Annotated in this window: 106 protein-coding genes and 2 pseudogenes (1 of these 108 only partly in view); 60 read left to right on the top strand and 48 right to left on the bottom strand. The window is 61.6% G+C overall.

The window, feature by feature from the left end:
- On the bottom strand, positions 1-350 hold the start of the coding sequence (locus FHT75_RS15905; RefSeq protein ID WP_028758112.1) for a FadR/GntR family transcriptional regulator. The gene continues 361 nt to the left of window position 1, outside the view; the window shows 350 of its 711 coding nt (coding positions 1-350); the start codon lies at positions 348-350; its stop codon lies off the left edge, out of view.
- Between the two features lie 132 nt (positions 351-482).
- Between FHT75_RS15905 and FHT75_RS15900 the strand changes: the two genes are divergently transcribed.
- Genes FHT75_RS15900 through FHT75_RS15880 form a run of 5 tightly spaced genes read left to right on the top strand, consistent with a single transcriptional unit; the run spans position 483 to position 5,598 of the window.
- On the top strand, positions 483-2,078 hold the full coding sequence (locus FHT75_RS15900) for an ABC transporter substrate-binding protein (RefSeq protein WP_063475549.1): 1,596 nt from the start codon (positions 483-485) through the stop codon (positions 2,076-2,078).
- A 20-nt stretch (positions 2,079-2,098) separates the two neighbouring features.
- Positions 2,099-3,127 carry an ABC transporter permease gene (locus FHT75_RS15895; protein ID WP_063475550.1) on the top strand — a complete coding sequence of 343 codons (1,029 nt, stop codon included), beginning with the start codon at positions 2,099-2,101 and terminating at the stop codon, positions 3,125-3,127.
- Positions 3,124-4,026, top strand: a complete 903-nt coding sequence (locus tag FHT75_RS15890) for an ABC transporter permease (protein WP_028758115.1) — start codon at positions 3,124-3,126, stop codon at positions 4,024-4,026. Before FHT75_RS15895 ends, FHT75_RS15890 begins: the two co-directional genes overlap by 4 nt.
- Positions 4,013-4,858: an ABC transporter ATP-binding protein gene (locus FHT75_RS15885; protein ID WP_028758116.1), complete on the top strand. Its 846-nt coding sequence runs from the start codon at positions 4,013-4,015 to the stop codon at positions 4,856-4,858. Before FHT75_RS15890 ends, FHT75_RS15885 begins: the two co-directional genes overlap by 14 nt.
- Positions 4,855-5,598 carry an ABC transporter ATP-binding protein gene (locus FHT75_RS15880; RefSeq protein ID WP_047615069.1) on the top strand — a complete coding sequence of 248 codons (744 nt, stop codon included), beginning with the start codon at positions 4,855-4,857 and terminating at the stop codon, positions 5,596-5,598. The genes FHT75_RS15885 and FHT75_RS15880 overlap by 4 nt, the downstream gene beginning before the upstream one ends.
- Before the next feature lie 22 nt (positions 5,599-5,620).
- Here FHT75_RS15880 and FHT75_RS15875 read toward each other — a convergent pair whose 3' ends face one another.
- Positions 5,621-6,676, bottom strand: a complete 1,056-nt coding sequence (locus FHT75_RS15875; protein ID WP_063475551.1) for a LacI family DNA-binding transcriptional regulator — start codon at positions 6,674-6,676, stop codon at positions 5,621-5,623.
- 183 nt (positions 6,677-6,859) lie between these two features.
- Here FHT75_RS15875 and FHT75_RS15870 point away from each other — a divergent pair.
- The 5 genes and pseudogenes from FHT75_RS15870 (at position 6,860) to FHT75_RS15850 (ending at position 13,901) form a co-directional block, all read left to right on the top strand.
- Positions 6,860-9,378: pseudogene (locus FHT75_RS15870) on the top strand (hypothetical protein).
- 64 nt (positions 9,379-9,442) lie between these two features.
- Positions 9,443-10,702 (top strand): ABC transporter substrate-binding protein, encoded by a 1,260-nt coding sequence (locus FHT75_RS15865; protein WP_063475553.1) that lies wholly within the window; start codon positions 9,443-9,445, stop codon positions 10,700-10,702.
- A gap of 11 nt (positions 10,703-10,713) precedes the next feature.
- On the top strand, positions 10,714-11,754 hold the full coding sequence (locus FHT75_RS15860; RefSeq protein WP_047615075.1) for a carbohydrate ABC transporter permease: 1,041 nt from the start codon (positions 10,714-10,716) through the stop codon (positions 11,752-11,754).
- Complete coding sequence (locus tag FHT75_RS15855) at positions 11,751-12,800, top strand: carbohydrate ABC transporter permease (RefSeq protein WP_183845047.1); 1,050 nt, start codon at positions 11,751-11,753, stop codon at positions 12,798-12,800. The genes FHT75_RS15860 and FHT75_RS15855 overlap by 4 nt, the downstream gene beginning before the upstream one ends.
- Before the next feature lie 18 nt (positions 12,801-12,818).
- Positions 12,819-13,901: an ABC transporter ATP-binding protein gene (locus tag FHT75_RS15850; RefSeq protein WP_063475554.1), complete on the top strand. Its 1,083-nt coding sequence runs from the start codon at positions 12,819-12,821 to the stop codon at positions 13,899-13,901.
- A 19-nt stretch (positions 13,902-13,920) separates the two neighbouring features.
- Here FHT75_RS15850 and FHT75_RS15845 read toward each other — a convergent pair whose 3' ends face one another.
- The 6 genes from FHT75_RS15845 to FHT75_RS15820 form a co-directional block, all read right to left on the bottom strand.
- Positions 13,921-14,892: an amidohydrolase family protein gene (locus FHT75_RS15845; protein WP_063475555.1), complete on the bottom strand. Its 972-nt coding sequence runs from the start codon at positions 14,890-14,892 to the stop codon at positions 13,921-13,923.
- Positions 14,893-14,984: 92 nt separating this feature from the next.
- Complete coding sequence (locus FHT75_RS15840; RefSeq protein ID WP_082849737.1) at positions 14,985-15,401, bottom strand: lipocalin-like domain-containing protein; 417 nt, start codon at positions 15,399-15,401, stop codon at positions 14,985-14,987.
- Between the two features lie 106 nt (positions 15,402-15,507).
- The gene (locus tag FHT75_RS15835; protein WP_063475556.1) at positions 15,508-16,197 is read right to left on the bottom strand and encodes a type 1 glutamine amidotransferase domain-containing protein; all 690 of its coding nucleotides are present in this window, start codon (positions 16,195-16,197) and stop codon (positions 15,508-15,510) included.
- A gap of 12 nt (positions 16,198-16,209) precedes the next feature.
- Complete coding sequence (locus FHT75_RS15830) at positions 16,210-17,259, bottom strand: NAD(P)-dependent alcohol dehydrogenase (RefSeq protein WP_063475666.1); 1,050 nt, start codon at positions 17,257-17,259, stop codon at positions 16,210-16,212.
- A gap of 109 nt (positions 17,260-17,368) precedes the next feature.
- A complete protein-coding gene (locus FHT75_RS15825) occupies positions 17,369-17,668 on the bottom strand; it encodes a hypothetical protein (protein WP_063475557.1) in 300 nt (99 codons plus the stop codon).
- A 28-nt stretch (positions 17,669-17,696) separates the two neighbouring features.
- Positions 17,697-18,266 carry a flavodoxin family protein gene (locus FHT75_RS15820; RefSeq protein WP_063475667.1) on the bottom strand — a complete coding sequence of 190 codons (570 nt, stop codon included), beginning with the start codon at positions 18,264-18,266 and terminating at the stop codon, positions 17,697-17,699.
- 212 nt (positions 18,267-18,478) lie between these two features.
- Here FHT75_RS15820 and FHT75_RS15815 point away from each other — a divergent pair, with 212 nt between their 5' ends.
- The gene (locus FHT75_RS15815) at positions 18,479-19,384 is read left to right on the top strand and encodes a LysR family transcriptional regulator (protein WP_028757619.1); all 906 of its coding nucleotides are present in this window, start codon (positions 18,479-18,481) and stop codon (positions 19,382-19,384) included.
- A gap of 109 nt (positions 19,385-19,493) precedes the next feature.
- Here the strand turns inward: FHT75_RS15815 and FHT75_RS15810 are convergent, their stop codons facing one another.
- From FHT75_RS15810 to FHT75_RS15795, 4 genes are all read right to left on the bottom strand, one after another.
- The gene (locus FHT75_RS15810) at positions 19,494-20,387 is read right to left on the bottom strand and encodes a LysR family transcriptional regulator (protein WP_063475558.1); all 894 of its coding nucleotides are present in this window, start codon (positions 20,385-20,387) and stop codon (positions 19,494-19,496) included.
- A 131-nt stretch (positions 20,388-20,518) separates the two neighbouring features.
- The gene (locus FHT75_RS15805) at positions 20,519-21,313 is read right to left on the bottom strand and encodes a carboxymuconolactone decarboxylase family protein (protein ID WP_063475559.1); all 795 of its coding nucleotides are present in this window, start codon (positions 21,311-21,313) and stop codon (positions 20,519-20,521) included.
- A 73-nt stretch (positions 21,314-21,386) separates the two neighbouring features.
- A complete protein-coding gene (locus tag FHT75_RS15800; RefSeq protein ID WP_063475560.1) occupies positions 21,387-22,370 on the bottom strand; it encodes an aldo/keto reductase in 984 nt (327 codons plus the stop codon).
- 87 nt (positions 22,371-22,457) lie between these two features.
- Positions 22,458-22,838: a DUF2255 family protein gene (locus FHT75_RS15795; protein ID WP_063475561.1), complete on the bottom strand. Its 381-nt coding sequence runs from the start codon at positions 22,836-22,838 to the stop codon at positions 22,458-22,460.
- A gap of 314 nt (positions 22,839-23,152) precedes the next feature.
- Between FHT75_RS15795 and FHT75_RS15790 the strand changes: the two genes are divergently transcribed.
- The 10 genes and pseudogenes from FHT75_RS15790 to FHT75_RS15745 all read left to right on the top strand — a co-directional run bounded on the left by FHT75_RS15790 (position 23,153) and on the right by FHT75_RS15745 (position 31,136).
- Complete coding sequence (locus FHT75_RS15790; protein ID WP_028757298.1) at positions 23,153-23,521, top strand: antibiotic biosynthesis monooxygenase family protein; 369 nt, start codon at positions 23,153-23,155, stop codon at positions 23,519-23,521.
- 20 nt (positions 23,522-23,541) lie between these two features.
- Positions 23,542-24,474, top strand: a complete 933-nt coding sequence (locus tag FHT75_RS15785; protein ID WP_028757297.1) for an NAD(P)-dependent alcohol dehydrogenase — start codon at positions 23,542-23,544, stop codon at positions 24,472-24,474.
- A gap of 2 nt (positions 24,475-24,476) precedes the next feature.
- Positions 24,477-25,187 (top strand): helix-turn-helix transcriptional regulator, encoded by a 711-nt coding sequence (locus tag FHT75_RS15780; RefSeq protein WP_280949755.1) that lies wholly within the window; start codon positions 24,477-24,479, stop codon positions 25,185-25,187.
- 73 nt (positions 25,188-25,260) lie between these two features.
- Positions 25,261-25,887, top strand: a complete 627-nt coding sequence (locus tag FHT75_RS15775; protein ID WP_063475562.1) for a methyltransferase family protein — start codon at positions 25,261-25,263, stop codon at positions 25,885-25,887.
- A gap of 356 nt (positions 25,888-26,243) precedes the next feature.
- A complete protein-coding gene (locus FHT75_RS15770) occupies positions 26,244-26,453 on the top strand; it encodes a hypothetical protein (protein ID WP_063475563.1) in 210 nt (69 codons plus the stop codon).
- Between the two features lie 9 nt (positions 26,454-26,462).
- Positions 26,463-26,836 (top strand): annotated as a pseudogene (locus FHT75_RS15765) (GFA family protein).
- A gap of 255 nt (positions 26,837-27,091) precedes the next feature.
- On the top strand, positions 27,092-28,384 hold the full coding sequence (locus tag FHT75_RS15760; RefSeq protein WP_097630830.1) for an efflux RND transporter periplasmic adaptor subunit: 1,293 nt from the start codon (positions 27,092-27,094) through the stop codon (positions 28,382-28,384).
- Between the two features lie 12 nt (positions 28,385-28,396).
- The gene (locus tag FHT75_RS15755) at positions 28,397-29,113 is read left to right on the top strand and encodes an ABC transporter ATP-binding protein (RefSeq protein ID WP_097544435.1); all 717 of its coding nucleotides are present in this window, start codon (positions 28,397-28,399) and stop codon (positions 29,111-29,113) included.
- Positions 29,103-30,305, top strand: a complete 1,203-nt coding sequence (locus FHT75_RS15750; RefSeq protein WP_097630829.1) for an ABC transporter permease — start codon at positions 29,103-29,105, stop codon at positions 30,303-30,305. The genes FHT75_RS15755 and FHT75_RS15750 overlap by 11 nt, the downstream gene beginning before the upstream one ends.
- 216 nt (positions 30,306-30,521) lie before the next feature.
- Positions 30,522-31,136 carry a GntR family transcriptional regulator gene (locus tag FHT75_RS15745; RefSeq protein ID WP_097630828.1) on the top strand — a complete coding sequence of 205 codons (615 nt, stop codon included), beginning with the start codon at positions 30,522-30,524 and terminating at the stop codon, positions 31,134-31,136.
- 51 nt (positions 31,137-31,187) lie between these two features.
- On the opposite strand, the gene FHT75_RS15740 is transcribed toward FHT75_RS15745, so the two are convergent.
- Positions 31,188-32,000 carry a ferredoxin--NADP reductase gene (locus tag FHT75_RS15740; RefSeq protein WP_047615092.1) on the bottom strand — a complete coding sequence of 271 codons (813 nt, stop codon included), beginning with the start codon at positions 31,998-32,000 and terminating at the stop codon, positions 31,188-31,190.
- A gap of 366 nt (positions 32,001-32,366) precedes the next feature.
- Here FHT75_RS15740 and pcsA point away from each other — a divergent pair, with 366 nt between their 5' ends.
- The 14 genes from pcsA to FHT75_RS15670 all read left to right on the top strand — a co-directional run bounded on the left by pcsA (position 32,367) and on the right by FHT75_RS15670 (position 48,702).
- A complete protein-coding gene (gene pcsA / locus FHT75_RS15735) occupies positions 32,367-33,095 on the top strand; it encodes a phosphatidylcholine synthase (RefSeq protein ID WP_047615095.1) in 729 nt (242 codons plus the stop codon).
- 9 nt (positions 33,096-33,104) lie between these two features.
- The gene (locus tag FHT75_RS15730) at positions 33,105-34,085 is read left to right on the top strand and encodes a quinone oxidoreductase family protein (protein WP_097630827.1); all 981 of its coding nucleotides are present in this window, start codon (positions 33,105-33,107) and stop codon (positions 34,083-34,085) included.
- Positions 34,086-34,124: 39 nt separating this feature from the next.
- Positions 34,125-35,693 (top strand): ABC transporter ATP-binding protein, encoded by a 1,569-nt coding sequence (locus FHT75_RS15725; RefSeq protein ID WP_097630826.1) that lies wholly within the window; start codon positions 34,125-34,127, stop codon positions 35,691-35,693.
- On the top strand, positions 35,683-36,768 hold the full coding sequence (locus tag FHT75_RS15720; protein ID WP_097630825.1) for an ABC transporter permease: 1,086 nt from the start codon (positions 35,683-35,685) through the stop codon (positions 36,766-36,768). The genes FHT75_RS15725 and FHT75_RS15720 overlap by 11 nt, the downstream gene beginning before the upstream one ends.
- Positions 36,765-37,685 (top strand): ABC transporter permease, encoded by a 921-nt coding sequence (locus FHT75_RS15715; protein WP_063475568.1) that lies wholly within the window; start codon positions 36,765-36,767, stop codon positions 37,683-37,685. Before FHT75_RS15720 ends, FHT75_RS15715 begins: the two co-directional genes overlap by 4 nt.
- Before the next feature lie 53 nt (positions 37,686-37,738).
- The gene (locus FHT75_RS15710) at positions 37,739-38,815 is read left to right on the top strand and encodes a BMP family ABC transporter substrate-binding protein (protein ID WP_047615813.1); all 1,077 of its coding nucleotides are present in this window, start codon (positions 37,739-37,741) and stop codon (positions 38,813-38,815) included.
- Positions 38,816-38,961: 146 nt separating this feature from the next.
- Positions 38,962-39,924 carry a galactofuranose ABC transporter, galactofuranose-binding protein YtfQ gene (ytfQ, locus tag FHT75_RS15705; RefSeq protein WP_063475569.1) on the top strand — a complete coding sequence of 321 codons (963 nt, stop codon included), beginning with the start codon at positions 38,962-38,964 and terminating at the stop codon, positions 39,922-39,924.
- 118 nt (positions 39,925-40,042) lie between these two features.
- Positions 40,043-41,566 carry a galactofuranose ABC transporter, ATP-binding protein YtfR gene (gene ytfR, locus FHT75_RS15700; RefSeq protein ID WP_097544443.1) on the top strand — a complete coding sequence of 508 codons (1,524 nt, stop codon included), beginning with the start codon at positions 40,043-40,045 and terminating at the stop codon, positions 41,564-41,566.
- Positions 41,563-42,576: an ABC transporter permease gene (locus FHT75_RS15695; protein WP_047615108.1), complete on the top strand. Its 1,014-nt coding sequence runs from the start codon at positions 41,563-41,565 to the stop codon at positions 42,574-42,576. The genes ytfR and FHT75_RS15695 overlap by 4 nt, the downstream gene beginning before the upstream one ends.
- Entirely contained in the window at positions 42,573-43,541 is a 969-nt protein-coding gene (gene yjfF, locus FHT75_RS15690; protein ID WP_047615110.1) for a galactofuranose ABC transporter, permease protein YjfF, read from the top strand. Before FHT75_RS15695 ends, yjfF begins: the two co-directional genes overlap by 4 nt.
- A gap of 16 nt (positions 43,542-43,557) precedes the next feature.
- The gene (locus FHT75_RS15685) at positions 43,558-44,343 is read left to right on the top strand and encodes a FadR/GntR family transcriptional regulator (RefSeq protein ID WP_047615420.1); all 786 of its coding nucleotides are present in this window, start codon (positions 43,558-43,560) and stop codon (positions 44,341-44,343) included.
- A gap of 164 nt (positions 44,344-44,507) precedes the next feature.
- Positions 44,508-45,869: a bifunctional UDP-N-acetylglucosamine diphosphorylase/glucosamine-1-phosphate N-acetyltransferase GlmU gene (gene glmU, locus FHT75_RS15680; RefSeq protein WP_097630824.1), complete on the top strand. Its 1,362-nt coding sequence runs from the start codon at positions 44,508-44,510 to the stop codon at positions 45,867-45,869.
- Between the two features lie 163 nt (positions 45,870-46,032).
- Positions 46,033-47,859: a glutamine--fructose-6-phosphate transaminase (isomerizing) gene (gene glmS, locus FHT75_RS15675; protein ID WP_047615111.1), complete on the top strand. Its 1,827-nt coding sequence runs from the start codon at positions 46,033-46,035 to the stop codon at positions 47,857-47,859.
- Positions 47,860-47,994: 135 nt separating this feature from the next.
- On the top strand, positions 47,995-48,702 hold the full coding sequence (locus tag FHT75_RS15670; RefSeq protein WP_047615113.1) for a DUF502 domain-containing protein: 708 nt from the start codon (positions 47,995-47,997) through the stop codon (positions 48,700-48,702).
- A gap of 31 nt (positions 48,703-48,733) precedes the next feature.
- On the opposite strand, the gene recG is transcribed toward FHT75_RS15670, so the two are convergent.
- Complete coding sequence (recG, locus tag FHT75_RS15665; RefSeq protein ID WP_097630822.1) at positions 48,734-50,839, bottom strand: ATP-dependent DNA helicase RecG; 2,106 nt, start codon at positions 50,837-50,839, stop codon at positions 48,734-48,736.
- A gap of 92 nt (positions 50,840-50,931) precedes the next feature.
- Between recG and FHT75_RS15660 the strand changes: the two genes are divergently transcribed.
- From FHT75_RS15660 to FHT75_RS15650, 3 genes are read left to right on the top strand one after another with little or no spacing between them, the layout of a single operon-like run.
- On the top strand, positions 50,932-51,237 hold the full coding sequence (locus FHT75_RS15660; protein ID WP_017960426.1) for a succinate dehydrogenase assembly factor 2: 306 nt from the start codon (positions 50,932-50,934) through the stop codon (positions 51,235-51,237).
- Positions 51,234-54,737 (top strand): transcription-repair coupling factor, encoded by a 3,504-nt coding sequence (gene mfd, locus FHT75_RS15655; protein WP_047615823.1) that lies wholly within the window; start codon positions 51,234-51,236, stop codon positions 54,735-54,737. The genes FHT75_RS15660 and mfd overlap by 4 nt, the downstream gene beginning before the upstream one ends.
- Positions 54,738-54,753: 16 nt before the next feature.
- Entirely contained in the window at positions 54,754-55,221 is a 468-nt protein-coding gene (locus FHT75_RS15650) for an OsmC family protein (protein WP_047615425.1), read from the top strand.
- 35 nt (positions 55,222-55,256) lie between these two features.
- Here FHT75_RS15650 and FHT75_RS15645 read toward each other — a convergent pair whose 3' ends face one another.
- Together FHT75_RS15645 and FHT75_RS15640 are read right to left on the bottom strand one after the other, a co-directional pair.
- On the bottom strand, positions 55,257-55,928 hold the full coding sequence (locus FHT75_RS15645) for a DsbA family oxidoreductase (protein WP_097544251.1): 672 nt from the start codon (positions 55,926-55,928) through the stop codon (positions 55,257-55,259).
- A 64-nt stretch (positions 55,929-55,992) separates the two neighbouring features.
- Positions 55,993-57,795 carry an extracellular solute-binding protein gene (locus FHT75_RS15640; RefSeq protein ID WP_097630821.1) on the bottom strand — a complete coding sequence of 601 codons (1,803 nt, stop codon included), beginning with the start codon at positions 57,793-57,795 and terminating at the stop codon, positions 55,993-55,995.
- A gap of 288 nt (positions 57,796-58,083) precedes the next feature.
- On the opposite strand from FHT75_RS15640, the gene FHT75_RS15635 reads away from it, so the two are divergent.
- On the top strand, positions 58,084-58,743 hold the full coding sequence (locus tag FHT75_RS15635) for an invasion associated locus B family protein (RefSeq protein ID WP_047615121.1): 660 nt from the start codon (positions 58,084-58,086) through the stop codon (positions 58,741-58,743).
- A 115-nt stretch (positions 58,744-58,858) separates the two neighbouring features.
- Here FHT75_RS15635 and hspQ read toward each other — a convergent pair whose 3' ends face one another.
- The 3 genes from hspQ to FHT75_RS15620 all read right to left on the bottom strand — a co-directional run bounded on the left by hspQ (position 58,859) and on the right by FHT75_RS15620 (position 61,274).
- Positions 58,859-59,188 carry a heat shock protein HspQ gene (hspQ, locus tag FHT75_RS15630; RefSeq protein ID WP_063475575.1) on the bottom strand — a complete coding sequence of 110 codons (330 nt, stop codon included), beginning with the start codon at positions 59,186-59,188 and terminating at the stop codon, positions 58,859-58,861.
- A gap of 259 nt (positions 59,189-59,447) precedes the next feature.
- A complete protein-coding gene (gene glnA, locus FHT75_RS15625; protein ID WP_028756888.1) occupies positions 59,448-60,857 on the bottom strand; it encodes a type I glutamate--ammonia ligase in 1,410 nt (469 codons plus the stop codon).
- A 78-nt stretch (positions 60,858-60,935) separates the two neighbouring features.
- Positions 60,936-61,274 (bottom strand): P-II family nitrogen regulator, encoded by a 339-nt coding sequence (locus FHT75_RS15620; protein ID WP_003539626.1) that lies wholly within the window; start codon positions 61,272-61,274, stop codon positions 60,936-60,938.
- Between the two features lie 343 nt (positions 61,275-61,617).
- Here FHT75_RS15620 and FHT75_RS15615 point away from each other — a divergent pair, with 343 nt between their 5' ends.
- Entirely contained in the window at positions 61,618-63,090 is a 1,473-nt protein-coding gene (locus FHT75_RS15615; protein ID WP_063475576.1) for a bifunctional ADP-dependent NAD(P)H-hydrate dehydratase/NAD(P)H-hydrate epimerase, read from the top strand.
- 63 nt (positions 63,091-63,153) lie between these two features.
- Here FHT75_RS15615 and FHT75_RS15610 read toward each other — a convergent pair whose 3' ends face one another.
- From FHT75_RS15610 to uvrA, 3 genes are read right to left on the bottom strand one after another with little or no spacing between them, the layout of a single operon-like run.
- Positions 63,154-63,960, bottom strand: a complete 807-nt coding sequence (locus FHT75_RS15610) for a DUF72 domain-containing protein (protein ID WP_028756886.1) — start codon at positions 63,958-63,960, stop codon at positions 63,154-63,156.
- A gap of 24 nt (positions 63,961-63,984) precedes the next feature.
- Positions 63,985-64,446, bottom strand: a complete 462-nt coding sequence (locus FHT75_RS15605; protein WP_028756885.1) for a GNAT family N-acetyltransferase — start codon at positions 64,444-64,446, stop codon at positions 63,985-63,987.
- A complete protein-coding gene (gene uvrA, locus FHT75_RS15600; protein WP_063475577.1) occupies positions 64,443-67,364 on the bottom strand; it encodes an excinuclease ABC subunit UvrA in 2,922 nt (973 codons plus the stop codon). The genes FHT75_RS15605 and uvrA overlap by 4 nt, the downstream gene beginning before the upstream one ends.
- A 283-nt stretch (positions 67,365-67,647) precedes the next feature.
- Here uvrA and FHT75_RS15595 point away from each other — a divergent pair, with 283 nt between their 5' ends.
- Entirely contained in the window at positions 67,648-68,166 is a 519-nt protein-coding gene (locus tag FHT75_RS15595; RefSeq protein WP_025554957.1) for a single-stranded DNA-binding protein, read from the top strand.
- A 231-nt stretch (positions 68,167-68,397) separates the two neighbouring features.
- A complete protein-coding gene (locus FHT75_RS15590) occupies positions 68,398-68,964 on the top strand; it encodes a DUF2569 family protein (RefSeq protein ID WP_183845048.1) in 567 nt (188 codons plus the stop codon).
- Between the two features lie 146 nt (positions 68,965-69,110).
- Here FHT75_RS15590 and FHT75_RS15585 read toward each other — a convergent pair whose 3' ends face one another.
- Positions 69,111-69,758: a MarC family protein gene (locus FHT75_RS15585; protein ID WP_018242015.1), complete on the bottom strand. Its 648-nt coding sequence runs from the start codon at positions 69,756-69,758 to the stop codon at positions 69,111-69,113.
- A 237-nt stretch (positions 69,759-69,995) separates the two neighbouring features.
- On the opposite strand from FHT75_RS15585, the gene gyrA reads away from it, so the two are divergent.
- Positions 69,996-72,818 (top strand): DNA gyrase subunit A, encoded by a 2,823-nt coding sequence (gene gyrA / locus FHT75_RS15580; RefSeq protein ID WP_028756877.1) that lies wholly within the window; start codon positions 69,996-69,998, stop codon positions 72,816-72,818.
- Positions 72,819-73,003: 185 nt separating this feature from the next.
- On the opposite strand, the gene FHT75_RS36270 is transcribed toward gyrA, so the two are convergent.
- The 3 genes from FHT75_RS36270 to FHT75_RS35850 all read right to left on the bottom strand — a co-directional run bounded on the left by FHT75_RS36270 (position 73,004) and on the right by FHT75_RS35850 (position 73,643).
- Positions 73,004-73,138 (bottom strand): hypothetical protein, encoded by a 135-nt coding sequence (locus FHT75_RS36270; protein ID WP_018445350.1) that lies wholly within the window; start codon positions 73,136-73,138, stop codon positions 73,004-73,006.
- A gap of 36 nt (positions 73,139-73,174) precedes the next feature.
- A complete protein-coding gene (locus tag FHT75_RS15575) occupies positions 73,175-73,330 on the bottom strand; it encodes a hypothetical protein (RefSeq protein WP_164735989.1) in 156 nt (51 codons plus the stop codon).
- A 142-nt stretch (positions 73,331-73,472) separates the two neighbouring features.
- Complete coding sequence (locus tag FHT75_RS35850) at positions 73,473-73,643, bottom strand: hypothetical protein (protein WP_244604870.1); 171 nt, start codon at positions 73,641-73,643, stop codon at positions 73,473-73,475.
- A gap of 253 nt (positions 73,644-73,896) precedes the next feature.
- Between FHT75_RS35850 and coaD the strand changes: the two genes are divergently transcribed.
- The 5 genes from coaD to tgt all read left to right on the top strand — a co-directional run bounded on the left by coaD (position 73,897) and on the right by tgt (position 77,843).
- Complete coding sequence (gene coaD / locus FHT75_RS15565) at positions 73,897-74,391, top strand: pantetheine-phosphate adenylyltransferase (protein ID WP_003539657.1); 495 nt, start codon at positions 73,897-73,899, stop codon at positions 74,389-74,391.
- 58 nt (positions 74,392-74,449) lie between these two features.
- On the top strand, positions 74,450-75,022 hold the full coding sequence (locus FHT75_RS15560; protein WP_028756878.1) for a peptidylprolyl isomerase: 573 nt from the start codon (positions 74,450-74,452) through the stop codon (positions 75,020-75,022).
- A 28-nt stretch (positions 75,023-75,050) separates the two neighbouring features.
- Complete coding sequence (locus FHT75_RS15555; protein ID WP_028756879.1) at positions 75,051-75,560, top strand: peptidylprolyl isomerase; 510 nt, start codon at positions 75,051-75,053, stop codon at positions 75,558-75,560.
- A 72-nt stretch (positions 75,561-75,632) separates the two neighbouring features.
- Entirely contained in the window at positions 75,633-76,712 is a 1,080-nt protein-coding gene (gene queA / locus FHT75_RS15550) for a tRNA preQ1(34) S-adenosylmethionine ribosyltransferase-isomerase QueA (protein WP_028756880.1), read from the top strand.
- Entirely contained in the window at positions 76,713-77,843 is a 1,131-nt protein-coding gene (gene tgt / locus FHT75_RS15545; RefSeq protein ID WP_028756881.1) for a tRNA guanosine(34) transglycosylase Tgt, read from the top strand. It abuts the gene before it with no gap.
- 70 nt (positions 77,844-77,913) lie between these two features.
- Here the strand turns inward: tgt and FHT75_RS15540 are convergent, their stop codons facing one another.
- From FHT75_RS15540 to FHT75_RS15520, 5 genes are all read right to left on the bottom strand, one after another.
- Positions 77,914-78,342: a DUF4864 domain-containing protein gene (locus tag FHT75_RS15540; protein WP_047615141.1), complete on the bottom strand. Its 429-nt coding sequence runs from the start codon at positions 78,340-78,342 to the stop codon at positions 77,914-77,916.
- 178 nt (positions 78,343-78,520) lie between these two features.
- On the bottom strand, positions 78,521-79,786 hold the full coding sequence (fabF, locus tag FHT75_RS15535) for a beta-ketoacyl-ACP synthase II (RefSeq protein WP_063475578.1): 1,266 nt from the start codon (positions 79,784-79,786) through the stop codon (positions 78,521-78,523).
- 12 nt (positions 79,787-79,798) lie between these two features.
- Positions 79,799-80,305 carry a winged helix-turn-helix transcriptional regulator gene (locus FHT75_RS15530; RefSeq protein WP_063475579.1) on the bottom strand — a complete coding sequence of 169 codons (507 nt, stop codon included), beginning with the start codon at positions 80,303-80,305 and terminating at the stop codon, positions 79,799-79,801.
- 40 nt (positions 80,306-80,345) lie between these two features.
- Positions 80,346-80,639: a hypothetical protein gene (locus tag FHT75_RS15525; protein WP_063475580.1), complete on the bottom strand. Its 294-nt coding sequence runs from the start codon at positions 80,637-80,639 to the stop codon at positions 80,346-80,348.
- Positions 80,640-80,870: 231 nt separating this feature from the next.
- Complete coding sequence (locus FHT75_RS15520; protein ID WP_183845049.1) at positions 80,871-82,997, bottom strand: calcium-binding protein; 2,127 nt, start codon at positions 82,995-82,997, stop codon at positions 80,871-80,873.
- A 261-nt stretch (positions 82,998-83,258) separates the two neighbouring features.
- Between FHT75_RS15520 and FHT75_RS15515 the strand changes: the two genes are divergently transcribed.
- Positions 83,259-85,631 (top strand): alpha-amylase family glycosyl hydrolase, encoded by a 2,373-nt coding sequence (locus FHT75_RS15515; RefSeq protein ID WP_063475671.1) that lies wholly within the window; start codon positions 83,259-83,261, stop codon positions 85,629-85,631.
- Between the two features lie 20 nt (positions 85,632-85,651).
- On the opposite strand, the gene FHT75_RS15510 is transcribed toward FHT75_RS15515, so the two are convergent.
- Positions 85,652-85,840 carry a hypothetical protein gene (locus tag FHT75_RS15510; RefSeq protein ID WP_047615152.1) on the bottom strand — a complete coding sequence of 63 codons (189 nt, stop codon included), beginning with the start codon at positions 85,838-85,840 and terminating at the stop codon, positions 85,652-85,654.
- A gap of 199 nt (positions 85,841-86,039) precedes the next feature.
- On the opposite strand from FHT75_RS15510, the gene FHT75_RS15505 reads away from it, so the two are divergent.
- From FHT75_RS15505 to FHT75_RS15480, 6 genes are all read left to right on the top strand, one after another.
- Positions 86,040-86,435, top strand: coding sequence for a hypothetical protein (locus FHT75_RS15505; RefSeq protein WP_063475582.1), 396 nt, complete (start codon positions 86,040-86,042; stop codon positions 86,433-86,435).
- 215 nt (positions 86,436-86,650) lie between these two features.
- On the top strand, positions 86,651-87,481 hold the full coding sequence (locus FHT75_RS15500) for a metallophosphoesterase family protein (protein WP_063475583.1): 831 nt from the start codon (positions 86,651-86,653) through the stop codon (positions 87,479-87,481).
- A complete protein-coding gene (locus tag FHT75_RS15495) occupies positions 87,478-88,746 on the top strand; it encodes an ABC transporter ATP-binding protein (protein WP_063475584.1) in 1,269 nt (422 codons plus the stop codon). Before FHT75_RS15500 ends, FHT75_RS15495 begins: the two co-directional genes overlap by 4 nt.
- 10 nt (positions 88,747-88,756) lie before the next feature.
- On the top strand, positions 88,757-89,662 hold the full coding sequence (locus FHT75_RS15490; RefSeq protein ID WP_373289175.1) for a carbohydrate ABC transporter permease: 906 nt from the start codon (positions 88,757-88,759) through the stop codon (positions 89,660-89,662).
- Positions 89,659-90,495 carry a carbohydrate ABC transporter permease gene (locus tag FHT75_RS15485; protein ID WP_063475586.1) on the top strand — a complete coding sequence of 279 codons (837 nt, stop codon included), beginning with the start codon at positions 89,659-89,661 and terminating at the stop codon, positions 90,493-90,495. The genes FHT75_RS15490 and FHT75_RS15485 overlap by 4 nt, the downstream gene beginning before the upstream one ends.
- Positions 90,496-90,521: 26 nt before the next feature.
- Complete coding sequence (locus tag FHT75_RS15480; RefSeq protein WP_183845050.1) at positions 90,522-91,787, top strand: ABC transporter substrate-binding protein; 1,266 nt, start codon at positions 90,522-90,524, stop codon at positions 91,785-91,787.
- A gap of 74 nt (positions 91,788-91,861) precedes the next feature.
- Here the strand turns inward: FHT75_RS15480 and FHT75_RS15475 are convergent, their stop codons facing one another.
- Positions 91,862-92,830, bottom strand: coding sequence for a substrate-binding domain-containing protein (locus FHT75_RS15475; protein WP_063475588.1), 969 nt, complete (start codon positions 92,828-92,830; stop codon positions 91,862-91,864).
- Between the two features lie 188 nt (positions 92,831-93,018).
- On the opposite strand from FHT75_RS15475, the gene FHT75_RS15470 reads away from it, so the two are divergent.
- The gene (locus FHT75_RS15470) at positions 93,019-95,865 is read left to right on the top strand and encodes a M16 family metallopeptidase (protein ID WP_245450189.1); all 2,847 of its coding nucleotides are present in this window, start codon (positions 93,019-93,021) and stop codon (positions 95,863-95,865) included.
- A gap of 13 nt (positions 95,866-95,878) precedes the next feature.
- Here FHT75_RS15470 and FHT75_RS15465 read toward each other — a convergent pair whose 3' ends face one another.
- The 3 genes from FHT75_RS15465 to FHT75_RS15455 form a co-directional block, all read right to left on the bottom strand.
- Positions 95,879-96,559, bottom strand: a complete 681-nt coding sequence (locus tag FHT75_RS15465; protein ID WP_097630818.1) for a GNAT family N-acetyltransferase — start codon at positions 96,557-96,559, stop codon at positions 95,879-95,881.
- On the bottom strand, positions 96,556-97,047 hold the full coding sequence (locus FHT75_RS15460; RefSeq protein WP_063475590.1) for a MarR family winged helix-turn-helix transcriptional regulator: 492 nt from the start codon (positions 97,045-97,047) through the stop codon (positions 96,556-96,558). The genes FHT75_RS15465 and FHT75_RS15460 overlap by 4 nt, the downstream gene beginning before the upstream one ends.
- A gap of 142 nt (positions 97,048-97,189) precedes the next feature.
- Positions 97,190-98,356 carry an MFS transporter gene (locus FHT75_RS15455; protein ID WP_097630817.1) on the bottom strand — a complete coding sequence of 389 codons (1,167 nt, stop codon included), beginning with the start codon at positions 98,354-98,356 and terminating at the stop codon, positions 97,190-97,192.
- A 218-nt stretch (positions 98,357-98,574) separates the two neighbouring features.
- Here FHT75_RS15455 and FHT75_RS15450 point away from each other — a divergent pair, with 218 nt between their 5' ends.
- The 3 genes from FHT75_RS15450 (at position 98,575) to FHT75_RS15440 (ending at position 101,625) form a co-directional block, all read left to right on the top strand.
- A complete protein-coding gene (locus FHT75_RS15450; RefSeq protein WP_097630816.1) occupies positions 98,575-99,486 on the top strand; it encodes an agmatinase in 912 nt (303 codons plus the stop codon).
- 157 nt (positions 99,487-99,643) lie between these two features.
- Complete coding sequence (locus FHT75_RS15445) at positions 99,644-101,158, top strand: winged helix-turn-helix domain-containing tetratricopeptide repeat protein (protein ID WP_183845051.1); 1,515 nt, start codon at positions 99,644-99,646, stop codon at positions 101,156-101,158.
- A 98-nt stretch (positions 101,159-101,256) separates the two neighbouring features.
- The gene (locus FHT75_RS15440; RefSeq protein ID WP_063475594.1) at positions 101,257-101,625 is read left to right on the top strand and encodes a hypothetical protein; all 369 of its coding nucleotides are present in this window, start codon (positions 101,257-101,259) and stop codon (positions 101,623-101,625) included.
- A 35-nt stretch (positions 101,626-101,660) separates the two neighbouring features.
- Here the strand turns inward: FHT75_RS15440 and FHT75_RS15435 are convergent, their stop codons facing one another.
- From FHT75_RS15435 to FHT75_RS15400, 8 genes are all read right to left on the bottom strand, one after another.
- The gene (locus tag FHT75_RS15435; protein ID WP_097630814.1) at positions 101,661-102,122 is read right to left on the bottom strand and encodes a DUF411 domain-containing protein; all 462 of its coding nucleotides are present in this window, start codon (positions 102,120-102,122) and stop codon (positions 101,661-101,663) included.
- A gap of 56 nt (positions 102,123-102,178) precedes the next feature.
- Entirely contained in the window at positions 102,179-102,466 is a 288-nt protein-coding gene (locus FHT75_RS15430; protein ID WP_062940207.1) for a copper-binding protein, read from the bottom strand.
- 21 nt (positions 102,467-102,487) lie between these two features.
- The gene (locus FHT75_RS15425) at positions 102,488-102,967 is read right to left on the bottom strand and encodes a plastocyanin/azurin family copper-binding protein (RefSeq protein ID WP_097630813.1); all 480 of its coding nucleotides are present in this window, start codon (positions 102,965-102,967) and stop codon (positions 102,488-102,490) included.
- Positions 102,968-103,001: 34 nt separating this feature from the next.
- Complete coding sequence (locus tag FHT75_RS15420) at positions 103,002-104,348, bottom strand: multicopper oxidase family protein (protein WP_047615193.1); 1,347 nt, start codon at positions 104,346-104,348, stop codon at positions 103,002-103,004.
- Between the two features lie 14 nt (positions 104,349-104,362).
- A complete protein-coding gene (locus FHT75_RS15415; RefSeq protein ID WP_183845052.1) occupies positions 104,363-105,829 on the bottom strand; it encodes a TolC family protein in 1,467 nt (488 codons plus the stop codon).
- Positions 105,826-106,053, bottom strand: a complete 228-nt coding sequence (locus FHT75_RS35845) for a hypothetical protein (protein WP_047615196.1) — start codon at positions 106,051-106,053, stop codon at positions 105,826-105,828. The genes FHT75_RS15415 and FHT75_RS35845 overlap by 4 nt, the downstream gene beginning before the upstream one ends.
- Before the next feature lie 89 nt (positions 106,054-106,142).
- Positions 106,143-106,541 (bottom strand): hypothetical protein, encoded by a 399-nt coding sequence (locus FHT75_RS15405; protein ID WP_097630884.1) that lies wholly within the window; start codon positions 106,539-106,541, stop codon positions 106,143-106,145.
- A gap of 197 nt (positions 106,542-106,738) precedes the next feature.
- Complete coding sequence (locus FHT75_RS15400) at positions 106,739-107,242, bottom strand: cytochrome b (RefSeq protein WP_097630811.1); 504 nt, start codon at positions 107,240-107,242, stop codon at positions 106,739-106,741.
- Between the two features lie 198 nt (positions 107,243-107,440).
- Here FHT75_RS15400 and FHT75_RS15395 point away from each other — a divergent pair, with 198 nt between their 5' ends.
- Positions 107,441-107,971 carry a c-type cytochrome gene (locus tag FHT75_RS15395; protein ID WP_409527369.1) on the top strand — a complete coding sequence of 177 codons (531 nt, stop codon included), beginning with the start codon at positions 107,441-107,443 and terminating at the stop codon, positions 107,969-107,971.
- Positions 107,972-108,043: 72 nt separating this feature from the next.
- Here the strand turns inward: FHT75_RS15395 and FHT75_RS15390 are convergent, their stop codons facing one another.
- The 4 genes from FHT75_RS15390 to FHT75_RS15375 all read right to left on the bottom strand — a co-directional run bounded on the left by FHT75_RS15390 (position 108,044) and on the right by FHT75_RS15375 (position 113,270).
- Positions 108,044-108,724: a peroxiredoxin-like family protein gene (locus FHT75_RS15390; protein ID WP_047615201.1), complete on the bottom strand. Its 681-nt coding sequence runs from the start codon at positions 108,722-108,724 to the stop codon at positions 108,044-108,046.
- 74 nt (positions 108,725-108,798) lie between these two features.
- Entirely contained in the window at positions 108,799-112,059 is a 3,261-nt protein-coding gene (locus FHT75_RS15385) for an adenylate/guanylate cyclase domain-containing protein (RefSeq protein WP_183845053.1), read from the bottom strand.
- Positions 112,060-112,225: 166 nt separating this feature from the next.
- Positions 112,226-112,759, bottom strand: coding sequence for a YidB family protein (locus FHT75_RS15380; RefSeq protein WP_063475603.1), 534 nt, complete (start codon positions 112,757-112,759; stop codon positions 112,226-112,228).
- Between the two features lie 172 nt (positions 112,760-112,931).
- Positions 112,932-113,270, bottom strand: a complete 339-nt coding sequence (locus tag FHT75_RS15375; protein ID WP_063475604.1) for a hypothetical protein — start codon at positions 113,268-113,270, stop codon at positions 112,932-112,934.
- Positions 113,271-113,601 lie beyond the last annotated feature (331 nt).

Here is a 113,601-nt window from a genome sequence, read left to right as displayed (position 1 = left end):
CGATAGGCGGCGATTGCGGCCGCTTCACCTTCGGCGGCCATGCGAAACTCCAGCAATTCCAGGGTTTCCGGGATGCTTTTGATTTCCACCGGCGTCAGTGACAGGACCGAATGCGTCTTCGGATCCGCGACAAAGACGCCTTTGCCCTGGATCGGCTTGACGAAGCCTGCTGCCCTCAGATCGGCAATCGCCTCGCGCACCACGGTGCGGCTGACGCCGAATGTCGATTCGAGCTGCGGCTCGGTCGGCAGCTGGTCGCCGACCCGCAGCTTCCCCGTCTCGATCTGTGTCCGCAGTTGATCGATGACCTGCTGCGCCAGTCTTTGCCGACCACGGCCGAGTGTTGTCATAGTCCGTTCCCCAATCCCTCTGCATCAAGTCTCCCGCTCGGGTCTTGCAAATCATATCAGACTTCGATAAATCATAATACGACATACGGGCGACATAATATGTCTCTTATAGTAGTCTAGGGAGGACTGACAATGAAGCATTTTTCTAAGGGCTTGTTCGTCGGCGCCGTGATCGGCGCCCTGACGATATCAGCACCGCAGCTATACGCCGCCACGCCGAAGGACCAGCTGGTGATCGGGACATCGCTGGCGCAGGTTCTGTCCCTCGACCCGCATCAGGCGACCGAGGGAAAAGCGGTCGAGATCATGTCGAATCTCTACGACCGGCTGGTCAACAGCACGCCGGATGGCAAGATCGTGCCGCAGCTGGCCGAGAGCTGGAAGGTCGACGACAAGGGCATCACCTTCACGCTGCGCCAGGCCAATTTCGCCACCGGCAATCCGGTAACGTCAAAAGATGTCGTCTATTCGCTGGGACGGCTCTTGAAGCTCGACCAGGCAGCCGCCGCCAACCTCAAGCGCATCGGCTACGACAAGGACAATATCGACAAGCTCGTCACGGCAGTCGACGACAAGACGGTCCGCGTCGATTTTTCAGGCCAGGTGACGTCCGAGATGCTGCTCTACCGGCTCACGACCTCGACCACCAGCGTCGTCGATAGCATCGAAGTGCAGAAGCATGTCGCCGACAATGACTGGGGAAATGCCTGGATGCGCACGCATTCGGCCGGCTCCGGTCCGTTCACGCTCAATCGCTGGTCTCCGAACGAACTTGTTATTCTCGACGCCAACAAGGATTATGTGGCCGGCGCGCCGAAGATGAAGCGCGTCATCGTTCGGCATGTTCCGGAAAGCCAGGTCGAACGGCTGATGCTCGAACGCGGCGATATCGATATCGCCAGCGCGCTGACCGCATCCGATCTCGCGACCTTCAAGGACAAGCAGGGCTTTACGATCCAGCGGATTCCGACAGGCGGATTCTACGTGCTGTCGATGAATGCCGGCAACCAATACCTTTCCAACCCCAAGGTCCGCGAGGCCATTGCCTACGGCATCGACTATAAGGGCATCGAGAAGACGATCATGGGTCCTTACGGGCGGGCGAGAAACGTTCCCGTTCCGGAGAATTTCGAATATGCGATCGCCAATCCCGATTGGCATCTCGACGTCGAAAAGTCCAAGCAACTGTTGGCCGAAGCGGGGTTCAAGGACGGATTCTCGCTGACGCTGAAGACGATCGCGCAGACGCCGCGCATCGATCTTGCCACGGCCATCCAGGCATCGCTTGCCCAGGTCGGCATCAAGATCGATATCCAGCAGGGCAACGGCTCGGAAATCATCGCCGCCCACCGCGCCCGGGATTTCGATCTGCTGATCCCGCAGACGAGCGCCTATATGCCGAACGTGCTCGGCTCGATGGAGCAGTTCTCGTCCAATCCCGACAACTCGAAGGAAGCCAACAATGCCGGCAACTTCGTCTGGCGTTCGGCCTGGGACATTCCCGAACTGACGGCCCTGACCGCCAAGGCATCGATGGAGCCGGACCCGAAGAAGCGCGGCGAACTCTACGTGCAGATGCAGAAGATGTTCGTCGAACAGAAGCCGGCCGTGCTGCCGATGTTCGAGCGCTTCGAGCCGATCGTCCTGTCGAGCAAGGTCCAGGGATATATCGGGCATCCGACCCAGCTGACGCGTCTCGAGAACGTCACGAAGTCTGAAACCCAGTAATACTCCCGAGGCAGCCGATCATGAAGGAACTCTCCGTAGCCGAATTTGGCCGACGCCTGGCGCATTTGCTGGTCAGCCTGTTCATCCTCTTATGTGTGACCTTCGTGATCGGCCGCATCCTGCCCACCGATCCGGTCGGCGCGATCGTCGGCGAGCTCGCCGATCCCGCCGCTTATGCGGCGATGCGGGCGCGTCTCGGTCTCGATCTGCCGATCTACCAGCAGTTTTTCATCTATCTGAACGGGTTGGCGCATGGTGATTTCGGCACCGCCGTCCTCACCGGCAATCCCGTCTCTTCGGACCTGGCCCAGGCGTTTCCGGCGACATTCGAACTGGCGACGCTGGCGGTAATCATCTCCACTTTCGTCGGCGTCCCGCTCGGACTGGTCGCCGCACTGTTTCGCGACAGCTTCATCGACAAGACGGCCCGCGTGCTTGCGCTCGTCGGTCATTCGATCCCGGTCTTCTGGTTCGGCATCGTCGGGCTCGTCATCTTCTATGCGGGCCTCAATTGGGTCGGCGGGCCGGGCAGGATCGATGTCTTCTACGAAGGCCTCGTGACGCCACAAACCGGGCTGTTGCTGGTCGACAGCCTGCTGCAGGGCGAGACGGAAATCTTCTGGAATGCACTCGGCCATATCATTCTTCCCGCCATCATCCTTGCCTATGCGGCCATGGCCTACATCACCCGCATGACACGCAGCTTCACCCTGGAACAGTTGAGCCAGGATTATGTCATCGCCGCCCGTGCCAAGGGTGTGAGCCCCTTGGGCACGATCTGGCATCACGTCCTGCCGAACATTGCCGTGCAGCTGATCACCATCCTGGCCATTTCCTATGGTGGGCTGCTCGAAGGCGCTGTTGTCACCGAGATCGTCTTCTCCTGGCCCGGCATTGGCCAGTACATGACGAACGCGCTGATGATCGGCGACATGAACGCCGTCGTCGCCGGCACCATTATCGTTGGATTCATTTTCATGCTGTTGAACTTCTTCGCCGACGTCGCTTATGCCGTGTTTGATCCCCGTATGAGGGAGGCGGCCCGATGAGCGACGTTATCCGCAGCGAGATTCAGATCCGCCCTCCAAGTGTATCGAGCCGCATGGCGGCGTCGCTGGCGCGCGCCGGCCGCAAACTGGCCCACGAGCCGCTTGGCCTTGCGGGGTTCGTCATCCTCGGTCTTCTCTGCTTCATCGCGATCTTCGCGCCGCTTCTGGCGCCTTATGATCCGGCCATACAGGCGCTGGGCGATGCCCTGCAGCCGCCGAGCCTTGCGCATCTCGCAGGCACCGACGAATTCGGTCGCGATATCCTGAGCCGCCTCATCTTCGGCACGCGCATCACCATCCAGACCGTGCTTTCCATCTCCTTGATCGTCGGGCCGATCGGCCTGTTGATCGGCGTCGTTGCCGGTTTCTTCGGCGGACGCGTCGATGCGCTGCTGATGCGCGCCACCGATATCGTTCTCTCTTTCCCGTCGCTGATCCTGGCTCTGGCTTTTGCCGCGGCACTTGGCGCCGGCTTGACCACGGCCATCATCGCGATCTCGCTGACCGCATGGCCGCCGATTGCCAGGCTTGCGCGCGCCGAGGCCCTTGTCGTCAGAAACGCCGACTATGTGGTTGCCGCCCGCCTTTATGGCGCCTCGCCGATCCGCATTCTTTTCCTCTATATCGCGCCGATGTGCGTGCCCTCCGTCATCGTTCGCCTGACGCTCAACATGGCGGGCATCATCCTGACGGCGGCGTCACTCGGCTTCCTCGGTCTTGGCGCCCAGCCGCCGGCCCCGGAATGGGGTGCGATGATCTCCAGCGGCCGCAAGTTCATGCTCGATTATTGGTGGGTCGCCGTCATGCCGGGTATCGCCATCCTGCTAACCAGCCTTGCCTTCAACATCGCCGGAGATGCTCTGCGCGACATTCTGGATCCCCGCCATGCAAGATCGTGATCAAAAGCCCGTTCTTTCCGTCAAGGGGCTGAATGTCCGTTTCGGGCGAGGCGCCGTGCCCGCCGTTTCCAATGTCAGTTTCGACGTCGGCCGTGAGCGTGTCGGCATCGTCGGCGAATCCGGTTCCGGCAAATCGACGACGGGTCGCGCCATCATGCGTCTTCTGCCGCCGGCCGCGGTGGTCTCTGCCGAACGCCTGGATCTTGCCGGCAGTCCTTTGCTGTCAAAGACCGAGCGTCAGATGGGCGCGCTTCGCGGCAAGGATATCGCACTGATCATGCAGGATCCGCGCTATTCGCTGAACCCGGTGCTCTCGATCGGCAAGCAGATCGCCGAAGCCGCACGCCTTCACCTCGGCCTTCACAAGAAACAGGCGTTTGAGGCCGCCCGCGCCATGCTCGAACGCGTGCGCATCAGCGATCCCGATCGGGTGATGGCGCTTTATCCCCACCAGATATCGGGCGGCATGGGCCAGCGGGTGATGATCGCCATGATGTTGCTGGCGCGGCCGAAGCTCGTCATCGCCGACGAACCGACCTCGGCTCTCGATGTCAGCGTCCGCAAGGACGTGCTGCTGCTGCTCGACGAACTGGTGCGCGAGAACAATTCCGGACTGCTGCTGATCAGCCACGACATTCGCATGGTGGCCGCCTTTTGCGAGCGCATCATCGTCATGTATGCCGGCCGGATCGTCGAAACCCTGACCAGCCTTGAGGACGCCCGCCATCCCTATACCCGCGGGCTGATAGCAGCGCTGCCCGACCCGAAGAACCCGGTTCGCCGGCTTGCTGTTCTCGACAGGGCGAAACTCGATCTGGAGACGGCGCAATGATCAATGTGCGTGACCTCGATGTCGTCTTTACTTCCGGCAAATCAAGCAACCATGTCGTCAGGGGCATCAGTTTTCAGGTCGGCCAGGGGGAGACGCTCGGCATTGTCGGTGAATCCGGATGCGGCAAATCGACGGTGCTGCGCTGCCTCGCCGGGATGGAGTCCGGTTGGACCGGTCACATCGAGCTTGGCGGAAAACCGATCGGAAGAAAGCGCTCCCGCGAGGAGCTGAAATTCGCCCAGATGGTCTTTCAGGACCCTTACGGATCCCTACATCCGCGCCATCGCATCGGCACCGCGCTCGCCGAGCCGCTACGCGCCATGGGGCATTCCGATATCTGGTCGAAGGTCGAAAAAGCACTGGTCCAGGTCGGCTTGCCGGCGAGCTTCGCCAATCGTTTTCCGCATGAGCTTTCCGGCGGCCAGAGGCAACGCGTGGCGATCGCCCGGGCGCTGATCCTGTCGCCGCCCATCCTGCTGCTCGACGAGCCGACATCGGCGCTCGACGTCTCGATCCAGGCCGAAATCCTCAACCTGCTTGCCGATCAGCGCGAGGAAAAGGAACTGACCTATCTGCTTGTCAGCCATGACCTCGCCGTCATCGCCCATATGTGCGATCGGGTGCTGATCATGAAGAACGGCTGTTTCGTCGACGAGCTCACCAAAGCCGATCTGCAGGCCGGCGTCACCCATGATGCCTATGCACGGGAACTGTTCGAGGCGAGCTTCATCGAGGCTTGATATCCTTAAACGTGGTGTGAGTTCAGCGATCCTCCGTTGCGACATGGACGCGGTTGACCGCCGCAACACTGCCCCTTTCCACGAGATGGCAGGCGAGCTCGACGCGGCGGCGCGGAGCCGCAAGACCGAGCATCATGTCGCGCAGCAGATCGAGCGCGGTGGCGCCGAGTTCACGCATCGGAATATGCACCGTCGAGAGCGGTGGATTGAGAAAGGCTGACTGCGGCAGGTCGTCGATGCCCATGACGGAGATGTCCTTCGGCACGGCATAACCCATCGCCTGCAAGCCGCGCACGGCGCCGTTGGCGAGACTGTCGCCCGCCGTCAGGACGGCGGTGAAGGAGAGACTTTTCTCGCGGACAAGACGGGTAATCGCCTCGGCGCCGAGGTCCGGCAGCCAGTCGTCGACTTCGAGCACCAGATCCGCGTCGGCCTTCAGCCCATGAAGCTGCAGGGCATCGCGCCATCCCTCCAGGCGCCGCTCGATCGTCCGCCGTCCCGGCCGCAGCATGAAGAGAATACGTTCATGCCCGGCCTCGATCAGCCGTTCGGCGGCGATGAAGGCGGCCGAGCGGTTGCAGGGCGTAACACTCGAAAGCCGCATATAGGGATCGTCGCTGTTGACGAGCACGACGGGCTTTCCGAGATCGGCGGCTGCCGCCAGCATGTCCTCTTCGTCGACGGTCAGGATCAGCATGCCGCCGAAACTCGGATCATCGCGCATCTCGGCGACGACGCGCGCTTCATCCCCCTTGTCGGCGATCGGGCGCATCGAAAGCTCGATGCCGAGGGCGGCCGCACGCGCATTCAACCCTTCGAGCACGTAGAGCGTAAACTGGTTGCGGACATAGTCGATCATTGCCGCACCGGAGGCGACGAGCATGACCTTCTTGCCGGCCACGCTGGCCGGCAAGGCGTAGCTGACCGCACTTGCCGTTTCCAGCACCAGCTTGCGAATGTCAGGCCTGACGCCCTTCTCACCGGCCAGCGCCCGCGACACCGTGCTGATCGACACGCCGCATTTGGCGGCGATGTCGTCGAGGCGCGTACGCCTGGCTTTTTTCGGTTCCCCTGTCATCTCCTCGCTCCTTCGCCATCATGCAAAAATCTTTCAGATTGCGCAAATGGAATGCCTATGCACAATTACCTGCGAGGAGTCCGCGGCAAGCGGCAGAGCAGGGAGGCTTTGAAGATGCGGCTTGACGGCCAGTCCATGCGTCGGCGGTTTGCCCGGCGTGGCAATGCTCGAGCGGACTGAAACATGGCCACCGAGCAGCAATCTTATCTCCGCCGATCAACTGCCAAGCACAGTCCGATCGTCTACTGGCAGCTCGCCCAGCTGTGGCAGGAGCGCTACGATGTCGCCGACCGTCCGATGGACGGCAGAATGGATCCGTTCTTCTTCGTCACCAAGACGAAGAACTTCATCCCGCATGAATATCCCTGCCGCACCGAATTCAAGACATCCTTCTCCGGCCGGCGGCCGCAGCCGGCTGGCGAATTCGAGGCCGTCCGCTGGTGGCTTCCCTTTGCCTCTCCGCGAGTCGATCTCTCCGGCTTCTGGTTTCGCCCGACGCGCATCGGCTGCTGGGCACGCACGTTTCTCGATGCACAGTCGGCGGGGTCCGCCACGCTTCGCCTGTCGACCTGCGGCGGCGCGATCCTCTTCGTCAACGGCGAGCAGGGCTTCATGGCACCTTACCAGCGCAATCTGGAAGCCCAGCAGCTCTTCGAGATAGAGCTCACGGCCGGCCTCAACGAGATCCGCATCTATTTCGACGATCTCGCCGAGCGCGACGCCCGGTTCTATTTTCAGCTGGATTATCTCGAAGGGCCTGAGGTCGAAACATCGGTCCCTGTTCCCGTCGCCGCCGGTGATGCGGATGCGCTGGAGGAGATCCTCGAAGGCATGCGTTTCGACCGCACGGCCTATCTCGGCGAGGATGTGACGATCCTCTTTCCCTTGCCGCTGCCGGTGGCGCTGACCTGCCATGTCGAGATCGAAGGCGACTTCATGTCGACCGAGCGCTTCGACTATGATTTGGAGCTGAAAGCAGGAGCGACCAAGCTGGAGCTCGGCGCCTCGGCTGATATGCCGGCCGATTTCCGCCATTTCCGCATCACCTTCACAACAGGCGAGCTTTCGCTCGGCCGCACGCTCGGCGTCGAAATCTGTCATCCCGAGCGGCAGGGCGAGGCACCCGCCGCCCTCAATGACCGCGTCGCCGAGGCGCTGGCCGAGGTCGCCGCCCATTCCGAGCCCGACACGGTCTGTGCTTTTGCGCGTCTGGCGCTGGGGCAGGGCGGCGAGGAAACCGAGGCGATGATCGCGGCCATGCTGCCGGTCATCGAGGATTGCCACGACTGCGCCGATTTCGTGCTGGTGCCGCTGCTCTTTGCCTATACCCGCTGGAGCGATCTGCTCTCATACGAGCTGCGCGACAGGATCAAGCAGGCGGTCCTCAATTACCGATACTGGATGGATGAGCCCGGCAACGACGTTCAGTGGTATTTCTCGGAAAACCACGCGCTTCTCTTCCATACCGCCGCCTATCTCGGCGGCAGGCTGTTCCCCGATGCCGTCTTCGTCCGTTCCGGCCGCACCGGCGCCGAGCAGATGCAGGTCGGCGAGGAACGTGTCCGCGCCTGGCTCGATCATTTCGAGCGCTGGGAAATGGCTGAGTGGAACTCCGTTCCCTATTTCCCGATCGACCTCAAGGGCCTGACGGCGCTCGCCGCCTGCGCGCCGGATGAGACGATCCGCAGCCGGGCGAGCGCCAGCATTATCCGCCTGATGGAGATCGTCGCCCGTTCGGCCATCACGGCATGCTGACCGGCAGCCAGGGCCGCTCCTACGAACATACGCTGCGCCCCGGCCGCTCGGTCGAGCTGTCCGCCATCGCCCGCCTGCTCTGGGGCCGTGGCTGGTACGGCCGCCGTGTCCACGCTTTGCCGCAGCTTGCCGTCTGCATCCGCGACCACGGCCTGGACTTTCCGGAACGGCTTGCGGCGATCGCTTTGCATCAGGCCGACGCCGCGCAGGAATGGACCTTTTCCCAGGGCGAGAATCGTTTTGCCGCCCTCTACCACTACAAGACGCGCGACACCGCACTCGGCACCATCGCCCATTATCGCCCCGGCGCCTGGGGTTATCAGGAGACGGTGCTGCACTTACGCTTGGGCCACCGGCCGGAAGCGCAGATCTGGATCAACCATCCCGGCGAAACCATTCAGTTCGGCTATGGCCGGCCGAGCTTCTGGGGTGGTTGTGGAACACTGCCGCGCGTGCACCAGTATCGCGATCTGGCGATCCTCGATTTCGACATCCACGAGGGTCAGCCGGATTTCACTCACGCCTGGTTCCCGCTCGAGGCCTTCGACGACGCGAGGGTCGACGGCAATCTGGCGGTTGCTCGCTCCGGCAACGGGATTGCGATGCTGATCGGCAACGCGGCGCTGGTGCCGGTGAAACAAGGGCCGACGACGGATATCGAGCTGCGTCTGCCCGGCCGCAAGGGTCGCTGGATCGTCCGTCTCTCCGATATCGAGCGCGAGGCTGGCCTTGACGGCATGCAGGCGCGTTTCGCCGCGCTCTCGGCTCGCCGCGACGACGAGGGCGCATTGATCGTTATCGATCCGGATTATGGCCGGGTCGTCTTCGAAGAGGACGGCACCGTGCGTGCCGAAGGCCGTATTCTTCGCCCTGCGGACTGGTCGGTACGAGGAGAAGCGGTACATCTCAAGATACCGGGCAGGCAGCCTCGGCGCGCGGCCTCGTAGACGACGTGTCCGGCAGGTGGAGGACCGGCCGGACGCAGCAATTCATCGGTCAGAGGAGGAGAAAATGACCAGAATGAAATCGATCGGCGCGGCCTTTGCTGCGGTTCTCTTGAGTTCCGTTGCCGCACACGCCGGAGACGTGCGCATCATGTGGTATTCCGACGGCGGCGAAGGCGAGGTGATCAAGGACCTGCTCTCCCGCTTCTCGAAAGCCAACCCCGACGTCAACGTCGTCCTCGACGAGGTCTCCTACGACGTTGTCAAGGAACAGCTGCCGGTGCAGCTCGAAGCCGGGCAGGGGCCCGATATTGCCCGGGTCACCAATCTGAAGGCGCCGGCGCAGCACTGGCTCGACCTCCGACCCTACCTCACCGACGCGAAATACTGGGAGGACAATTTCGGCGCCCAGGCCGACTGGATGCGTCCGGACGGTTCGAACGCCATCACCGGCTTCATGACGCAGCTGACACTGACCGGTGGCTTCGCCAACAAGACGCTGTTCGAGCAGGCCGGCGTCGAGATCCCCGGCCCGAAGGCCACCTGGGACGATTGGGCGGCGGCGGCCAAGAAGGTCGCAGACAGCCAGAAGGTCTTCGCCATGGCGATCGACCGCTCCGGCCACCGCGTCTCCGGTCCGAACATTTCCTACGGCGCCAACTATATCGCCGCCGACGGCAAGCCGGCGCCGATCGATCAGGGCGCCAAGGACTTCCTCAGCCGCTTCGTCAAGTGGAACGAGGATGGCACCGTCAACAAGGATGTCTGGGTGAGTGCTGCCGGCACCACCTACCGTTCCGCCGCCGAGGACTTCATCAATGGTGGCCTCGCCTATCTTTATTCCGGCAGCTGGCAGGTGCCGGGCTTCGCCCAGAAGATCGGCGACAGTTTCGACTGGGTGATGGCCGGCAGCCCCTGCGGCACGGTCGCCTGCACCGGCATGCAGGGCGGTGCGGGTCTCGTCGCCGTCAAATACACCAAGAACCCGAAGGACGTCGCCAAGGTGATGGATTACCTGGCAAGTGCCGACGTGCAGAAGGAATTCGCCGAGCGCAGCCTGTTCATCCCGGCGCATAAGGGTGTTGCCGCCGGCCAGATCGACTTCAAGACCGACAATCCGCATGTGCAGGCGGCGCTGAAAGCCTTCGTCGAAGCGGCCGGCCAGACTGCCGCACCCGCCATGAAACTGCCGGGCTGGAAGTGGTCGGACGCCTATTACAGCGCCATCGTCGCCCGCATCAGCCAGGTGATCGCCGGCGAATTGAAGCTCGACGACGCCTATGCCCGCATCGACGAGGACATCAAGGCCAAGGTCGCCGGCAACTGACGGAAGAACAGATGACGGCGAAGACAGTTTCTTCAGCACCACCTGTCAAAAAAACCAGTCTGCGGCAGGCGCTCCTTGCGCCTGTCCGGCTGGCGATGGGGCTCATCGACATTCCCATGCGCGCCTGGCAGAAGCTGACGGGGCTGAATGGCATGGCGGGCGTCTTCCTGGCGCCCAATATGCTGATTTTCACCGTCTTCGTGCTTCTGCCGCTGGTCATCAATTTCATCTATTCGACGACGAGCGGCAGCGCCATCTTCCTGCAGAACAGGACCTATGTCGGCGCTGACCAATACCGCATCCTCTTCGATTGCGGCAGCTATCTCGACCCCTCGACATGCGCGGCCGACACCTTCTGGGCGGCCGTGCGCAATACCGCCGTCTTCGTCGTCTTCCAGGTAACGGCCATGTTGATCGCGGCGCTCGCAACGGCACTGATCCTCAACCGCGAACTTTCCAATCGCGGCTTCTGGCGCGCCGTCTTCTTCTTCCCGGTGCTGCTGTCGCCGGTCGTCGTCGGCCTGATCTGGAAATGGATCCTGCAGCGTGAAGGCCTGTTGAATTTTGCGCTGAGCCCCTTCGGCTTCGAACCCTTCTCCTGGCTCAGCGATCGTTTCTGGGCCTTCTTCTTCGCCGTCTTCGTCTCGGTCTGGGCGCATATGGGCTTTTATGCGCTGATCCTCCTCGCCGGCCTGCAGGCGATCCCGCGGGATCTCTACGAGGCGGCGGCGATGGACAGCGCCGGCCCGACCCGCATCTTCCGGCGCATCACCCTGCCGCTGCTGATGCCGAACCTTATTGTCGTCCTGGTCTTGGCGCTGATCCGCGCCGTGCAGATCTTCGACGAGGTCTTCGTGCTGACCGGCGGCGGGCCGGGCACCAGCACCATGTACATCACCCAATATATTTACGAGACCGGCTTTGCGAGTTCGCTGCGCAACCCGGGGCTTGCCTCCGCCGCCTCGATCCTGATGGGTATCGTGCTCGTCATCCTGACGCTGATCCAACTCGGCGTCAGCAGCCGCAACGAGAAGAAGGGAGCACGCCAGTGAGCGCTGTCGGCGCCTTTCTGCTCCGCCGCCGCGGCCGAGGCTGGCACTGGACGGATGTGGTGACCTGGATCTGGCTGATATCGGGCGTCTTCCTGATGTTCGGCCCGGCCGTCTGGCTCGTCTTCTCCTCCTTCAAGACGCCGGCGGCGCTTGCCGAATTCCCGCCATCGGTCCTGCCCTATGTCACTGCACAGGCAGTGGTGCCGGGCTACGACAAGCCGTTGCCGCTCTATCAGGTGGCGATGCCGGATGGCAGCACGCGTGTGCTCGCCGAGGTCCGCCGCATCGGCATCATCGGCCAGATGGTCGATCCGAAACAGCCGGGCGAAATCGTCAAGGTGAACATCAAGGACCGCACGCCGGTGCGCAAGGTCGAATTCGCCGGCGGCAATTATACCGAACCGTTCCAGCGCTTCGATTTCTTCCTGTTCCTGCGCAACTCCGTCTTCGTCACCGTGGTCGCGACGGCGATTACGCTGCTCGTCAATTCCATGGCTGCCTTCGCCCTGTCGAAATACCAGTTCCCCGGCCGCACCGCCGTCATGTTGATGATCCTGGCGACGCTGATGGTGCCGCTCTCGGTCATCGTCGTGCCGCTCTATTCCGTCATCGGCACGTTGAATCTCTTCGACAGCCTCTGGGGCGTCATCCTGCCGACGGTCGCCACCCCGACCGGCGTGTTCCTGCTCCGGCAATACATGCTGACCATCCCGGACGAATTGATCGATGCCGCGCGCATGGACAAGGCCAGCGAATGGCAAATCTACTGGCGCATCATCCTGCCGCTGTCGGCGCCCGCACTGGCGGTGCTGGCGATCTTCTCGGTCGTCTGGCGCTGGAACGACTTCCTCTGGCCGCTGATCGTACTCTCGCGCAAGGAACTCTATACCCTGCAGGTCGGCCTCAACGTCTATGCCGGCGAGCTCAATGTGCAATGGCACTACATCCTCGCCATGACCGTGGTTTCGATGATCCCGGTTGTGCTGATCTTCGTCTTCCTGCAGCGGTTCATCACCACAGGCATCGCCGGGTCGGGGCTGAAATAATATGAAACAGGAGAGTGCATGAGCGGACTCGAGCTCAGGAACATCGTCAAGAATTTCGGCGCCGTCGAGGTCATTCGCGATGTCTCCCTTGCCGTCAACGACGGCGAGTTCGTCGCTTTCGTTGGCCCTTCCGGTTGCGGGAAATCGACGCTGCTGCGCCTGATCGCCGGCCTCGATAAGCCCACAGGCGGCAGCATCGCCATCGACGGCAAGGATGTTACCGGCATCAGCGCCGCCGATCGCGGCCTTGCCATGGTCTTCCAATCCTATGCGCTCTATCCGCATATGAGCGTCAGGGAAAACCTTGCCTTCGGTCTTGAGAATACCAAGGTGGCGAAGGCCGAGATCGAAGCGCGCATCACTGAGGCCGCGCGCATGCTGGAGATCGAGCCTTTCCTGCAGCGCCGTCCGGGCCAGCTCTCCGGCGGCCAGCGCCAGCGCGTCGCGATCGGCCGCGCCATCGTCCGCCGGCCGGATGCCTTCCTGCTCGACGAGCCGCTCTCCAATCTCGATGCCGAACTCAGAGTCACCATGCGCGCCGAACTCGCGGCCCTTCACGCGCGATTGAGGGCGACGATGATCTACGTCACCCATGACCAGGTTGAGGCGATGACGCTTGCAGACCGCATCGTCGTGTTGAGAGGCGGCAGGATCGAGCAGGTGGGAACACCGCTGGAACTGTACAACAAACCGGCCAACCGCTTCGTCGCCGGCTTCATCGGTGCGCCGCACATGAATTTTCTCGAAGGCGCCATCGTCGGTCACGAGGGCATTTTCGCCGAGGTCGAAACCGTCGGCGGCCATCGCCTTTCCGTGATTGCCAAGGAGGCGCGTCCGACGGGCGAAAGGGTCAGCATCGGCATCCGACCGCAGCATATCACCTTTGCCGACGCAACTGCTGAGAGGAGGCTGGACACCCGCATCATCCTTGTCGAGGAACTCGGCTCGGAGACCGTCGTTCACGCCGATGCAGGGGGTAAGAAGCTGATCGCCGTCTTTGCCGGCCAGCAGCGAATGAAATCCGGCGACAGCCTGCCGCTGCATCTTGATCCCGAAGTTCTGCACCTCTTCGGCGAGGATGGACGGCGTCTGTCCCAATAGGCTGCTGCGAAACGTCTCGTCAGCTTCCAGTCAAGCGCTCCCAATTTCGATGGGCGAACTTCGGTTTGTCGGCATCGTCGAGTTCGAGGCCTTCGACAAATCGGCGCGCTTCGCCTCCGGACCGGTACTGGTACGGGTAGTCTGTGGAAAACAGGATGCGATCCGTCCCGACCGCGTCGATCGCCTGCCGCAGATAGGCCGGGCTGAACATGCCGCTAGCGGTCAGATAGAGATTGTTGCGGACGTAGTCTAGGAAGGGGTGCTGCAGTCCGGACACCCGGTCGAGCATGCCCAAACGCTCCAGATAGAAGATCACCAGTTCGCCCCAGTGGCCGAGGATAACCTGAAGGCCTGGATAACGGTCGAACACGCCGGCGAGAACGATGCGGACGAATTGAATGCCGGCCTCAAAATGCCATCCCAGACCGAAGGTCGACAAGGCAAGATCGATCGGCGCTGCGAAGCCCGCATAATAGGCTTCGCGAACGCTCACCTGAGGAATCTGAGGGTGGATGAGCAGCGGAACGCCAAGCTCTGCTGCGTAGGCGAATGTCTGTTCGAAGATCGCGTGGTCGAGGTTTTTCTCGCCGACCCGGCCATAGAGAATGGCGCCCTTGCACCCCAGTTCCCGAACAGCACGCCGAAGTTCTTGGGCGGCGGCATCAGCGTCTACGGACGGCAGGACCGCGAGCGCCTGGAAGCGGGACGGATTGGCAGCCACGGTGTCGGCGAGGAGATCATTGACGCGGCGGGCCAGATCGACGCCGTGACGTCCCAGATTGTTGAGGCCCGGTGTTGTTAGCGACAGGACCTGCACATCGACTCCGGTCTCATCCATCAGCGCCAGCCGCTGTCGCCCCATATCGGCGAGCCGTTTTCCCAGCACACCTGGATTGAGCCCCAGCGTTCCGTCGTCGGCGCCGGGTATTGTGCTCCATGCGTGCTTCACCTGATCGGGAAGGACATGCTCTTCGATTGCAATGATCTTCATCTTTGAAACCCTGGAATCTACGCTTTCTAAAGCGAGTGGCGATCTTTCAGATTCGTTCGTAATGCCGTTATCGAGCGTTCTTGCCGCTTGTGTTAACCGCGACGCCAGATGACACGCCACTTTTCATCATCCCGCGTGGATGTAAGGATGAGCTGATCATTCACGAAGCTGTATGCTCGCGGGAAATCCTGGCCTACCAGCTCGTGAACCAAAGCTCCCTCGACACGATAGAGGAAGATGCTGTTTGCGGAATTCAGCGTGATTTTACCGAAGCTCGCCTCGTATCCACCCCTGCTGTACGCACTGTCGACATGTCCGGGTTCGAGGTTGCGGACCTGGACCGCCATGTGGCCATCGCGCGTAAAGACGAGGAGACCATTCACGCGCGCAGTCTTCACCGCGCCCTTCGCATCGGGCTGCTCGATCTTCACGAGGCGCCAGCCCCCATCCAATTGCGCAATGATCTCGGAATCGGCAGCGGATTGTCCACTCGTACCGGCGGTCGTCATTGGCTGTTCTCCTCTATCTCGATCCTGTCGGGCTCCGGGTCCGACCGGAGACAGCCTCTCACGAGGAGTTGCCTCATCAGGCTGCGGCCGGAGCGCCGGATGTCGTTCAGGACTTCGCGGTAAGCTGATTGGCCGCAGCCTTGCCGACGCCATGCGCCGAAGCCGGGTTCTGCCCTGTGATCAGGCGGCCATCGACCACCACGTTCTCCGTCCAGTTCGGTGCCGGCTGGTGCAGCGCGCCACGGTCCTTGAGGGTCGCCGCCAGCAGATAGGGCACGACCTTGGTATACTTGACCTCGGCCTCTTCCTCGTCCGTAAATGAGGCGACCTTCCTGCCAGCGACAAGATGACTGCCGTCCGACAGCGTCGCGTTTACCAGCGCTGCGGGGCCGTGGCAGACCGCCGAGACGATGCCGCCGGCCTCGTAGATTTCGCGGGCGACGTGCTGCACGGCTGGATTGTCGGCGAAATCCCACATGGTGCCATGGCCGCCAGCGAAGAACACCGCCGAATAGCGGGAGGGATCGAGCTCACTCAAAACCAGGGAGTTGGCCAGAGCACCGCGGAACTCGCGGTCCTTCCAGAAGCGGTCATTGACCGGATCGCTAAGATCGAAGAAGTCGATCGGCGGATGGCCTCCCCGAATCGAGGCGATCTCGGTCGGAATCCCGGCCGCGCGGAACACCGCGAGGGGGTGGGTGAGTTCAACCATAGCAAAGCCGGTGGGCTCACCGGTGTCGCCTCTGATCGGGTGGCTGGTGACCACGCAAAGGATGGGCTTGATGTTATCTGCCATTGTCTTGGCTCCTCATGACTTGAGCGAAGCCATGTCGATGACGAAACGATATTTGACATCGCTCTTCAACATGCGCTCATAGGCCTGGTTGATCTGATTGATGGAGATGATTTCAACGTCCGATACGATGCCGTGCTGCCCGCAGAAATCGAGCATTTGCTGTGTCTCTGCGAGACCGCCGATGAACGAACCTGTGATCGCCCTGCGGCCGCGCACGACCCCGCCGGCGTTAACCGCCGTGCCAAGTGGCCCCATATAGCCGACGAGCACGAGCACGCCTTCCAGCGTCAGCGTCGGCATGTACGGATTGACGTCATGGTCATAGGGAACCGTGTCGATGATCACGTCGAAGCGGCCCGCGACCGACGCCATCTGCGCCGGATCGCTCGAGAGCACGACATGATCGGCTCCGAGACGGAATGCGTCTTCCTCCTTGCCGGGGGAGCGCGTGAACAGGGTGACGTCGGCGCCGAGCGCCTTGGCGAGCTTTAGCGCCATATGGCCGAGACCGCCGAGACCGATCACTGCGACCTTGCTTCCTTCGCCGACATTCCAGCGATGAAGCGGCGACCAGGTGGTGATGCCGGCGCATAAGAGCGGTGCGGCCCCAGCCGGATCGAGCCTGTCGGGAAGCGCGAGAACGAACTTCTCCGTCACCACGATCGCGTCGGAATATCCGCCTTGGGTCGGCATGCCGTCGTGCCTGTCGAGGCTGGCATAGGTGAAGGTGGGACCTTCGGCACAGTCCTGTTCCCATCCAATCAGGCAGGGTTTGCAGTGCTGGCAAGAGTCGACCATGCAGCCGACGCCGACCATGTCTCCGGCCTTGAAGCGGCTGACCTTCTCTCCGACCTGACTAACCCTTCCGATGATCTCGTGGCCCGGAACGATCGGATAGGTCGTGAAGCCGCCGTGGTTGCGAGCCAGATGCAGATCCGTATGACAGACCCCGCAATAGAGGATGTCGATCAAGACATCATCGGGCCGCATCGCGCGCCGTTCAAAGGTGAAAGGCTCGAGAGCGCCGGCGGGCGACGGAGCGGCATAACCGAGTACGTTCATATTCATATTCCTTTCGACCCTGACGCGATCGAAGCGCGTGGCAAACTCACTGCGCCCGTCGAGCCGAGGTCGGGCGCAAAGTCTTCCGTGGTTTCCCGGACGGGAAATCTCAGGCGTTCGCTGGCGCGAACAGCGTTTCCCAGTTCAGGAAGGGGCCAAGCGGGATGACCTCCCAGTCGATAAGCCCGGCCTTGGCCAGCGGAAACTCGCGCAGGGCCCGCTTGGCGGCTTCGACTGACTCGCATTCGGCGATGATGGCCACACCGGGGCGGTCCTGGCGGAAATAGATGTCGCGGATAACGCCGCCCTTATACATTTGCCAGGCGTGCCGGGCTTCATCCGACATATGCGGCTGGTATTTTTCCAGGTTGGCGCCGGGCTGGGGAATATCGAGGCAAAGCAGTTTCATCGTGAGTTTCCTTGATTGAAAATACGGTTCAAGCGGCCTGAAGCCGGCGCGCAGTCTCGGTAACGCGTCGCCCCAGATAGGCAGCGGTCGCCAGATCGCTCTTGATGGGAGCGATATCCGCCGCCTGATCCGTGTTCGACTGGGTCACGACGCCCAGCCAGCTTCCGAGCCGGTTGAGGTCGTAGACACTGCCGGTGCTGCTGCTGTTTCCCGGCATCAAATCGAGGCCGACCCAGATCATGCCATGCTGGGCTGCAAACAGTGCCATCGACACGAGCGAGTTCAGCTTGTCGCCGTGCTGGGCTCCGGAGTTGGTGAAGCCGGCAGCGATCTTGTTGCGCCACTTCAGCTCTGACCAGGCTGCTTTGGTGGAGTTTTCGAAGAACTGCTTGAGCTTGGCGCTGATCAGGCCGTTGTAGGTCGGCGACCCGAAGATGATGGCGTCGCTTCGCTCAAGGGCTTCCCAGTCCATCGCGCCATCCGCGACGGCGATAAGTCTCGCCTCCGCCCCTTGAACCTCGTGGATGCCGGCGGCAACCGCTTCCGCGACGCGTGCCGTATGGCCATAGCCGCTGTCATATACAATGGATATTAGCAATTGCCGTCCTTTCATTGACGAGTCGCCCGCGAACCGAGCGCCATGGTTGCCCGCTGTTTCGACGACCGCATTGGTCGTCGGCGGCACGAATATCGTTTGCTTGGCCGGCGTTATATCGTAGAATGGACCTAACAATTAGAAATCGTTTTTATCTTCTTTGGTTCCTCGAATTCTCCAATCGCGGAATCGGCCATCCCGGGAGGATTCGCACGGTGCGCGACAGGTTTGATGGTGTACAGGCGTTCGTCGAGGCGGTTGAGACGGGCGGCTTTGCCAAGGCGGCCGATCGACTTTCGTTGACACGTTCCGCGGTCGGCAAGGCGATCGCGCGTCTTGAAGAGCGCCTGGGTGTCCGGTTGTTTCACAGGACCACACGAACGCAGAGCCTGACCGAGGATGGTCAGCAATATTATGAGCGCTGTATCCGTGCCATCGAGGAATTGCGCGCAGGCGAGTCTCTTCTGGAATCCGGCAGGCGTGAGGTCGTCGGCAGGTTGCGCGTGTCTTTGCCTGTTCTGTTCGGCCGCTACTGCGCCGCGCCGATCCTGCGTGCCTACGCGCGCCAGCATGAGAAGCTCGAACTCGAACTCAGCTTCAGTGACCGTCAGATCGATCTGATCGCCGATGGCTTCGACCTGGCGGTGCGCAACGGCGCCCTCGGCAATGGAACCGCACTCCACGCCCGGCGACTGGCCAGCCCCCGCAAGGCGCTATGCGCCTCTCCAGGCTATCTCTCCGCACGAGGGGAACCGCACTCTCTGGCGGATCTGTCCGAACATGAAACGCTCGTATACTGGCGCAATGATCATGGCCTGACCTGGCAGCTTCCTGATGCGACCGGCGCGCTCATCGACCTGTTGGTGACATCCAGACTGCGCTTTGATGATCTCGAAGTGATCGCCGATGCTGCCGTCGACGGCATGGGCCTGGCCTGGCTTCCCTACTGGTTGATCCATGAGCGCGTGCAAGCCGGCGAACTGATTGAACTCTGGGCCGATCGGCCGCGCGCCGCGATGGAATGCTATGCCGTGTGGCCAACCAACCAATATCTGCCGTTGCGGTCGCGACTGGCGATCGATGCGCTCGCCACCGAATTGCCGAAGCGTTTCGAATTCTGAAGCGGGCCGCTACACTTTTTGTCGACCACTTCGCGCTTCCTCTCCTGGCGCTGGCGCCGGTCCCGCGCACCGTTCACAAAGCGGCTTGCCGCTGTCGCCTCGCAGCCGCTCACGTTGAATAACGCAACGCATTCACGAGAAGAGAAAAAGCGGGCGAAGATTGGCGCCGGCTTGGATAGTAGAGATGAAAGCCCTCCCAATAGGGCGAATAATCTTCCAGAAACCGGTGGAGGCGACCGGTCTCGAGATAGCGCTTGGCGATATCCTCCGGGACATAGGCGAAACCGAAGCCGTCGAGAGCCGCTTCGAGAACATTATAAATCGTGTTGAAAACGAGTTGTCCGTCCACCCGAACCTTGATCTCGCGGCCGTTCTCTTCAAATTCCCAGGCATAAAGACCTCCATAGGTTGGCAAGCGCAGATTGATGCACCTGTGCTGCATGAGGTCCTTCGGATGCTTCGGAATATCGCGTGACGCAAAATATGATTCTGCGGCAACGACCGCGAAGCGAACATCGGGCCCGATCCTCGCAGAAATCATGTCCTTGGCGATCTGCTCACCGAAGCGCACGCCAGCGTCATAGCCTTCGCTGACGATGTCCTGCAGACCGTAGTTCACGTCCAATTCGAGCCTGATGTCGGGATACTGGTGGAGAAAGGTTCGAAGCCTCGGCCATATGTAGCACTGGATCTGGTAGTCGCCGGCGGTCAACCGGACGGTGCCCGCCGGCTGGTCTCGAAGTGTGTTGAGCCCATCAAGCGCAAATCCGATCTCGTCGAAAAGCGGACCGATGCTCTGTAGCATCCGTTCGCCGGCCTCGGTCGGCGAGACGCTGCGTGTCGTCCTCGTCAGAAGTCGCACGCCCAGCCGCTCTTCAAGCTGACGGATCGTGTGGCTTAGCGCCGACTGTGAGACGCCGAACTTGGCGGCGGCTTTCGTGAAACTGCGATCTCTCGCGACCACCAGGAACACCATCAGGTCGTTGATATTCTGGCGCTCCACTGATGATTCCTTTTCATAGACAGGCGCTCATTATAAACGCGTGTCCATGAAATGGTAGCAATGAAGCCTGGAGCAACAAGGAGGCTGGATCACCTTTGCGGACCGGCATGCTTCCGCTGCAGGTTGGAGCCTCACATCGCCCGGCTGCGCAGTACCTCTCCGACAACCGACGACGCAGAGAAGGCGTTCGGCCAGCCGGCGTAGAAGGCCGTATGGGCAACGACCTCGCCGGCTTCTTCGGCGGTAAGGCCGTTATCCATGGCGCGGTTGAGGTGATAGGTAATCTGGGTGCTCTGGCCAGATGCGATCAGCGAACTGACCGTCACAAGGCTACGGTCGCGCGGTGCAAGGCCCGGCCGCTGCCAGAGATCGAGGAACAGTGGATCGGTGGTAAACTGCACCAGCCCCGGAGAGATCGGGCCCACATTCTTCTCAACGCCGGTCGCGCGTTGGCACTCGGTCTCTTCGTTGAGCGGCAGCAGTTGTGGAGAGGCCGCAGGCATCTGATCGGCCGTGATGCCCCGATCTTTGAATACGTCCTTCGTCGCGACGATTGCGAACATCGCGTTCGACCAGCCTGAGTAGAAAGCCAGATGCGTGATGATCTCGGAAACCTCCGTCGGGGTCACCCCGTTATTGAGAGCGACGCCAAGATGGTGCTTCAGATCGACTGCCTGACTTCGGGCGATTAAAACGGCCACCGTGACGATGCTGCGATCGCGGCGTGACAGTTGCGGCCTCTGCCACAGGTTTCCGATCACGTCTTCTTCTGCGTATCGGCCAAGGGCCGGCGATACGGATTGAATGTCGCTGAGCGACAGTGATGAAGCACTTCTCGGCATGGCTCCGCCGCCAACACTTTCCTGGGCCATGACAGGCTCGCCCACAGTGACCGAGATTGCCGTGGCGGCCAAAAGTCGTTTCATGATGATATCCTTCCAGCTTGGTGGTTCCGGCATCGCCTTGGGCTAACCCTGCAATAGATGCCGCAGTGTGCCGCTAGAGACCGGATCGGCGCAGCATTGCGTCGGGGTAACGAGCTCCCTGAATGATGATGTTGGCTTGCGCGATCTCATCCAGATCGACCTTGTCCAAGGTGACGTTCAGCGCCCCGATATTCTCCTCGAACCGCTCGAGCTTGCGTGTGCCGAACAGTGGAACTATCCAGGGCTTCTGGGCCAGCAGCCAGGCTAGCGCGACCTGCGCAGGCGTTGCGCGATGCTTCTCGCCGATTTGGCGGATCAGATCGACCAGCTTCTGGTTGGCGATACGTGCTTCCTCGGAGAAGCGGGGGATTCCCGCTCGGATATCGGAATTGTCGAACATGGTGTTGACGTCGATCTTGCCGGTCAGAAATCCCTTGCCGAGCGGGCTAAACGGCACAAGCCCGATACCGAGTTCCTCGATCGTCGGGATGACTTCGGCTTCAGGCTCGCGGGTCCACAAGGAATATTCGCTCTGCAACGCTGCCACCGGCTGCACTGCATGCGCTCGCCGTATGGATTGGGCACCCGCCTCAGACATGCCGAACCACCGCACTTTGCCCTCGGCAATCAGCTCCCCGACCGTCCCGGCTACATCTTCCATAGGCACTCCCGGATCGACCCGGTGCTGATAATAGAGGTCGATGTGGTCGATGCGCAGGCGCTTTAGGCTGCCCTCAATGGCGCGGCGGATCTGTGCCGGCTTGCTGTTGACGCCACCACGGTGCTCGCCAGTCTCCTGATCGATATCCCAGCCGAACTTCGTCCCGATCTTCACCTTGTCGCGAACCGGAGCAAGCGCCTCGCCGACCATCTCCTCGTTCGTCCAGGGGCCATAGACTTCGGCGGTGTCGAAGAAGTCCATGCCGTGTTCGACAGCAGTTCGAATCAGGTCGATCATGTCAGCCCGGTCCGGGAGCTCGCGGGCCTTGCCATAGCCCATGGCGCCTAGCGACAAAGCGGATACTTCAAGGCCTTGGCCCAGTGTGCGCTTGATCATTTGCTTCTCCTCCTTTGAGGCTGATTTGAAGAGCTATCGACGAGGCGGGCCTCGAGGCGACGCCGACCTCATGCGATCCGGCCGCCGTTAGGTATTTGCCTCGCGTGGCGTGATCCTAACGGTTGCCGCGCGTGCTCGGGTGCTGACCATCGGTGGTAGATACTGGCTCTTGCCGTATTTCGCGCGGTAGGCGTCATCGATGCGATCGTTGATCGGACCGTCGACCGGCTCGAAGGCGACCGTGCGCGTCATGCCGGCGGCAATGATCCGTCCGGCCTTCTGGCGGACCGCCGCCTGATACCAGCGGGAATTCTGACCATGGTAGCCGCGCACGTAGAGCGCGCCATCGACGACGACCTCCCAGATCCAGGTCGGGGTCCCATAGGTGGCGCCATCTTCCCGAAACGGTGCGATTTTCACATCGTCGGCCCGATCGATTTTGCTAAGCTCATCATCCGACCAGTTCATCGTCGCTCTCCGCTCGTCTCGGCCACAGTCGTCGACCGCTTCCCGATCTCATGCTCTGAATATAAAGCGCGCGCCTAGCTATGATTAGGCGTGGCAAATCGCATGAACTTATGAGCGAGAATCATCAATACGGATGAAGAGTGCCGGTCGTGTATTTTCGGGCATAGATGCGTCTTGATTTCGCAAATGAAGTTGAAGGCAAGTCGAGTTCTGAGAAAGCATGGTGCCGGAAACTGTCACCATGCGGGTGTATACCGCGTCTCAACAGAGCGAGACCTCAGTTTCCTTCATGCGTTGAAAAGGCATTTGAAAACATGTCCAGATTTGAACCACTCGATCCTGCCTATCCCGTCGCGCGTCAGAAAGACCTTGAAGGCGGCCCAATAGTGATGATCAATCTCTTAACTATGGTCCCGGAGGAGGAAGATGCCTTCCTTGCTGCCTGGACCGCTGACTCGCTGTTCATGAAACGCCAACCCGGCTTCATCTCGACGCAGCTACACCGTGCCATCGGCGAGAACCCAACATATCTCAATTACGCTGTCTTCGACAGCGTGAGCGCATGGCGCGAGGCTTTCCAAACTCCCGAATTCCAGGAGAAGCTCAAGGCCCATCCGCCATCAGTCGTCGCGCGGCCTCACCTATTCGCCAAGGTGGCGGTTGCCGATCTGTGCACGGCTTGAGATGGAACTGTGACACGCAGATGAAACGCATTCAATATCACCAGTATGGCGGTCCGCATCTGATGCGGCTCGAAGACTTTGAACTGGCCATGCCTAACAAAGGCGAAGTGGCTGTTAGGGTCAAGTTTGCAGCTATCAATCCCATTGACTGGAAGCTGCGGGCCGGCAGCATGAAGATTGTTACCGGCAAGACCTTCCCCCGTGCGATGGGTATGGACATCTCCGGGACGGTTATTGCCATCGGCCCGGGTGTTGCGCGTTTCAAGATCGGCGACCCGGTGTTCGGCCTTGCCCGCTTCAAGGAAAGTGGTGCGCTAGGGCAGGCCGTTGTCACCAAAGAAATCTTCTTGGCAAAGAAGCCTGAAACAGTTTCGTTTGAGGATGCCGCCTGCCTCGGAACTCCGGGAGCCACCGCTTGGAACGGCCTGGTCGATAAGGCGGAGCTGAAGGCCGGCGAGCGTGTCTTTATCAATGGCTGTACCGGCGGGGTGGGGGAAGCGGCGGTGCAAATCGCGCTCATGCGAGGCGCGACGGTTTCGGGCAGTTGCAGCGCAGGCGCCATGGAGCGGGCACGGTCTCTCGGAGTTCAAACCGTCTTCGACTATCGCACGACTGATTTGTCGACTATTCGCGAGCGCTTCGATGTAGTCTATGACACCGCTGCCACGATGCCGATAGCGGTGGGTACTGGTCTTTTGCGTGAGAAAGGTCGATTTTTGGATATCAATCCCACACCAGCAAAATTCGTTCGTGCGATGTTTAATCGGCGTCTGAAGGTTGTCGTGTGCACGCCGAGAGCCGATATTCTGGATAACCTTGCGCGCGCAGCCAAAGACGGAAAAATTCGCCTTCCAATCGCCGAAATTGTGCCCCTTACCGAGGCGATCCAACTCATCACAGCTCTTGAGGCTGGGCGCCGGCTTGGTGGGAAAGCCCTTGTTGGGATGGATTAATCGTGTCGCGAAGCCACCGATTATTTGACCTCATGCAGGTTCTTCGCCGTCACCGTGGGACGGTGTCCGGCGAGGTATTGGCACGAGAGCTCGGCGTTTCGCTTCGAACGATTCGTCGTGACATAGTTACGCTACAAGCGATGGGTGCAGATATCGATGGGGAGCCAGGCGTCGGCTATCTACTGCGCCCAGGATTTCTTTTACCGCCGCTTTCTCTGACCGAAGAGGAAATTCAGGCGCTTGTAGCCGGGGCGCAATGGGTTAGCCGGCATACTGACGACGCTTTGGCGTGCGCTGTTCAAAACGCGCTCGCAAAAATTGGCGGTGTCCTTCCTCCTGACATGCGGCAAGGCTTGGACGACAATACATTCTTTGTTGGCGGTGCTGAGAAGGGCTCAACGTTGCTTGACCTGGCGCAGGTCAGACGAGCGATGCGCGACCAGCGGAAGATCCACATCACGCACACAGATCAAATAGGCACTGTGTCGGACCGGACCATATGGCCCATCATGCTGGGATTTATCGACTCAAAACGGTCTGTCGCTGGCTGGTGCGAATTGCATAACGAATTTCGCGTTTTTCAGGCCGACCACATTTTGGCGGTCGATTTCTTGGACGATCGCTATCCGCGCAACCGCCGCCAGCTGGTGAGGGAATGGCGCGCGCAAGAGGAGCATCCTTGCAAGAAAAAGAAGGTGGAAGACGGCGGATAACTGCCTTCCTCGCTAAGGAGCGGGCAACCAGAGCCTAAACCATTTCATTGTTTTATAAAGATAGGAACCAGTTATGGTCTATCCAACGTCTGCCAGTCTTCCGTTCAAGCAGAAGCGGCGAATCTTTGTGCTTTGGGCACTCACGGTGGCTTTTGTAACCGTCCAGCTTATTGTGCATCCGATATTCCCTTCGGAAAGCATTATTCCGACGTTACTCGCTCAAGTCGGAACATTGCTGATCGCCTTTGGTGTAATCGGACGAATCTGGTCGACCGTCTATATTGGAGGTCGAAAGAATTCCGAGCTCGTGACTAAGGGACCCTATTCGATCACTCGCAACCCTCTGTACGTCTTTTCGCTGTGCATGATCATCGGCGTCTGCCTGGTGTTTGGAAGCCTGCTCTCTACCGCAATTTTCACATTGCTCGCCTATCTCGTCTTCAGATATACGGCGGAGCGAGAGGCCGTATATTTATCTCACCTGTTCGGCGAGCAATATGCAGAATACTCTCGGCGTACCCCGTTGTTCTGGCCCCATTTCTCGAATTTCGAATGGGGGCAGGTTCCCGTGATTTCCAGCCGGGCTCTGCTGGTTACGTCCAGAGATTCTCTCTTCACTATCGCCATCATCCCCTTTTCTGAACTGGTCGAATACCTTCGAGAAAGCGGCTTTCTAGCCATGGCTATTATTGTCCCTTGAAAGTGACCGTGTGAACAGCACGTCGAGGCGAGTCAATAAGCGTGTTAGGCTATCGCGGAACTCTCCGGCTTCATGGTGAAGGGATGGCGTCAACGAGGCGGACCGGGCGGGTAGGGAACTCGTCTGCCATTTCGTTGGCCATCGGGAGAAAGCGGAAAAATCCCGATGTTCTCCGGCACCGCCGCGTCCGCTTGGCGCGGTCCGCAACCTCGGTCCGATAACCCACATATTGGCGAAAAGGTTCCAGGAAAACAACCGCATTCCCCCATGCCGGAAGCCTCGATGCGGCGCGCCGGCTCTTTCCAAATCGACGGGTCGCACTAGCTTAAAGGGGACGTGACGAAAAGGAGAAAACCATGACCGACGCACCGAATACGGCGACCCCGGCGCGGAGAGTGTTGCGTGGCCGCCCCTACAGCATCAGCGAATTTGCCAGGAAATACCGGTTGGACGACAAGGAGGCAAAGCGCCTCTACGAGAAGTTCGGCCCATCCGCCACCGAACTCGATCTGTTGATGGCGGCAAAGCGTCGCCCGCCGGGCCTTCCGTCCAGTCTCGACGCCTGACGCCGCGCCATGAAGATCCGAACCGGAGGCTGCCTTTGCGGAGCGGTCGCCTACAGGGTGGAAGGCGAGCCGCTTCGCGTCGGCCTCTGCCACTGCGCCGATTGCCGCAAATCGAGCGGCTCCGCCTTCGTCTTCTTCGCGGTCTGGCCACGTCAGGCTTTTTCCCACAACGGCGAGATCGCCACCTTCGCCGGCCGCAGCTTCTGCGCTGCTTGCGGCAGCCGCCTTTTCTGCCTTAGGGACGATGAGGCGGACTCCGCCTGGGCTCGCTCGACACTCCGCCGACCGACCTTGCACCCGGCTATGAAGTCTGGATCAAGCGGCGTGAACACTGGCTGCATCCTTTGCCCGGCGTCGGCCAATTTGCCGAGGATGCGAACTGACGGGCGCTAAAGCGCGTCGCGATCGACATCGCTTGCCGGGCTTTAGGTCTCGGGTTGGCCGCATGTCGTGATCGCAAAACCGCGGCACACATTGCGCGACATGCGCAGCGCACCCAAAACTTGACTTTCCTTACCAATATTTCATTTCACCCATCCGCAATTCCGTGCCACTTCCGCGGCAACGCTAATCGCCGGTTCATCTGCGTTGTGATTATTTCACCGCAGAGGCCGCAAGCGGCACTGATCGAGGACAGCATGAACAAAATCGTAAGCGGCAGCGAAACCGGAGCAAAGGCAGGTGAAGCGTCCGACCTCGCAGCGATCCTTGCCGCGTCGGGACGTCAGGGCAAGCGCAGCCGCTGGCGTGGGCGCCTGCTCATTCTTCTCCTCGTCATCGCCGCCGTCGCAGGCGCCGCTTATGTCTATATGGGCAGAGGGCAGAGCGAAGTGAGCTACGCCACCCAGCCGGCAAAACGCGGCGACCTGACCGTGCTCGTCACCGCCACCGGCTCGGTGCAGCCGACCGAGCAGGTGGATATATCGAGCGAGCTTTCCGGCACTGTCCGCGATGTCAATGTCGATTACAACAGCACGGTCAAATCAGGTGAGGTGCTCGCCCTTCTCGACACCAACAAGCTCGAGGCGGATGTGAAGAGTTCGCGCGCCAAGCTCAATTCGGCCAAGGCGAACGTCGTCAAGGCCAATGCCGACATGCAATCGGCGGGCACCTCGCTCGAGCGGTTGAAGAGCCTGGTCAGGAGCAATGTCTCCACCCAGCAGAGCCTGGACGACGCCACCTACAAATATGATTCCGCCGTTGCCGCCAAACAGATCAACGAAGCCGAAGTCCTCGCCGCGGAAGCCGACCTGCAGCTTGCCGAAGTCAATCTCGCCAAGGCGAAGATCATCTCGCCGATCGACGGCGTCATCCTCACCCGCTCGGTCAATCCGGGCGCGACGGTCGCAGCCTCGCTTTCGGCGCCGATCCTTTTCACCATTGCCGGCGACCTGAAGAAGATGGAGCTGCAGGTCGATGTCGACGAAGCCGATGTCGGCCAGATCGCCGTCGGCCAGAAGGCAAAGTTCACGGTCGACGCCTATCCCGACCGGACTTTTCCCGCCGAAATCGAGCAGATCCGCTTCGCCTCCGAAGTGGTCAACAATGTCGTCACCTACAAGGCGGTGCTGTCGGTCGACAATGCCGATCTGCTGCTGCGCCCCGGCATGACGGCGACGGCCGATGTCACCGTCGAGGCCGTCAAGGACACGCTGATGGTGCCGAACGCCGCGCTGCGCTACGCTCCGGCGCAGGCGGAACGGCGCGGCCGCGGCATTTTTGGTATCTTCGGCCCGCCACGCCAGCGCAACAACAATGCCGGTTCGGCGTTGACGGGCACGCAGCGCCGTGTCTGGGTGCTGCGCAACGGCCGCCCGGTACCCGTCATCATCCAGGTCGGCTCATCCGACGGCCAGTTCACCCAGGTCGTCTCCGGCGACATCAAGCAAGACGACGCACTGGTGACCGACGCCACGACGCGTGCGAACTAGGCGGAGAGACGGATGGCAAGCCCGCCGCTCATCGAATTCAGGCAGGTCTCGAAAATCTACGGCGAGGGCGAGGCGGCGATCCGCGCGCTCGACCGCGTCGACCTGGCGATCAATGCCCATGAATTCGTCGCGATCATGGGTCCGTCAGGCTCCGGCAAGTCGACGGCGATGAATATTCTCGGCTGCCTCGACGTGCCGACATCAGGCGACTACATCTTCCAAGGCATTCCGACCAGCGGCTTCGACCGCGGCCAGCTGACGCTGCTGCGCCGCCATATGCTCGGTTTCGTCTTCCAGGGCTTCAACCTCCTGTCGCGCACCTCGGCCGTCGAAAATGTCGAACTGCCGCTGATCTATCGCGGCATGGCGGTGCGTGAGCGGCGCGAACGGGCCCGCGAAGCCCTGGCGCTGGTCGGCCTCACCGGCCGCGAACATCACAAGACACAGGAACTGTCAGGCGGCCAGCAGCAGCGCGTCGCCATCGCCCGCGCCATCGTCACCGAGCCGGCACTGCTTCTGGCCGACGAGCCCACCGGCAATCTCGATACGAAGACCAGCGTCGAGATCATGGATTTGATGACGCGGCTGAACCGCGAGCAGGGCATCACCATCGTCATGGTCACCCACGAACCTGATATTGCCGCCTATGCGCAGCGGCTGCTGCGTTTCGTCGATGGAAAGCTGGAGACCGAAGTCGAGCACCGGAGGAGGGCGGATCATGTTCTTTGAGACGCTGAAGCTGGCGCTGCGGGCCATCAGCCGCAACATGCTGCGCTCCTTCCTGACCGTGCTCGGCGTCGTCATCGGCGTTGCCGCGGTCATCGCGCTGGTGACGATCGGCAACGGCACCACCGCGCAGGTCTCGACCGAACTGTCGCGGCTCGGCACCAACATGCTGTTCGTCCGTCCCGGCCAGTTCGGTCCCGGCCGGGCGAGCTCCGAGGCCAAGCGCTTCAGCGTCAAGGACGTCGCGGCGATCCGCGACCAGATTGGCGGCCTGAGGGCTGTCGCGCCGCTCAACCAGTCGACGGCGACGGTGATTTTTGGCGGCCAGAACCATTCGACCAGCGTGTCGGGCACCACCAACGATTATTTCGTCGCCCAGGACTGGAATCTGACGCTCGGCCGCACTTTCACTCCCGCCGAGGAACGCGGCCAGTCTCGCTGCATCATCGGCGAGACGGTGCGCTCGCAGCTCTTCGGCAGCGCCGACCCCACAGGCCAGCAGATCCGCGTCGGCAAGGTCTCATGCCCGGTGATCGGCGTGCTCGCCAAACGCGGCCAGTCCGGCATGGGCAACGATCAGGACGATGTCGTGATCATGCCGGTCAAGGTATTCCAGCGGCGCATCAGCGGCAGCAGCAACGTGCCGCAGATCATCATCTCGGCGCGCGACGGCGTCTCCACGGCCAAGGTGCAGTCCGATGTCGAAAATCTCCTGCGCGAGCGCCGCAAGATCGTGCCCGGCCGCCAGGACGATTTCAACGTCAACGACATGACGCAGATCGCCGAGGCGATGACCGGCACGACGACGCTGCTGACCGGCCTGCTCGGCGCCGTCGCCGCCATCAGCCTGCTCGTCGGCGGCATCGGCATCATGAACATCATGCTGGTCTCGGTCACCGAACGCACCCGCGAGATCGGCATTCGTCTCGCAATCGGCGCACTGGAAAACCAGGTGCTCACCCAGTTCCTGGTCGAAGCCGTGGCGCTGTCGCTGTTCGGCGGCATCACCGGCATCGTGCTGGGGCTAAGCCTCGGCTTCGGCGCGGTGACGTTGCTGAAAGTGCCCTTCGTCTTCAGCCCGATGATGATCGCCGTCGCCTTCCTGTTCTCCGCGGCAATCGGCATGATCTTCGGCTATTTCCCGGCGAGAAGGGCAGCGCAGCTCAACCCCATCGAGGCGTTGCGGCACGAATAAATGCGTTGTGGGATGATGTGTCTCCACGCTAACGGAGGGTGGGGAGTCGGCAGGAGCTATTTCACGGCTCGGGCGCTGGTATCGCAACACCATTCACCGAACTTCGCAGGCTCGCTATGTTATCTATCTGTCTCTATTCTGATATATCAGCCTGACTTGCCATCGGTTTTCGAGCGTGCGAGTATGTGATATATCAGTAGGGCAACGGATTCGGGCATGCAGACTTCACAAAGCCATCTTGCCTATCTCGCGCTGGAGCATCTGATCGTGACGCTGGCGCTGAAGCCCGGCGCGCTTGTTACCGAAAAGCAGCTGATCGATATGGCGGGCCACGGGCGCACGCCGGTGCGTGAGGCGATCCAGAAGCTCGCCTGGCAGGGGCTGATCCTGGTGAAGCCGCGCGTCGGGCTGCAGGTCGCCGAGATCGCGGCTGAGGATCATCGCAATGTCATGCAGGTGCGCCGCGAGCTGGAGCCGATCGCAGCAGGCTTGGCCGCCGAACATGCGAGCGACGAACAGCGCGCGCGTCTCGCCGACTGTGCCCGCGCCATGGACGAATGCACTGTGACGGGTGATCTCGCCGGCTTTTTTGCCGCTGACAAGGCCTTCGACGAAATTCTCGAGGATGCCTGCCCAAACGGCTTCATCATGGCGGCGCTCGGCCCGGTACAGACGCATTCGCGCCGCCTCTGGTATTCCACCGCAAGCCCGGAGCGCATGGATCGCGCCATCGCGCTGCATGTCGCCGTCATCCAGGCCATCCGTCAGGGCAGGCCGGACGAGGCGCGCGCCACCATGGCGACGCTGATCAATTATCTCAGCCAGGAATAGAAACGGCCCCGTTTCCGGAGCCGTTGTCAGATCGGATTGTCGGGAAAATTTTCAGCCGACGAAAGCGCGCTCGATGACGAACTCGGCGGGCTTGCTGTTGGCGCCTTCATTGAGGCCGGCCTTTTCGAGCAGTTCCTTGGTATCCTTCAGCATCGCCGAGGAGCCACAGATCATGCCGCGGTCAATCGCCGGGTCGAGCGGCGGTACGCCGAGATCGGAAAACAGCTTGCCGGAGGAGATCAGGTCGGTGATGCGGCCGCGATATTCGAAATCCTCGCGCGTGACGGTCGCATAGTGGCGCAGCTTGTCGCCGACGACTTCCTTCAGCAATTCGTCATTCTGGATTTCGTGCACGAGGTCGAAGCCGTATTTCAGCTCGGCGACATCGCGGGTCGTATGGGTGAGGATGACTTCCTCGAACTTCTCATAGGTCTCAGGATCGCGGATCAGGCTGGCGAATGGCGCAACACCCGTTCCCGTCGAGAACATGTAGAGACGACGGCCGGGCGTCAGCGCGTCGAGCACCAGCGTGCCAGTGGGCTTCTTGCGCATCAGCACCTGGTCACCCGGCTTGATCGCCTGCAGATGCGAGGTCAGCGGGCCATCCGGCACCTTGATCGAGAAGAATTCAAGCTCTTCGGCCCAGGCGGGGCTGGCGATCGAATAGGCGCGGAAGACCGGCTTGCCCTCGACCATCAGGCCGATCATCGCGAACTCGCCGGAACGGAAACGGAAGCCCTGCGGCCGGGTCATCGTGAAGCGGAAGAGCCGGTCGGTGTAATGCGTCACAGCGAGCACCGTCTCGGCGTAAACGCCGGCGGGGATGGACGGGGCGAAGTCTTCGGTCTTTGCAGGCGCGTTCATTGCGGTAGAGGATCCCGTTTCGTCGGATGAACTGTCGGATGCGAGGCTGATATTACATATCGGGCCGGAATTAAAGGCATTCCATTCCATGCAGCGCCCATCAGAGGAAATATGCATGTCATTGTCAGGATTCAATGGCCACTAGGGGGCAAGCAGGGGCGGGCGGGGAAAGTCGTATTTCCTGCTGGCGAAGCCCGGCAAAGGATGCATATTAGAGCGGCGCGCCGAAATGGATGCCGGTTTTCGGCAAAAACGGTGCGACAACAAAGACCTACGGCGTCGGAACCCTCAGCAACAGGTCCGGCAATGGTGGCGAAATAAAAAAGATGCTTGCCGGGGCGAGCGCGATAGGGCGGTCGGGGGAATATGAAGATTTTCAACTACAAGCGTGTTCCTTACGCGGAGATGCGCGCCTTTTCCGTCCATATCCTGACGGCATCCGGCTCCTTCCTTGCCTTTCTCGGCGTCGTTGCCGCTGCCGAGCATCGCTTCATCGACATGTTCTGGTGGCTGGGTCTCGCCCTTCTCGTCGACGGCATAGACGGGCCGATAGCCCGCAAGGTGCGCGTCAAGGAAGTGCTGCCCAACTGGTCGGGCGATACGCTCGACAATATCATCGATTACGTCACCTATGTGCTTCTGCCGGCCTTCGCGCTCTATCAGAGCGGCATGATCGGCGAGCCCTGGTCCTTCGTCGCCGCCGGCATGATCGTCGTCTCCAGCGCCATCTACTATGCCGATATGGGCATGAAGACGGATGAGTATTTCTTCTCCGGCTTCCCGGTCGTCTGGAACATGATCGTTTTCACGCTGTTCGTCATCGATGCCAGCGCGACGACCGCGCTTGCCGTCGTCATTATCTCGGTGGTGCTGACCTTCCTGCCGATCAATTTCCTGCATCCGGTCCGCGTCAAAAGGCTGCGCCCGCTCAATCTCGGCGTCTTTTTCCTGTGGTCGGCACTCGGCATTTTTTCGCTGCTGATGCATTTCGACACGCCCGAATGGGCACTCATTCTCTTTATCGTGACCGGGCTCTATCTTTACGTCATCGGCGCGGTGCTGCAATTCTTCCCCGCCCTTGGACGCGAAGCTTAGGATAGGCAGATGACCAAAACGCAGGCTGTTTCATTCTCGAGGACGGGCGGGCCCGAGGTTTTCGACTATATCGAGATCGATCTCCCGCCGCCCTCGGCGGGCGAAGTGCAGATCAAGCAGGCGGCGGTCGGCCTCAATTTCATCGACGTCTATTTCCGCAACGGCAGCTACAAGGTGCCGCATCTGCCCTTCGTCACCGGCAAGGAGGGCGCCGGCACCGTGACATCGGTCGGTCCCGGCGTCGAGGATTTCAAGGTTGGCGACCGCGTCGCCTATGCCAGCGCCGATGGCGCCTACAGTGCTGAGCGCAATATCGAAACGCGCCATCTGGTGCATGTGCCTGACGGCATTGCGCTCGAAACGGCGGCGGCGATGATGCTGAAGGGCATGACCGCCGAATATCTGTTGAACCGCACCTTCAAGGTCGGGCCGGAGACCGTCCTGCTGTTCCACGCCGCTGCCGGCGGCGTCGGCCTGATCGCCGGCCAATGGGCAAAGGCGCTCGGCGCCACCGTCATCGGCACGGCGGGCTCCGAAGACAAGATCGAGCTGGCGCTTGCCCATGGCTACGACCATGTGATCAACTATAAGAGCGACAATTTCGTCGACCGTGTCCGCGAAATCACCAGCGGCAAGGGCGTCGATGTCGTCTACGATTCGATCGGCCGTGATACTTTTCCACAGTCGCTTGACTGCCTGAAGCCGCGCGGTCTCTTTGCCTCCTTCGGCCAATCCTCCGGTCCGATCGAGAATTTCACCCTGGCGATGCTGGCGCAGAGGGGTTCGCTCTTTGCGACGCGGCCGACGCTCTTCACCTATATCGCCGCGCGCCAGGAACTGATCGACAGCGCCAAAGCGCTATTTGATATTGTGCAAAGCAACAAAGTGCGTATCAATATCAATCAAACTTATCCGCTGCGTGAGGTTGGGCGGGCTCACGCGGATCTGGAAACAAGAAAAACAACAGGAACGACGCTGCTGATTCCATGAGATCCGAACGGACCGGTTGGCAGAAGAAATGAGGGGAACGTGTCGCCATTGAATGTGCCGGATTCCGGTGCGTTATTATCGGTCCAGAAGCTGACGAAGTTCTTCGGAAGCTTTGCCGCCTGCAATGAAATCGATCTCGATATCGCGCCGGGCGAAATTCACGCGCTTCTCGGCGAAAATGGTGCAGGCAAATCCACTCTGGTGAAGATGCTGTTCGGCGTTCTCGAGCCGACGGGCGGGCATATCCTGTGGCAGGGCCAGCCGGTTGCGATCACCTCGCCGGGCGAAGCCCGCAAGCTCGGCATCGGCATGGTCTTCCAGCATTTTTCGCTGTTCGAGGCGCTGACGGTTGCCGAAAACATCGCGCTGTCGCTCGATGACGGCATCCCGATCGACCGGATCGCCGAGGAGGCGAGGGCGCTGTCGGTCGCCTACGGCCTGCCGCTCGATCCGCATGCCCATGTCGCCGATCTCTCGGTCGGCGAGCGCCAGCGCATCGAGATCGTCCGCGCGCTGCTGCAGAACCCGAAGCTGATCATCCTCGACGAGCCGACCTCGGTGCTGACGCCGCAGGAGGCCGACAAGCTGTTCGAGACGCTGTTCAAGCTGCGTGCCGAAGGGCGTTCTGTTCTTTATATCAGCCATCGCCTGGAAGAGGTGCAGCGCATCTGCGATCGCGCCACTGTGCTGCGCCATGGCCGCGTGACCGGCGCCTGCGATCCCAGGCAGGAAACGCCGGCATCGCTCGCCCGCATGATGGTCGGCAGCGAAGTGGCGACGGTGACCCACCCGGAACGCAGCGACAAAGGCGAGGTACAGCTTGCCGTCGCCAATCTTTCCGTCTCTGCCCGCACCCCCTTCGCCATGCCGCTGCGCGATGTGTCTATGGCGGTGCGCTCGGGTGAAATTCTCGCCATTGCCGGTGTCGCCGGCAACGGCCAGAGCGAACTCTTCGATGCATTGTCCGGTGAATATCCGGTCGCCTCGGCAGAGGCGATCGTCATCCGCAAAAAGCACGTGGGCAATCAGGGCATTACCGCCCGCCGTCTTCTCGGCGCCGGCTTCGTACCGGAGGAGCGTCACGGCCATGCCGCCGTCTCCGCCATGAAACTCTCGGATAATCTCGTCCTCGCCCGCAGCCAGTCTGACCGCAAGGCGTTTCTGGGCCTGCTCGGCATCATCCGCCACGCTGCGGTGAAATCTGCCGCACGGCGCATTTCCGAGGCCATGGATGTCCGCAAGAGCGGCGATGATCCTGCCGCCGGCTCCTTATCAGGCGGCAATCTGCAGAAATTCATCGTCGGCCGCGAGCTCGACCGCCAGCCGGCGGTTCTCGTCGTCAACCAGCCGACCTGGGGCGTCGATGCCGGGGCGGCAAGCCGCATCCGCCAGGCCCTGGTCGATCTGGCACGGAGCGGTTCGGCCGTCGTCGTCATCAGCCAGGATCTCGACGAGATTTTCGAAGTGGCGACCGATATCGCCGTCATCTCCGAGGGCCGTCTTTCCCGCCCGTTCCCGGCGGGCGAACTGACGCGGGAAAAGATCGGCCTGCTGATGGGCGGCCTGCACGAGAGCAGCTCTGTACCCGAGGCGCCCCATGCGCATTGAACTTGAAAAACGCCCCGACGTCTCGAAGCTCTACGCTTTCGTCTCGCCGCTCCTGGCCCTTGTCCTGACGCTGGCCTTTGGCGCCATCATGTTCGCCATGCTCGGCAAGGACCCGGTCGAGGCCCTCGACGCCTTCTTCATCGAGCCGCTGCTCGAGGTCTGGTCGCTGCACGAATTGGCGATCAAGGCCGCTCCGCTGATCCTGATCGCCGTCGGCCTTGCCGTCTGCTACCGCTCGAACAATTGGAATATCGGCGCCGAAGGCCAGTTCACCATCGGCGCCATCACCGGTTCCTATCTGCCGATCGTCTTCTACGACTGGCATTCACCGCTGGTGCTGCCGCTGATGCTGATCCTTGGTGCATTTGGCGGTGCGCTTTTTGCCGCCATTCCGGCGCTGCTGAAGGCGCATTTCAACACCAATGAGATCCTGACATCGCTGATGCTGGTCTATATCGCCCAGCTCTTCCTCGACTGGCTGATCCGCGGCGCCTGGCGCGATCCGAAGGGCTTCAATTTTCCGGTCTCGCGTGATTTCGCACCGGAAGCGGTGCTGCCGGCGATCTGGGAAGAATCTGGCCGCGCCCACTGGGCCTTCATCTTCGCCATCATTGCGGCGATCGGCGTCTGGTTCATGCTGCGCTATACGCTGAAAGGTTTCGAAATCGTCGTGCTCGGCCAATCCGAGCGGGCAGGGCGCTTTGCCGGCTTTTCGTCGAAGAAGATGATCTGGTTCAGCTTTCTCTTTTCGGGCGCGCTGGCCGGCCTTGCCGGCATCAGTGAGGTCTCAGGCTCGATCGGCCATCTGCAGCCGGCAATCTCGCCGGGCTACGGCTTCACCGCCATCATCGTCGCCTTCCTCGGCCGCCTCAATCCGCTCGGCATCATCGCATCCGGCCTGGTGCTGGCGCTGACCTATCTCGGCGGCGAGGCAGCACAGCTTTCGCTCGGCGTTTCCGACAAGGTCACCCGCGTCTTCCAGGGGCTGCTGCTGTTCTTCGTGCTCTCCTGCGATACGCTGATCTATTACAAAATCCGCATTGTCTGGTCGCGGTTAAGGGGTGGGGCGGCATGAGCATCTTCGAAGCCATTCTGCTGACCGTCATCACCGCCTCGACGCCGCTCGTCATCGCGGCACTCGGCGAACTCGTGACCGAGCGCTCCGGCGTTCTCAATCTCGGTGTCGAGGGCATGATGATCATGGGCGCGGTTGCCGCATTTGCCGGTGCGCAGAACTCGGGCTCGCCCTATATCGGCATTGTCTGCGGCATTGCGGCGGGTGCGCTGTTTTCTCTCCTGTTCGCCTTCCTGACGCTGACGCTGGTGGCAAACCAGGTGGCGACCGGGCTGGCGCTCACCCTACTCGGCCTCGGCGCATCCGGCATGCTCGGCGAAGCCTATGTCAGCGTGCCCGGCATCCGGCTTGGAGAGATCGTCATTCCCGTCCTGTCGGATATTCCGGTCGTCGGCCACGTTCTCTTCAGCCAGGATCTGATCTTCTACCTGTCGATCGCGCTTGTGGTTGGCGTCAGCTGGTTCCTGTTTCGCAGCCGGACCGGGCTGAAGCTCAGGGCGATCGGCGACAATCACGGTTCGGCCCATGCGCTCGGCATTCACGTCATCCGCACGCGCTACCTGGCGGTGATGTTCGGGGGCGCCTGCGCCGGTCTTGCCGGCGCGCAGCTTTCGCTGGTTTACACACCGCAATGGGCGGAGAACATGTCGGCCGGCCGCGGCTGGATCACTCTGGCGCTGGTGGTCTTCGCCTCTTGGCGGCCATGGCGGGTCTTTGCCGGCGGCTATCTCTTCGGCGCGGTCACCATCCTGCAGCTTCACGCGCAGGCCTTCGGTCTCGGCATTCCCTCGCAATTCCTCTCGATGCTGCCCTATGCCGCGACTATTGTGGTTCTCATCATCATTTCCCATAATCGGCGTACGACGTTGATCAACACGCCCGCGTCGCTCGGAAAAGCCTTCGTACCGGAGCGATAAAGCAACAACACAAGACGGGTTTCCGGAATAACTTCAAACCAACAGGGGTCACCATGAAGAAGTTCGCATTCGCCCTTGCCGCCTCGGCTGCCGCCGTGATTGGCATCTCTTCCGCCGCTCAGGCCGCTGACAAGACGAAGATCTGCTTCGTCTATGTCGGTTCGCATACCGACGGCGGTTATTCGCAGGCCCACGATCTCGGCCGTCAGCAGGTCCAGGCCGAGTTCGGCGACAAGATCGAAACGCCTTACCTCGAAAACGTGCCGGAAGGCCCGGATGCCGAGCGCGCCATCGAGCGCCTTGCCCGTTCCGGCTGCAAGCTGATCTTCACGACGTCCTTCGGCTTCATGGATGCGACGGTCAAGGTCGCCGCCAAGTTCCCTGACGTCAAGTTCGAGCACGGCACCGGCTACAAGTCCGGCCCGAATCTGGCGACCTACAACTCGCGTTTCTATGAGGGCCGCTACATTCTCGGCCAGATCGCCGCGAAGACCTCGAAGAATCACGGGGCGGCCTACATCGCCTCCTTCCCGATTCCTGAAGTCGTGATGGGCATCAACTCCTTCGAGCAGGGCGCCAAGTCGATCGATCCGAGCTTCAAGCTGAAGGTCATCTGGGTCAACACCTGGTTCGACCCCGGCAAGGAAGCCGATGCCGCCAAGGCGATGATCGACCAGGGCGTCGACGTTCTGACCCAGCACACTGATACGACTGCGCCGATGCAGGTTGCCGAAGAGCGCGGCATCCACGCCTTCGGTCAGGCGTCGGACATGATCGCAGCAGGCCCGAAGGCGCAGCTGACGGCGATCGTCGATACCTGGGGTACCTATTACTCCAAGCGCGTTCACGCGCTTCTGGACGGCACCTGGAAGTCCGAGCAGAGCTGGGATGGCCTGAAGGACGGCATCCTGAAGATGGCGCCGTACACGAACATGCCTGACGACGTGAAGAAGATGGCCGAGGAGACCGAAGCCAAAATCAAGTCCGGCGAACTGCATCCCTTCACCGGTCCGATCAACAAGCAGGACGGCACACCTTGGCTGAAGGCCGGCGAAAAGGCCGACGACGGTACGCTGCTCGGCATGAACTTCTACGTCGAAGGCGTCGACGACAAGCTGCCCGCGCAATAAGCCGCATTCAATTCGCAGTTGCGAAGGGCGCCCCCCTGTGGGCGCTCTTTTTTTTGCTGCAGCGCATCCCAAGATTCCGATTTACAAAAGTAATACTATATGATTTTTTGACCCTGCGCCGCGAGATGCGGCATTGGGAGGAAATCATGAAATTGAAGACTGCACTTTTGAGTGCCACGATTCTGGCTGCCTGCATGTTCGGTTCGGCTTCGGCCGCCGGCCTCACTGTCGGCTTCTCGCAGATCGGCTCGGAATCGGGCTGGCGTGCGGCTGAAACGACCGTGACCAAGGAGCAGGCCAAGAAGCGCGGCATCGATCTGAAATTTGCCGATGCGCAGCAGAAGCAGGAAAACCAGATCAAGGCTCTGCGTTCGTTCATTGCTCAGGGCGTCGATGCCATTCTCATTGCTCCGGTCGTCGAAACCGGCTGGGACGACGTTCTCAAGGAAGCCAAGGAAGCCAAGATTCCGGTCATCCTTCTCGACCGTACCATCAAGGCTCCCGACGATCTGTACCTGACGGCGGTTACGTCGGATCTGGTTCATGAAGGCAAGGTTGCAGGCGACTTCCTGGTCAAGACCGTCGGCGACAAGAAGTGCAACGTCGTCGAGCTGCAGGGCACCACCGGTTCGTCGCCGGCCATCGCCCGCAAGAAGGGCTTCGAAGAGGCTCTTGCCGGCCACGACAACCTGAAGATCGTTCGTAGCCAGACCGGTGACTTCACCCGCACCAAGGGCAAGGAAGTCATGGAAAGCTTCCTGAAGGCCGAGAACGGCGGCAAGGATATCTGCGCTCTCTACGCCCATAACGACGATATGGCGGTCGGCGCCATCCAGGCGATCAAGGAAGCCGGCCTGAAGCCCGGCAAGGATATCCTCGTCGTCTCCATCGACGCCGTGCCTGACATTTTCAAGGCCATGTCGGAAGGTGAGGCCAATGCCACGGTCGAGCTGACGCCGAATATGGCAGGTCCGGCCTTCGATGCGCTCGATGCCTACCTGAAGGACAAGAAGGCTCCGGCGAAATGGATCCAGACCGAGTCCAAGCTCTACACGCCTGCCGACGACCCGATGAAGGTCTATGAGGAGAAGAAGGGTCAGGGCTACTGATTGAACCTGGAACCGCACCGGCCCATCATGGACCGGTGCGGAACTGCCGGTGCCGGCCGGGCATCATGCCCGGTTTTGGCACAGGCGTAAGGCGCAATATCAGGAAACAGCAGCCCTCATGGTTCACAATTTCGAGAATATTCTCGCAGCCTCCGGCATATCGAAATTCTTCCCCGGCGCCGTCGCACTGGATAAGGTGGATTTCACGCTGCGCCGTGGCGAGGTTCATGCATTGCTCGGCGAAAACGGCGCCGGCAAATCGACGCTGATCAAGTGCATCACCGGCGCCTACCATCGTGACGAAGGCAGCCTGATGCTGGACGGCCAGGAAATCAATCCGGCCAATACGCTCGCCGCCCAGAAGCTCGGCATCGGCACGGTCTACCAGGAGGTCAATCTCCTTTCCAATCTGAGCGTCGCCGAAAATCTCTTTCTCGGACGCCAGCCGAGGCGTTTCGGCATGACCGACGTCAGGGCGATGAACCGCAAGGCGCGCGATCTGCTTGCCGGCTATGGCATCGATATCGACGTCACCGCCGAACTCAGCCGTTTCTCCGTCGCCGTCCAGCAAGTGGTTGCCATCGCCCGTGCCGTTGATCTCTCAGGCAAGGTACTGATCCTCGATGAGCCGACGGCAAGCCTCGACAATCAGGAGGTGGCGCTGCTCTTCCGCATCATCGAGGACCTGAAGCAGCGTGGGCTGGGCATCGTCTTTATCACCCATTTTCTCGAGCAGGTCTATGCGATCAGCGACCGGATCACCGTGCTGCGCAACGGCAAGCTCGTCGGCACCCGTGACGCTGCCGATCTGCCGCGCCAGGGCCTGATCGCCATGATGCTCGGCCGCGAACTGGCGCATGTCGAGGAGGCGGTGAAGGAACGCAGCCACGCGGCAGGCGAAGTCCGATACCGTTTTTCAGGCTACGGCAAACGCGGCAAAGTCAAACCCTTCGACCTTGAGGTGCGGGCCGGAGAGGTGGTCGGCATTGCCGGGCTGCTCGGCTCCGGCCGGACCGAAACCGCCGAACTCCTGTTCGGCATCGAACACGCCGACAGCGGCAGCGCCACGATCGACGGCCAGCCTGTGACGCTTTCGAGCCCGCGCGCCGCAATCGAAAAGGACTTTGGCTTCTGCCCCGAGGACCGCAAGACCGATGGCATCATCGGCGACCTGTCGATCAGGGAAAACATCGCGCTTGCGCTGCAGGCCCGCCGCGGCTGGACCCGGCCGCTCTCGCGCGCCGAACAGAACGCGCTCGCCGACCGCTACATCAAGGCGCTCGATATCCGCACCACCGATCGCGAAAAGCCGATTCGCCTGCTTTCCGGCGGCAATCAGCAGAAGGCGATCCTCGCCCGCTGGTTGGCGACCAATCCGAAGTTTCTGATCCTCGACGAGCCGACCCGCGGCATCGATGTCGGCGCCCATGCCGAGATCATCAAGCTGATCGAAGAGCTCTGTGCCGGCGGCATGTCGCTGATCGTGATTTCCTCGGAACTTGAAGAGCTTGTCGCCTATAGTTCACGTGTCATCGTCCTTCGCGACCGGCAGCATATCGCCGAATTGACAGGCGAACGTATCACGGCCGCCGGCATCGTCGAAGCCATTGCCGCCGCCGAACATAAGATGGAGGAGGCATGAGGTCCTCGCTGAAGGCGCTGGCCTATCGCCTGGCGCCGCAATTGATTGCGCTTGTTGTCATTCTTTTGTTGAATTTCATCACGTCGCCGCAGTTTTTTAATGTCGTGGTTCAAAATGACCGGCTGTATGGCAGCCTGATCGATGTGCTCAACCGCGGCGCGCCGGTGGCGCTGCTGGCGATCGGCATGACGCTGGTGATTGCCACCAAGGGCATCGACCTTTCCGTCGGTGCGGTCATCGCGATCTGCGGCGCTGTCGCCGCATCGTCGATTGTGTCTGGAAATTCAGTTGCTTATACCGTTATCCTAACGCTTTCTATTGGGCTTGCCTGCGGCGTCTGGAACGGTTTTCTGGTGGCTGTCCTGAACATCCAGCCGATCATTGCGACGCTGGTGCTGATGGTGGCCGGCCGCGGCATCGCCCAGCTCATCACCGAAGGCGCCATCCTGACCTTCAACGATGACGGGCTGACCTTCTTCGGCAGCGGTTCGCTGCTGCTTCTGCCGATGCCTGTCGTCACCTGGATTCTCGTCGGCCTGCTCGTCATTTTGCTTGTCCGCCGCACGGCGCTCGGCATGCTGATCGAGGCCGTCGGAATCAATCGCCGCGCCAGCACGCTCTCCGGCATTCAGACGCCGGTACTGCTGATGGCTGTCTATATGCTGAGCGGCCTCTGCGCCTCGATTGCAGGCGTCATCGTCGCCGCCGACATCAAGGGCGCCGATGCCAATAATGCCGGCCTCTGGCTGGAACTCGACGCCATCCTCGCCGTCGTCGTCGGCGGCAATTCTCTGCTCGGCGGCCGTTTCAGCATTCTCGGATCGCTGATCGGCGCGATGATCATCCAGGCGGTGAATACAGGCATCCTGTCTTCCGGCTTCCCGCCCGAATTCAACCTGATCATCAAGGCCGTCATCATTATCGTCATCCTCGTCATCCAGTCGCCGGCGGTGCAATCGCTCGCTATCTTTGCCAGCCGCCGGCAGGGCGGAAGGGAGCAGTCGAAATGAACTCCAAATACCTGCCGCTGCTTGCGACCATCGTCATCTTCGTGCTCGCCTATGCCGGCTGCACGCTGCAATATCCGAACATGCTGTCGACGCGCGTCATCGGCAATCTCCTGACCGACAATGCCTTTCTCGGCATCGCCGCCGTCGGCATGACCTTTGTCATCATCTCCGGCGGCATCGATCTGTCGATCGGTTCGGTCATCGCCTTCACCGGCGTCTTCCTTGCGGTGATCCTGCAGAACACCTCGATCCATCCGCTGCTCGCCTTCGCCCTCGTGCTCGTCATCACCACTGCCTTTGGCGGTATCATGGGCGCGATCATCCACTATCTCGACATGCCGGCCTTCATCGTTACGCTCGCCGGCATGTTCCTGGCGCGCGGCATGGCTTTCGTGCTGTCGATCGACAGCATCCCGATCGATAACGAATATTATTCGACGCTGACGAGCCTCTATTACCGTCTGCCCGGCGGCGGCCGGCTGACGCTGATCGGCGGCATCATGCTTCTGGTCTTTGCCGTCGGCATCTTCATCGCCCAGCGCACCCGCTTCGGCACCAATGTCTATGCCCTCGGCGGCGGTCCGCAGACGGCGCGGCTGATGGGCGTGCCGGTCGGCCGTACGACGATCCAGATCTACGCGCTGTCGGGTTTTCTTGCGGGTCTATCCGGAATCGTTTTTTCGCTATACACCTCTGCTGGATATTCCCTTGCAGCAGTCGGCGTCGAGCTCGATGCGATCGCGGCAGTCGTCATTGGAGGGACGCTGCTGACCGGGGGAGCGGGATTCGTGGCGGGAACCTTGATCGGTATCCTGATCCAGGGGCTCATTCAGACCTACATCACCTTCGACGGCACGCTGTCGAGCTGGTGGACCAAGATCCTGATCGGCCTCCTGCTGTTTGCATTCATTCTGATGCAGAAGGCTATCCTGTTCCTTTCCAGTCTGAACAAGAGGTATGCCTGAGGGGGAGACGGATCGCTTGCGCAACAAATTGGACGAGACACGGAAGACCGGACGCAGAACCCGGACGAGCCATGCGCAGGTGGTCGATGAGCTCGGCAAGGCGATCGTTGCCGGCACCTATCCTGTCGGCTCGATCCTGCCGGGCGATACGGAACTGGCGCAACGCTTCAAAGTGTCCCGCACCGTGTTGCGCGAGACGATGAAGACGCTCGCCGCCAAGGGCATGGTCGTCGCCAAGGCGCGGGTCGGCACACGTGTGACCGAAAAGAACCTCTGGAACATGTTCGACAGCGAGATCATCGCCTGGCACTTCGACAACGGCGTGACGGAAGAATTCCTGCTGCAGCTTTATGATATCCGCCTCGCTGTCGAACCCTTCGCCGCCAGTCTCGTCGCCGAACGGGCGAATGCCGAGGATATCGAGACGCTGCGGGGGCTGGCGCTCGATATGGCGGCAAGCGGCCATACGGCCGACAGCCTGGCGCTCGCCGACCTTCGTTTCCACCTGGCGATCGCCGAAGCCTCGCACAATCCCTTCATGCGCACCTTGGGCAGCCTCATCGAAGCGGCCCTCGTCGGCATGTTCCGGATGAGCACACCGCCAACCGAAAACGGCTTCGCCAATATCGCCGACACCCATATGCGCATCGTCGATGCCATCGTTTCCGGCGATAGCGCTGCCGCGCGCCGCGCAATGGAGGACGTCATCCTGGACGGCCGCCATCATGTGCACGAGGCCTTCGCGGCTCGCGGTTCGGAGGCTGTGACAGGGCCGATTTCGGCGGCAATTTCACCTTTGTGAAGGTTCTGCCTATCGACAGCGCCAGGCCTTTCTTCAGACGCGCAAGGCACGCTGCGGCACTCTGAACTGCTGTGCAATTTTATCCTCAAATCGATTCCGATTTCAGGAATTATGCAGTAAGAGGCAACAAAGCCGCCTCATGGCGCGGATTCGCGGAGCACATCATGGAACGCACTTGTCTTGCCGTCATCCTTGCCGCCGGTGACAGCACGCGGATGAAATCCTCGAAATCGAAGGTGCTGCATCCCGTCGCCGGACGGCCGATGATCGCCCATGTGGTCGATGCGGTCGCCTCCGCCGGCATCTCATCCGTGGCGCTTGTCGTCGGCCGCGATGCCGAGGAGGTGGCAAAGGCTGGAAGCGTTGCCGGCGTCGGCATCCAATCCTATCTGCAGAAGGAACGCCTCGGCACGGGCCACGCGGTGCTGGCGGCGCGCGAAGCGATCGCCAAGGGTTATGACGATATCCTCGTCACCTATGGCGACGTGCCGCTCCAGACCGACGGGCCGCTAAAGGCCGCCCGCCAGGGCCTGGCCGACGGCAGCGACGTCGTCGTCATCGGCTTCCACACCGACCGCCCGACCGGCTATGGCCGCCTGCTCGTCAAGGATGGCGAACTCATCGCCATCCGCGAGGAAAAGGATGCGACCGATGCCGAGCGCACCGTCACCTGGTGCAACAGCGGGCTGATGGCGATCAACGGCCGCAAGGCGCTCGACCTTCTCTCGCGCATCGGCAATGCCAATGCCAAGGGCGAATTCTACCTGACCGATCTCGTCGAGATCGCCAGATCACTCGGCGGACGCGTCACCGCGGTCGATGCCCCCGAGATCGAGATGACCGGCTGCAACACCCGTGCCGAACTCGCCGTTATCGAGCGCTTCTGGCAGGAGCGCCGCCGCCACGAGATGATGCTTTCAGGCGTCACCATGATCGCCCCGGAAACCGTCTTTCTCGCCTACGATACCGTCATCGGCCAGGATGCGCTGATCGAGCCGAATGTTGTCTTCGGTCCCGGCGCGGTGATCGACAGCGGCGCCGTCATTCATGCCTTCTCGCATATCGAAGGCGCCCATGTCAGCCAAGGCGCGACGGTCGGCCCCTTCGCCCGGCTGCGGCCGGGTGCCGACCTCGCCCGCGGCGCCAAGGTCGGCAATTTCTGCGAGGTCAAGAACGGCCGGCTCGGTGAGGGCGCCAAGGTCAATCATCTCACCTATATCGGCGATGCCGTCATCGGCGCCGGCAGCAATATCGGCGCCGGCACGATCACCTGCAACTATGACGGCGTCAACAAGAGCGAGACGGTGATCGGCGAAAACGCTTTCATCGGGTCCAACTCGTCGCTGGTCGCGCCGGTGACGATCGGCGAGGGCGCCTATGTCGGCTCCGGCAGCGTCATCACCGTCGATGTGCCGGCCGATGCGCTGGCGCTAGGACGTGCCCGGCAGGAGATCAAACCCGGCCGCGCGACCCTGTTGCGCGAACGGGCGCTCGCCATCAAGGCGGCGAAGAAAGCGAAGGGCTGACCGGCCTTGCGTAACCGGCGGAAATTGAAAGTGACCGCCGAGGTGATTGAGAAATAAGCAGGAATCGCTAGGACTGGCCTCATTGTCGAAGCCTGAAGCAATTCCAGCAAAAGTGCGCTAGCGGTTTTGCGTCCGGAATTGCGCAGACGAATGAGGATACTATATGTGCGGCATTGTGGGGATCGTCGGAAATCAGCCTGTTGCCGGGCGCCTGGTCGATGCGCTGAAGCGTCTCGAATATCGCGGCTATGATTCCGCCGGCGTCGCCACCATTCATGACGGCGTGATGGATCGCCGCCGCGCCGAGGGTAAGCTGTTCAATCTGGAAAAGCGCCTCGACACCGAACCACTGCCCGGCACCGTCGGAATCGCCCATACACGCTGGGCGACCCACGGCGTTCCCAATGAGACCAATGCCCATCCGCATTTCGTCGAGGGAGTGGCCGTTGTCCATAACGGCATCATCGAGAATTTTTCCGAGCTTCGCGACGAGTTGACGGAAGAGGGTTCGGTCTTCGAAACCCAGACCGACACGGAGGTTGTCGCTCATCTGATGGCGAAATATCTGCGCGAAGGCCTGGAGCCGCGCGCCGCCATGCTGAAGATGCTGAACCGGGTGACCGGCGCCTATGCGCTGGCCGTCATGCTGAAGGCCGATCCCGGCACGATCATGGCCGCCCGTTCCGGCCCGCCGCTTGCCGTCGGCTACGGCCGCGGCGAGATGTTCCTCGGCTCGGATGCGATCGCGCTGTCGCCCTTCACCAACGAGATCAGCTATCTCGTCGACGGCGATTGCGCCGTCCTCACCCGCGACGGCGTGTCGGTGCTCGATTTCGCCGGCAAGCCGGTCAAGCGCGCCCGCCAGATCTCGCAGGCGACCGCCTATGTCGTCGACAAGGGCAACCATCGCCATTTCATGGAAAAGGAAATCTACGAGCAGCCGGAGGTGATTTCCCACGCGCTCAGCCACTATGTCGATTTCGCCGCAAACACCATCGGCGCCAATGCCGCGGCGATCGACTTCAAGGCGACGACCGGCCTGGCGATCTCGGCTTGCGGCACTGCCTATCTCGCCGGTCTCGTCGGCAAATACTGGTTCGAGCGTTATGCCCGCCTGCCTGTTGAAATCGACGTCGCCTCCGAATTCCGCTACCGCGAAATGCCGCTGTCGCCGTCGCAGGCGGCACTCTTCATCTCGCAATCAGGCGAGACCGCCGACACACTGGCATCGCTGCGCTATTGCCGGGACAACGGGCTGAAGATCGGCGCCGTCGTCAATGTCCGCGAATCGACGATCGCGCGCGAATCCGACGCCGTCTTCCCGATCATGGCCGGCCCCGAAATCGGTGTCGCCTCCACCAAGGCCTTCACTTGCCAGCTTGCCGTGCTGGCGTCGCTGGCGATCGGCGCCGGCAAGGCGCGCGGCACGGTGACTGCGGAGGAGGAGAGGGCGCTGGTGCGCCATCTCGCCGAAATGCCGCGCATCATGAGCCGGGTGCTGAACCTGATCCAGCCGCAGATGGAAAGCCTGTCGCGCGAGCTGTCGAAGTGCAAGGACGTACTTTATCTCGGCCGCGGGACCAGCTTCCCGCTCGCCATGGAAGGCGCGCTGAAGCTCAAGGAAATCTCCTATATCCATGCCGAAGGTTATGCCGCCGGTGAGTTGAAGCATGGACCGATCGCGTTGATCGATGAGAACATGCCTGTCATCGTCATCGCCCCCTATGACCGTTTCTTCGAAAAGACCGTCTCGAACATGCAGGAGGTCGCAGCCCGCGGCGGCCGCATTATCTTCATCACGGACGAGGCCGGTGCTAGCGCCTCGAAACTGCCGACCATGGCAACGATCACCCTGCCTGTGGTCGATGAAATCATCGCGCCGATGATCTTCTCGTTGCCGATCCAGCTGCTCGCCTATCACACCGCCGTCTTCATGGGCACCGATGTCGACCAGCCGCGCAACCTGGCGAAATCCGTGACCGTGGAATAAGCCTGCAACGCCGGGATCGTCGCGCCGAAACATATTGTGCGACGTCCCGAATTCTGGCAATTTTGGTGTGCGGACAAGGGGGAAGGGCCGGCGTTCCGGCCTGTCCACGACTGAGATGGAGTTCATCAGGAAACGATGACCGACAACACCCCCAGAATGCCGGTCGCGACCCGGCTGAGGAATAATTTTCTCGCAGGGCTGATCATCTGCGCCCCGATCGCGATCACTATCTGGCTGACCTGGACATTCATCCACTGGTCGGACAGCTGGGTCAGGCCCTATATTCCGGCGCGCTGGAATCCGGAAAGTTATCTCAATTTCGCCATTCCCGGTTTCGGCCTGCTGATCGCCGTCGTGCTGATCACCGTCGTCGGCTTTCTCGGCAAGAACCTGATTGGCCAGAGTATCGTCCGCTTCGGCGAATCGATCGTCCAGCGCATGCCGCTGGTGCGCACAATCTACAGAAGCGTGAAGCAGATTTTCGAAACCGTGCTGAAGGAGCAGGCGAACTCTTTCAAGAAGGTCGGCCTCATCGAATATCCGGGTCCAGGCCTCTGGGCGCTGATCTTCATCGCCACAGACGCCAAGGGCGAAATCGCTTCGAAGTTCGATGCCATGGGCCAGGATATGGTCGCCGTCTTCCTGCCGCCGACGCCGGTGCCGACGGCGGGCTTCCTCATCTTCGTGCCGCGCGAGAAGATCGTCATGCTCGATATGTCGCCGGAAGACGCCGCCAAGTTCCTGATTTCAGGCGGGCTTGTGGCGCCCGAACACAAGCCGGCCGATCCGAAGCAGAAGCATTTGCCGCGGCCAAAGCCGGTGGCGGTTTCCAAGGCGGATTGATGCCTGTCGCCCAACGCTGCGGCGTCGCGTTTCAACCCGCTCTCAAAAACCGGATCGCCTCGTCACGGCGGAAAAGATAGAGCAGGGTGCGGATCGCCTGTCCTCTTTCACCGGTCAGCTCCGGATCGCGCTCGATCAGATAGGCGGCATCCTTGCGGGCGATCTCCAGCAGGTCGGCATGCGCCTCGAGGCTGGCGATGCGGAAACCCGGCGTGCCGGATTGTCTTGTGCCGAGCAATTCGCCTTCGCCGCGCAGCTTCAGGTCCTCCTCGGCGATGCGGAAACCGTCTTCCGTCTCGCGCATGATCGAGAGCCTGGCATGACCGGTCTCGCCGAGCGGCCCCTTATAGAGCAGAATGCAGGTCGAGGCCTCGTCGCCGCGCCCGACCCGGCCGCGCAGCTGGTGCAATTGCGCCAAGCCGAAGCGTTCGGCATGTTCGATCACCATGATCGTTGCATCCGGCACGTCGACGCCGACCTCAACGACTGTCGTGGCGACGAGCAGCCGGGTCTCGCCGTTCTTGAACGCCAACATCGCCGCATCCTTCTCCGGTCCGCTCATCCGGCCATGGATGAGGCCGATATCGGGGCCGAGCGCGGCGGTGAGCGTCGCATGCCGCTCCTCGGCCGACATCAGGTCGAGCTCTTCGGACTCCTCGACCAGCGGGCAGATCCAATAGGCCTTCTTGCCTTCGGCGATCGCGCTTTGCAGCCGCCCGACGATTTCGCCGGTTCGTTCCATCGGCACGGTGATCGTCTGGATCGGCTTGCGGCCGGCCGGTTTCTCGGTGAGCTTGGAGACGTCCATATCGCCGAAGGCGGCAAGCACCAGGGTGCGCGGGATCGGCGTCGCCGTCATGACAAGCATATGCGGTGAGATGCCCTTGGCCGTCAGCCGCAGCCGCTGATGCACGCCGAAACGGTGTTGTTCGTCGACGACGGCAAGCATCAGATTGGCGTAGGTGACGCTGTCCTGGAACAGCGCATGTGTGCCGATGACGATCTGTGCAGCACCCGAGGCGATGCGCTCCTGGATCTCCTCCCGTTCGCGTCCCTTGGTGCGCCCGGTCAGCACCTCGATGCCAAGCCCGGCGGCGGCGGCGAATTTCGAGATCGTCGCGTGGTGCTGCCGCGCCAGGATTTCGGTCGGCGCCATCAGCACGGCCTGGCCGCCGCTCTCGATCACCGCCGCCATCGCCATCAGCGCCACCAGCGTCTTGCCGGAGCCGACATCGCCCTGCAGCAGTCGCAGCATGCGCTCGTTGCCGGCCATGTCCTTCAAAACTTCGGCGATCGCCTCGTTCTGGCTTGTCGTGAGCGAGAAGGGCAAGGTTTTCAGGATCTTGCCGCTAACGGCACCTGTGGCATGCACCGGCTGGCCCGCCACCTTGCGCAGCCTCTGCCGCACCAGGCTCAGCGACAGCTGGCCGGCGAGGAACTCGTCATAGGCAAGCCGCCGCCGGGCAGGGGCCTGCGGGTCGATATCGGTGGGGTCGCGCGGCTCGTGCAGCATGTGGAAGCTGTCGCGGATCGACGGCAGGCCCTGCTTCTGTGTCAGCGAGAGATCGATCCATTCCGGCAGCTCGGGAAAGCGCGGCAGGCCGGCGTCGATGATCTTGCGCAGCGTCTTCGGCGAGAGCCCCGCCGTCAGGGGATAGATCGGCTCGACCAGCGGCAGGCTCTCCGCCTCGTCGGCCCTGACGATATAATCGGGATGCACCATCGAGGCGCGGCCGTTGAACCAGTCGATCTTGCCGCTGACCGTCACCTCGGCATCGATCGGCAGCTGCTTTTCCAGCCATGCCGCCTGTCCGCGGAAGAAGACCAGCGTCAGCTCGCCGGTTTCGTCATGCAGGAAGACGCGGTAAGGGATATTGCTTTTGCCGCGCGGCGGTACCTGGTGCCGGTCGACGCGCGCCGTGATCGTCACGATCGCCCCCTGCGGCGCGCGCGCGATTCCCGGCTGGTTGCGCCGGTCGATCAGCGAAAAGGGTGCGTGGAAGAGGAGGTCGATGACCCGGCAATCCTCCAGAGTCTCGCGCCCGAGCAGCTTCACCAGCAGCTCGGCGATCTTCGGACCGACGCCCGGAAGGCCCGAAATGGGGGAAAACAGAGGATCGAGAATGGCGGGGCGCATGCGGCCAAAATGCGATGAACAATGCGGCCTTGGCAAGGCTGACAAGCCGCTTTCCAGGGTCTATAGAGGCGCATCAACAGGAAGGTAATGCCATGACAGGTGTCACGCTCACGAGTGCCGGTCTCGACCCGCGCCGCCGCAGGATCCTTTTCCGCTGCTGGCATCGCGGCATCCGCGAGATGGATCTGGTCTTCGGCCAGTTCGCCGAAGCCGAGGTCGCCACGCTGTCGGAAGCCGAACTCGACGAGTTCGAGACGATCATGGCCGAAGAGGACAATGATCTCGTTCGCTGGATCATGGGAACATGGCCGGTGCCCGAGCGTTTCCAGACACCGATGTTTGCCCGCATCGCCGCCTATAAGCCCGATTTCGACAAGCCCCTCAGGACGCCGGAATGATCCCTGGTTTCGATGCGAAGAAGCTTGCGGCCATTGCCGAGCCGCTGACGATCGGCAATGTGCCGGCAGGTCTGGAGACGCTGCTGCTCGCCGAGCTCGCTCGAACGGGAGAGCCGGTCGCCTATGTCATGTCGGATGGCCACCGCATGGCCGATCTCGAACAGATGCTCGGTTTCGTCGCCCCCGACATTCCGGTTCTCACCCTGCCGGCCTGGGACTGTCTGCCCTATGACCGCGTCTCGCCGAGCGCCGACACGTCGGCCCGCCGGCTAGCCGCACTTGGCGGCCTGATTGCCCATCGCAAGAAGCCGCATGCCGCAATCGTGCTCGTCACCGCCAATGCCATGCTGCAGAAGGTGGCGCCGCAGGATGTCATCGAGAGCCTCAGCTTTTCGGCCCGTCCCGGCAACCAGCTGCGCATGGACGATCTCGCCGGCCGCCTGGAGCGCAACGGCTTTGAACGCGTCGCGACCGTTCGCGAGGTCGGCGAATATGCCGTGCGGGGCGGCATTCTCGATGTCTTCGTGCCGGGTTCGGAAGAGCCGGTCCGCCTGGATTTCTTCGGCGACACGCTGGAATCGATCCGCAGCTTCGATCCGGCCAGCCAGCGCACGATCGGGCAGGTGCGCTCCCTCGATCTCAATCCGATGAGCGAGGTGACGCTGACGCCGGATACGATCAGTCGCTTCCGCAAGAATTACCTTTCGGCTTTCGGCGCCACCACCCGCGACGACGCGCTCTATCTCGCCGTGTCCGAAGGCCGCCGTTACCCCGGCATGGAGCATTGGCTGCCGCTCTTCTACGAGAAGCTCGATACCGTCTTCGATTATCTCAGCGGCTTCCGTATCGTCATCGACCACACGGTGCGCGAGGCGGCGGAGGAGCGCTCCAAGCTCGTTTTCGACTATTACGATGCCCGTCTGAATTCCGGCCAGCCGGCCAAGGGCCAGGTGAACCAGGGCACGCCGTACAAGCCGGTGACGCCGGGCCAGCTCTATCTCGACAGCAAGCTTTTCGTCAAAACCCTCGACGCGCTCGGCGCAATCCGCATCAGCCCCTTCAACGAGCATGAGGGCGAGGCGAGGCGGGTCGTCAATGTCGATGCCCGCCAGGGCCAGCGTTGGGCCCGTTCGAACGCCGAGGGCGGCGGCGATGCCGAACGCATCAACATCTTCGACGTCGTCGTCAAGCATATTGCCGATCGGCGTGCCGCCGGCGCGAAAGTGCTGGTCACCGCCTGGACCGAAGGTTCGCTGGAACGCCTGCTGCAGGTGCTGAACGAACATGGCCTGGAAAAGGTCAAGCCGGTCGAGGCGCTGAAGGATGTCGGTTCGCTGGCGAGAGGCGAGGCGGCCGCGGCCGTGCTCAGCCTCGAATCCGGCTTCGAGGCCGGCGACCTCGTCGTCATCGGCGAGCAGGATATATTGGGCGACCGCATGGTGCGCCGCTCCAAACGCCGCAAACGCGCCGCCGATTTCATCTCCGAGGTTGCGGGCCTCGATGAGGGCTCGATCGTCGTCCATGCCGAACACGGCATCGGCCGCTTCGTCGGGCTGCGGACCATCGAGGCGGCCGGTGCGCCGCATGCCTGCCTCGAGCTGCAATATGCCGACGAGGCCAAGCTCTTCCTGCCGGTCGAAAACATCGACCTGCTCTCGCGCTACGGCGGCGAGGGCACCGACGCCCAGCTCGACAAGCTCGGCGGCGGCGCCTGGCAGATGCGCAAGGCCAAGCTGAAGAAGCGCCTGCTCGACATGGCCGATGCACTGATCCGCATCGCCGCCGAGCGCCTGACGCGCCACGCGCCGATGCTGACGACGCCGGACGGCCTCTACGACGAATTCGCCGCGCGCTTCCCCTATGACGAGACCGAGGACCAGGATAACGCCATCGAGGCGGTGCGCTCCGATCTCGGTGCCGGCCGGCCGATGGACCGCCTCGTCTGCGGCGACGTCGGCTTCGGCAAGACCGAAGTGGCGCTGCGCGCCGCCTTCGTCGCAGCGATGAATGGCGTCCAGGTCGCCGTCGTCGTGCCGACGACATTGCTCGCCCGCCAGCACTTCAAGACCTTTTCCGAACGTTTCCGTGGCCTGCCGGTGCGTGTCCAGCAGGCCTCGCGCCTCGTCGGGGCCAAGGAGCTGGCGCTGACCAAGAAGGAAGTCGCGGACGGCAAGACCGATATCGTCGTCGGCACCCATGCGCTGCTTGGCGCCGGCATCAAATTCGCCAATCTCGGCCTGCTCGTCATCGACGAAGAGCAGCATTTCGGCGTCAAGCACAAGGAGCGGCTGAAGGAGCTGAAGAGCGACGTGCACGTGCTGACGCTGTCGGCAACCCCGATCCCGCGCACGCTGCAGCTTGCCATGACCGGCGTGCGCGAATTGTCGCTGATCACCACGCCCCCGGTCGACCGCATGGCGGTGCGCACCTTCATCTCGCCGTTCGACAGTCTTGTCATCCGCGAGACGCTGATGCGCGAGCATTATCGCGGCGGCCAGAGCTTCTATGTCTGCCCCAGGCTTGCCGACCTCGAGGATATCAGTGCCTTCCTGCAGTCGGATGTGCCGGAGCTGAAGGTGGCGATCGCCCATGGCCAGATGCCGGCCGGCGAACTCGAAGATATCATGAACGCCTTCTATGAAGGCCGCTACGACGTGCTGTTGTCGACCACCATCGTCGAATCCGGCCTTGACGTGCCGACAGCCAACACGCTGATCGTTCACCGCGCCGATATGTTCGGCTTAGCCCAGCTCTATCAGCTGCGGGGCCGCGTCGGCCGCTCGAAGGTGCGCGCCTTTGCGCTCTTCACCCTGCCGGTCAATAAGGTGCTGACGGCAACCGCCGAGCGCCGCCTCAAGGTGCTGCAATCGCTGGATACGCTCGGCGCCGGCTTCCAGCTGGCGAGCCACGACCTAGACATCCGCGGCGCCGGCAACCTGCTTGGCGAGGAGCAGTCCGGTCATATCAAGGAGGTCGGTTTCGAGCTCTATCAGCAGATGCTGGAAGAGGCGGTCGCCGAGGTCAAGGGCGTCGACGAGATCCACGACACCGGTTGGTCGCCGCAGATCTCCGTCGGCACGACGGTGATGATCCCGGAAAATTACGTACCGGACCTGCATCTGCGTATGGCGCTCTACCGGCGTCTCGGCGAAGTCACCGAGCTCAAGGAGATCGATGGCTTCGGCGCCGAGATGATCGACCGCTTCGGCCCGATGCCGATCGAAGTCCAGCATCTCTTGAAGATCGTCTATATCAAGTCGCTCTGCCGTACCGCCAATGTCGAAAAGCTCGATGCCGGCCCGAAAGGCGTCGTCGTGCAGTTCCGCAACAAGGAATTCCCCAATCCGGCAAACCTCGTCGGTTATATCGGCAAGCAGGGCACGATGGCGAAGATCCGCCCCGATCACAGCCTGTTCCTGACCCGCGACCTGCCGACCCCGGAAAAACGCCTGCAAGGCGCCGCGGTGATCATGACGCAACTGGCCGAGATGGCGAAGTAGGCAGAGGGAGACGAAGATGGCGACATATGGCGCGACGATCGTGTGGCAGCGGAACGGCGAGACTTTCACCGACAACCGCTACAGCCGCGCCCACTGCTGGACCTTCGACGGCGGCATTGAGGTGAGGGCGTCTTCTTCCTCGCATGTCGTCCCATTGCCCTATTCGGCCGAGGACGCGGTGGATCCGGAGGAGGCTTTCGTCGCTTCGCTCTCCAGCTGCCACATGCTCTGGTTCCTGTCGATCGCCGCCAAACAGCGCTTTTGCGTCGACAGCTACACCGATGCCGCCGAGGGCATCATGGAGAAGAATGCCGAAGGCCGTCTTGCCATGACCGTGGTGACGTTGAAACCGCATGTCGTCTTTAGCGGCGAAAAGCAGCCTTCCCTAAGTGAACTCGAAGCCCTGCATCATCGCGCCCACGACGAATGTTTCATCGCCAATTCGGTGAAGACCGAGGTGCGCTGCGTTCCGATTCTGGGCTGAGCAAAGCCAAGTCTGTTGTCGGGCTTTGCCGCCTGTTAGTTGAGCCCCGACCGCGCCTCGGCCTTTGCCTTGGCGATATCGCGCAACGCATTGGCCAGCACGTCGGGCGTCTGCGCGCCGCTGACGGCATATTGCTGGTCGAAGATGAAAAACGGTACGCCGTTGACGCCCATCTCCTGCGCCGCTTTGATCTCGGCGACGATCAGGTCGCGATCGGCGTCGGAGGCGAGCAACGAGGCGATGACCGAGCGGTCGAGGCCGGCCTTTTCGGCGATATCGAGCAACACGGCGTGGTCGCCGACATTGCGGCCTTCCTCGAAATTCGCCTTGAACAGCGCGCCAACGACCTTGTCCTGTTTCTCGCGGCCTTCGATCATCGCCCAATGGATCAGTCGATGCGCATCGAGCGTGTTGGGGCCGATCTTGATCGCCTCGAAATCGAAGGCGATGCCGACCTCGCGGCCGTAATCGGTGAGCATTTTGTGCGCTTGCGCCACGCGCTCCTCGCCGCCGAGCTTCTCAGCCAGCGCCTTCTTCTGGTCGACGCCTTCCTTGGGATAGTCGGGATTGAGCCGGTACGGCCGCCAGTTGATGTCGACCCCGATTTGGTCCTGCACCTCGGCGATGGCGAGCTCCAACCGCGCCTTGCCGAGATAGCACCAGGGGCAGACGACATCCGAGACGACGTCGATGGTGATACGCTCCATGATGATTTTCCTTATTCTCATGCGTCTCCCAAGGGAGACATTTGGCTGGCGGTTCGGCTGATTCTTACTGCACGCTCGTATCCCACCATACCGGCAGCTGATAGCCGTAGAGCGGCACGCTGTCGGGACGGCCGATGCGCTTGCTGCGCGCCACCCATTGCTGGTCGATGTGGTAGAGCGGCAGCACATAGTGGCCTGAAAGCAGCAGCCGGTCGTAGGAGCGCACCGCCGCGGTGAAATCCTCGGCCGAGCGCGCCCGAAGCAGATGGTCGATCAGCGTGTCGATATCGGGGGCGGCGACACCGGCGAAACTGTCGGTGCCTTCGCGGGTTTTGGCGGCTGAAGACCAGCGGCCAAGCTGTTCGTTTCCGGGTGACAGCGAAGACGTATAGGACTTGATGATCATGTCGTAGTCGAAGCTGTTCGTCCGGCTCTGATACTGCGAATCGTCGACGGTGCGGATTGAAGCGGCGATGCCGATCGTCTGCAGCGAACGCTGATAGGCGACGGCAAGCTTCTCCTGGTCGGCATTCTGCGTCATGATTTCGAAGGCGAGCTGGCGGCCGGAGGCATCGAGCATCTTGCCGCCCTGGATCGTATATCCGCCCTGTTTCAGCAGTTCGACGGCCTGCTTCAGCACGTTGCGGTCGCGGCCGGAGCCGTCGGTCACCGGCAGCTTGTAGGTGCCGTCGAGAATCTCCGGCGCGATTTTGTCCTTGATCGGCCCGAGCAGGGCAAGCTCGGCTGCATTGGCGGGAACTCCGAAACTCGACAGTTCGGAATTCTGCCAGAAGCTCTGCGTGCGCTTGTAGGCGCCGGAATAGAGGTTTTTGTTCGCCCATTCGAAATCGAACACCAGCGACAGGCCTTCGCGCACCTTGAGATCGGCAAAGATCGGCCGGCGCGTGTTGAACACGAAGCCGAGCATGCCGCTCGGCAGTTTCGGCGTGAATGTGTCCTTGACCACGGCCCCCGAGGTGACGGCGGGGAAATTATAGGCATTGGCCCAATGGCCGGGATTGCCGTCGGGATAGATGTCGACATCGCCCTTCTTGAAGGCCTCGAACAGCGTCGTGTCCTGCAGGAAATACTGGACGGTGATCTGGTCGTAATTGTCGGTACCGACCTTGGCGGGAATGTCCTTGCCCCAATAATTCGGGTCGCGCTCATAGGTGATGCTCTCGCCGGGCTTCACCGTCTTTACCTTGTAGGGACCGGAGCCGACCGGCGGCGTCAAGGACGAACGGTCGAAGGTTTCAGGATCGATCGCATGTTTCGGCAGCACCGGGAAAAGACCGAAGATCAGCGGCGTTTCGCGATCGGCCTTGTCGTTGAAGGTGAAGCGCACGCTGTGTTCGCCGACCTTCTCCATCTTGGCGACGACGTTGAGGCGGTTGGCGAAGGGCACGCGGCCCTTGTCGCGCATCAGTTCGAAGGTGAACATCACGTCTTCGGGCGTCACCGGCTGGCCATCGGCCCATTTCGCCTTCGGATTGAGGTTGAACTGAATGAAGCTTCTGTCGTCGTCCCATTCGACTGTCTCGGCAAGCAGCCCATAGAGCGTGAACGGCTCGTCCCTGGAGCGCTGCATCAGCGATTCGTAGACGAGATTCCCATATTCCGGATCCCACATGCCGCGCGCCGTCGTGCGCATGCTCTTCAGGATGAAGGGGTTGAGGCTGTCGAAGGTGCCGACGACGCCATAGGTGATCTTGCCACCTTTTTTTACGTCGGGATTGACGTAAGGGAAGTGTTTGTAGTCCGCCGGCAAAGCCGGCTCACCGTGCATCGCGATGCCGTGCAGCGGCTCGGCGGCGACAGCGCCGCACAGCAGCGAGAGGACGAAGGGGACGATAATCCGGAGCATTCGGCAATCCTTGATCCGTGAAAAACGGGGCATGATTCACGCGGGAGATTATCATGGGGTCGAGTGATTCCAACACGCAGCGGCGTTTTCTTTGATCTGGCTGCGAAATTGCCTCTCAAATTGCCAAAGAAATGCTGGATATCTTGAACGCTGCGATGTAACAGGTGAACCCGAAGTTTCGGGGTCATGCATTTGCCTTATTTTTTTAAGAGGTGGAGTGCCGAACGACCCGATGGTTGGGGCGGCAAAGACGCTGCCCCGAACGGATATCAGGAGACGGAATTCGTTATGATGTTCAAGTCTGAAAAGAAAATGCGGGCAGCACTGTCCGTTCTGGCAGTGATGTTCGGTGCCGCTTCGGCTCCGGTCTCCTCCTTTGCCCAGGATGCGGCCGCACCGGCGCCTGCCGATGCGCAGGCCTCCGGTGCGCCGAAGCTCGGCTGGTACAAGACCTGCAGCAAGCAAGAAGACAACGACATCTGTGTTGTCCAGAACCTGATCCTCGCCAATGGCGGCCAGCTCGTCACGGCCGTCGGCCTGATCTCGGTTTCTGGCAAGATCAACCGCAAGCTCCTGCAGGTCTCGGTTCCCACTGCACGCCTGATTCCTCCGGGCATCATCATGCAGATCGACGGCGGCAAGGGCCAGAAGCTCGACTACGCTGTCTGCCTGCCGGATAAGTGCACCGCCGAAATCCCGCTGACCGACGCGATGATCGCCAGCCTCAAGAAGGGCAGCGACGTGATCTTCACCTCGATCAACTTCCGCCGCGCGCCGAACCCGATCAAGATTTCGCTTGAAGGCTTCACCGGCGCTTATGACGGCGAACCTGTTTCCGAATCCAAGCTCGCTGAAAGCCAGCGCAGCCTGCAGGACAGCATGCAGAAGAAGGCCGAGGAAGCTCGCAAGAAGCTGGAAGACGCCCAGAAGGCAGCCAAGGCGCAGTAATCCTGCCATCATCTTCGAACAGAAACCCGGCTTCGCGCCGGGTTTTTTGTTGCGCCACGAAAAAGGCCTCGCCGGGAGTGTGCGAGGCCTTGTTTCATGCGGCGGTCAGCCTGATTTAGTGGGCGAAGCTCATCTTGGGTTTGAACTGCCCTGACGGGGCCTGATCGAAAATCTGGTAGATCTGTGGGTTGCGAAGCGGCGCGCCGCTTTCGTCATTCATCAGGTTCTGCTCGGAGACATAAGCGACATATTCGCTTTCATCATTTTCGGCGAGCAGGTGATAGAAGGGTTGGTCCCTGCTCGGGCGCACCTCGGCCGGAATGGAATTCCACCATTCCTCCGTATTCGCGAACTCCGGATCAACGTCGAAGATGACGCCGCGAAACGGAAAAACCTTGTGCCGAACCACTTCGCCAATGCTGAACTTTGCTACTCTTTCTTTCATGGTACGACTTCCTTTCATCACCGAATTTGGTGATTGGTGTCGCGCAAATCAAGATTTGTGCGCGAGTTCGTCACATGAACGTCATATCCTCCTACTGCATAATTCCTTAAATCGGAAAGGATTTAGGGACAAAATTATGCAGCACTCCAAGTGCTACAGCGTCTTTTGCGCGTCTCAAAGCCGCGCGGCGCTGTGGTGGCGTCCATGACCTGGGAGGTGAAAGCCCCGGCGAACCGGGACTTTCGGTCTTCGCAGCCGATCAGGCTGAATAGTACATGTCGTATTCGACCGGATGCGGCGTCATTTCGAAACGCATCACCTCGGCCATCTTCAGCTCGATGAAGGCATCGATCTGGTCGTCGTCGAAAACGCCGCCGGCTGTCAGGAACTTGCGGTCCTTGTCGAGGCTTTCGAGCGCTTCGCGCAGTGAGCCGCAGACAGTCGGAATCTTCTTCAATTCCTTCGGCGGCAGGTCGTAGAGATCCTTGTCCATGGCCTTGCCGGGATGGATCTTGTTCTTGATGCCGTCGAGGCCGGCCATCAGCATAGCGGCGAAGGCGAGATAGGGGTTGGCGGTCGGATCGGGGAAACGGACTTCGACGCGCTTGGCCTTCGGGTTGGAGCCGAACGGAATGCGGCAGGAGGCCGAGCGGTTGCGGGCCGAATAGGCGAGCAGCACCGGTGCTTCGTAACCCGGGACGAGACGCTTGTAGGAGTTCGTCGACGGGTTGGTGAAAGCGTTGATCGCCTTGGCATGCTTGATGATGCCACCGATGTAGAACAGGCAGCTCTCGGAGAGGCCTGCATATTCGTCGCCGGCAAAGGTCGGCTTGCCACCCTTCCAGATCGACTGGTGCACGTGCATGCCCGAGCCGTTGTCGCCGAAGATCGGCTTCGGCATGAAGGTCGCCGTCTTGCCGTAGGCATTGGCCACCTGATGCACGACATATTTGTAGATCTGCATCTTGTCGGCGTTGCGCACCAGCGTATCGAACTTGATGCCGAGTTCGTGCTGGGCGGCAGCGACTTCATGGTGATGCTTTTCGACGACGACGCCCATCTCGGAGAGCACCGTCAGCATTTCCGAACGCATGTCCTGGGCGCTGTCGACCGGAGGAACCGGGAAATAGCCGCCCTTGACGCGCGGGCGATGGCCGAGGTTGCCGGTTTCGTAATCGGTGTCGTCGTTCGACGGCAGTTCGGTCGAATCGAGCTTGAAGCCGGTATTGTAGGGATCGGCCTTGTACTTGACGTCGTCGAAGACGAAGAACTCGGCTTCCGGGCCGACGAAGATCGTGTCGCCGATGCCGGATGCCTTGAGGTAGGCTTCGGCCTTCTTGGCGGTGCCGCGCGGATCGCGGTTATAGGCCTCGCCGGAAACCGGATCGAGGATATCGCACATGATGACCATGGTCGACTGAGCGAAGAACGGGTCCATATGCACCGTCTCGGTATCGGGCATCAGCACCATGTCGGACTCGTTGATGGCCTTCCAGCCGCCGATCGAGGAGCCGTCGAACATCACGCCGTCGGCGAACATGTCCTCATCGACGCAGACGACGTCCATCGTCACATGCTGCAGCTTGCCCTTCGGGTCGGTGAAACGCAGATCGACGAACTTGACGTCGTTTTCCTTGATCTGCTTCAGAATTTCGCTTGCGGTCGCCATTAATTAGTTTCCTCCGATTTGCGATGACGGTGTAGGTCGGCGGTGACGGTAACGGACTTTGCGCAATTGGCAAAGTGGTCAGATGGCATCGATGCCGGTCTCGCCGGTACGGATGCGGATAACCTCTTCGACGTTGGAGACAAAGATCTTTCCGTCGCCGATGCGGCCGGTCTGCGCCGCCTTGCGGATCGCGTCGATGACGGCCTCCGCGTTCTCGTCGGCCAGCACGACCTCGACTTTTACCTTCGGCAGGAAATCGACGACGTATTCGGCTCCGCGGTAGAGTTCCGTGTGGCCCTTCTGACGGCCGAAACCCTTGGCTTCCGTGACTGTGATACCCTGCAGGCCGACTTCCTGAAGGGCTTCCTTCACTTCGTCCAGCTTGAAAGGCTTAATGATCGCTTCGATCTTTTTCATGAGAAAATGTCTCTCCGCTTCTCCCGTTATGGCAGGAATTTTCCCGCTCGCCGGATATGATGCAGATATCGTGCCAGTTTGAAATCCATCTTATCGAAAAAAGGCGTCGATTTTGTCGAAACAGCCGCGTTTGCGGGGAATTTCATGTCGTTTTGGTGACGGAACAGGTGGAAAAACATTGTCTCTGATCAAAAACACATCCGAAACCGAAAAAGTCAGGTATTTTCGCAACTGCGAATACACGGATCTGAAAGATTAAAATATATGCAAATGCCTAAAATGAGTCCTTCACTTTGATGTTTCAGGCGGTTGTTTTTTAGGCGTTTTTCGATTGAATAGGATGATGAGTAAAGATCTGTCCCAGCTCCTCCTGACGCCTGCCGAAATGGCTGCCGTCGATGCCGCTGCTGCCGCATCCGGCATCGATTCCTTCGGCCTGATGGAGAAGGCGGGTGCCGCGGTTGCAGCTGCCGCGCTGCGACGTCATCCCGACGCTTTTCGTTTCGTCGTGCTTTGCGGTCCCGGCAACAATGGCGGCGACGCCTATGTCGCGGCACGACATCTGCAGCAAAGCGGAGCGGCGGTGGCGCTGTTCCATCTGGGTGATCCCGCGAAGCTGAAGGGCGATGCCGCCCGTGCCCGAGCCGGCTGCGCGCTTAAGGGACTGGAACTCGGCATCTACCAACCCGAAACCGGCGATGTCGTTATCGACGGTCTGTTTGGGGCGGGGCTCGGCCGCGAGGTCCCGGTCGAAGTGCGCGCGCTGATCGGACGCGTCACCGCGGCCGGTCGTCCGGTGCTCGCCATCGATCTGCCCTCCGGCCTCGATGGCCGCACCGGCAAGGTGCTGGGGGCTGCCTTCCAGGCCTGCAGCACCGTCACCTTCATGACGCGTAAGCCCGGCCATCTGCTGATGCCGGGCCGGGAGCTTTGTAATGAATTGGAGGTTTTCGATATCGGCATTCCCGCCCGCATCATCCGCGCTGAGGCTGCCGGTCTTATCGCCGAGAACACGCCCGATGCCTGGAAGGGTCTGCTGCCGGCCGAGCAGCTGGAAACCCACAAATACAAGCGCGGTCATCTGGTCGTGTTCTCGGGCGAGGCGGACAAGACGGGTGCTGCGCGCATGTCGGCGACCGCGGGCCTGAAGGCCGGCGCCGGCCTGGTCACGATCGCCGCTCCCCGCGCGGCGATCTCCGCCAATGCGGCGCATCTCACCGCCGTCATGCTGCATGCCATCGACGACGAGGTCGACCTCGGCGGCTGGCTCACCGACAAGCGGCTGCAGACTTTCGTTCTCGGCCCCGGGTTTGGCATCGGCGCCAGGGCGCGCGGCTTCGTCTCCGCTCTTGCCGATCGCCATCTGGTGCTCGATGCCGACGGCATCTCCTCGTTCAAGGACGATCCGCAACAATTGTTTGATCTTTTCCGCGGTGAGCCGCGTCTGGTGCTGACGCCGCACGAGGGTGAATTCGCGCGGCTCTTTCCCGATATCGGCAGCGATGATGCGCTCGGCAAGGTGGACAAGGCTGTCGCTGCTGCCCGCCGCGCCAATGCAGCGATCGTTTACAAGGGGGCCGATACTGTCATCGCCGCGCCGGATGGACGTGCGCTCATCAATACCAATGCCCCGGTCTGGCTTGCCACCGCCGGTTCCGGCGATGTGCTCGCCGGCATCATCGGCGGATTGCTCGCCCAGGGCTTGCCGACCTTCGAGGCCGCGGCGGCCGGCGTCTGGCTGCATGGCGAGGCCGGCCAACGCGCCGGCAAGGGGTTGACGGCGGAGGAGCTTGCCACCCACGTCTTGCCGCTTTAGCCCGCCCGATGCTTCAGCTTCGGGCCGCCGGTGCTTTGAGCCCCGGGCCAAGTCTCACCAAGCTTATTTCGCCAGCGCTTGCTGCAGGGCGATCGCTCCGTGTGGCGCATTGACCTTACCCTCATGGATCATGAAGGCGAAGACGTCGCGCGGCTCGGTCTTCACTTTGCGATCGGCATCGATCAGCGGCAGGTCATCGGGGATCTTGCCTTCGGCCCAGGTCTCCAGTCGCTTTGCCCAGGCCTTCAGCTCCTTGTCCGGATAGCAGGTGGCAATATCGTCCGATCCCTTCTGCAGCCTGGCATAGACGAAATCCGCCGTGACGTCGGCGATCATCGGATATTCGAAATGTTCGGCACAAACAGGCGCCACCCCATATTTCGCCAGCAGGCCCACGAATTCCGGCACCTTGAAGGAATCGTGCCGCACCTCGACCACGTGGCGCAGCGCCAGCCCGTCCTGTTTTGCCGGCAGCAGCTTCAGGAAGGCCTCGAAATCTTCCGGATCGAACTTCTTCGTCGGCGCAAATTGCCAGAGCAGCGGCCCAAGATGATCGCCGAGTTCGCTGATACCCGATGTCAGGAACCGCTCCATCGATTCACCGGCTTCGGCAAGCACCCGCCGATTGGTGACGAAACGCGTCGCCTTCAGCGAAAAGATGAAGCCATCGGGCACGTCTGCCGCCCATTTGGCGAAGACTGCAGGCTTCTGGGTGCTGTAATAGGTGCCGTTGACCTCGATGACCTTCAGCTGGCGGCTGGCATAATTCAACTCGTCTTTCTGTTTCAGGTCATCAGGAAAGAAATGCCCGCGCCAGGGCTCGAAGGTCCAGCCGCCGATGCCGGTGCGGATAGTGCCGGATTTCGTCATGTCGTCCTCCCCGTTGGCAGCCGCTCAGGCCGCATCGATTTCTTTCGTCATGTCGACGAGCGTCCATCCTGGCCGATAAGGGCTCGGCCGACGACCCGTTTCCTGAAAACCGAAGGCGCGATAGAGCGCGATGTTCCGCTCCATCCGCGCATTCGTGTAGAGCCGGATTTCCGGCACTGCCCATTCCCGCGCCTTGCCCTCCAGCCAGCGCAGCATCGCCAACCCGTGCCCGCCGCCCTGAAAGGCCGGCGAGACCGCGATGCTGAACAGCATGAGGTGATCGGAATGCTGCTCGACCACCACCAGGCCGGCCGTTTCGTCGCCGACCTCGCGCAGCCAGACCTCGCCGCGTTCGATGCGCGGCGCGTAATCCTCCGTCACCGGGATCGGCGCAGCGCCGAAGAGTTCGGTATAGGGCCGATAGGCGGCAGCTGTCAGCGTCGCGATCATTTCCAGATCATCGGGCGACGCTGGCCTCATCGTCATTCCGCCGCAACCGCCTTCTTCGCCGGCCGCCGTTCCAGCAATTCCTTCAGGAAGTGTCCGGTATAGGAGCGCTTTTCCTTGACGATCGCTTCCGGCGTGCCGGTCGCGACGATCTCGCCGCCGCCATCGCCGCCTTCGGGGCCGAAATCGAGCACCCAGTCGGCGGTCTTGATGACTTCGAGATTGTGCTCGATCACCACCACCGAATTGCCCTGGTTGACCAGTTCGTGCAGCATTTCGAGCAGCTTGGCCACGTCGTGGAAATGCAGGCCGGTCGTCGGCTCGTCGAGAATGTAGAGCGTGCGTCCCGTCGAGCGTTTCGACAGTTCCTTGGCAAGCTTGACGCGCTGCGCTTCGCCGCCCGAGAGCGTATTGGCCTGCTGGCCGACCTTGATGTAACCGAGGCCGACATCCTTCAGCGATTGCAGCTTGTCGCGCACGGCGGGCACCGCCGCGAAGAAATCGACGCCTTCCTCCACCGTCATGTCGAGCACGTCGGCGATCGACTTGTGCTTGAAGGTGACGTCGAGCGTCTCTCTGTTGTAACGCTTGCCATGGCAGACATCGCAGGTGACGTAGACATCGGGCAGGAAGTGCATCTCGATCTTGATGACGCCGTCGCCCTGGCAGGCCTCGCAGCGTCCGCCCTTGACGTTGAAGGAGAAGCGGCCCGGCTGGTAGCCGCGGGCCTTTGCCTCCGGCAGGCCGGCGAACCAGTCGCGGATCGGCGTGAAGGCGCCGGTATAGGTCGCCGGGTTCGAGCGCGGCGTGCGGCCGATCGGCGACTGGTCGATGTCGATCACCTTGTCGATATGCTCGAAACCGTCGATGCGGTCGTGATCGGCCGGGTTTTCACGTGCGCCCATGACGCGGCGCGCTGCCGACTTATAGAGCGTTTCGATCAGGAAGGTGGACTTGCCGCCGCCGGAAACACCGGTCACCGCCGTGAACACCCCGAGCGGGATCGATGCCGTGACGTTCTTCAGATTGTTGCCGCGCGCGCCGACCACCTTGATCTCGCGGCCCTTTTTCGGCTTGCGGCGTTCATCGGGAACGGGAACGCCGAGTTCGCCCGAGAGATATTTGCCGGTCAGCGAGTTCGGACTGTCCATGATGTCCTGCGGCGTGCCATGGGCGATGACCTGGCCGCCGTGAATGCCGGCAGCCGGGCCGATGTCGACCACGTCGTCGGCCGTCAGGATCGCATCCTCGTCATGTTCGACGACGATGACGGTGTTGCCGATGTCGCGCAGGTGCTTCAGCGTGTCGAGCAGCCGGGCATTGTCGCGCTGATGCAGGCCGATCGACGGTTCGTCGAGCACGTAGAGGACGCCTGTCAGCCCTGAGCCGATCTGCGAGGCAAGCCGGATGCGCTGGCTCTCGCCGCCCGACAGCGTGCCGGAATTGCGCGACAGGCTGAGATATTCCAGGCCGACATCGTTGAGGAAGCGCAGGCGGTCGCGGATTTCCTTGAGGATGCGCACGGCGATCTCGTTCTGCTTGGCATTGAAGCTTGCCGGCAGCGCCTCGAACCAGTCGCGGGCAACGCGGATCGACATCCCGGTCACTTCGCCGATATGCAGCGTGTCGATCTTCACCGCCAAGGCCTCAGGCTTCAGGCGGAATCCGTTGCAGGAAGGGCATGGGGCGGCCGACATGAAGCGCTCGATATCCTCGCGCGCCCAGGCGGAATCGGTCTCCTTCCAGCGGCGCTCGAGATTGGTGATGATGCCCTCGAAATTCTTCTGCGTCGTGTAGGAACGGGCGCCATCGGCATAATGGAATTCGATCTTGTCGTTGGTGCCGTTGAGGATAACGTCCTTGGCCTCGTCGGAAAGCTCGTTCCAGCGGGTGCCGAGCTTGAAGCCGTAATGTTTGCCGAGCGCTTCCAGCGTCTGATTGTAATAGGGCGAGGTCGACTTCGCCCAGGGCGCGATCGCCCCGTCGCGCAGCGTCCGTTCGGGTTCGGGCACGATCAGGTCCGGATCGATTTTCTGCTGGGCGCCGAGGCCGTCGCAGGTCGGGCAGGCGCCGAAGGGATTGTTGAAGGAAAACAGCCGCGGCTCGATCTCGGGAATGGTGAAGCCCGAGACAGGGCAGGCGAACTTCTCCGAAAACAGCACGCGTTCATGCGTCTCGTTCAGCGACTTGTTGGCCGAGCCGCCGGCCGACGTCTCTTCCGGCGGCAGCGGCTTGTCGGCGAATTCGGCGACCGCCAGCCCGTCGGCAAGCTTCAGGCAGGTCTCCAGGCTGTCCGCCAGACGCGCCGAGACATCCGAGCGCACGACGATGCGGTCGACCACCACGTCGATGTCATGCTTGTATTTCTTGTCGAGCACCGGCGCCTCGGCGATCTCGTAGAACTGGCCGTCGACCTTGACGCGCTGGAAGCCCTTCTTCATCAGCTCGGCCAGTTCCTTCTTGTATTCGCCCTTGCGTCCGCGCACGAGCGGCGCAAGAATATAAAGACGGGTGCCCTCGCCGAAATCGAGGATGCGGTCGACCATCTGGCTGACGGTCTGGCTCTCGATCGGCAGACCGGTCGCCGGCGAATAGGGAACGCCGACGCGGGCAAAGAGCAGGCGCATATAGTCGTAGATCTCGGTGACGGTGCCGACCGTCGAGCGCGGATTGCGCGAGGTGGTCTTCTGCTCGATCGAGATCGCCGGCGACAGCCCGTCGATCTGGTCGACGTCGGGCTTCTGCATCATTTCGAGGAACTGCCGGGCATAGGCCGACAGGCTCTCGACATAACGCCGCTGGCCTTCGGCGTAGATCGTGTCGAAGGCGAGCGAGGATTTGCCGGACCCTGAAAGCCCGGTCATGACGATCAGCTTGTTACGCGGCAGATCGAGATCGATGCTCTTGAGATTATGCTCGCGCGCGCCGCGGATGGAGATCGTCTTCAGTTCGCTCATCGTCTCTGCTTTGGTTTTCTGGATAACAGCCCTTATTTAGTGATGCCGACGGGCGAGTCGAGGCTGAATATCCGGGAAGGCTCAAGGTTTTCGATTCTGTTGACAGGATCATACGGATAAACTAGAACAAATAAAGAACAAAATTCCTGATGAATGCATGCGGCCTTCTGATGGATAAACATGTGGATTAAATGCCGCCCATGCGCATCGGCGGTCCGTGATGGTTTAAGGTGCGCCGATCGATTAAACGCCGCCGGGCAGGGCGGCAGGCAGGGTGAGAAGTATGGCTGGTAGCGTGAATAAGGTAATTCTGGTTGGAAACGTGGGTGCAGACCCCGAAATCCGCCGCACTCAGGATGGCCGGCCGATCGCCAATCTTCGTATCGCGACCTCGGAGACCTGGCGCGACCGCAATTCCGGCGAGCGCCGTGAAAAGACCGAATGGCACACTGTCGTCGTCTTCAACGAAGGCCTCTGCAAGGTTGTCGAACAATATGTGAAGAAGGGCGCCAAGCTCTATATCGAAGGCCAGCTGCAGACCCGCAAGTGGCAGGACCAGCAGGGCCAGGACCGCTACAGCACCGAAGTGGTGCTGCAGGGCTTCAATTCGACGCTGACGATGCTCGATGGCCGCGGTGAAGGCGGCGGTGCCAGCTCCGGTTTCGGCGGCGGCCGCGGCAGCAGCGGCGGCAATGATTATGGCGACGACTACGGCGCGCCGGCTCCCTCTTCATCCCCGAGCCGCGGCGGCGCTGGCGGCGGCAATTTCTCGCGGGATCTCGACGACGATATCCCGTTCTAAAGTGAGGTACGCCGACCTCGGAGAATCACGGGAAGAGCATGCTGGAATTGTCCGGCCTCTTTGCCCTCGGGCTCGGTTCGGCGGGTCGCCAAATGGTCTTATGCGTGATTTTCTTGGTTCCAGATGGTCGCCGACTTAAAAGCGCTGTGATCAGTCAGAACTGGTGTCGGGAATAGACGGAATCACTGTATCCGGGGTAGTGATCTTTTCAGGCTTTCGGGGGATTCGCTGATGGGGTCGTTTTCTATTTGGCATTGGTTAATCGTTTTTCTATTTTTTGGATTGCCAATTTGGTTTGCTGTTCGATCAGCTAAGAGAACAACTGACCCAGTCAACGGTCCATCGAGTTTCGGCGGGTGGCTTCTGCTTTTAGCAATAGCAGAGGTCATGGGGCTACTTAAGACACTAGCTTCTGTTGCGAGCTCGATGGAAACTTACGCTAAATATAGTGCTGTCGAAGGAGGTGAATTGGTGGCTGTTGGCGAGGCGGCCTTAAGTTTTGCCCTTGTGATACTTCAGGTGGTGGTAATCTGGTTTATGTTTAAGAAGGACAGAATGTTTCCAAGGCTGTTTTTCTATCAATGGATAGCCATCCCAGTCGCCTTCGTGCTCGATCTTGCACTTGTTTCCTCTGTGCTGGGGGTCAGTGTTAATCAACTTCTGAAAGCCGAGGTTGTTGGACCGAGCGTAGCTGCGTTCATCGTCACCGGTTTGTGGGTGTGGTACGTGTCCAAATCCGTAAGGGTTCGGAACACGTTTAGCCACCAAGCCCGCGTTCAGCACGAGATATTCTCGTAGAAGGCGACGATTTGATCCGTTGTCTCTCCTTCAGTTTACACTCCATGTTCTGTTTTTCCGTTCCGACCGGTGGTCCCACGGGTGGCGGTGCTTCGGAGCATGATGTCCCAAAGACGGCGTCAGTGCTCTCTGTGATTTTTTACCGCTCAATGCGGCGTCGCGCTGATCAGATTGAGCGCCGATTTCGCGCCATCGACGACGAACTGGGCGGCGAGGGCGGCGAGGATGACGCCGAGAAGCCGTGTCAGGATCGCCCGGCCGGTGACGCCGAGGAAACGGTCCAGCCGTTCGGCGACGAGCAGCATGAGGAAGGTCAGCAGCAGATTGGCAGCAAGAACGCCGATCAGTTGCGCTTTTCCGACGGAGGTGGCGAGCGTTCCAGCAAGCAGGATCGTCGCCGAGATCGCGCCCGGGCCGGCAATCAGCGGCAAGGCGAGGGGAAAGACGGCGATATTTTCGATATGATCCTTGGTGATCGCCACCTCGGTGGCCTTCTCCTTGCGGTCCTGGCGCTTCTCGAACACCATCTCGAAGGCGATCCAGAACAAGAGCAGCCCGCCGGCGATGCGGAAGGCGCCGATCGAAATCCCCAGCACGCTGAGCACGCCGGCGCCGAACAGCGCGAAGACGGCGAGAATGATGAAGGCGATGGTCGAGCCACGCAGCGCTACCTGTGTGCGCTCACTGCGGCTCATGCCTGTCGTCAGGCCCAGAAAGATCGGTGCGAGACCGGGCGGATCGATGGTGACGAGCAGCGTCGTGAAGGCGTTGATCAATTGGTCGGCGCTTGCCATCGTCTCTCCGGAACCCCATATAGTCACTTGGTTTTTATGATTGTGAAGCGGGGATTCCGATTTGGCAAATTTCCCGCGGCGGCCGGGGGCGGATTTGTCCGGTCCGGCCGCGCAACTTATATGTTTTACCCTCTTTAAGCCGCAAAAGCCTGTTCAAAACGCGCTGTGAAAATTGGCGTGGGAACAGGCTTTCCGCTATAAATCTTCAAGTGATTCTAGAAGAGATCGTGATCTGTTTTGACTGAGCAAACACCCCCCGGCGGCGGGAAGCTCCCGCCAGGCATCGAGCCCATCTCCATCATGGAGGAAATGCAGCGGTCGTATCTCGATTACGCCATGAGCGTCATCGTCAGCCGCGCGCTGCCCGACGTGCGCGACGGCCTGAAGCCCGTGCACCGGCGCATCCTCTACGGCATGTCCGAGCTCGGCATCGACTGGAACAAGAAATACGTCAAATGCGCCCGCGTCACCGGTGACGTGATGGGTAAATACCATCCGCACGGCAATACTGCGATCTATGATGCGCTCGCCCGCATGGCGCAGCCCTGGTCGCTGCGTCTGCCGCTGATCGACGGCCAGGGCAATTTCGGCTCGGTCGATGGCGATCCGCCGGCGGCTGAACGTTACACCGAATGCCGCCTCGAAAAGGCTGCCCATTCGCTGCTCGACGATCTCGACAAGGAAACCGTCGACTTCCGCGACAACTACGACGGCACGCTCTCCGAGCCGGTCGTGGTGCCCGCCAAGTTTCCGAACCTGCTCGTTAACGGCGCCGGTGGCATCGCTGTCGGCATGGCGACGAACATCCCGCCGCACAATCTCTCTGAAGTCATCGACGGCTGCATCGCGTTGATCGACGACCCGGCAATCGAGCTGCCGGAACTGATGCAGATCATCCCTGGCCCCGACTTCCCGACGGGTGCGAAGATCCTCGGCCGTGCCGGCATCCGCTCGGCTTACGAGACCGGCCGCGGCTCCGTCATCATGCGCGGCGTCGCCGCCATCGAGCCGATGCGCGGCGACCGCGAGCAGATCATCATCACCGAGATTCCCTATCAGGTGAACAAGGCGACGATGATCGAGAAGATGGCCGAATTGGTGCGCGACAAGCGCATCGAAGGCATCTCCGATCTGCGCGACGAATCCGACCGCCAGGGTTATCGCGTCGTCGTCGAGCTGAAGCGCGACGCCAATGCCGAGGTCATCCTCAACCAGCTCTATCGTTACACGCCGCTGCAGACGTCCTTCGGCTGCAACATGGTGGCGCTGAACGGCGGCAAGCCCGAGCAGCTGACGCTGCTCGATATGCTGCGCGCTTTCGTCTCCTTCCGCGAAGAAGTCGTTAGCCGGAGAACGAAATTTCTGCTGCGCAAGGCGCGCGACCGCGCCCATGTGTTGGTCGGTCTCGCCATTGCCGTCGCCAATATCGACGAGGTCATCCGCGTCATCCGCCAGGCGCCCGATCCGCAGTCGGCCCGCGAAGAGCTGATGACCCGCCGCTGGCCGGCGGCAGATGTCGAAAGCCTGATCCGTCTGATCGACGATCCACGCCATCGCATCAACGACGACCTGACCTACAATCTCTCCGAGGAACAGGCCCGCGCCATCCTCGAACTGCGCCTTGCCCGCCTGACGGCCCTCGGCCGCGACGAAATCGGCGACGAACTCAACAAGATCGGCGACGAAATCAAGGATTACCTCGATATTCTTTCTTCGCGCGTCCGCATTCAGACCATCGTCAAGGATGAACTCACCGCCGTCCGCGACGAGTTCGGCACGCCGCGCCGCACCGAGATCGTAGATGGCGGCCTCGAAATGGACGACGAGGATCTGATCGCCCGCGAAGACATGGTCGTCACCGTCTCGCATCTCGGTTACATCAAGCGCGTGCCCCTGACCACCTACCGCGCCCAGCGCCGCGGCGGCAAGGGCCGCTCCGGCATGACCACCCGCGACGAGGATTTCGTTAGCCGGCTATTCGTAGTCAATACCCATACGCCGGTCCTGTTCTTCTCTTCGCGGGGCATCGTCTACAAGGAAAAGGTCTGGCGCCTGCCGATCGGCACGCCGACCTCGCGCGGCAAGGCGCTGATCAACATGCTGCCGCTCGCACCCGGCGAGCGCATCACCACCATCCTGCCCTTGCCCGAGGACGAGACGAGCTGGGACAATCTCGACGTCATGTTCTCGACGACGCGCGGCACGGTTCGCCGCAACAAGCTGTCGGACTTCGTCCAGGTCAACCGCAACGGCAAGATCGCCATGAAGCTCGAGGAGGAGGGCGACGAAATCCTCTCCGTCGAGACCTGCACGGATCAGGATGACGTGCTGCTGACGACGGCGCTCGGTCAGTGCATCCGCTTCTCCGTCGACGACGTCCGCGTCTTTGCCGGCCGCAACTCGATCGGTGTGCGCGGCATCAATCTCGGCGATGGCGACCGCATCATCTCGATGACCATCGTCGGTCATGTCGATGCCGAGCCGTGGGAGCGTGCTGCCTATCTCAAGCGTTCCGCCACCGAGCGTCGGGCGACGGGCGTGGATGAAGAGGATATTGCGCTGGTTGGCGAAGAAGTCACCGAAGAGGGGCAGCTTTCCGACGAGCGTTATGAAGAGCTGAAGGCACGCGAGCAGTTCGTGTTGACGGTCTCGGAAAAAGGCTTCGGCAAGCGTTCGTCCTCCTACGATTTCCGCATCTCCGGCCGCGGCGGCAAGGGCATCCGCGCCACCGACACGTCGAAAACCGGCGAGATCGGCGAACAGGTCGCGGCCTTCCCTGTTGATGACGGCGACCAGATCATGCTGGTCTCCGATCGTGGCCAACTGATCCGCGTGCCGGTCGGCGGCATCCGCATCGCCAGCCGCGCCACCAAGGGCGTCACCATCTTCTCCACCGCCAAGGACGAGAAGGTTGTTTCGGTCGAGCGCATCAGCGAGCCGGAGGAAGACGAGACGGAAGAGGCTGTCGAGGTCGCCGAAGGCGCCCCTGCGACCGATGAAGGCGCCACCGATCAAGGCCCGGTTGCCGATGGCGATCCGGCCGCGCCTGCCGGGGAATGATCACATGAAGGGGGCGGCTTCGAGCCGCCCTTTTCTTTTCAAGCCGCCCATTTTTTCTCAAGCCCGGGGATGGCTCAGATCACACCCAAAGAAAAAGCCGGATGCTGGGTGCATCCGGCTTTGAATGGCCCCGGCGACGGAAGGGTGCCGCTCGAGGGTGGGAAGTGGGTGGTCAGAGAGGAAGGTCAGAATGCTCTATGTTTTTCGTTCAGAGCTTTCACCTCTTCGCCTTCACGCCGAAGCGCTGAGATCGTCGAGGCCACGGACACGATGAACATCACGCTGATGAGGGCGGTGAGCACTGTCAAGATCGTGAACATAGGCATTCCTTTCCTGGGGAGTTGCGTTCTCGCCCCTCAGTACTGGCCCAGCACGGCCGTCCGGGCCGAAGCATAGGGACCATAAACCTTGGACGTATCGACCTTCTGATCATAGAGAGCGACAGTTGCGGTCAGCATGCCCGTGACCATTACCATCCAGAGCAGGTTAATCATCGTAATCTTACCGGGCATCTTTAGTCCTTCCTGCCGCGCTGATCGCATCTATGGGGTCGGTTGAATGAACGCATCCGTTTGAAAATGGTTCCGCGGATGTTGAGGGGGTGTTTACCAATGGCGATCTGAAGCCTCCTTGAATGTCTCGTTCATCTGGCGTTCAGATTCGAAGCCCGTTTTCGCGCAGCCGGCCCTGGGCGCGCACGATCGCCGCATGTTCGGCAAGCTCCGGCCGCACCCAGCTCACCTCATATCGATCGGCGAAATAACCATAGGCCATCTCTGCGGCGAGGGAGGAAACGACGGCAAGTGCAACGAGCACGATCAGCATGGACTTGGTCTTTCAGGAAGCGCCGGATGCCGGAATGGCATCGGCTGCATTTGATGATCCGAGTAAAGCAGATCCTGTCTGAAACGGCCTTGAACGGACCATTCATCCGCCGTTCAACCGCCTGCCAATTCAAAATGATAGAACGTCCTTGGCGTGTCCGGATGGACGCGCGGCACTCTCGCCGGACCTGCCCAAATCACTTGCGGCAGAGCGGCATCCGTGACAAAAGGCGTCAAATCAACGGTCTGGTCACATGACGACAGCTTTCTATCCGGGGTCTTTCGACCCGATCACCAATGGGCATGTGGATGTTCTGGTCCAGGCGCTGAACGTCGCCGAAAAGGTGATCGTCGCGATCGGCATCCATCCCGGCAAGGCGCCGCTCTTCTCCTTCGAAGAGAGAGCTGAGCTGATCCGCCGTTCGCTGGCTGAAGCGCTGCCCGGCAAGACCGGTGACATCACCGTCGTCGCCTTCGACAATCTGGTCGTCGATGCCGCCCGCACCCATGGAGCAACACTGTTGATCCGCGGTCTTCGCGACGGCACCGACCTTGATTACGAAATGCAGATGGCCGGAATGAACCGGACGATGGCGCCCGATATCCAGACCATCTTTTTGCCGGCGGGCACGGCCTCGCGGCCCATTACCGCCACATTGGTCCGCCAGATCGCCGCCATGGGCGGCGATGTCAGCGCTTTCGTGCCGGCCGCCGTCTTGCAAGCCCTCACATCCAAGCGCCCAAACTAGTCAGAACAAAGACTAGCAAGCGCAAAGACAAGGCGGAACCCGCCGCAATGGAGCTCATATGAAACTCTTTTATCTCGCATTTGCCGGCGTGCTGTATCTCGCCTCCTTCGCCGGGGATGCCTTCGCCCAGTCGGCCGATCACTATCTCACCATCCAGCTGAAGAACGGCCCCGTCGTCATTCAGTTGATGCCTGAGGTGGCGCCGAAGCATGTCGCCCAGATCGAAGCACTGGCAAAGAAGGGCGAATACGACAACGTCGCTTTCCACCGCGTCATCGACGGTTTCATGGCTCAGACCGGCGACGTCAAATACGGCAATATGGAAAAGGGCTTCGATGCGAGCCTCGCCGGCACCGGCTCTTCCGATCTGCCTGACATTCCGGCCGAATTCTCCAAGACCCCGTTCGTGCGCGGCACGGTCGGCATGGCCCGTTCGCAGGATCCGAATTCCGCCAATTCGCAGTTCTTCATCATGTTCGCCGACGGTTCCTTCCTGAACGGCCAGTACACCGTCGTCGGCAAGGTCGTTTCCGGCATGGAGAACGTCGACAAGATCAAGCGCGGCGAAGGCCAGAACGGCGAAGTCAAAAGTCCCGACCGGATGATCAAGGTCACCCTGGGCAAGAAGTAAGTTACGAGAGAAACAAGAGGAGAAGGCAATGGCCGAGATCAAGGATCCCGAAAACACCATCATTCTGGAAACCACCAAGGGCAAGGTTGTCATTCAGCTTTTGCCGCAGGTCGCCCCGGAACATGTCGCCCGCATCAAGGAACTCGCCCGCGAGAAGGCCTATGACGGCGTCGTCTTTCACCGCGTCATCCAGGATTTCATGGCCCAGACGGGCGATGTCGAATTCGGCAAGAAGGGCTCGGAAACCTTCAATCCCAGCCGCGCCGGCATGGGCGGCTCCTCCAAGCCGGACCTGAAGGCTGAATTCTCGGCAACCACCCATACGCGCGGCACATGCTCGATGGCCCGTTCGCAGAACCCGAACTCGGCCAACTCTCAGTTCTTCATCTGCTTTACCGACGCGCCGTGGCTGAACAAGCAGTATTCCGTCTGGGGCCAGGTCATCGAAGGCATGGACAACGTCGACAAGATCAAGCGCGGCGAGCCGGTTTCCGATCCGGACTCGATCGTCTCCATGCGGGTTGCCGCCGACGTCTGATTGTGATTTCTGCTGAAACCCGCCCTTGCGCGAAAGCGTGGGGCGGGTTTCGCTTTGCCTGAAAGTGCCCTGATGCGCGTAGACCTTTTCGATTTCGACCTGCCTGATGAACGCATCGCGTTGCGGCCCGCCGAGCCGCGCGACAGCGCGCGGCTGCTCGTCGTCGATCCGAATGTGGAAACCATCCGGGATTATCGCGTCGGCGATCTGCCGTCTTTTCTGCGGCCCGGTGACGCGCTCGTCTTCAACGACACCAAGGTTATTCCGGCCCAGCTCGAGGGCATTCGCCATCGAGAGGGTGCTGGCGGCCAGCAGGTGTCGGCGACGCTGCACATGCGTATCGGCGCCAACAAATGGAAGGCTTTCGCCAAGCCCGGCAAGCGCATCAAGGAAGGCGACCGCATCGCCTTCGGCCATAGCGGCGAAAGCTGCATGATCGGCTCGCTTGACGCGACGGTGGAAGAAAAGGGCGAGGCCGGCGAAGTGACACTGGCCTTCGATCTCTCAGGCCCCGCACTGGACGAAGCGATTGCCAGCGTCGGTCACATACCGCTGCCGCCCTATATCGCCGCCAAGCGGCCGGAGGATGAACGCGATCGCGCCGACTATCAGACCATCTATGCGCGGGAGGAGGGCGCTGTCGCAGCCCCCACGGCCGGCCTGCATTTTACACCCGCTTTGTTCGAGGCGCTCGACAAGGCCGGTGTCGAACGCCATTTCGTGACGCTGCATGTCGGGGCCGGCACCTTCCTGCCCGTCAAGGCCGATGATACCGCCGATCACAAAATGCATCTCGAAAGCGGTTATGTCGGCGCCGAAACCGCCGCCCGGCTGAACGCCGTAAAGCAAAGAGGGGGACGCATCATTTGCGTCGGCACCACCTCACTGCGGCTGATCGAGAGCGCGACGCAAGACAGTGGCGAAATTCGCGCCTGGAGCGGCGCCACCGGCATTTTCATCACGCCGGGTTACCGCTTCAAGGCCGTCGACATGCTGATGACCAATTTCCACCTGCCGCGTTCGACGCTCTTCATGCTGGTCTCGGCCTTTTCAGGCCTCGACACTATGCGCGCCGCCTATGACCACGCCATCCAGACGGGCTACCGCTTCTATTCCTATGGCGATGCCAGCCTTCTCTTCCGGAAAGATTAGATGACCGACCGCTTCCAATTCACGCTTGACAAGACCGATGCCGGCGCCCGCCTCGGCAAGATCTCCATGCCGCGCGGCGAGATCCGCACGCCGGCCTTCATGCCGGTCGGCACCGTCGGTACGGTCAAAGCCATGTATCTCGACCAGGTGCGGGAGACCGGCGCTGACATCATCCTCGGCAATACCTATCACCTGATGCTGCGCCCGACGGCCGAGCGCGTCGCCCGCCTTGGCGGCCTGCATAAGCTCATCCGTTGGGAACATCCGATCCTGACGGACTCCGGCGGGTTCCAGGTCATGTCGCTGTCCGGCCTGCGCAAGCTCGACGAGCAGGGCGTCACCTTCAAATCGCATGTCGACGGCAGCCTGCACCACATGTCGCCGGAGCGCTCCATAGAAATCCAGGGGCTGCTCGGCTCCGACATCCAGATGCAGCTCGATGAATGCGTGGCGCTGCCGGCCGAGGCGAAAGAGATTGAGCGCGCCATGGAAATGTCGCTGCGCTGGGCCGAACGCTGCCGGGTGGCCTTCGGCGAGCAGCCCGGCAAGGCGATGTTCGGCATCGTCCAGGGCGGCGACATCCCGGCGCTGCGTATCCGTTCGGCCGAGGCGTTGAGCCAGCTCGACCTCAAGGGCTATGCGATCGGCGGCCTCGCCGTCGGCGAGCCGCAGGATGTCATGCTGCAGATGCTGGAAACGACACTGCCGGTCCTTCCTCTGGAAAAGCCGCGTTACCTCATGGGTGTCGGCACGCCGGATGATATTCTGAAATCGGTTGCGCGCGGCATCGACATGTTCGACTGCGTCATGCCCACTCGCTCCGGCCGCCATGGCCTGGCCTTTACCCGCCGCGGCAAGGTCAACATCCGCAATGCCCGCCATGCCGAGGATATGCGCCCGCTCGACGAACAGTCGAATTGTCCGGCCTCACGCGATTATTCGCGTGCCTATCTGCACCATCTCGTCCGCTCCAACGAGGCGCTCGGCGGCATGCTGCTCTCCTGGAACAACCTCGCCTATTACCAGGAACTGATGCAGGGCATCCGCAAGGCGATCGCCGAAGGCCGCTTCGCCGATTTCATGGCGGAAACGCAGGAGGAATGGGCAAGAGGCGATCTCCAGCCCGTGTGATCCCGATCAAACCTGTTTGATCCCGATCGAACCTGTTTGATCCAATCCAACGAGGTTGGATCGATCGGGATCAAATACCCTTGCTGTCCGCATCTGGGATGATCTGCACGCCGTTGATCCGGTAGCTGCCATCCGGCTGGCGGGTGATCTGGTAGATCGCCGTCCAGTCTTTGCCATCGCGGCCTGAAATCAGTACTTCGTGATAGATCAGCGCGCCGTTGTCGATCGAGCGGCTGCGGCCGAAGGCGTAGTTGCCGGGATGATAGACCGGCTCGTAGCTCTTCTTTACCATGGCGAAGAACAGGTTCTTGTCGGGATACATCGCCCTGATGCCGGGAGCGGCGAAGGAATAGGCGGTCTCGGCATCGTCCTTGAGGAAGGCCTTGATCTGTTCCTCGATCATCGTCCGCGTCGTGTCGATCGGGTCTTCGGCGCGGGCCGAGACGATGGAGAGGAGGGACGCGGCACACAGAATAAGAACTGCGAAGAAGGCGCGCATGGGTTGATCTCCAGCTCTATCGGAGAATAATCCCCGATAGAGCTGAAGTGTAGGCGATTTCCAAAGCAATGCCAGCAAAAGTGCGCAGCGGCTTGCGTCCGGAATTGCGTAAAACAAAAAATGAGAGCGGTTCTGTGCTTCCATGAAAACTGAACCGGCCTCGCAAGCAAAACAGACTTTACGACCAGCGCCGGAAGAGGGCGCTGGCGTTCACTCCACCGAAGCCGAAACCATTGGTGATGGCATAGTCCATGGTGAGCGGCCGCGCCGTCTTGCCGACGATATCGATGCCGTCGGCGGCCGGATCAGCCTCATCCAGGTTGCGGGTCGGCGGCGCGATCTGGTCGCGCAGCGCCAGGATGGTGAAGATCGCCTCCAGCCCGCCGGCAGCCCCGAGCAGGTGGCCGGTCGCCGATTTCGTCGCGCTGACGGCAATGCCGCCATTGCGGCCGAAGACCGTGCCGATCGCTGCGATCTCGCCCCTGTCACCGACGGGTGTCGAGGTCGCATGCGCGTTCAGGTGTTTGACGTCGGAAGCGGAAATCTTCGCTTGGCGGAGCGCCGCCTCCATCGCCCGCCGCGCACCGTCGCCGTCTTCAGGGCCTGAGGTCATATGGTAGGCGTCCGCCGCCGTGCCGTAGCCGACGAGTTCGGCGAGCGGTGTGGCGCCGCGGGCAAGTGCGTGCTCCAGCGTTTCGATGACCAGAATGCCGGCGCCTTCGCCCATGATGAAACCGTCTCGCGCCGTGTCGAAGGGCCGCGACGCCAGCTCCGGCGTTTCGTTGAAGCCGGTGGAAAGGGCGCGTGCGGCGGCAAAGCCGCCGAGGCTCACCTTGTCGATACAGGCCTCGGCGCCACCGCAAATCGCCACATCCGCCTCGCCGGAGCGGATCAGCCGCGCCGCATCGCCGATTGCCTGGACGCTGGCGGCGCACGCCGTCACCGGAGCGCCGAGCGGCCCCCTGAAGCCGTAGCGGATGCTGACCTGGCCGGCGGCGAGGTTGACGAGAAAGGAGGGCACGGTGAAGGGCGACAGGCGTCGGACGCCGCGCGTCTCGCCGATCCGTACTGCTTCGGCGATCGCCGGAAAGCCGCCGACGCCCGACGCGATGATGGTCGCGGTGCGTTCACGCTCGCCTTCGTCGGTCGGCATCCAGCCGGCCTGCTTGACCGCTTCCTCCGTCGCCGCCATGGCGAAATGGATGAAGCGGTCCATCTTCTTCTGGTCCTTGGGCGTGATGTATCGGTCGGGATCGAAGCCGGCTTGCGCATCCTCGGTTATGCCGGGAACGATACCGCCGACCTTGGCCGCTAGCTCGCCGACTATGTCTTCCGCCAATACCCGCAGCCCCGAACCTCCGTCGAGAAGGCGCTTCCAGGCGGGCTCGATGCCGGTGCCGAGTGGCGAGACAAGTCCCATGCCGGTGACAACGATGCGGTCCATTCTGTTCTCCTTCTATGCGTCGATGCCGAGATACCAGGCGCGCATGCGGGCGATCCGCGCGTGCACCTCGTCATCGGCGGCGGGACCTGCAAGCAGGCTGGTGTTTTCGGGTGTCACCTGTTCGCCGGTGCGCGCGTCGACCAGCACGGTCTCGCGCTCTTTGCCGGACGCGGCATCGCCCAAGAGAAAGGCGAGGTCCCCTTCCGGAATATGCCGGCTTCCCCAGGAAAACAGCGTCATCAGGACGGGAAAGAAATCGCGGCCCTTTTCCGTCAGCCGATATTCGTAGCGGGCAGGGCGCTGCTGGTAGAGCCGCCGTTCAAACAGGTCCTGATCCGTCAGGTGTTTCAGCCGCCGCGCCAGGATGTTCGGCGCCACGCCGAGGCTCTTCTGGAATTCGTCGAAGCGCGACAGTCCTTGGAAGGCGTCGCGCAGGATCAGGATGCTCCACCAGTCACCGACGCTGTCGAGCGCGCGTGCCGCCGGGCATTTGAAATCGCTGAAGCTTGTTCGCTGCATGGCGATGTCACTACATTAGTGACTATCATAATGCAAGTTACTATCGGGACTCGCGCTCGAAAATCCGGGCGAGCACGATGCCGGTGACGAGCATGCCGACTGCCACGAAGATCGTATCGCCTGGCGAGCCGATATAAAGCGGCCCGATATTGGCAAAGAGCAGGAAGGCGATGAGGAAATTGACCCAGCCCCAGACGACATTGGCTGTCGGCGAACCGAGCTTTGCGAATGGAGTGCGGAAGGGCCGGCCGCTGACGCCGTTGACGAAATGCGGGATGCCATCGGTCAGAAAGGCCGCGGCGATGAAATGGGCGATATAGGCGATCCAGGGCAAAGGCTTCTCCGGTGCTGCGAGTGGCATTGACGGAGGAATGTGGCCGGGAATGTTATGCCGGCAAGAGGAGGCTAAGCATGTCGCACAAAAGCGTGCAGCGGTTTTTGCGGCAACGACATGCGTAAAAACCAAGTGCTAAAGCGCGAGGCGCGACGTTGAAAGATCGCGACGCGCTTTAGAAACATAAGTGGTGCCGCAGCCCGCCGCCGAATAGCGACGGACCTGGCCGGGTCAGATCAGCATGAAATCCTTGAATTGAAGCGCCGGGGAATTGTCGAGATCGGCCACATGGATTGCCGCACCCGCGGCACTTCCATCCGCATCAAAGGATAGAATGCCGCTGGTCTGGTCGTAGATCAGTCTATCGTCAGCTTCGAGTGCTTTGGTGCCGACGACGAAATTCTCATCCGAAAATCTCGATAGGCTGAGTGCGGCGAAAATCGAATGGTCGAGTAGCAGCTTGTCGCCGGCCGCCGAGGAGAAATCCCGGATCTTGTCGATGCTCACATTGTCGGGCTTAACGTCGAAAACGAAGGAATCGGTCCCTCCGCCGCCGGTCAGAATGTCTGCGCCGGCTTTGCCGATCAGCTTGTCGTTGCCGAGTCCGCCGCTCATCTGGTCGGCCCCCTTGCCGCCGTTGAGACTGTTGCTGCCGTCGTTGCCGGTCAGCACGTTGGACGTGTTGTTGCCCGTCGCGCTGAGATTGGCCGTTCCGGTCAAGGCAAGGTTTTCGATCGTTCCCGATGTATGCGCCTGATCGACCAGGCTGAAGGAGATTGCCGACCGGACGCTGTCCTTGCCGGATCCACTGGCTTCATCGGCAAAGTCGCCTTTATTGTCGATCACATAGGTGTCGTTGCCGCCGTGCCCCGACATGCGGTCGGCACCAGTGCTTCCGTCAAGAATATTGTTGCCGGAATTGCCGGTGAGAACATTCGCCAGGCCATTCCCGGTGCCGTTCAGATTGGCGGTGCCGGTCAGTGTCAGATTCTCGATGTTTCCGATCGTATGCGCCGTATCCTTGAGGCTGAAGCTGATCGACGACATGACGGTATCCGTCCCGCCGCCCCGGCTTTCGTCGACGATTTGAGCGGAGTTGCTTACGGTGAATATGTCGTTGCCGGTGCCGCCATAGATATGGTTGGTTGCCGGCGGCGGCGTGCTGGTGATGCCGCCTTCGATGTCGATGATTACGGGATGATCGACGACATTAGCCGTCAGGGACGAGACGTTGCTGAGGCTTTTGATCGCCGTCGTCCCGGTCAGCGGGTCGAAGACCTTCACGGAGCCGAAGGCGGCGCCGAGATTGACTTTGACGGCTGTATTTGCAGCCTGAATGGCCGTATCGGTGGACTGGTTCCAGATATCGGGCTCGTTCCAGAGGATGATCTGGTAGCTTCCGTCCGATTTTTCCGCAAGCAGGCTGCGGGCCGAGGACGGCAGCCCGTCGATCGAATAGTTGAGCGCTCCGGCGCTGAAGCTCGCCTTCTGAGCGCCGTCATCCGCAAGGATTTCGGTCAGATTGTGGATCGCCGTCGCAGCCGGCTTGGCCGAATAGTCGAGATGAAAAAGGCCGAAATGCTTTTCCTGATTGGTGCCCTGCGGATCGGAATAGGCGTCTAGCAATTCGTAGATGAACGTGTTTTTCGATCCGAGTGCCGCGCCGTCCATCAGCGTATTGAGCAGGAGCTTGGCCTGCGTCGCTTCGTTGACGCCTTCCCAGCCGCCATTGGTGTCGGCGGTCAGCGACGTATGGTAACCGGTCTCGGTGATCGCAAGCGGCTTGCCCGGATCGGCAGCGCGCTGAACGCCGGATTCTCGGGAAAGCCATGAATATGGCTGGTCGCCATCCTTCGCATAGGTGTGGATCGTCGTGTAGTCGGACGCGGAAGCGACCGTATATCCGGTAAGGCTGAGGACCGGGATGTCCTTCAGCAACGGATCGGCGTTGACGGCGGCAGGCAGGTCCCTCTGATAGGCGACCGCTGCGGCCTGGCCGCTCAGGCCGTGATAGCTGACCGGCCAGTTATTGACTTCGTTCGGGCCTTCGATGCCGACGACCGATCCGGGATGGGCCTGCACGAAATCATGCAGCCGCTGGACCACGGTGGCGGGGTCGACTTCCCGCTGCGCGCTGAAGACGAATTGCACGCCGGCCTTGGCCGCGTCGCCGAGATGCGTTTGGCCGTTGGGATCGGAAGCGGAGTTGGGGGCGTGATCGCGGACTGTATCAAGGCCAAGATAGTCGAGTGCTTTAACAACTTCTCCGACATTGGAATATTTTCCGTCGGTGTAGTCGATATGCGTATCAATTCCAAAGGAGCGAATAATATCGTTTATTCTAACGGCTTGAGCCATAAGTTATTCTCCCGGTTTACGAGGGAATTGGCGATGGGAATGAATCCCCATTTGTTGAAACCAATTCGATTTAATACACGAGGAGGGTCGTGCGGCGATGACTCGTTATCCATGATATATTGTCCCGAATGTGGCTCGCTTCGGATTGTATTTATTATGAAATCTGCGCTTGCATTTTTTCGTCCGGCCGGTTGATCATGCCCGAGTGGGACGGCCCATAGGCAGAGTCCGGTGAAATCCGACATGGTTTTGGAGGATCCGATGACCGTCGATGTTCAATTCCGGTTTCGCAGCGGCTTGCCATCGATGGCGTTCGGCGATGTCCGTCTCTGCGGCAGTTGGGACGAGCAAGGCCGCGTCTCGCATGAGTGGACATCTGTTTCGATGCGGCCTTCCCGTGATGAGGATGGTTATGATGTCTTCGTCGCCGATGTATCGTTTCCCGACGCCGGGATCGGCACGCATTTCCGCTGGGGGGTCGAGCTGGATCGGCCTGATGCTTCCGGCCTATGGGCGATCGCCGCCGAATTGGACGACGAGGTCTCGACGCGTCGCGAACGCTCCTTCGACCTCCACTCGGACCTGGCGCCGCAGACCTATTATCTGACGTGGATCGGCCGTCTGGGGGCGAATCGAACTGAGCGGCGCAACAGTGCCGACGGCATTCGCTTCGCGGTCTGGGCGCCGAACGCCAGGGCGGTTTCGCTTGTCCTGGCCGATCCGGCCATCGGCTACATCGCCGACGACGGCACCGGTGCAGTCGCAACCATCGCGATGCGCAAGACCGTCGACGGCTTCTGGACCGTCGAAACCGGCGATGATGACGGCCTTGCCGATTTCGACGGCATGGTCGGCACCCCCTATATGTACCGCATCACGAAGGATGACGGATCGCTCGTCTACCGCACGGATATCTGGTCGCTCATGCAGATCGGCGCGGGGGACTTCGATCCGGATGGGGCGGTCTATCACGGATCGCCGGCGTCATTGGACGGACCGCAGAGCTGTTCGGTCGTCTGCGACCCGAAGCGGGTGGTACTGCCATCGGGAGAGGAGCTTACCGCCGAGGCCTTCTGGGCCGACGAATTCGCCGGCGGCCAAAAGATTCCCGATCGGCTCGAGGATCTGGTGATCTATGAACTGCATGTCGGCGCCCTCGGTTTCGGCAAGCCCGCGCCCGGTACGCTCGATGATGCCGTCGCCTTCGTCGAACATCTCGCAGCGCTCGGCGTCAACGCGGTGGAACTGCTGCCGATTGCGGAATTCGAGACCCGGGCCAACTGGGGCTACGGCACCTCGCATTTCTTTGCCGCCGATCAAGGGGCCGGCGGCACCGACCGGCTGAAGATGTTCATCAAGACCTGCCACCAGCGCGGCATCGCCGTCATCCTCGATGTCTGTTACAACCACTTCGATCCGGATGGCGAGCGGGCGCAATGGGCCTATGATTCCAACGATCACACCCGCAATATCTACTATTGGTACGAGGGACGGCCCGGCGATTACGCCGATCCCACGGGCGGCTACATCGACAACATCTCGACGGGATGGGCGCCGCGCTTCCATGAGGAAGCCGTGCGCCAGCTTTTCATCTCCAGCGCCGCCTTTTTCGTCTCCGTCTGCCATATCGATGGTTTCCGGCTCGATCAGACGAGTTCGATCCATCAATATCCGGTTCTGCATGCCGATGGCCGGCGCGCCGATCGGGCCGCCGCCTTCGGCGCCAAATTCCTGAAGCAATGGACCCGCACGATGCGGCTCATCAAGCCGCAGCTTTTCCTGACGGCCGAGGATTATTCGGACTGGTCGGCGATGACCGAGCCAAGCCTGACCGGCGACGGGCTCGGCTTCGATGCGACCTGGTATGGTGACTTTCATCACAATCTCGTCGAATATCACGGCGGTGCGCAGGCGCAGCTGTTGAAGAATGCCGGCTTCGGGGACCAGCGGGCGCTGACCATGTCGTCTCTTGCCGGCGCTTTGCAGACAAGCGCGCACTCCAAGGTAGTCTATAACCAGTCGCACGACGATTGCGGCAATCGTGAAGGATCGGCGCGAACCGCTGTGATCGCGGTCAATTTCGCGCCTGTTGTCGGTGAGACCAGGACGTGGGCGGAGGCGAGATCGAGGTTCGCGGCGGCGATGACGCTGCTATCGCCGGGGACGCCGATGTTTTTCATGGGCGAGGAAATCGGTGCCCTGAAGCCCTATCGCTACAATGATTTCCTCGCCAACCGGGAGAATATTCTCGGCGCAGCCGATGGCCACGGGGCAGGGATGATCAGCTGCTATCGCGATCTGATAGCGCTCAGTGTCGGAGAGGCAGCCATTCGCTCGCGCAACATCGCCATTCCCCTGGTTCACGACGAAAATCGGGTGATCGCCTTTCATCGCTGGAACGACGGCGAGGATTTCCTCGTCGTGGGCTCGCTGAACGATGCTCCCTTCGAACACGGCTACCGGTTGCACAGCGACCGCTTGGGAGATGACCTCTGGGAGGAGGTCTTCAACAGCGATTCTCGCAGATATGGCGGCTGGAACGTCGGCAACGGCGGCGGAAGGCTCCGAGCCACGGCGGGAGTGCTCGATCCCGTGCTGCCGGCGTCAGGCGTTCTGGTCTTTCGCAGGCTGTGACAAGTGCACGCCGGCAACGGTCAAGCAAAGCCGAGCGGCAGATTTTCCAGTTTCCTGTCATTGCCGTAGTCGCGCTCATGCGGCGAGCGACGACGGCCGTCGCGGCGAACGGAAAGATCGATCCGGTTTTCGGCGAAGATCCCATCGGGCCAGGTGCCGGTGTCATGGCAATCGGCGTCGATTTTGGGGGCAAGGATTTTCAGGATCATTGGGGTTCCTCCACGGCGCAGCATCAACACTCGGAAAGGCCGCTTCGTTCCATTTATAAAACCCGAATTATTAATAAATTAACCATAATCGCCAGGCGAGAACCAGTCATCGCCTGACGTTGACCTGACGTTGAAATGATTGGCCCATGGAACTCCGGATGTTGATCGCCGTTGATGTCAATGAACACAGGAGGTTCCGATGCAGTTGATCGATACGCGAGTGACACAGGCCGGCGACATCTTCACCGTCGAATTCTTGGGCGAAGGCGGAGAATCGATTTCCGTCAAAATCGACAACTCCCATGGCGAGCTTGATGATGCGACGGCGGTCGACCACGCCAAGGTCATGATGGTTCAGCTGACCAGCTTTGCCGGCGGCGAGCCGGACGGCAGCATCAACCGTTACGATGCCTTGAGCAACGGCAATTTTGACGAAGGCAGCAAGGGTCTGATCGGCCAGCCGAGCGCGCGTTCGGCTGGGGACAGCGAGACGCTGGAGGAGGAGTTGAACGAGGGCCTTGAAGACAGCTTCCCTGCAAGCGACCCTGTCTCGGCAACGGTATCGTCCATCCCAGCCAACGCACCACGGCATTGATTTCACCGCAATCTCAATCCCAAATGTTGGCCAAGGCTGCCCCGGTTCCTGCGGGCAGCTTTTTCTTGCATGACAAATTGATGTCAAAACTGAAAAACAGCTGAAAACAGCAGATGTCTGATTGACATGGGAGCCTTCTAGAGAGGGCCCGAGAAGGAAGCGCGGGTGACGCGCTTCCGACGTCTCGGAGATGCGCCCATGAAGATGATTCAGACATGAAAATCATTCAGATCACCGACACCCATTTCAGTCCCGACAAGCCGCATTTCAACGGCAACTGGGCGCCGCTTCTGAGCTGGATCGAAGAGACCGGCGCCGACCTGATCGTCCATACCGGCGATCTCACCGTCGACGGCGCCGACAAGGACGCCGACATCACCTTCTCGATGGACCTGATGCGCCAGGTGTCGATCCCGATGCTGATCGTCCCCGGTAATCACGATGTCGGCCATCTCCAAGGATCGGACCAGCCGGTCAATGCCGAGCGGCTCGCCCGCTGGCGCTGCCTTGCTGGCCCCGACCGTTGGCTGGAGGATACGGCCGGCTGGCGCCTCATCGGCTTGAACGCGCTGCTTCTCGGCCATGAGGATGACGAGGAGGAGGCCCAGTTCGAATGGCTCGATCAGGCGCTTTCCGACAGGGCAGGGCGGCGCGTGGCGCTGTTTGCACACAAGCCGCTGTTCGTCGATGCGCCCGACGAGGGCGATACCGGCTATTGGAGCGTTCGCCCGGTCCAGCGCCGGCGGCTCTATGATCTCATCGCTTCCCATGACGTGGCACTGTTTGCGAGCGGCCATCTCCACTGGGCTTGGCAGGGGCGCTTTAACAACACCCAGCTGACATGGGGTCCATCGGCCGCCTTCATCATCGACAAGATGGAGCGGGAGATGCCGGGTGAACGTCTGATCGGCGCCGTCATCCATGAGTTCGATACTTCAGTCGAAAGCACGATTGTCGCCGTTCCCGGCATGACCGCCCATGTGCTCGACGACGTCGTTCATGAGGTCTATCCCCAGGCGGTCAAGCAGCGGGAACCGGTCGAATGAGCGCGCTCTCGCTTCGCGGCATCACCAAGGCTTTCGCCGGCAACCAGATCCTCGATGGCGTCAGCCTGGATATTGCGGCCGGCGAATTCATCGCGCTAGTCGGCCCCTCCGGCTGCGGCAAGAGCACGCTGCTGCGCGTTCTGGCTGGCCTCGACCATGCCGACCGCGGCGAGATCCTGATCGGCGGGCGCGACATGTCCGGCGTCGCAGCCGCCGACCGCAACATCGCCATGGTCTTTCAGTCCTACGCGCTCTATCCGCATCTGACGGCGTCTGAGAATATCGCCGTGCCTCTGGCGATGCGCCGGCTGTCGAGGATGCAGCGGCTGCCCTTCATCGGCTCGCTGATGCCCGGCCAGCGCGCCACCCGCGTGAAGATCGCCCGCGACGTCAGGGAGATGGCGACGTCGCTGAAGATCGACCACCTTCTCGACCGCAAGCCCGGCCAGATGTCCGGCGGCCAGCGTCAGCGCGTGGCGCTTGCCCGCGCCATGGTGCGCCAGCCGAACATCTTCCTGATGGACGAGCCGCTGTCCAACCTCGACGCCAATCTGCGCGTCCACGCCCGCGGCGAGATCGTCGACCTGCATCGCCGAGCCGGCGTGCCGACGCTCTATGTCACCCACGATCAGGCGGAAGCGCTGTCGATGGCCGACCGTGTCGCTGTGATGATGGGCGGAAAATTGCTGCAGATAGCAAGCCCCGAAGTCATCTACGACGATCCCGCCCATATCGAAGTCGCCCGCTTCATCGGCCAGCCGCGCATCAATCTGCTGCCGGCCTTTGCCGAAGGCGGCGTCATTCTCTGCGGCGGCCTGCGGCTTATGCTCGACAATGCGCCGGACAGGAAGATGCCGGTCACGATCGCCATTCGCCCCGAATTCGTCTTTCTGTCCAGGAGCCGGCATGATGGACTTGCCGCCCGGATCGAACGCGTCGAATTCCTGGGCTCCGAAGTCATCCTCCATTGCCGGCTCGAAGCGATCAGCGAGACCATCATCGCCAAGGTTCAACCGTCCGAAGCCGCAGGCCTTGCCGCCGGTGATGCCGTCGGGCTGCGGCTCTCGCCCGGCCGGACGCTGATCTTTGCCGAGGATGGCAGCCGGCTGGCCGGCAGCGTTGCCACGGGTGATGCCGGGCTCACCGCAGGTGATGCCGGGCTCGGCTCTGCCGATGCCGGGCTCGGCTCTGCCGATGCCGGGCTCGGCTCCGCCGATGCCGGGCTGATGGCGGGCCACTCTCAATGGGAGAGGGCGCATGGCTAGCGTCGTCTCGATGGCTGCGCCGCATGATTCCGCCGCTGCGCATCGGCGCAGCGAGGCCCAGATCGCCTGGATGCTGGTGCTGCCGGCGATGATCCTGCTGTTCCTCTTCGTGCTCTTGCCGGTTGCATCTGTGATCGTGCTCGGCTTCACCGATTTCGAACTCGGCTTCGGCAAGTTCCGTTTCGTCGGCTTCGAGAATTATGCGCACCTGATCACCGACCGCACCTTTCGCAAGTCGCTGTGGAATACGACGGTCTATACGGCGATCGTCGCCCCCGTCTCGATCCTTCTCGGCCTCGGCATTGCCATGCTGATCGAGAGCGAAACCGCGGCGCGCAGCTTCTTCCGCACCGCCTATTTCCTGCCGGTCGCCTCGCTGATCGTCGCCATGGCGACCGTCTGGCAATATATGTTCCACCCCACAATCGGCCCGATCAATGCGCTGCTGGCCCTTGTCGGGCTTCCCGGTCCGAACTGGTTGGGCAGCTCCGGCACCGTGCTTTACAGCCTCTCGATCATCGGCGTCTGGCAATCGGCCGGCTTCAACATGGTGCTGTTCCTGGCCGGACTGACGGCGATCCCGCGTGAGCTTTACGCCGCCGCCGAAGTGGATGGCGCCAGATCCTCCTTCGACCGCTTCCTGCTGGTGACCTGGCCGATGCTCGGGCCGACGACGCTCTTCGTCATCACCATCAGCATCACCAATGCGGTCAAGGTCTTTGAGACGGTCAAGACCCTGACCGACGGCGGCCCCAACAAGGCGTCGGAAGTGCTGCTCTTTACCATCTACCAGGAAGGCTTCGTCTATCTGCGCGTTGGGTATGCCTCGGCGATGACGGTGGTCTTCCTGCTGATCCTGGTGGTGCTGATGTTCCTGCAGTATCGCGTCCTCGATCGCCGGGTGCATTACACATGATGACCAGCGCTTTTTCCCTCGGCAGGATCATCCGCCTGACCCTGCTCTCACTGGGCGCGATCGTCTTTCTGTCGCCCTACGCCTTCATGATCTCGACGGCTGGCAAGGCACAGAGCGATATCTTCACCTCGTCGCTATCGCTCATCCCGGCGCATCTCACCTATGTCGAGAATTTTGCCAAGGCTTTGAGCCGGGTGCCGATGGCGCGGCTCTTGTGGAACGGCGTCGTCGTCTGCGGGCTGATCTTCTTCTTCCAGGTGCTGGTGGCGATCCCCTGCGCCTACGCCATGGCGAAGCTGCGCTTTGGTGCCGCCCGCGCCATGATGGTGCTGGTCATGCTCGGCCTGCTGGTGCCGATCCATGCGACCGCGCTGCCGCTCTATGTCGCCTTCGACCGCGCTTCGCTGCTCAACAGCTATGCCGCCCTGGTCGCGCCCTTCACCATTTCGGTCTTCGCGATCTTCATGTTCCTGCAGTTCTTCCGCGCCATGCCGGATGATCTCATCCATGCCGCCCGTCTCGACGGCATGTCGGAAATCGGGATCGTTGCCCGCGTCATCGTGCCGAATGCCTGGCCGGCGGTCACCGCCTTTGCCATCTTCTCGGTCGTTGCCCATTGGAACGATCTCTACTGGCCGCTGATCGTCATCAGCAAGCAGGACTACGCCACGCCGCCGCTGGGCCTGATGTATTTCCGCGCCGCAGAGGCCGGCGACGACTACGGCGCACTGATGGCGGCGACCCTCATGATTACCCTTCCCCTCGTCGCCGCCTTCCTGCTTGCGCAGAAGCGTTTCGTCGAGGGCATCACCATGACCGGACTCAAAGGCTGACCGGTTTCAACCCAGGAGAACGAGCGATGAAACATATCACCCAGATTCTCGCCGCAGCGGCCGTATCCTTGGCAATCGCGCTTCCCGCGCATGCCGAGACGACGCTGACGGTTCACTACCCGATGCCGGGCTTCTTCAAGGACGTGATGGACACGATCTCGAAGAAATTCATGGTAGAAAACCCCGATATCAAGATCCAGTTCGCCAGCCCCTCGGCCACCTATGAAGAAGGCATCCAGACGATCCTTCGTCAGGTCGGCACCAGCGAAATGCCCGATATCACCTTCATCGGCCTCAACCGCCTGCGCATGCTTGACGAACGCGACGTCGCCGTCGACCTCGGTCCGCTCGTCAAGAAGGACGGCAACATGGCCGAGCAAGGCTTCTCCGACACGATCCTCAAGCTCGCCGAAGTCAAGGGCAAGCAGGTGGGGCTGGCTTTCGCGACCTCCAACCCGATCATGTATTACAACGCCGATCTCGTGAAGGCGGCTGGCGGTAACCCCGACAATCCGCCGAAGACCTGGGATGAGGTCATCGCGCTCGGCGGCAAGATCAAGGCGCTCGGCAACGGTGTCGACGGCATCGATTTCCGCTGGCAGGGCGACGACTGGATGTTTTCGGCTCTCCTCTTCGGCGCCGGCGGCAAGATGCTGAGCGATGACGAAAGCAAGGTTGCCTTCAACGGTCCGGAAGGTCAGAAGGCCGTCGAAGTCCTGCATCGCTTGGTCACCGAGGGCGGCATGCCTGTCTTCACCAAGCCCGCAGGCGAACAGGCTTTCGCAGCCGGCAAGGTCGGTTTCGAATTCCAGACGACGGGCGCGCTGCGCAACACGATCAAGAATGTCGGCAACAAGTTCGATCTGCGCACTGCCAGGATCCCGCTGATCGACTCGGTGAACGGCCGCCTGCCGACGGGCGGCAACGCCGTCGTCATCCTGACGCATGACGCCGCCAAGCAGGATGCTGCCTGGAAGTTCGCTAAATTCGCCGCCGGCCCCTACGGTGCTTCCGTCGTCGTGCCTGGCACCGGTTATGTTCCGAACAATGAGCTTGCCGCGAAGTCACCCGAATATCTCGGCGATTTCTACAAGCAGAACCCGCTGTTCCAGGCCGGCCTCAGCCAGATGCCGGTGATGATCCCCTGGTATGCCTTCCCCGGCTCGAACGGCGTCAAGGTCACGCAGACGATCGTCGACAACCTGTCGCGCATCGTCGACCAGTCGGCCGAGCCGAAGGAAGCGCTCGACGACGCGGCCGCTGACGTCGAGGACATGCTGCCGCGCAGCTGATCTCCTTTCTCACCAGGCATAGGGCAGGGGTCGCCATGCCGAGCGCGTGGCGGCCTCTTCTTTTCCCTAGCTTCTCAGATGGCGCGCACCGTGCCGCCGCGGCGTAGCGTATAGGCGACGTCGAGATGACGGGCAGGGGCGGCATTCTCCGCCATGTCGAGGAGCAGCGAGGCGGCCGTCGCCCCCATGCTGGCATCCGGCATTTCGATCGTCGTCAGCGGCGGATCGATCAGCCGGCCGATGGCGATGCCGTCGAAGCCGGCGACCGAAACATCGCCCGGCACCGAGAGCCCTTCGCGCTTCAGCGCGCCGATGACGCCGAGCGCCAGAAGATCGTTCGAGGCGATGATCGCCGTCGGCGCAAGCGAGGTCATCGCCATGCCGAGATCGAGTTGGTCAAAACCGTTGACGAAGGGGATCTGCATCACATCGAGCGGTGCAAGCCCGCTCTCGGCCATGGCGTCGAGATAACCCTGGTAGCGAAGCAGCGCGCGATCGGAGGCAGCGAAATTGCCGGAAAGAAACAGAATGCGGCGATGACCCATGCCGATCAGGAACGCCGTGATCTCGCGGCCGGCGCCGCGATTGTCGGCGGTGACAGCCGCCGGAAATTGCGCCGTCGGCAGGTTGTTGAGCAGCACGGTCGGCGGCAGCCTGGCAAGCAGCGCCTGGCTGGTCGAGGGATCGCAGACGGTGAGGATCAGCCCGGTCGGCCGGTCGTTCAGGAGGGCGGCGACGGCATCGGCCTCGCGCGCCGGATCGTAGTTCGACTGGGCGATCAAGACGCCGTGGCCGGCCACCAGCATGCGGTTCTGGATGCTCGACAACGACGAGGCAAAGACCGGATTGGTGATGCTCGGGATCAGCACGCCGACCACGGGCCTGCGGCCAAGCCTGCCGGCGGAGTGATAACCGAGTTCGGCGGCCGCACGGCGCACTTTGCGCACCATCAGGTCGCTCGCCGGTCCGTTGCGGTTGAGAACACGGCTTGCGGTCGCCAGCGAGCAGCCTGCCCGGAATGCGACCTGCTCCAACGTCGCCATGAAAGCGCCTCCTGGTAACCTCATCAAGGCGCAATCCTTTAAGTGGGTTCAATGACATTGGTCTGACGCTTGGCCGGAATTGTCTCCTTCTTATCCATTCGCGCACATGGACGTTGATGCGAAATGCAACCTGTGGAATAGTCGAATCGACGCTATCTACCCTTCTCCTGCTCATCACCTGGACAAGAATGTCTCACAAACAAATGGAATGCTCCACGGCGCGGTGGTTTCTCGCGGCGGTCTGCCTTGCTGCAAACTTCGCGTTGCCAGCCTATGCGGACACCCCATCCGAGCCTTGGCCGCAAACGCAAAGCGACCTGCAAGCCGAGACTGGCGTGCATTTCGGCACGCTCGCCAACGGCATGCGGTTTGCGATCATGCGCAACGTCACGCCGCCCGGACAGGCCGCGATCCGCTTTCGCATCGGCGCCGGCTCGCTCGAGGAAAACGACAACCAGCAGGGTCTGGCGCATTTTCTCGAGCACATGGCCTTCAAGGGTTCGACGCATGTCGCCGAAGGGGAGATGATCCGTATCTTGCAGCGCAAGGGCCTGGCCTTTGGACCGGACACCAACGCCCATACCTCTTATGACGAGACTGTCTATGCGCTCGATCTGCCCGAGGTCGATGCGGACACAGTTTCGACGGGCCTGATGCTGATGCGGGAAACGGCGAGCGAGCTGACCCTCGATGCCGGAGCTTTCGATCGCGAACGCGGCGTCATCCTGTCGGAAGAGCGGCTGCGCGATACACCGCAGTCTCGCGCAGCGCTCGGAATCATGAATTCGTTGCTCGCCGGCCAGCGCGCGACCATGCGCGTGCCGATCGGCAAAGCCGACATCATCAGCAATGCGCCCGTAGACCTCGTCCGTGATTATTACCGGGCCAACTACCGACCCGATCGGGCAACGTTGATCGTAGTGGGCGATATCGACCCGGCCGCCATGGAAACCGAAATCCGGCAGCGCTTCGGCGACTGGAAGGCCGTGGGGCCGGCGCCGGCAAAACCGGATCTTGGCACACTGGCGGCGAAAGGCGAAAGTGCCGAGGTGATCACTGTTCCCGGCGGCATGACGAGCATACAGGTCGCCTGGACGCGTCCCTATGACGCCGCGCCTGATACCTCTGCCAGGCGCCGCGCCGAGCTTATTGAGGATCTCGGGCTGCTGGTGCTCAAACGGCGGGTGAGCGCTATCGCCAGCAAGGCGGATGCCCCTTTCATCAGCGCGGGCGTAGGCTCCCAGGATCTCCTCGATTCCGCGCATGTCGTCCTGGTCTCGGCAAATTCCGAGGCGGACAAATGGCAGGCAGCGCTCACGGCCATCGACCAGGAACAGCGTCGTATCCAAAAATTCGGCGTTGAAAAGGCGGAGATCGATCGCGAAATCCGCGAATATCGCTTGGCTCTGCAAGCTGCCGCAGACGGAGCCGCGACGCGCGCGACCACCGACATCGCCTCGGCGCTGGCTGGCAGCGTCGACGACGATCAAGTCTTCACCTCGCCTGCCGAAGACCTCTCGCTGTTCGAGACGATAACGAAGGGCGTCACGATGGCCGAGGTCAATCAAGCCCTTCAGCGTGCTTTCTCCGGCAACGGTCCGCAGGTCGTGCTGCAGACGCCCCAATCACCGCAGGGCGGAGCCGACACGGTTCGGCAAGTCTATGACGCTTCGAATGCCATTGACGTCTCGGCGCCATCCGGTGCTGCTGACGTCGCCTGGCCCTACACCCATTTCGGCGAGCCGGGCGCAGTGGTCGAACGCCGCGCCGTCGAAGATCTTGGCTTGACCATGGTGCGCTTTTCCAATGGCGTGCGGCTGACCGTCAAGCCAACCAAACTGCGTGCCAACGAAGTGCTGGTGCGCGAAGATATCGGCCGCGGTCGGCTGGATCTGCCGCGCGACCGTTCCCTCGCGACCTGGGCATCTCCGGCCGTGGTGCTATCCGGCGTGAAGGCCATGGATTACGAGGATATACAGAAAGCGCTGACGGCCAACATCGTCGGCGTCGACTTCTCGGTCGGCGACAGCTCCTTCAGGTTCGACGGTCGGACACGGACGGAAGATCTTGCGACACAGCTGCAACTGATGACCGCTTACACCTCCGATCCAGCCTACCGCCCCGAGGCGTTCAAGCGTGTGCAGCAGGCCTATTTGAGCGGCCTCGATCAGTATGACGCGTCGCCCGGCGGCGTTGTCAGCCGCGATTTCGCAGGTCTCGTGCATTCCGGAGATCTGCGCTGGACCTTCCCCGACCGCGCGCAATTGTCCGCCGCCAAGCCGGACGATTTCGAGGCGCTGTTCCGGCCGATGGTTTCCAACGGCCCGATCGATGTCACCATCGTCGGCGACGTCACGGTGGACGAGGCGATCCGGCTGACGGCTGAAACCTTCGGCGCTTTGCCGCCGCGCCCGGAGACTGCGTCGAGCACCGATCGGGACGAGGTGCGTTTTCCGCCGGCGACCAACCAGCCCGTCTTGCAGGCCCATAGCGGCAGGGCAGACAATGCCGCCGCCGTCGTTGGAGCTCCCATCGGCGATCTGCTCTCCGATCTGCCGCGTTCCTTCACCGCCAATGTCGCCGTGCAGATTTTTCAAAACAGGCTGATCGACCAGTTTCGCATTGCAGAAGGCGCAAGCTATGCCGTGCAGGGCGACGTCGACCTGTCAAGGGAAGTCCCCGGTTACGGCTACGCCTATTTCTACGTCGAGACAGGCCCGGAAAAGGTTGCGCGCTTTTACGCCCTTGTCGACGAGATCGCCAATGATCTCAGATCGCAGGAGGTCTCGCCGGACGAGCTTGCGCGCGCCCGGGCACCCATCATCGAGACATTGAAGCATCAGCAGCAGAGCAATGAATATTGGCTCTCATATCTGCACCACGCTCAGACGGATTCGCGTCGTTTAGACCGGATACGCGATAGTCTCGGCGGCTACGACAAGGTCACCGCCGGCGATATCCGCGCGTTTTCCTCGGCCTATTTCGGCCCGGAAAGATTCTGGAAATTCGAAGTGCTGCCGGCAGCGGTACGATAGTGGTGAATACCGCTCAGGACCGGCGTTTGACCGCGCGCATATTCATCTCCGAGCGAAGAGCAAAACCCTGCGTTTTGTAGAGGGAAATGGCCGAGATATTCGATGCATAGGCATGCAGATAGGCCGTGTCGCCGCTGGATGCGATTTCGCCGGCAACGAAACGGAAGAGCAGTGTGCCGAAACCGCGCCCCTGGAAATCGGGATGGGTGCAAAGCCCGCTGAGCTCGATGAAGCCGCTCTGCCGCATCCGCTGTCCGGCCATCGCGACCAGGCGGCCGTTGCTTCTGATCCCCCAGAAGCTGCCGAGGCTCTGGGCGCGCAGCGTGAACGGCCCGGGTTTGGTCAAGGTCGCCAAGGCCAGCATGTCGGCGGCATCGGCCTCCGTCAGCGGCTCGATGCGAGAATCCGAAATTCGCCCGTGAGGCCGCTCGGCAATCATTTGCACCAACGATGCCTCGGCGATGACGGCTAGCCCCGCTGGGATGACGATCGGTCCGGCTTCAACGAGGATCATGCTCTCCTCCGACGCCGGCAGCGCCTCCAGCGCGTCGAGGCTCTCCGGCCTGTCGTCGGCAGACGCCGCGAAGGGGACGATCGACGGCGGGTATCGCCGCGCATTTTCATTGCCTTCCGCAAGATGGGAGTGCGCGCTCTCCAGCGCGCTCCAGATTGGACGGTCGAGAACATGTTTCATCGTGTTTTCTCCTTGGCGGGGCTCCGCTGTGCCAGCGGCGCCTCTGCAAGCCCGTCCTCGATGGCGGCGAGCTGTTCGAGAATCGGCCCGTCGAGATCGCCGCAGAGATCGGCGACGGCTGCCGCGACACGCGGCCAGACCGATATCTTCGAATAGTCGATGAGTTCCTGGCCCTTGTCGGTCAGCGAGACCAATCGGCGGCGCTGATCATCCGGCGCCGGCTGCATGTCGACGAAACCGAGTTCGAGAAGCTGGCCGGTGGTCCTCGTGGCGCCCGGCTGGGTAATGCCCACTGCCTGCGCCAGCTCGCCGACCGTCAGCGGGCCGGCCCGGTCGATCGCCGCCAGGAATGGGTATTGGCCCGCCTGGATGCCAAGGCCGATCTCGTCGATGATCTGCTGCGTATCTGCCTGCAACCTCTCGCCGATGCGCCGCAGACGGCTGCCCATGCACAGAAACCCGAGCGTTCGGACCACATCCTCGACCATGCCATTCCCCCATTTGTATCGATGGTTATATAACGTGTTATATATTTGCTCAACCTGCTAAATTGAGTGCAGGTGATCCATCACAAAACCGGGCTGCTTGTGAGACGCCAAGCCCGCATTTGTGTCAAACCCAGTGGCTCGCTCAGCCCCGTCGCCTTTCCGCGATCAGAAGCACCGCCAGTATGCAGCTGAGCAGAGCGAGGGACGATGGCAGCCCCTGATGGCCAATCAGTTGCATCGCCAGTCCTGTCGCGGGCGAGCCCACGATGCCGCCGATGCCCCATACCAAGGCGAAGGCGGCGTTACCGGCGATCAAGGCCTGGCCGGTGAAACGCTCGCCGAGCTGGATCAGCGACAGGGTATAGATCCCGAACGAGACGCCGCCCCAGGTGAAAACCAGCGGCCAGATGAGCCACGCATCGAAGACGAGCGGCAGCAAGAGGCAACTGGCCAGGCAAGTCAGGACGCAAAGCAACATGGTCCGTGTCGACCCGAACCGCTCGGCCACGCGCCCGAGCAGGATCTGCAGCGCGGCATTGCCTGCGATGAAGCAGGTGATCAGCGAAGCGATACGCTCCTCGCCGCTGCCCAGGGCGGCGCCATAGACCGCAAACAGCGAAAGCAGGATCTGCTCGAAGGCGGCGGCCGCGAAAACCGCAAACAACAGCAGCGGTGCCAGTGCGAAGAAGCCGCCGACGGATGTTGCCTTGCCTTCCACAGGCGTGGTGGGCAGGCGCGGGGCGACCGCAAGCACGATCAGGCCGCAGAGGAGGAAGGCGGCGATGCCGATAATGAAGGGCGGCCAACCCTCAGTGCCGGCGAGGCCGAGCGACAGCGGGCCAATGGCGAAGCCACCCGAAACGATCGATGAATAGAGGCCCATGATGCGGCCTCGGCGTGGTGCTGGCGTGATGGAGATCAGCCAGGTTTCGCTGATCACGTAGAGCGGATTGGCGAAGAAGCCGAGCAGGAAGCGCAGCGGTATCCAGGCCCAGACGTCCTGTTTCCAGGCGATCGCGATCAGCGTGAGGGCGGCGAGGATCGAACACAGGATCGCCAGCCGCGCTCCGCCCACGCGCCGCGAAAGCGCCGGAATGAAGGGGGCCGACACAATGAAACCCAGCGGCGTCATCGCCGCCGACAGGCCAATCAGCCCGGATGTCGTTCCCTGTCGCTCCAGGATAAAACTGAGCAGCGGATAGGTCAGTCCCTGGGCCACGGCGAACACCGTGACGGTGGCGATAATGCCCGTCATCGCCGCCCATGGAATGCGGTCCGCGTGCGGTGATGTGATGCTTTCGGCAGTCATGCAGATTATCCTCGTCAGACCATAGGCTTTGAGGCTCCGGGAGCCTCGACGTCAAAGAGGATGAATTCTGCAGGACAGAGGGGAGCGTCGTACTTAAGTTTTTCCAAAAAGTTCTCAAAAACGTCCAAAGGGATTAAACAGGTCAGCGCCCAATTTCATCCCAACCGTAAACCCTCAGCACGACAGTTTCAGCCAGACATCATCAGGACCATCAGGAAATGACAGCTCCGCTTTCCTTTCTCGGCCTTCCCGATCGCCTCCCCAATGGACGTTTGCCCCGTGCGGTGATCTTTGCAGCCGCCCATGGCAGCACCTATCCCGGCAAGAACAGCAGCGGCTACGCCCTGGCCGCTGGTGCCATCCGCGCGGCGAGCCAGGACGATGCACCACTCCTTGAGCACTGGGATTTCGATCTCGGCGGCCCGCTGTTCGACGGCGGGCCGGTCTCATGCATCGATGCCGGCGACATCCAGACCATCCTGCATGACAATCCCGGCAACCGGGGCCGTATCGAGGCGAAGACGCGCGAGGTGCTGGCTTTGCAGGCGGTACCGATCCTGCTCGGTGGCGACTGTTCCGTGACCATTCCCTTCCTTGCCGGCTTTGCCGATCAAGGGCCTGTCTGGGTCCTGCAGATCGATGCCCATATCGACTGGCGCGACGAAGTGCATGGTGAACGCTACGGCTATTCAAGTCCGATGCGTCGGGCAAGCGAGATGCCGCATGTCGCCGGCATGGTGCAGGTCGGCCTGCGCAGCGTCGGCAGTGCGCGCCTCGCCGACATCGAGGCGGCGCAGCGCTATGGCAGCCGCTTCGTGACCGCCCGCGAGATCCACGCTCGAGGCGTCGAGGCCGCTCTTCAGTATATTCCGGAAGGAGCCCGGGTCGTCGTCACCCTCGATTGTGACAGCATCGATCCCAGTATCATGCCGGGCGTGGCGGCGCGTACCGCTGGCGGCCTCACTTATACGGAGGTGATCGATCTGATTGCCGGCCTCGGCAAGCGGGCTGAGATTGCGGGATTCGACCTTGTCGAACTCTATCCTCCTGCAGACGTTGATGGTCTGTCAGCCCTGACCGCCGCGCGCCTTCTGGTCAATGTCATCGGCGCCATCGTCCGGCAGGATTGAAATCCTGCTTCCTCTAGCAGCAGGCCGTGCATTCGTTGCGTTTTGGATTCCAGGCAACCTTATCCAGACGAGGCTCAGTCCCGGCCGGCGCTCGTGTCCTTGATGCTATGCGGCTTAAGCGGACGAATAGTTCCATCCAAGCTTTAAAGTCTCTAGGATGCGCCCCATGGGATCGCGCTTTGCCTTTGGTCCGTTCGTGCTTGATCCGGGGGCGGGAACGCTCCTTCGGAACGACGATCCCGTTGCCGTTGGCCATCGCGGGGTAAAGCTGCTTGAAGCACTTGTCAGGCGGCCCGGCGAAATCTTGGGGAAGGCCGAATTGATGGATGCGGCGTGGCCGGGCAGGGCGGTCGAGGAAGGCAATCTCACTGTCCAGATCGCGCAGTTGCGCAAGCTGCTCGGCCCGGCCGCCGATGACGGTGAATGGATCGCCACGGTGCCGCGCGTCGGCTACCGCTTTGCAGGCGCCATCAATCATCTCGGCGGCGTGAAGCGAACACCTCTGCCGCTGCCCGACAAGCCATCGATCGCTGTGCTGCCCTTCGTCAATATCAGCAACGATCCCGAGCAGGAATCCTTTGCGGATGGGCTGACCGAAGACCTGATCACTGATCTCTCCAGGATGCCGGGCCTGTTCGTCATCGCCCGCAACTCGGCCTTTGCCTACAAGGGAAGGGCGATGGACGTGCGCGCCATCGCCGAGGAGCTCGGGGTGCGCTACCTGCTGGAGGGGAGCGCCAGACGCGCCGCAGGGCAGGTGCGGATCAACGCCCAGTTGGTCGACGCGGTCAGCGGCGATCATCTGTGGGCCGAACGCTTCGACCGCAGCCTGGACGATATCTTTGCCGTTCAGGACGAGGTCACCGGCAAGATCGTCGAGGCGCTGCTCGGCCGTCTGCGCGCGCCGCCGCCGCGCAACCGACCGAAGAACCTCGAGGCTTACGATCTCTGTGTGCGGGCGCGCAGGCTGATGGATGATTCACCGCAGACGGCGCGGGAAGCGCATCTGATGCTGACGCGTGCGATCTCGCTCGATCCGGACTATGCCGAGGCCTATCGCTGGCTCGCCATCAACCACTGGATGGGAGAGGTCCACAGCGGCGGACCAACGCAACCGACCCGCAGCCTTGCCTTGGAACTGGCACGCAAGGCTGTCGCAATCGACCCCAACGATGCTGGCTGTCGTTGGATCCTGGCCTACCTGTTGGCCTATGAGCGCAGCTTCGACGAGGCGGATGCGGAGTTCGCCAAGGCGATCGAGCTCGATCCCAACGAGGCCGACACCTTTGCGGCGCTGTCCGACATCGCGGTTCTCGCCGGGCGGATCGGGGAGGGGCGTGAGCACATCGCCAAGGCCTTTCGGCTGAACCCGTTTCCGGCAAGCTGGTATTATCTGACGCTCGGCCAGGCGCAATATGCCGCCGGTGATTACGAATCTGCCGTTGAGACGCTGCGCCGGGACGAGACCTATCGGACGAGCTCACGCCGTTTCCTGGCGGCAAGCCTTGCCCAGCTCGGCCGTCTTGGCGAGGCGAGCGCCGAGGTCGAACTGTTCCTCGTCGCCAACCCGCATTTTTCAACCCGCCACTGGGCGGCGACCGAGCCCTTCCGCGATGCCCGGACGCTTGCGCATTTCATCGACGGCTATCGCAAGGCCGGTCTTCCGGAGTGACGCCGCGTGACTCAAACACGGCCGGCCAGCCATGCGAATATTCGCGTGGTCTCCTCGGATATGATAGGATCGAGATGCATTGACCACGGGAGGGGTAAATGCACCGGATCCTTCTGCTTTTGATCCTTTGCACGCAGTCCGCGTCGATATCGGCGGCGTCCGAATTTGCGATCTTCCATACAGCTTCGTTCGGCAGCAGCCGGTCGGTCAGCCTCAGTCTGGCAGAGGGCAGGCCCGCCCGCGATCCCACCTTCGATTTCGACGTCGTCATTGCGCTTTTGGAGTTCGACGGCGGCGGGACAGTGCTCTATCGGGACGGAGGAAGACACCAGGCGAGCGTGCGCTGCGTTTCGCCCGCCACGGTCCGGATCAATTCCGCCGACTATGCGGTCGACGTGTCGGCGCGGCCGGGGGCCGACTGGAAGCACGATCTCTGGGCGGCGCTCTGCAACAGTCCGGTTTCCTGAGCGGTCGTACGACATGGCTTGGCCGATCGAGTGCGTCAGCCCTTCCGGGGGCGGACCTCCATGAACACGTATGGCGCGGCGGTCCCCGAGGGGATCGCATAGACGTCGAAGGACGCCTGCTGGTCGTCGCCCATTCCCAACGAACCAGGAGGCATGCCGGGCACGGCCAGCCCACGGACCGGCGGCCGTTCCCGCAGCAGACGCTGGACGGCTTCGAGCGGAACGTGTCCTTCGAGGTAGTATTCCTCGACGACGGCAGTGTGGCATCCCTCCAGGTCGACAGGTACGCCCAGCCGCGCCTTGACCGCGGCAAGATCGTCGGTGTCGCGGGCGTCGACCGAAAATCCTGCGGCCGCCATCGCCTTCGACCATTCATGACAGCAGCCGCAGTTCGGATCCTTGTAGACGGTCATCTTCGCCGGCGCGACGGCGAAGGCCCTTCCGCCACAGAACGCCAGGGCTGATGCCGCCCATGCGATGAAGCTTCTCCTGTGCATCGTTTCCACTCCTCGATGTCCTGCCGCCCGGATCGAGGCCGGGCGGCAGGAGTCCCCTACTTTACTTCGGTGACGGTCAGCTTGCCATTCACGCGTTCGGCAACGAACTCGATGTTCGAACCTTCCTTCAGCTTTTCGAGCAGCGCCGGGTCCTCGACCCGGAAGACCATCGTCATCGCCGGCATGTCGAGGCCCTTCAGGTCCTCATGCTTGATGGTGACTTTCTTCGCCTTGGTGTCGACCTTGTTGACGACGCCCTTGGTGAATTCCTGGGCGAACGCACCGAAGGCTGCGCTGGCCGAAAGCAGGGCGGCAACGCCGATTTTGATCATAACAGTTTTCATGCTTATGGCTCCTTTTGCAGATTACTTGCCAGCGACGGTGACGTCGCCGTGCATGCCGGCTTCGTAGTGGCCGGGGATCAGGCAGGCGAACTTGAATTCGCCATCGGTGGTGAACTTCCAGACGATCTCGCCGGACTGGCCGGCTGGAAGGCGAATCGAGTTCGGATCGTCATGCTCCATCTCCGGGAACTTCTCCATGACCGCCTTGTGCTCGAGAATCTTGTCTTCCTGATCGAGCACAAACTCGTGGTCGACGGTTCCGGCATTCTTGATCGCGATCTTGACCGTCTGTCCCTTGCGGACATTGAAGACGGCCGGAGTAAACAGCATCTTGCCGTCCTCGGTTTCCTTCATCGTGACGCGGATTGTCTGCGTCGACTTCGCCTTGTCGCCAGGCTCGCCGATGGCCATCTTCTCGCCATGGCCGCCGGCGTGAGTGCCGGACGCGAGCGCCGGGGTTGCGAGGGCGACGAGCGCCAGTGCCAATACGTAGTTCTTCATGCGTAGATCCTTTCTTGACGTGGGAGATTGGGCCTCAGCCTTTTGTCGGCTTCGGCGTGATTTGCGTCTTTGCGTCTTTGGCCTTGGTCGCGTCCGGCAGCTCGCCGGTCCACTCCCAGGCCTGCGTTCCCGGCGGGTTTTCGTACCAGCCGGGATCGGAGTAGTCGTCCGCCGAGATGCCCTCGCGAACCTTCACGACCGAGAACATGCCGCCCATCTCGATGGGGCCGTGTGGCCCCCAGCCGGTCATCATAGGAACGGTGTTCTCGGGAATTGGCATTTCCATTTCGCCCATATCGGCCATGCCCTTGGTACCCATGGGCATGTAGTCCGGCTGCAGTTTCCTGATCTTCTCGGCGACCTTCGACTTGTCTGCACCGATGAAAGTCGGGATGTCATGACCCATGGCGTTCATCGTGTGATGGGACTTGTGGCAGTGGATCGCCCAGTCGCCGAGGTACTTGGCATCGAACTCGTAGGCGCGCATCGCGCCGACCGGAATGTCGATGCTGACCTCCGGCCACCGCGCCTCCGGCCGGACCCAGCCGCCGTCGGTGCATGTCACCTCGAAATCGTAGCCATGCATATGGATTGGATGGTTCGTCATCGTCAGGTTGCCGACACGCACCCGCACCCTGTCGTTCTTGGAAACGACGAGGGGGCTGATGTCCGGAAACACGCGGCTGTTCCAGCACCACATGTTGAAGTCGGTCATCTCCATGATCCGCGGCACGTAGGAGCCGGGATCGATGTCGTAGGCGTTGAGCAGGAAGACGAAGTCGCGATCGACGCGCATGAACTTCGGATCCTTCGGATGGATGACGAAGAAGCCCATCATGCCCATGGCCATCTGGACCATCTCGTCGGAATGCGGGTGGTACATGAAGGTGCCGGACTTCACGAGATCGAACTCGTAGACGTAGGTTTTGCCGACCGGGATGTGCGGTTGCGTCAGGCCGCCGACGCCGTCCATGCCCGACGGCAGGATCATGCCGTGCCAGTGGATCGTCGTGTGCTCCGGCAGCTTGTTGGTGACGAAGATACGGACGCGGTCGCCTTCCACCGCCTCGATCGTCGGCCCCGGAGACTGGCCGTTATAGCCCCAGAGATAGGCTGTCATGCCGTCGGCCATCTCGCGCTCGACCGGCTCGGCGACGAGGTGGAACTCCTTGACGCCGTTATTCATCCGGTGGGGCAGGGTCCAGCCGTTGAGGGTGACGACCGGCTGGTAGTCTGGACCCGAGGTCGGGTGGAGCGGCGGCTGCATGTCCGCTGATTCCATTGTCGGGGCGTCAGGCAGACCCATCGCCGACGTCTTCGTCCAGGCTCCCGCCGCCAGCATGGCCGCGCTTGCACCGAACAGTTGTCTTCTGTTGAACATGGTTGTTTCCTTTCTCAATGACCGCCGCCACCGCCGCTCCCGGAAGCAGCGGCGACCTCGGTCTCTGCCGAGGCGTTCGTCGCGCCGCCGCCGTAGATGGCAGGCGCGAGATTGGCTTCGGCCAGCCAGAAGTCTCGCTTCGCGTTGACGGAGAGCAGGATGGAGTTGATCTTGTCGCGGGTGTCGGTCAGCAGCTCGAACGTGTTGGTGATCATGCCGTTGTAGGTCAGCAGGGATTCCTCCTCGACCTTGGCGCGCAGCGGCACGACGTTGTTGCGGTAGTGCCGGGCGATGTCGTAGTTCGAGCGGTAGGCCTCGTAGGCGGAGCGCGCTTCCGAGCGCACGTTGACGGCTTTCTCCGCCAGTAAGTTCGCCGCCCGCATGTATGCCACCTCGGCCTTGCGCATCCGGGCCTTGCCCGTGTCGAAGATCGGGATTGCGAACTCCAGTTCGACCTGGGGAGTCGTCCTTGTCTTCTTCTCGTCGTCCTCGATTTCCCGTTCCGTTTCGAAGCCGGTCAGGATCTCGAGGTCGGTGACGTAGCGCGTCGCTTCGGTCAGGCCATAGGACCTGGCTGTGGCTTCGAGTTCGAGCTTCGCGACCTGGAGGTCTATCCGGTTTCGGAGTGCTTCGGCTTCGATGGTGTCGCGTTTTGCGACGGACTTGGGCAGCGGCGGCAGGCTGTTCGGAACCTGATAGTCCAGCTCGGAGCCCCAGAGGCCCATCAGTCGCGTCAGCTCCTCCTTGGCGAGGCGGGCCGCCAGGCGGGCCTTCGCCGTTTCTCCGGCGATTTCGGCGACGAACACATGTTCACGTGCCTGGGCGCCCTTGGTCATCGCACCGGTCTCGCCCAGCTTCGCCGCGAGCTCCGAAGCGGCATCGGCCGTCGCCTGGGCGCGCTGGAGCTGCCCGACGTTCTCCCACGCCGCGACTGCGCCGATCCAGGCACGCCGCGTGTCGGCGGCAACCTGGAGCGTTCTCACGGCCGCGGTCAACTGCGCCTGCCGGAAGCGTGTGTCGGCGATCGCCACGTCCCTGCTCTTCGTCGCGAGCGCCAGGATGTTCGTTGTGATCATCCCCTCGATCGTCTTGAACGCTTGAAGTTCCGGAGTTCCGATCCCTGTGGTGCCGAAGGAGACTGTCGGGTTGATGAACATCGTCGACTGCCAGGCGTCAGCCGCGCTGTCGCCAAGATCGGCATAGGCGGCCTGGAGGCCTTTGTTGTTGAGCAGGGCGATCTGGACGGCCGTCTCGACGTCGAGAGGTTTCGTTCGAGCAAGCAGGCTTTTGACCTGCGCCCCCGCAGAACGGGCCTGGTTCCGGTTCTGGATCCAGACGGTCTCTTTCGCCTCGACACTGGCGGTCTTGTTGGCGACGGAAATGAAGCCCGCCTCATTGCGGGAATAGTCGTCGCCCGTGACGCAACCGCTTAGCGCCAGCGGGAATGCCAGCGCCATGATTATTCTTCTAGGCCCGATCATGAGGCATCTCCATTTGCTGGAGACTGCAGATCGTTCTGTCTGCGCCAAGGCTTGGGGTCGACGGGCTGCCTGGCTTCATAGCCCGAGATCGGCGACCGGTATGTGATGGGGCGCGCGGACGGCTGTTCGACGGCGGCGGAGGATGCCACCACGTCGGGAGGAAGCGTGGATGCGCAGCCGCCGACAAGAAGCGGCAGCCCCACCACGAAAAGCGAGGGTTTCATTATGAAGTTTCCGAATAAGAGATAACCTGTGAGCGCTCGCCTAAAAGGCACGCGACCGACGGGACCCGATCAAGCGGGTGTGTCTCTATTCAGATATTTGGGGGACGGTGGAGGGGCGGCAGTTCGCCAATGGTCGTCTGGTCGTCGACGAACTGCCGGATCGAGGTCACGACGGGTCCGCCGACGTCGGGGCCATCACAAATGATGCCAAGCCCGCCACAGAAGTCCTTGCAGCATTCCTGCTTGACGAGCTTCGACGGGCCATCGCCATCATGAGATACGTCGCCATGCGCGTGGCCATGATGGGCGGCCTCCGTCATGTCGTGGCCTTCATGGGGCGACGTCACGTCGGACACAACGGCTTTGAGATCGGGGAAGGAGGAGCCGTGCATCGCTGCGTTAGCGTTCGACAACGAGTACCCCGCCAGTGATACGACGATCACCAGCCGTATCATCACGAGCAGCTTGCTCATTGCGATTCGGTACATCTTGCCCATTCCCAACGGCCTACATGCAATGCAGCCGGATTTCAATTAAGACCTCTGTGTCACGGATGTTCGAGTCCTTTATGTGGCGCGAACATCACGTTGTGCACAAGCTAGAGCTTCCTTTGGCGCTATAATGCTACACGATCCTGGTTTTCGTCGCCAAGGCGGGCCGCTATGTCCTGCTGACGCTCGCCACGTTACAGATTTTCGGCTGACCGCTTCCGGCGCGGCAGCAGTATCCGGTCGACCGTATCGTCACGGACGACGAGCGTATGCCAGATCGCCGCGGCGAGATGCAGCGCGACCATCGCCAGGATGATCCTCGACCCGACAACGTGGTACGGCGCGATCGCGAACCAGACGTAGCTCGCGACCAATCCCATGCAGGCCTGTCCAATGATGGCGGCGTAGAAGGCGTGATGAAGCGCCGTGGCGGCTCGTCCGCTCCATGTGCCGGGCGCGCCGATCTCTGGCGGCTGAAGGATACGAAGAACCAGCCGTGCGCCCATCAGCAGTCCGATCGCCATTCCTGCATAGTTATGGAGCTGGTGCTGAACGACGTCCCAATAAGCCGGCGCCATCCCCATGTGGACGGCATGGTGGGTTCTCTCGATGCTGCCACCCGTCAGATACTGCACCGGCACCATGAGGGCGACCAGCCAGTGAAGCCCTATCTGGGCCAGTGAATAGCCACCTTTCATCGATCCTCTCCTGCCGAGGGCGCAGACTAATCGGCGGCGGTTAACGCTTCCTGATCGGCTTGGAGCATCGCGAGATGCGGCGTATCGGGGAGGGCGCCCGCCCTTTTATTGCCCCGATGAGAACGGATATCGGTAGTCGCAAGCGGCACGATCTCGGATTCGGAAAGCAGCCTTATGAGACGAACCATTTTTGCGAACATGTTCGGTTTGCTCTTCGTCGTGGGTGTGATTCTGATCATGGCAGTCTCGTCGCCGGCGACCGAGGATGTCGTAGCGCTTCGGCAGGCCGACATGAAGGCCATGGCCGCGGCGGTTAAGACCATCTCCGGCATGTTCAAGGATCCGGCGAGCTACACGGCTAACGAGTTCAGCTGGGCTGCCGATACAATCCGCGACAGGTCGGGTGTCGTTCTCTCCGGACACTTCATGTCCGAGGCCGTCAGTCCACAGTCGAAGGCCAGGCCGAACATCCCCGCGGAGCGCGAGCGGTTCGACCGGATTGCGAACGACCTGCGCGACTACGCGGTCGCGCTGGACGCCGCCGCCCGGAGTAACCCGGGATCGATGTCTGCCAGCATGCGCATGAAGCCCGGCGAGGCCATGGGCGGCGGACCGCTCGGCACTCACGTCCGCAACGAGCAGGATCTCCTGGCAATGCCGGCGGAACACGCGTTCCACCTCATGCTCCAGACCTGCACGACCTGCCACGCCAAATTCAGGGCGGAATGACGGCGAGCACGCGGGTTTGGAATGGCCCGCCTTGCTCCGGCGTTCAACCGGTCAAGAACGGCCTCTTTTGCTTCAAACAGCCATGTTCGACGCTGCCGACATCACTTCGCGAGGGGCAGGGCCGCCGAACATATGACGACCATCCTCCTCGACTTCGGTGAAGCACCAGCGCACGACGCCATCCCGATCGAGCAGGAATTCACCGACAAGCTGGCCGTGGCCGGTGGCGATCATCTGCTTGTCATCTTCGGTGAATTCGTAACCATCGGCCTTGTCGAGAAATTCCACGGCTGCCATCAGGTCCATGGGCGCTGGAAGCTCGTCCGGCATGTCGATGCGCATCGACGTCACCGCATTCATGCTGATTTTATGCGGCCAGTCATTCTCGTCTTCGGTAAATTGAAGGTTCGGCAGGCCGAAGGCCTTGTGCGATACCCGCTCCGGGTCCGAGGCCGCCAGCAGATTGGGAAGCGGATGGTAGCGAAAATAGAGGCGGGCGCGGTCGATCGGTGTGTTGACGACGGTCAGGCTGTCGATGCCTTTCTCCTGCAAGGCATCGGTGAGTTCGGCCATGGCGGCGATCTGGCGGCGGCAGAAGGGGCAATGCAATCCGCGGAACAACCCGACGAGCACCGGCTTCTGGCCGCGAAAATCGTCGATGGCAACTTTCCCCTGGCGGGTGATAGCATCCAGCACCACGTTCGGCGCGCGATCTCCCGGCTGCAATGGCCTTGCGGCGTGGTTCTCCTGCATGTTTCGTTCCTCCCTTTATGTTTTTGAATCGACTTGCCAAATCGATCTCCGGCGATCACTGCAACGAGGACGGGTCAGTCGAGAAACGGCAAGACGACGAGCGTGCCTGGATCGAGGTTGTGGCGGATGCACACATCCTGTGCCAGCGTGAAATACCGTTCTGCCGCGTCCATGTCGTCATGCTCGAGGCTGAGTGTCGCCAAGCCATCATAGCACGGAAAGAGCAGTTGCGGTTCATCAATTTCCTTCGCAACCTCAAGGGCTTCCTCGTAATACTTACGAGCTAGCTTCGGCTGCCCGTGGCATTGATGAATCTGGCCGAGCACGATCAGCGGCACGGAGAGATGGTCGCGCTGATCGAGCGCCCGGTCGATTTCGACTGATTTCTCCGCCGCCGGTACGCCCTCGGCGGCGCACCGATCGGTAAAGGTGCAGCAGGCAACGGCGAGATTGGCGAGAAGACGCGCCTGGAAGCCGAGATCGCCAATACGGGTCGCGACCTCCAGTCCTCGCCGGCAGATCTTGATGGCGCTGGCCGGATCGACGATCGTGTAGAGAACGCCAAGATTGGAATAGGCGCGGCAGGCGGCACTTTGCAGATCGGCCTTTTCGGCGACGGAGAGACTGCGCTCCACTTCCTGCACGGCCTCGCGGCTACGTCCGAGTCGCGCAAGGGCTGCACCCTTGGTATTCAGCGCCTCTGCCATCGCCCGCGCCGTCTCCCGTCCGGCCTCGGTGGTGCCGTCGATCGGCAGCGTTTGCAGGCATTGCAGCGCCTGCGTCGCCCACTCGGCAGCGGCAGCCTGATCGCCCATGCGGAAGGCGAGATGGCCGCGCTCTTGCAGGACATGCGCACGTTCGACCGGCGCATCCACGGTTGCGATCGTCGCTTCAGCTTCGGCGCAATGGATCTCCGCCTGATCGCGGCGGCCGGCATCGAGATGCAAACGGCCGATCTTGCGCAATATCCTCGCCGCGGCAATCGGATTGTCTTTGGCGCGGTGGATCGCAAGCGCTCGCTGATAATGGGCCAAGGCGGCGTCGCGCAGGCCGGCAGGACCGCAGAGATCGGCAAGACGCTCCAGCAGCGCCAGTTGCTCCGGTGTCACTTCCGCCTCGTTGGCAAAGGCCGCAAGCGCCTGCCGATAGAGACGCATGGCATCATCATTGGCGTAGGTCTTGCGCGCCAGATCGCCTGCCGCCATCAGATAGCTGGCGCCCTTGGACTTTTCGGTGGTCAGGCTGAAATGATGGCCAAGTTGCGCCAGATGCTCGGGCCGGTCGGGCGCTGCGCCATACTGACGTTCCAGAGCCCGGCCGATCCGTTGATGAAGCTCCATCCGCCGCTGCAGCAGGAGATTATGGTAGATGACATCGTGCATCAGCGTCTGGCTGAAGCGATAGCCCGGCGATACCACGGCATCGGACCCGCGCAATTCCTCGATGATATTGGCATCGCAGAGGTAATCCAAGGCAGCGTCGATGCCGCTCGGGTCGGTGGCGACGGTGCGGAGCAGGGCGGTATCGAACTTCGGGCCGACCACCGCCGCCTCCTGCGCCAGCCGCCTGATCTCCTGCGGCAGCCGATCGACGCGGGCAAGCAGCAGGGCTTGCAGATTGACCGGGATATCGACATCGGTGTCTTCGGCGGCGACATGCCAGTGCTGGCCGTCGCCATGCTGACCATCATCGTGCAACGTGCCCATGTCGATCAGTCCGCGCAGGATTTCTTCGATGAAAAGCGGATTGCCGCCGGCGCGATCGAGGATGCGCTTGCGCACCGTCACCGGCAACTTGCTATGGCCCTCGCCAAAAAAGGCAGCAAGCAGCTTCTCCCCGTCGGCTGCAAAGAGTGGCTCAAGACGTTGCACGGTGACGCTGACACGATTGGAGTTCAGCGGGTCGGTCTGCGATGTCGGCCGGTAGATCACAAGCAGCATCAGCCGGCTGCGCTCCAGCCGATCCATCATGAAGCGCAGCACCTCAAGCGAGGCGGCGTCCGCCCAATGCAGATCCTCGATGACGAGCAGCAGGGGGCCTTGTCCCAACCGCCGCTCGAAGACGGTGCGGACGGCATAGAAAATCTGCCGCCGCAACTGCTCCGGCTCAATGTGGCGCAACGCGCCATCGGGATCTCCGAGACCAAGGACATGCAAAAAGAGCGGCAAAAGTGCCTCCACGTCCTCCGGCGTCAGATCGAGCGCGGCGAACCCCGTTGCCAGCAATTGCCGCGTCCTGGCAAGATCATCCCGCTCGCCGATGCCGTAGGCGCTGCGCACCACGGCGGCGAGCGTCCCATAGGATTGTTCGCCGAGGGGAGAGCAGGTCGCTTTGCGGATGGCAAGGCCCCGAAAACGGGCAGTATTGCTAGCGATTGCGACGAACTCGTTGACCAGCCGCGACTTGCCGATACCCGCTTCGCCAATCAGGCGGACAAGCTGTGCCGCGCCGCCGCAGGCGAGGTCGAGGCATGTCAGCAAGCCCGACAACTCCCTGTCCCGTCCGATCATTGGCGCCCGCAGGCCGAAACTTTCAAGTCCACGCGCCGTATGCGGCGCTTCCGACAGCCCGGTCAGCCGATGGACCTGCACGTTTCCGCTTTTGCCTCGCAAGGTCTGAGCCCCGAGACTGTCGAAGGCGAAGGCATGGCGGGTGAGGCGGTAGGTCAGCGGCCCAACGAGGATCTCGTTTTCGCCGGCCATGGACTGCAGGCGTTGCGCGGTATTCACCGTATCGCCGGTCACCGAATAGGATTTCGTACTGACTGCACCGAAGCCGCCGGTGACAACAGGGCCGCTATTGATGCCGATATGCAGACGCAACGGCACGCCGGCGCGTGCGTGCCAGCGCTCGCCGACCTCCGTGGCTCGCTTGATCATATTGAGTGCGGCGTTAAGCGCCCGAACCGGATCGTCTTCATGGGCGACCGGCGCGCCGAACAGCGCCAGGAGCGCATCACCGACGAACTTGTCGACAAAGCCGCCATAAGCCTCGACCGCCTGTGCCATCTCTTCGAACAATTCGTTCTGCAGCACCCGCATGACTTCGGGATCGATCTGCTCGCTCAGCGTCGTGAAGCCGCAGAGATCGGCAAAGAGCACGGTCACCGGCCGCCGGTCGGCATCGCTGTCCGGCTTAGGCGCTGTCGCTTCGATGTTGGGCTTCGATGCAGGTTGGACTTTGCCTGATATCGATGCGCCGCATTGCGGGCAGAAGGCAAAATCGGGCTGACAGGGATAGCCGCAGGCGGCGCAGGTGACAGGCTGCCTTGCGCCGCATCGCGGACAGAAAGCAAAACCGCTCTGAATATCGAAACCGCAGCCCGCGCACTCCATCGGACGCATCTCGCGAAAACCCGATGCGTTGCGGCTCTTTCAGCCGCAACCAGCGGACAGGGACAAGCATGAACCTGCTTCCCCAGGCCTGCAAGTGAAGACTTTGGCAGGCGTTCGATGACCGAGCACCTGCCCAGCGGTGATAGGCGAGGGCGACGTCCCGATATCAGATGGTGCCGGGCCGCCCGGAGGTGGTTGATTGGCTCGCGGATGACAAAAACGCCTCTTCGGCGGTGGGCACTTTCCCCTCTGGGGTCAGATCGTCGACAGCCTTGGGAAGGTCGCGGCTCAGCCGGCCCAAAATCTCCTCATGAGAAAGGCCGGTATTGGCGGCGATCTCGTTGAGAACATCAGGCCCGAGTGCTTCCGCCAGCTGCCCATCATTGATGTCGGCATTCTGACCGGGCTGTACCCAAGACTCGATCTTGTCGCCGTGACCGTTCTGCTGAAATGTCTTCAGAAGATCGCCCAGCCCGCCGCTGACGATGCCACCGGAGGTCAGCCCGCCGAGGAGGCCGCCGAGACCGCCGGAACCGCCCAGTCCGCCGAGAATGCCCCCAAGCCCGCCCGGCTGCTGGTTCCCCGCGCCAGCCTGCTGAGGGTTCTGGATGCCCCGCAGGAGTTCCCCGATCTTGTCTCTGTTCTGGTAGCCGGCAACGGCAAGAACGGCGAGAAGCGCCTTCAATTGACCGCTCATCATGATGAATCCTCCTATGGTGCTCCAAGGTGCAGACGGCCCAATGCAGGTCGCCGCATGGGCAGCAATGTCCGGAGCGCCCAAAGGTTCCGCGCCGGTGCGCAAACAAGGCTGCACCGGGCGGATTCGTTCCGCAATCACAAAGGCCGACCGACTTTACAGCTCACGCCGCTACTCAGATTTCCGGGCAGCCTCGCTGGTTTGCAAAGACAATTCGCTCCGGTCCGCGGCGCGTCATGCCCTGGACGACGATGCTGCGGGCAGATATGCGGACGATCTGCGCCCTGCGAAGTCCTTCGCTGCGGGCGATGTCGAGAGCATCGTCCGGATCACAACCGCGCCGTCCGCGGTCGCGGCGGTCATAACGGTCATAATCACGATCACGGTCATAAACGCCGACGCCACCAGGGCCGAGCCGCAACTCCAAGTCCTGCGCGGCAACGATCGTCGGCGAGATGGTCAGCCCAGTTATGGCGGCCAAGCCAACCAGGACGAATTGAAGAGATTTCCGCATGAGTTCCTCCCATGGTCTTGTGCTTATCGTAATGACAACCTCGCCATACGAATTTTGTTCCTCATGACAAGCGGAGACGGCGCGGCGCCGATCTGCCGGAGCCGCATTCGATGGACGTTTTGCGGAGCGCAACATCCAAGAGAACCTCATCCTGGTGCCCCGAAGGGCCTCGAAGGAGAGGGCGGGTGCTCAGGCCAATCGATTATTGTCTTCGTTGCATTTGAAAATGGAATCTGCCCGGCTACAACAATTGTCAAAGCTGATTAGAGGCGCGACGTTGCCAGCCATTTAGAGATGCGACACTCAGCATTGCCGCTGGCGCTGACGGCAG

Origin of the sequence: Rhizobium sp. BK112 (assembly GCF_014193215.1) — a bacterium.
Classification (GTDB): domain Bacteria; phylum Pseudomonadota; class Alphaproteobacteria; order Rhizobiales; family Rhizobiaceae; genus Rhizobium; species Rhizobium anhuiense.
This window is presented reverse-complemented; position numbering and strand designations above follow the sequence as displayed.

Coding starts and splice junctions, on each gene's coding strand:
- FHT75_RS15900 (WP_063475549.1), top strand. CDS start 483: ATGAAGCATTTTTCTAAGGGCTTGTTCGTCGGCGCCGTGATCGGCGCC.
- FHT75_RS15895 (WP_063475550.1), top strand. CDS start 2,099: ATGAAGGAACTCTCCGTAGCCGAATTTGGCCGACGCCTGGCGCATTTG.
- FHT75_RS15890 (WP_028758115.1), top strand. CDS start 3,124: ATGAGCGACGTTATCCGCAGCGAGATTCAGATCCGCCCTCCAAGTGTA.
- FHT75_RS15885 (WP_028758116.1), top strand. CDS start 4,013: ATGCAAGATCGTGATCAAAAGCCCGTTCTTTCCGTCAAGGGGCTGAAT.
- FHT75_RS15880 (WP_047615069.1), top strand. CDS start 4,855: ATGATCAATGTGCGTGACCTCGATGTCGTCTTTACTTCCGGCAAATCA.
- FHT75_RS15875 (WP_063475551.1), bottom strand. CDS start 6,676: ATGACAGGGGAACCGAAAAAAGCCAGGCGTACGCGCCTCGACGACATC.
- FHT75_RS15865 (WP_063475553.1), top strand. CDS start 9,443: ATGACCAGAATGAAATCGATCGGCGCGGCCTTTGCTGCGGTTCTCTTG.
- FHT75_RS15860 (WP_047615075.1), top strand. CDS start 10,714: ATGACGGCGAAGACAGTTTCTTCAGCACCACCTGTCAAAAAAACCAGT.
- FHT75_RS15850 (WP_063475554.1), top strand. CDS start 12,819: ATGAGCGGACTCGAGCTCAGGAACATCGTCAAGAATTTCGGCGCCGTC.
- FHT75_RS15845 (WP_063475555.1), bottom strand. CDS start 14,892: ATGAAGATCATTGCAATCGAAGAGCATGTCCTTCCCGATCAGGTGAAG.
- FHT75_RS15840 (WP_082849737.1), bottom strand. CDS start 15,401: ATGACGACCGCCGGTACGAGTGGACAATCCGCTGCCGATTCCGAGATC.
- FHT75_RS15835 (WP_063475556.1), bottom strand. CDS start 16,197: ATGGCAGATAACATCAAGCCCATCCTTTGCGTGGTCACCAGCCACCCG.
- FHT75_RS15830 (WP_063475666.1), bottom strand. CDS start 17,259: ATGAACGTACTCGGTTATGCCGCTCCGTCGCCCGCCGGCGCTCTCGAG.
- FHT75_RS15825 (WP_063475557.1), bottom strand. CDS start 17,668: ATGAAACTGCTTTGCCTCGATATTCCCCAGCCCGGCGCCAACCTGGAA.
- FHT75_RS15805 (WP_063475559.1), bottom strand. CDS start 21,313: ATGAAACGACTTTTGGCCGCCACGGCAATCTCGGTCACTGTGGGCGAG.
- FHT75_RS15800 (WP_063475560.1), bottom strand. CDS start 22,370: ATGATCAAGCGCACACTGGGCCAAGGCCTTGAAGTATCCGCTTTGTCG.
- FHT75_RS15795 (WP_063475561.1), bottom strand. CDS start 22,838: ATGAACTGGTCGGATGATGAGCTTAGCAAAATCGATCGGGCCGACGAT.
- FHT75_RS15790 (WP_028757298.1), top strand. CDS start 23,153: ATGTCCAGATTTGAACCACTCGATCCTGCCTATCCCGTCGCGCGTCAG.
- FHT75_RS15785 (WP_028757297.1), top strand. CDS start 23,542: ATGAAACGCATTCAATATCACCAGTATGGCGGTCCGCATCTGATGCGG.
- FHT75_RS15775 (WP_063475562.1), top strand. CDS start 25,261: ATGGTCTATCCAACGTCTGCCAGTCTTCCGTTCAAGCAGAAGCGGCGA.
- FHT75_RS15770 (WP_063475563.1), top strand. CDS start 26,244: ATGACCGACGCACCGAATACGGCGACCCCGGCGCGGAGAGTGTTGCGT.
- FHT75_RS15760 (WP_097630830.1), top strand. CDS start 27,092: ATGAACAAAATCGTAAGCGGCAGCGAAACCGGAGCAAAGGCAGGTGAA.
- FHT75_RS15755 (WP_097544435.1), top strand. CDS start 28,397: ATGGCAAGCCCGCCGCTCATCGAATTCAGGCAGGTCTCGAAAATCTAC.
- FHT75_RS15750 (WP_097630829.1), top strand. CDS start 29,103: ATGTTCTTTGAGACGCTGAAGCTGGCGCTGCGGGCCATCAGCCGCAAC.
- FHT75_RS15745 (WP_097630828.1), top strand. CDS start 30,522: ATGCAGACTTCACAAAGCCATCTTGCCTATCTCGCGCTGGAGCATCTG.
- FHT75_RS15740 (WP_047615092.1), bottom strand. CDS start 32,000: ATGAACGCGCCTGCAAAGACCGAAGACTTCGCCCCGTCCATCCCCGCC.
- pcsA (WP_047615095.1), top strand. CDS start 32,367: ATGAAGATTTTCAACTACAAGCGTGTTCCTTACGCGGAGATGCGCGCC.
- FHT75_RS15730 (WP_097630827.1), top strand. CDS start 33,105: ATGACCAAAACGCAGGCTGTTTCATTCTCGAGGACGGGCGGGCCCGAG.
- FHT75_RS15720 (WP_097630825.1), top strand. CDS start 35,683: ATGCGCATTGAACTTGAAAAACGCCCCGACGTCTCGAAGCTCTACGCT.
- FHT75_RS15715 (WP_063475568.1), top strand. CDS start 36,765: ATGAGCATCTTCGAAGCCATTCTGCTGACCGTCATCACCGCCTCGACG.
- FHT75_RS15710 (WP_047615813.1), top strand. CDS start 37,739: ATGAAGAAGTTCGCATTCGCCCTTGCCGCCTCGGCTGCCGCCGTGATT.
- ytfQ (WP_063475569.1), top strand. CDS start 38,962: ATGAAATTGAAGACTGCACTTTTGAGTGCCACGATTCTGGCTGCCTGC.
- ytfR (WP_097544443.1), top strand. CDS start 40,043: ATGGTTCACAATTTCGAGAATATTCTCGCAGCCTCCGGCATATCGAAA.
- FHT75_RS15695 (WP_047615108.1), top strand. CDS start 41,563: ATGAGGTCCTCGCTGAAGGCGCTGGCCTATCGCCTGGCGCCGCAATTG.
- yjfF (WP_047615110.1), top strand. CDS start 42,573: ATGAACTCCAAATACCTGCCGCTGCTTGCGACCATCGTCATCTTCGTG.
- glmU (WP_097630824.1), top strand. CDS start 44,508: ATGGAACGCACTTGTCTTGCCGTCATCCTTGCCGCCGGTGACAGCACG.
- glmS (WP_047615111.1), top strand. CDS start 46,033: ATGTGCGGCATTGTGGGGATCGTCGGAAATCAGCCTGTTGCCGGGCGC.
- FHT75_RS15670 (WP_047615113.1), top strand. CDS start 47,995: ATGACCGACAACACCCCCAGAATGCCGGTCGCGACCCGGCTGAGGAAT.
- recG (WP_097630822.1), bottom strand. CDS start 50,839: ATGCGCCCCGCCATTCTCGATCCTCTGTTTTCCCCCATTTCGGGCCTT.
- FHT75_RS15660 (WP_017960426.1), top strand. CDS start 50,932: ATGACAGGTGTCACGCTCACGAGTGCCGGTCTCGACCCGCGCCGCCGC.
- mfd (WP_047615823.1), top strand. CDS start 51,234: ATGATCCCTGGTTTCGATGCGAAGAAGCTTGCGGCCATTGCCGAGCCG.
- FHT75_RS15650 (WP_047615425.1), top strand. CDS start 54,754: ATGGCGACATATGGCGCGACGATCGTGTGGCAGCGGAACGGCGAGACT.
- FHT75_RS15645 (WP_097544251.1), bottom strand. CDS start 55,928: ATGGAGCGTATCACCATCGACGTCGTCTCGGATGTCGTCTGCCCCTGG.
- FHT75_RS15640 (WP_097630821.1), bottom strand. CDS start 57,795: ATGCTCCGGATTATCGTCCCCTTCGTCCTCTCGCTGCTGTGCGGCGCT.
- FHT75_RS15635 (WP_047615121.1), top strand. CDS start 58,084: ATGATGTTCAAGTCTGAAAAGAAAATGCGGGCAGCACTGTCCGTTCTG.
- hspQ (WP_063475575.1), bottom strand. CDS start 59,188: ATGAAAGAAAGAGTAGCAAAGTTCAGCATTGGCGAAGTGGTTCGGCAC.
- glnA (WP_028756888.1), bottom strand. CDS start 60,857: ATGGCGACCGCAAGCGAAATTCTGAAGCAGATCAAGGAAAACGACGTC.
- FHT75_RS15620 (WP_003539626.1), bottom strand. CDS start 61,274: ATGAAAAAGATCGAAGCGATCATTAAGCCTTTCAAGCTGGACGAAGTG.
- FHT75_RS15615 (WP_063475576.1), top strand. CDS start 61,618: ATGAGTAAAGATCTGTCCCAGCTCCTCCTGACGCCTGCCGAAATGGCT.
- FHT75_RS15610 (WP_028756886.1), bottom strand. CDS start 63,960: ATGACGAAATCCGGCACTATCCGCACCGGCATCGGCGGCTGGACCTTC.
- FHT75_RS15605 (WP_028756885.1), bottom strand. CDS start 64,446: ATGACGATGAGGCCAGCGTCGCCCGATGATCTGGAAATGATCGCGACG.
- uvrA (WP_063475577.1), bottom strand. CDS start 67,364: ATGAGCGAACTGAAGACGATCTCCATCCGCGGCGCGCGCGAGCATAAT.
- FHT75_RS15595 (WP_025554957.1), top strand. CDS start 67,648: ATGGCTGGTAGCGTGAATAAGGTAATTCTGGTTGGAAACGTGGGTGCA.
- FHT75_RS15590 (WP_183845048.1), top strand. CDS start 68,398: ATGGGGTCGTTTTCTATTTGGCATTGGTTAATCGTTTTTCTATTTTTT.
- FHT75_RS15585 (WP_018242015.1), bottom strand. CDS start 69,758: ATGGCAAGCGCCGACCAATTGATCAACGCCTTCACGACGCTGCTCGTC.
- FHT75_RS36270 (WP_018445350.1), bottom strand. CDS start 73,138: ATGTTCACGATCTTGACAGTGCTCACCGCCCTCATCAGCGTGATGTTC.
- FHT75_RS15575 (WP_164735989.1), bottom strand. CDS start 73,330: ATGCCCGGTAAGATTACGATGATTAACCTGCTCTGGATGGTAATGGTC.
- FHT75_RS35850 (WP_244604870.1), bottom strand. CDS start 73,643: ATGCTGATCGTGCTCGTTGCACTTGCCGTCGTTTCCTCCCTCGCCGCA.
- coaD (WP_003539657.1), top strand. CDS start 73,897: ATGACGACAGCTTTCTATCCGGGGTCTTTCGACCCGATCACCAATGGG.
- FHT75_RS15560 (WP_028756878.1), top strand. CDS start 74,450: ATGAAACTCTTTTATCTCGCATTTGCCGGCGTGCTGTATCTCGCCTCC.
- FHT75_RS15555 (WP_028756879.1), top strand. CDS start 75,051: ATGGCCGAGATCAAGGATCCCGAAAACACCATCATTCTGGAAACCACC.
- queA (WP_028756880.1), top strand. CDS start 75,633: ATGCGCGTAGACCTTTTCGATTTCGACCTGCCTGATGAACGCATCGCG.
- tgt (WP_028756881.1), top strand. CDS start 76,713: ATGACCGACCGCTTCCAATTCACGCTTGACAAGACCGATGCCGGCGCC.
- FHT75_RS15540 (WP_047615141.1), bottom strand. CDS start 78,342: ATGCGCGCCTTCTTCGCAGTTCTTATTCTGTGTGCCGCGTCCCTCCTC.
- fabF (WP_063475578.1), bottom strand. CDS start 79,786: ATGGACCGCATCGTTGTCACCGGCATGGGACTTGTCTCGCCACTCGGC.
- FHT75_RS15530 (WP_063475579.1), bottom strand. CDS start 80,305: ATGCAGCGAACAAGCTTCAGCGATTTCAAATGCCCGGCGGCACGCGCG.
- FHT75_RS15520 (WP_183845049.1), bottom strand. CDS start 82,997: ATGGCTCAAGCCGTTAGAATAAACGATATTATTCGCTCCTTTGGAATT.
- FHT75_RS15515 (WP_063475671.1), top strand. CDS start 83,259: ATGACCGTCGATGTTCAATTCCGGTTTCGCAGCGGCTTGCCATCGATG.
- FHT75_RS15510 (WP_047615152.1), bottom strand. CDS start 85,840: ATGATCCTGAAAATCCTTGCCCCCAAAATCGACGCCGATTGCCATGAC.
- FHT75_RS15505 (WP_063475582.1), top strand. CDS start 86,040: ATGCAGTTGATCGATACGCGAGTGACACAGGCCGGCGACATCTTCACC.
- FHT75_RS15500 (WP_063475583.1), top strand. CDS start 86,651: ATGAAAATCATTCAGATCACCGACACCCATTTCAGTCCCGACAAGCCG.
- FHT75_RS15495 (WP_063475584.1), top strand. CDS start 87,478: ATGAGCGCGCTCTCGCTTCGCGGCATCACCAAGGCTTTCGCCGGCAAC.
- FHT75_RS15490 (WP_373289175.1), top strand. CDS start 88,757: ATGGCTGCGCCGCATGATTCCGCCGCTGCGCATCGGCGCAGCGAGGCC.
- FHT75_RS15485 (WP_063475586.1), top strand. CDS start 89,659: ATGATGACCAGCGCTTTTTCCCTCGGCAGGATCATCCGCCTGACCCTG.
- FHT75_RS15480 (WP_183845050.1), top strand. CDS start 90,522: ATGAAACATATCACCCAGATTCTCGCCGCAGCGGCCGTATCCTTGGCA.
- FHT75_RS15475 (WP_063475588.1), bottom strand. CDS start 92,830: ATGGCGACGTTGGAGCAGGTCGCATTCCGGGCAGGCTGCTCGCTGGCG.
- FHT75_RS15470 (WP_245450189.1), top strand. CDS start 93,019: ATGTCTCACAAACAAATGGAATGCTCCACGGCGCGGTGGTTTCTCGCG.
- FHT75_RS15465 (WP_097630818.1), bottom strand. CDS start 96,559: ATGAAACATGTTCTCGACCGTCCAATCTGGAGCGCGCTGGAGAGCGCG.
- FHT75_RS15460 (WP_063475590.1), bottom strand. CDS start 97,047: ATGGTCGAGGATGTGGTCCGAACGCTCGGGTTTCTGTGCATGGGCAGC.
- FHT75_RS15455 (WP_097630817.1), bottom strand. CDS start 98,356: ATGACTGCCGAAAGCATCACATCACCGCACGCGGACCGCATTCCATGG.
- FHT75_RS15450 (WP_097630816.1), top strand. CDS start 98,575: ATGACAGCTCCGCTTTCCTTTCTCGGCCTTCCCGATCGCCTCCCCAAT.
- FHT75_RS15445 (WP_183845051.1), top strand. CDS start 99,644: ATGCGCCCCATGGGATCGCGCTTTGCCTTTGGTCCGTTCGTGCTTGAT.
- FHT75_RS15440 (WP_063475594.1), top strand. CDS start 101,257: ATGCACCGGATCCTTCTGCTTTTGATCCTTTGCACGCAGTCCGCGTCG.
- FHT75_RS15435 (WP_097630814.1), bottom strand. CDS start 102,122: ATGCACAGGAGAAGCTTCATCGCATGGGCGGCATCAGCCCTGGCGTTC.
- FHT75_RS15430 (WP_062940207.1), bottom strand. CDS start 102,466: ATGAAAACTGTTATGATCAAAATCGGCGTTGCCGCCCTGCTTTCGGCC.
- FHT75_RS15425 (WP_097630813.1), bottom strand. CDS start 102,967: ATGAAGAACTACGTATTGGCACTGGCGCTCGTCGCCCTCGCAACCCCG.
- FHT75_RS15420 (WP_047615193.1), bottom strand. CDS start 104,348: ATGTTCAACAGAAGACAACTGTTCGGTGCAAGCGCGGCCATGCTGGCG.
- FHT75_RS15415 (WP_183845052.1), bottom strand. CDS start 105,829: ATGATCGGGCCTAGAAGAATAATCATGGCGCTGGCATTCCCGCTGGCG.
- FHT75_RS35845 (WP_047615196.1), bottom strand. CDS start 106,053: ATGAAACCCTCGCTTTTCGTGGTGGGGCTGCCGCTTCTTGTCGGCGGC.
- FHT75_RS15405 (WP_097630884.1), bottom strand. CDS start 106,541: ATGTACCGAATCGCAATGAGCAAGCTGCTCGTGATGATACGGCTGGTG.
- FHT75_RS15400 (WP_097630811.1), bottom strand. CDS start 107,242: ATGAAAGGTGGCTATTCACTGGCCCAGATAGGGCTTCACTGGCTGGTC.
- FHT75_RS15395 (WP_409527369.1), top strand. CDS start 107,441: ATGTTCGGTTTGCTCTTCGTCGTGGGTGTGATTCTGATCATGGCAGTC.
- FHT75_RS15390 (WP_047615201.1), bottom strand. CDS start 108,724: ATGCAGGAGAACCACGCCGCAAGGCCATTGCAGCCGGGAGATCGCGCG.
- FHT75_RS15385 (WP_183845053.1), bottom strand. CDS start 112,059: ATGGAGTGCGCGGGCTGCGGTTTCGATATTCAGAGCGGTTTTGCTTTC.
- FHT75_RS15380 (WP_063475603.1), bottom strand. CDS start 112,759: ATGATGAGCGGTCAATTGAAGGCGCTTCTCGCCGTTCTTGCCGTTGCC.
- FHT75_RS15375 (WP_063475604.1), bottom strand. CDS start 113,270: ATGCGGAAATCTCTTCAATTCGTCCTGGTTGGCTTGGCCGCCATAACT.